Origin of the sequence: Salinibacterium sp. NG22 (assembly GCF_015864925.1) — a bacterium.
Classification (GTDB): Bacteria; Actinomycetota; Actinomycetes; order Actinomycetales; family Microbacteriaceae; genus Rhodoglobus.
In genome coordinates this window covers 342,274-457,616 of record NZ_JADYWG010000001.1, presented here as the reverse complement: position 1 = coordinate 457,616, position 115,343 = coordinate 342,274, and the positions used below count along the sequence as shown (strand labels likewise).

Here is a 115,343-nt window from a genome sequence, read left to right as displayed (position 1 = left end):
TGATGAAGACATCGACTTCACTCGCGTTGTCATCCGTAACGTCTCTGAGGCTGCAACCCAGAAGATCAACCTTGAGGGCGATGACTCGCAGGTAGCCGTTGACCTCAGCGGTGACCAGGTCGCCAGCTTGAGCGATGGCATCAACGTGTTCTCGACTCCGTCGGCACAGACCATCTTCTTGCTGATCAACCAGAGCGAAGAAGTGGGTGGAGTTACCTCCAACCCCGACTTCGCTAACGCCGTTCGCTACGCCCTCGACTACCCGGCTCTCCTTGAGCTTGCTGGTGCAGGTTCCGAGCAGGCAACTGGCGTAATCCCGCCGTCGTTCCTCGGCGCGCTGGAGAGCGGTGTTGAGCAGGACCTCGATGCTGCAGCAGCATCGCTCGACGCATCCGGCTACGACGGTGAGAGCATCACCCTCGAGTACCCGAACGACTACCCGGTTGGTGGCGTGAGCTTCACCCCGCTCGCTGAGCGTATTCAGTCGCAGCTTGCGGATGCTGGAATCACCATCGAGCTCGCTCCGGCACCGTTCACGACTCAGATCGACAGCTACGTCAACGGAACCGAAGCTTTCAGCATCTGGTTCTGGGGCCCTGACTACGCCGACTCGGCCAACTTCCTGCCGTTCTCGGCCGGACAGAAGGTCGGACTGCGCGCTGGTTGGACTGCCGAGCAGGACAGCGACGTGGTGAACCTCGCTGCAGCAGCAGAGAACGCCACGAACTTCGACGAGCGCGAGACTGCCTTCAGCAACTTCGCTGAAGCGCTGCAGCAGCGTGGCCCGTTCGTTCCGTTGATCGTTCCTGGCTCGAACATTGCGACCGCCTCGTACATTGATGGAGTTGCCTACAACTCCACATGGACGATGGACATCGCTGAACTGCAAGCTAAGTAGAAAGAATCTCTAGCGTGGGAAATACACCCCGCGCGACTCGCAGGTACTCGGCCAGATCACCTCTGGTCGGGTACCTGCTTCGTCGCCTCGGAACCTCAGTCCTGCTCCTCTTCGGAGTCACTATCGTCACGTTCGCTCTCGCGAACCTTGTGCCGGGTGACCCCATTGCGGCAGCGCTCGGTGAAGGGGCGGCGAGCAACCCCGCCACTGTTGAGGCTTATATCAAGGAGCGCGGGCTTGATCAGCCGCTTCCTGTTCAGTACGCCAACTACATTGGCGGACTGTTCCAAGGCGACATGGGTATTTCGTTGCGTACGACCCAGCCTGTGGCCGACGACCTGGCTAAGGCCGTTCCTGCCACTGTGGAGATCGCACTGCTGGCCATCATCGTGAGCCTCGGCATCGGCGTTGCTCTCGGTTCGCTCGCTGCCTACCGCCGCGGCAAAATCAGCGACCAACTTGTTCGCGTCTTTTCGTTGATCGGCCTCAGCATCCCTACATTCTGGATGGCGCTGGTCAGCTTCAACTTCTTCTTCCTCCAGTTGCGCATCGCGCCTGGTTCGGGGCGGCTCTCGCCGGCGCTGGCACCGCCGCCCACAGTGACAGGTTTCTACACGGCCGACGCTCTGCTGGCCGGCCAGTGGGTCACGTTCACTGACGCGCTTGCTCACCTCATGCTTCCGGTCTTCGTGTTGTCGCTCTTCACGATCGGTCTTCTCACGCGCTTCGTGCGAACCTCCGTTCTCGAAGTGCTGGATGCCGACTATGTTCGTGCCGGCCGCGCCAAGGGGCTCAGCGGCTCGCGCTTGCTCTTCGGCTACGTGTTGCGCGGTGCATCGCTGCCTATTCTCACTATCGTCGGTCTCGCCTTCGGAACGCTCCTGTCGGGCACGGTGCTCGTTGAGGCAGTGTTCGCGTGGCCTGGCCTCGGCAGCTACGCCTATAACTCGGCAACGAGCCTCGACCTGCCCGGTGTCATGGGTGTCGGTCTCGTCGTCGGCGTTGTCTACCTGTCCATCAACTTCGCCGTCGACCTGCTTTACGGTGTACTCGACCCGAGGGTGAGGCTCGCATGAGAACGCGTTGGCTAAAGATTCCTGCCGCGTGGATCACTCCGCTCGGTGTCATTGGCGCTGTAATCGCCATCACGTGGGTGGGCATTGCCTTCACTGCCCGGTTGTGGGTTCCGTTTGATCCGCTGTCGCAAGATTTGCCTCGACTGCAGGCTCCCGGTATCGACACCCTCATGGGCACGGATGCGCTCGGTCGCGACATCTTCTCGCGCCTGATGACCGGTGCCAGCGTCACTATCCCGCTTGCGCTCATGCTTGTGCTCATGTCGCTCGCGGTCGGAACCCTCATCGGCGCGATCGCCGGTTACTTCGGCAAGTGGGTCGACGAGTTGCTGATGCGCCTGACGGACCTCGTGATGGCGTTTCCCACGGTCATCCTTGCGATGGTCGTTGCAGCAGCCCTTGGCCCGTCGCTCTTCAATGCGGTGATCGCAGCTTTTGTTGTCTCGTGGCCGCAATATGCGCGAATGACACGGAGCATTGTGTTGGGGCTTCGAACCCAGAACTACGTCATGGCCGGGCGCCTTATGGGCTTCTCACCATTCAAAACCTTGCGCGTCGACATCGCCCCCAACGTGGTTGGTCCGATTCTTGTTCTCGCGAGCCTCGATGTGGGAACGGCAATCCTGTTGCTCTCCGGCCTCTCGTTCTTGGGTCTCGGCGCTCAGCCACCAACGGCCGAGTGGGGCTCAATGATTTCCGCGGCCATCCAGAACTTCGATAGCTGGTGGATCGGGTTGTTCCCGGGTCTCGCCATTCTCACTGTGGTGATGGCCTTCAACTTCGTGGGCGACTCGCTGCGTGACATTTTCGATCCCACCTCCCAGGTATCGCGAGCGGGGGCACGGTCATGAGCGACATCACAACACCTCAGACTGCGGATGCCGCAGCGGCAGTCACTGCGCCGGTGCTCACGGTCGACGGCCTCACCATCGGCATCGGCTCCCGTAAGAACCTGAAGTCCATCGTTAAAGGCATCAGCCTCGCACTCACCCCCGGACGCATTCAGGGTCTCGCGGGGGAGTCGGGCTCGGGCAAGACGGTCACGTCGCTCGCGATGTTGGGCTTGTTGCCGAGCAATGCGGTTGTTGGCGGGTCTATTCGATTGAACGACACCGAGCTCGTCGGGATGACTCATCGTCAGCTGAACGAGATTCGTGGTCGCCGCATCGCGATGATCTTCCAGGACCCTTCGTCGAGCTTGCACCCGCAGCTCACGGTTGGCGTGCAGCTGACCGACCATGTGACTCGTCACCTCAAGCTGTCGAAGAAGCAGGCTCGCGCACACGCTATCGAGTTGCTCGAGCGCGTTCGGGTGCCGAACCCTGCGGAAGCCCTCGCCCGCTATCCTCACCAGTTCTCGGGTGGACAGCGTCAGAGGATCGCAATCGCGATTGCGCTGGCCTGCGACCCGATCGTGCTGTTGGCCGACGAACCTACAACGGCGCTCGACGTGACCGTTCAGGCGGGCATCCTGCATTTGCTTCGTGACTTGGCCGATGAGCGTCAACTCGCGGTGCTGTTGGTGACCCACGACTTGGGTGTCATGAGTGCCATCGCCGACGACATCGCGGTGATGCGTCACGGCGAGATTGTGGAGTCGAATGTGCGAAGCGAAATCTTCGTGAACCCGCAGCACGCGTACACGCGCGAGCTGCTTGCGTCACTTCCCGGTGCTGCTGGCTTCGAGGGGGCAAGCGAATGAGTGAATTACTTGAGGTTTCAGACCTCGTTATCGAGTACCACGGCGCGACCGTAGTGCGTGCTGTCGACGAAGTGTCGCTCACGATTGCTCCCGGCGAAGTGCTGGCACTCGTGGGGGAGAGCGGTTGCGGCAAATCGAGTCTCGCACGCGCTGTCGTAGGCATGGAAAGGCCTCGTGCTGGCGCGGTGACCTACCGTGGTGCCGAGGTTCCTTTGCTTGGAGTGCGTCGTCGTCGTGCGCAGTTCACCTCGATCCAGATGGTCTTTCAAGATCCGAACTCGTCGCTTAACCCGCGTGTTCGCGTCGGTCAGCAGATTTCTGAGGGCATCCGCGCCGCCGTTGAACGCGGCGATGAAGGCTCGCAGCCCGAAGAGTGGCTCGAACGCGTCGGACTTCCCACCGAGATGGTGTCGCGCTACGCTCACGAACTGTCGGGTGGTCAGCGTCAGCGCGTTGCTATCGCACGTGCTTTGGCTGCGCGCCCTGATCTCTTGGTCGCCGACGAGCCGATTTCTGCTCTGGATGCGTCGAGTCAGGCATCCGTCGCTGACATGATGCGCAAGCTCGCGCTCGATGCCGGCGCTGGGTTGCTCTTCATTTCTCACGACCTCGCGATCGTGCGGCTCATTGCCGACCGCACCGTCGTGATGTATCGCGGAAAGATTGTCGAATCTGGCGTTTCGGATCTCATCTGGAATGACCCAGTGCACCCGTACACGCGAGCGCTCATCTCGGCGATCCCGGAACCGGATGGCACCGGCACGTTGCCTGCCGCTCCGGCTGCAGAGGCTCCAGAAGAGTGGCGGATGACGCTTCCTGAGGCCCTCAACCGCGCCTGATCCGCGGCTGCCCGTGCTTTCGCGCGGCCCCGTTCGCGTCCAAATCCCGTAAATGTAACTACATGCTTGTGTTTTGGCGGATTCTTCGGGGATAATGTCCCCAAGCGGTTCGCCGCACAATTTAACAGCCATGTGCCGTCACAGGCACCGTTCGTGGGTCGATGGGGAAGTCGCATCCAACGGAACGGAGATATCGTGACTGCACAAAACGCTCGCGGAGTGCTCTATGTGCACTCTGCTCCTCGCGCGCTCTGCCCACACATTGAGTGGGCGGCTGGTCGCGCTCTTGAACGTGCCGTGAACTTTAACTGGGACGATCAACCCGTGCTCAGGGGTTCTCAGCGCGCTGAGTTCTACTGGGAGGGCCCCCAGGGCTCTGGCGCCACGCTCGCTTCGGCATTGCGCGGGTGGGAGCACCTCCGGTTCGAGGTCACCGAAGATCCCAGCCCAGGTTCCGACGGCGGCCGCTGGATGCACACTCCCGACCTTGGCATTTTCTTCGCGCAGACCGACAGCGTTGGCAACATGGTGATCCCCGAGGATCGTCTCCGTTACGCCATGGAGGCTGCGGGCTCCGATGCCTTCGAGCTGCACCGGGAACTCCGTCTCGCTCTCGGGCAGGCATGGGATGACGAACTTGAGTCGTTCCGTCACGCCAGTCAAGATTCTGCAGTTGTGTGGCTTCATAAGGTCGGTTGACGATGATTTCCGAACGTACGACTGTCTCTGAGGTAGTGGCTGACACACGGATTCCGCTCATCGAATGGCGCGACTGCGTGGACGTCGTGCTCGACTCTGTCGACTCGACGTTCGATGGCGAGTGCACTCTGCACGACGGGTGCCGTTCAATCCTTTAGAACTGGTCGCTGCATCCATCTGCACCTGTGTGTGACTGATGGTTCGCTGCGAGCGTGCCGTTCAGGTCGCGCCCAGCAGACTCACGGCGTAGCGTTGAGGTGTGGCCGGAAGTATTCGGGCACGGTTGCCACAACGGACCGTCCCCGGGTCCTCGGACCTTGTTCTTCCGGCTGAAACTATTTCAGGATTTGGAAGGAACATCATGTCTCGTTTTGACGGAAAAGTAGTTCTCATCAGCGGTGGTGCCCGCGGAATGGGCGAGTCCCACAGCCGCGCCATCGTCGCGGAGGGTGGCAAGGTTGTCATCACTGACGTTTTGGATGCTGAGGGTCAGACTCTCGCAGACGAACTCGGCGAGAGTGCCGTTTACGCCCACCTCGATGTCACGAACGAAGAGGAGTGGCTTGCAGCAGTGAAGCTGGCTGTCGACACCTTTGGTGGCCTCAACGTTCTGATCAACAACGCGGGTATCGCTAACTTCGGCACCCTCGACACCTATACCGCTAAGGACTGGTCGCTGATCATCGGGATCAACCTCACCGGCGCCTTCCTCGGCATCAAGTCGGCGGCGCCGGAACTGGTCAAGAACGAGACCTCCTCGATCGTGAATATCTCGTCGACGGCCGGAATGCAGGGCTTCGCCGCCCTCCACGGTTACACTGCCTCCAAGTTTGGCCTTCGCGGTTTGACGAAATCAGTCGCGATGGAACTCGGCCACCAAGGTGTGCGGGTCAACTCGGTCCACCCGGGAAACATCCGGACTCCAATGACCGACGGCTTGGAGATCGACGACTCAAGCACACCGATCCCTCGTCTCGGAGAGCCAGAAGAAGTCACCAAGATGGTTCTCTTCCTGGCCAGCGACGACGCCAGTTACTCCACCGGCTCTGAGTTCATCATTGACGGTGGTGTTCTCGCCGGAGACGGTGCAGTCAACTAGCTCACGAACCTCACGGAGTGTGCGCACCCACTGACGACGCTCAACGAGAAATCGCCCGCCCGATCAATGATCGGGCGGGCGATTCTTCGTTAAGGCTCAATTCCCTAGAGCGGCCGAGCTGGCTCCGTGGCTAGACCGAGCGGAATGCGGCGACAGCGTTGTGTCCGCCGAAGCCGAACGAGTTGCTGATGGCCAACTGCGGGCCGGCGCCGAGGTCGCGAGGCGACGTGACGACATCCAGCGGGATCGCCGGGTCCTGGTTGGTGAGGTTGATCGTCGGGGGCGCTGTGCGGTGGTGGAGCGCGAGAACCGTGAAGATCGCCTCGAGTGCCCCTGTGCCGCCCAGAAGGTGGCCTGTGGCGCCCTTCGTGGCCGAGACGGGAATGTTGGGCAGGTGATCGCCGAAGATGCGCAGGAGCGCCTTGTACTCGGCAATGTCGCCGACGGGCGTGCTCGTGGCGTGAGCGTTGATGTGGGTAACGTCTTCTGGCGTTGCTCCGGCGGCGTCGAGGGCGTCGCGCACGGCGCGTGCTGCGGCGGTTCCCTCGGGGTCGGGAGCGGTGATGTGGAACGAGTCGCTCGTTACAGCGCCACCGGCGAGCTCAGCGTAAATGCGAGCGCCACGGGCGAGAGCGTGCTCCTCAGTCTCGAGAACGAGCGTCGCCGCTCCTTCGCCGAGAACGAAACCATCGCGGGAGACGTCGTAGGGGCGTGAGGCGGTAGCCGGGTCGTCATTGCGCTTCGAGAGCGCTTGCATCGACGCGAAGGCGGCGATCGGCAGAGGATGCACGACAGCTTCAGTTCCACCAGCAATGACGACATCTGCGAGTCCGGCCTGCAGGTGCGCGTAGGCGTTGGCGAGGGCCTCGGTGCTGGAAGCACAGGCGGAAACGTCAGTGCGCGCGTAGGCACGTGAGGGGATAGCCATGCTGATCGCGGCCGCAGCAGCGTTCGGCATGAGCATGGGGATAGTCATGGGCAGAACGCGACGCGGGCCCTTTTCACGCAGGGTGTCCCAGGCGTCAAGAAGGGTCCAGAGTCCGCCGATTCCGGTGGAATAGTCGACACCGATACGCTCAGGGTCGACGTCAGGTGAGCCGGCATCCGCCCAGGCTTCACGAGCCGAGATGAGGGCGAACTGGCTGGAAGGATCGAGTCGCTTGTACTCGACGCGCTCCAAAACCTCTTCTGGGCGCACTTTTGCCTGCGCCGCAAACGTTACGGGGAGAGAATACTTTTCAACCCAGTCCTGCTCGAGAGAGCGGGCTCCGGATTCGCCAGCGAGAAGGGCGTTCCACGACTCGGTCGCGGTTCCGCCGATGGGCGTGGTGGCACCGATACCGGTGACAACGATCTTTTTGGTCATTTCACGTTCCTTTTGAGTGCATGGCTCAGAAAGCCCACCAACGGCAGACTCCTGGAGTGCTGCGCGGAGGCCAACCGCAGTGAGTGCGGTTGGCCGTCCACGTCGAGCGGGTGTTACGCCTGAGCGTTGGTGATGAAGCTCACTGCGTCACCGACGGTCTTGAGGTTCTTTACCTCTTCGTCGGGGATCTTGACGTCGAACTTCTCTTCTGCGTTGACAACGATCGTCATCATCGAGATGGAGTCGATGTCGAGGTCATCGGTGAACGACTTGCCCATTTCAACGGTGTCGGTCGCAATGCCGGTCTCGTCGTTGATGAGCTCAGCCAATCCGGCCATAACTTCTTCAGTGGACAGTGCCATGTTTTTCTCCTTGGGATGTAAATTGACCGTTAGCCAGTGTAGGCCAGCAGCAGTGATTCTGAGGGGTACTACGGCAGAACGATTACTTGCGCGCCGAAGACGAGCCCGGCACCGAAACCGATTTGAAGGGCGAGGCCGCCACTCAATTCGGGGTTCTCTTCGAGCAGACGGTGAGTCGCGAGCGGAATCGATGCCGCAGACGAGTTGCCCATGTCGGCAACATCGCGAGCAATCACGACAGACTCGGGCAGCTTCAGCTGCTTTGCGAACTCGTCGATGATGCGCATGTTGGCCTGGTGGGGGATGAACGCAGCGAGGTCGTCTGCGGTGATCCCCGCGACATCCAGTGCTTCCTTCGCTACCTTTGCCATGTCCCAGACAGCCCAACGGAAGACTGTCTGACCCTCTTGACGGAGCGTCGGCCACGCGGCTTCGCCTTCGCGGAAGTCGACGAGCGTCGCGTTCATCTTGATCGCGTCAGCCTTCGAGCCGTCTGAGCCCCAGACCGGAGCCGAGATGCCGGGGGTGTCGCTCGGGCCGATAACAACAGCACCGGCGCCATCAGCCAGAAGGAACGAAATGCTGCGGTCGGTGGGATCGACAATGTCTGAGAGCTTCTCGGCGCCGATCACGAGGGCGTATTTTGCTGCGCCCGCGCGGATCAAAGCATCAGCCTGCGTGACCGCGTAGCTGAAGCCAGCGCAGGCAGCGTTCACGTCGTACGCCGCGGCAGGGTTGGCTCCCACACGATCGGCGACAACAGCGGACATCGACGGCGTCTGCAGAACGTTGCTGATCGTCGCGATGATGACAAGGTCGATCTCCGACGGGTTAACGCCAGACTTCTCAATCGCTTCGCGAGCGGCATCCGTGGCGAGATCGACCGCGAGGATGCCCGCTGACGCGCGACGGCGGGTGATCATGCCCGTGCGCTGCTGGATCCACTCATCGCTCGAGTCGATCGCTTCAACGAGCTGATTGTTGTCCACAATCAGGTCGCCGCGGGCGGCGCCATAACTGTAAATCTTGGTGAACTGTGACCCGGCGGACTGGGTGAGGGTGGGTGCGGTCATGCGTTGGCCTCCATCAGGTCAAATGCTGCGGATAAATCATCAGGTGTCTTCACAGCGACGGCCGGGATGCCCCGGAGTCCGCGTTTTGCGAGGCCAACAAGAGCGCCAGCGGGCGCAAGTTCAATAATTCCGGTGACTCCGGCATCCGCCAGGGAATTCATCGTGAGATCCCATCGAACCGGCGATGACACCTGACCAACGAGGAGATCGACGAAGTGTGAGCCGCTCTCGATGAGCGAACCGTCACGGTTGGTGTAGATCGGTAACGTCGGATCGTTTGCAGTGAGTCCCGCGGCAAACGTCTCGAGGTGAGCGACGGCCGGCTGCATGTAGCGAGTGTGGAACGCGCCGGCGACCTGAAGCGGAATAACCCGCGTGCCCTTGAGCGGTTCTTCGGACAGTTTCGCGAGAGCATCGAGGGCGCCGGCAACAACAATCTGTCCACCGCCGTTGAAGTTGGCTGGTTGAAGCCCCAGCTCGGCAAGGCGTTCGAGCAGTGCCTCTTCGTCTCCGCCGATGACGGCAGACATACCCGTGGATTCGAGGGCGGCGGCGGAAGCCATTGCCGAGCCACGCTCGACGACGAAGCGCATCGCGTCGCTTTCGGAGAGGATTCCGGATGCCGCAGCGGCGGTGATTTCTCCGACCGAATGTCCAGCGACAGCACCGATGTGCTTGCGGCGGTCGCCCGCTGTCAGCGCGCTCAACGCGAGTAGGCCAGCGGCAACGATGAGCGGCTGAGCCACTGCGGTGTCACGGATGGTGTCGGCATCCGACGTGGTTCCGTGGGCAATCAGATCGATGCCGGCGGCGTCAGAGATCGCGCCGAGCTGGTCGCGCAGAGAGGAATCTTCGAGCCATGGCTCAAGAAACGCGGGGGTCTGGGAGCCCTGTCCGGGCGCTACTACAACAATCACTTAGCTAGTCTGCCAATCTTTCGTCGGAATCGCTTGGATAACCCCACCAAAGCTTGGAGGGATCGTTGTGTGAAATCGCCAAAAGCGAGGGTGTTAGCGGGCGCGGCCCGGCTCGGGGTCAGAAATTGAGCCCACGATAAGAGCCGCCTGCAAAATCAACGCTTCGCGCGCGCCAGTGGCATCCCAGCCAATGACCTCGCTGACCCGCTTCAAGCGATAGCGCACCGTGTTCGGGTGCACAAAGAGCTCACGAGCAGTCGCTTCAAGAGAGCGCCCATTATCGAGATAGCACCACAGTGTGGTGAGCAGATCGGTCGAGTGTGCCTGAAGTGGCTTGTAGATCTTGTTGATGAGGGTCGAGCGTGCCAACGGATCACCGGCGAACGCACGCTCCGGCAGCAGGTCGTTGGCGAGCGTCGGTCGAGGAGCATTGCGCCAGGACCGAGCTACCGCAAAGCCGGCAAGAGCAGCTTTTGCGCTCTTGGAAGCATCGACCAAGCTCGGCACTTCTGGCCCGAGCACAAGGTGGCCGCTCCCGAATCCCGGCTCGAGCTGTTCGGCGATCGTAATGAACGGCAGGGGCTCAGCATCTTCCGCTTTTTCAGAACGGGGAGCCGCACGACCAATTACGAGCACGAGACGACTGCCTTGCACGCCAATGAGAACATCAGCATCAAGATGACGAGCTGTTCGCCGAAGCTGATCGACGTCGAGCTGGCGGGGGGAGGTGCCGACGAGTACACACACCTCGCCGTGACCATTCCACCCCAGGGCGGCGATACGACTCGGGAGTTCGTTGTCATACTCGCCGCTCAGGATCGAGTCGACAACGAGTGCCTCGAGTCGGGCATCCCACAGTCCGCGAGCTTCCGCAGCGCGGGCGTACACATCTGCCGAAGCAAACGCGATTTCGCGGGAGTACAACAGGATCGCTTCCCGCAATACGTCGTCATCCGCTTTGACACGCGCCTCAACTACTTCAACAGCGATGCGGATGAGTTGAAGCGTTTGCTGGAGCGAAACGGAACGTAGTAGCTCGCGAGGGGCAGCACCAAACACATCCGCCGCAATCCACGGCGTCGTCGTGGGGTCTTCAAACCAGCTAATAAAACTCGTGATGCCGGCCTGAGCAACTAAACCGACAGCGGAACGCCGCCCTGGTGGCATTTCGCTATACCAGGGCAGCGTGTCCTCAAGTCGCTTCAGCGTTGCTGTCGAAAGTTCGCCCGTGATGACTCGCAACCAGGCGAGCGTCTGCGCCTTAGTTTTCTGTACCGGGGGAATGGTTGCGACCTAGCTTTCGCCGCCGGCAGAACCGGTGGTGCCTTCGTTGACGTCGTGGAGGCTGTACTTCTCAATTGCTTGAGCCGGAACAGCAGGATCCATTTCGCCGCGCTTCACGAGCATCTCCAAGGTGCGAACAACCAACGAGTGGCTGTCGATCTTGAAGAAGCGGCGTGCAGCAGCTCGCGTGTCGGAGAAGCCGAAGTCATCAGCACCCAAAGTCGCGAACTCACCGGGAACAAAAGCCCGGATCTGATCGGGGACCGCGTGCATGAAGTCGGTGACCGCAACAAACGGGCCCTTGGCGTCCGCGAGCTTTGTCGTGACGTAGGGAACGTGAGGTTCTTCGTTGGGGTAGAGGAAGTTGTGCTCTTCAGCAGCAAGTCCATCGCGACGAAGCTCGGTCCAGGACGTGACCGACCAGACGTCAGCGGCGACTCCCCAGTCCGAAGCCAGAAGCTGCTGGGCCTCGAGCGCCCACGGCACAGCGACACCGGATGCCATTAGCTGAGCCTTGGGGCCGGTGATCGTCGGCGACGACAGGTGGTAAATGCCCTTGAGCGCACCCTCGACATCGAAGTTCTCCGGCTCAGCAGGCTGAACGTGAGGCTCGTTGTACAGGGTGAGGTAATACATGACGTTGGGATCTTCGTGCTTGCCGCCGTACATCCGCTCGATACCCGCGCGCACAATGTGGCCGAGCTCGTAACCGAACGCAGCGTCATAGCTGATGACCGCAGGGTTGGTGGATGCCAACAGGATCGAGTGTCCGTCAGCGTGCTGCAGTCCCTCACCCGTCAGCGTCGTGCGACCGGCGGTGGCACCCATGATGAAACCACGGGCCATCTGGTCGCCAGCAGCCCACATGGCATCGCCGGTGCGCTGGAACCCGAACATCGAGTAGAAAACGTAGACCGGGATGAGGGGCTCACCGTTGGTGGCGTACGAGGTGCCGACGGCGGTGAATGCAGCAAATGCTCCTGCTTCGTTGATGCCGACGTGCACGATCTGGCCCTGCGGGCTTTCCTTGTAGGCCAGCAATTGCTCGCGGTCTACCGAGGTGTAGTGCTGCCCGGCGGGGTTGTAGATCTTCGCCGTGGGGAAGTACGCGTCCATGCCGAACGTGCGCGCCTCATCCGGGATGATCGGCACAATGCGGTTACCGATGGACTTGTCGCGCAGGAGGTCCTTGAGCAGACGGGCGAAAGCCATGGTGGTGGCGATCTCCTGCTTGCCGGAGCCCTTCTTGACGACGTCATAGGTTTTTGCTTCGGGAAGCTCAAGCTGCGTGTACTTAGTGCGACGCTCAGGCACGTAGCCGCCAAGCTCGCGGCGGCGCTCTTGCATGTACTGAATGGCCTCATCGTCTTCACCGGGGTGATAGAACGGGGGCTGGTACGGATCTGCTTCGAGCGCGGCATCCGTAATCGGGATGTGCATTTCGTCGCGGAACTTCTTGAGGTTGTCGAGCGTGAGCTTCTTCATCTGGTGGGTCGCGTTGCGGCCCTCGAAGCTGGGGCCGAGGCCGTAGCCCTTGACCGTCTTCGCGAGGATGACGGTTGGCTGGCCCTTGTGCTCACTCGCTGCCTTGAAGGCGGCGTAAACCTTGCGGTAGTCGTGACCACCACGCTTGAGGTTCCATACGTCGTCGTCCGAGAGGTGTTCAACCATCTTGAGCGTGCGGGGGTCGCGGCCGAAGAAGTTCTCGCGAACGTAGGCGCCAGACTCTGCTTTGTAGGTCTGGTAGTCGCCGTCGGGGGTTTGGTTCATGAGGTCGCGCAGTGCGCCCTCTGAGTCGTTGGCGAGCAGGTCATCCCACTCGCGGCCCCAGACAACCTTGATGACGTTCCAGCCGGCACCGCGGAAGAAGCTCTCGAGCTCCTGGATGATCTTGCCGTTACCGCGAACCGGGCCGTCGAGACGCTGGAGGTTGCAGTTGATGACGAAGTTGAGGTTGTCGAGCTTCTCGTTTGCTGCCCACTGCAGGGCTCCACGGCTTTCGACCTCGTCCATCTCGCCGTCGCCGAGGAATGCCCAGACCTGCTTGTCAGACACATCCTTGATGCCACGGTTGCTGATGTACTTGTTGTTCTGGGCCTGATAGATCGCATTGATCGGGCCAAGACCCATTGACACGGTGGGGAACTGCCAAAACTCCGGCATGAGGCGCGGGTGCGGGTAGCTCGAGATGCCATTCGGTGCCTGCGACTTCTCTTGACGGAAGCCCTTCAGCTGGTCTTCGCTCATGCGACCTTCGAGGAAGGCGCGAGCATACATACCGGGGGAGGCGTGGCCCTGGTAGAAGATTTGGTCTCCGCCAGATTCGTGGTCTGCACCACGGAAGAAGTGGTTGTGTCCTACTTCGTAGAGAGCGGCAGATGACGCGTACGTCGAGATGTGGCCGCCAACGCCAACGCCGGGGCGCTGCGCGCGGTGCACAGTGATTGCGGCATTCCAGCGAATCCACGCACGGTAACGACGCTCGAGCTTTTCGTCACCGGGGAAGTCGGGTTCATCTTCTTTTGCAATGGTGTTGATGTAGTCGGTGGTCGGAACCATCGGCACACCAAGGTGCAAGTCTTTAGAACGCTTGAGAAGGCTGAGCATGATCTCGCGACCGCGCTCGTGGCCTTGTGCTGCAACGAGGGAGTCGAGTGATTCGTTCCACTCGGCGGTCTCCTCCGGGTCCTTGTCGGTGTTGGTTACCGAGTATGGGTCCTGGTCGTTTACCGTCACCGTTGACCTCTTTCGTGTAGAGAACAGAGTCGTGCGAGTCGAGGCACTACCGGGTTACGGATGTGATGGGATCGACTACGCCCATCGATTCTAGTTGTCGAATGCGGCAAGATTCGAACCGGGCCAATTTCTCCTGTAATTGTGGGGAATTCGGACGGTTTTCTGGGGGAAGGTTTCGTATGACCATCACGCGAGGGGCAATTGCGCCCGACTTTGAGCTTCGCAATCAGCACGGACAGACAGTTAGCGGGCAGGAACTGCTTTCACGACGAGCGGTACTCGTCGTTTTCATTCCCCTCGCGTTTTCTCCCGTGTGTACCGACGAGGTAACTCAGCTCAATGAGTGGCACGACGTTGCCGCCAGCGCCGGGGTCGAAATCGTCGTGATTTCTGCTGATTCGACGGCCACTTTGCGGGCATGGTCAGAGGCTGACGGCATCCGTCTCTCGTTGCTTTCTGACTTTTGGCCTCACGGAGCGACTGCGCAAGCTTTCGGCGTATTCCTTCACGACAAAGGTTTTGCGAGCCGCACCAGTTTCCTCATCGATAAAGCCGGAATCGTGCGGGATGTTATTAGTTCCAAGCTCGGCGAACCCCGCCTATTTGCTGACTACGAACGGGCAATCGAACAGCTTTCGTCCGACCGGTAGTGACGGTTTTGTGGTGGGTGCGCAACCGGCGCCAAAATCCCGTGTAACATTATCGAGCGCTGCTTCGCATTGCGTCGCTGCGGGCCTTTAGCTCAGCTGGTAGAGCGCCACGTTTACACCGTGGATGTCATCGGTTCGATCCCGGTAGGGCCCACCGCAACAGAAAACCCCCGTCACTGACGGGGGTTTTCTTCGTTTCCTGCGCACATTCGGCGCTATGCTCCCTGCACGACCCGCGGCAGTCCGGTCGATGCGGTCCCAACCTGACGAGGTGGAGCTCCATGTCGAATGACGTCTCAGATTCTGTGCTCGAGCGCGCGCACGACCATTCCCAGCGCTATCTTCAGAGCCTGGCTGCTCGCCATGTCGGTGCGCGCGCGGGGCGCGACGAGATGATGGCGGCGCTGCACGAACCACTGTCGACGCTCGGGCACGACGACCATGCCGTGATCGATCTCCTCGCTGACCAAGCGGAAACAGGGATGACCGACTGCGGCGCTCCGCGGTATTTCGGTTTCGTCATCGGCGGCGCCCACCCTGTTGCTCTTGCCGCCGATTGGCTGGTGTCGACGTGGGACCAGAATGCGGGCATCCACGCGATATCTCCTTTTGCTGCTGCCGTCGAGGAGGTCGCCGCTGAGTGGCTGCTTGACCTGTTCGGTTTGCCTGATGACGCCTCGGTCGGCTTCGTTACAGGCGGACAAATGGCGAACTTCACGTGCCTTGCGGCAGCCCGTCACAACGTGTTGAGGCGAGCCGGTTGGGATGTCGAACTCGACGGACTCGCGGGTGCGCCGCGAGTAACTGTCGTGGTCAGCGCCGCGGCTCACGTGACGATCGATGTGGCATTGCGGTACCTCGGATTTGGCACGCGTTCGCTCGTGACCGTCGACGCCGATGATCAAGGCCGGATGCGCGCAGACAGCCTGCGCGACGCGCTTGCCACCGTGCGTGGCCCCGTGATCATTTGTGCTCAAGCCGGAAACGTCAATAGCGGTGCGTGCGATCCTCTGCGCGAGATCGCCGAGATTGCCAACGAGGCGGATGCGTGGCTCCACGTCGATGGGGCGTTCGGTCTCTGGGCCCGGGCCAGCGCTGAGCTAGCGCCCCTCGTCGACGGCATTGAGAACGCAGATTCATGGTCCACCGACGCCCATAAGTGGTTGAACGTTCCCTACGACAGTGGCGTCGCGATTGTGAAGCACGCGGCCGACCACCGTGCGGCGATGAGCGCATCAGCGGCCTATCTCATCCAGACCTCAGGGACTGAGCGCGACGCAATCGATTGGGTTCCAGAACTCTCACGGCGGGCCAGAGCGATACCGATTTATGCCACATTGCGCACGCTGGGCCGCAAGGGCGTCGACGACCTGATCGCGCGTAGCTGCAGGAGTGCTCGCCACATGGCGTCGACTCTCCAACGTGAAGACGGTGTTGACGTGCTCAACGACGTTGTCCTCAACCAAGCGCTCGTGCGGTTTGCCGATTCTGACGACGTCACTCGTGCGGTCGTTGCTGGCGTGCAAGCGGAAGGCACCTGCTGGGTCAGCGGCACAACGTGGAACGGGCACGCGGCAATGCGAGTCTCGGTCACCAATTGGGCGACGACCGAACGAGATATTGATCTCAGCGCTGCCGCAATTCTTGAGGTCTACAGTGCCGAGCGAAGTCGCGGCATCCACTGATCTAGTAGCGCCGGTGAGCGCGCTCTGGATCGAACGGGCCGGTGAGCGCGCAGGCGCTTTGTTCACTCTCGTGGATCGGTCTATCCCTCATATTTGTTGCACTATCTGTTCTGAGTACGGCTCGGCATACCCGCAAAACATTGGTATCGCCTTAGGATTTGTGCATGGCATTCCACGACGACGTTGACGACGCGAACGATGCGAACGACAAAACGTCTTCAGAGCATGAGTTCGAACTACCCTTTCCGAAGCCCGCAACCGGCACATCTCCCGGTGCGGACTCGGCGAATGACACGACCGCTGACGGTCTTGTCGACCTGAGCGAAGCATCCACTGACGGCATTTTCAATCTGGATGCTGCGCTCAATGCAGACACGTCTGTGCCGGTTGCGCCGCCCGCAGACTCTGTCGCACCGCCGGCGCCGCCCGTTGGCGCCTCAGGATTTGCGCCCATCGACCTCAACGAAGAATTCCAGCGCTCCGACGTCGCAGATGCGCTCGACCAGGGAATGCCTCCTTGGGCCATGGCGCCCGCTCCTGATCCCACACAGGCTGTTTCGCAGCTCGATGCTCCGAGTGATGCAGATTCCGAGCACGCCGCCGCACCGTCGGCAGCCGATGACAACGACGACGACGACCCCTACCAAATTCCTGCTGATTACACGACGCCAGATTTCTTCGCGTCCCGTATTTCTCGCCGACGCACTCCAGAAGAAATGGAAGCCCACGCTGCCGCAGTAGACGCTGAAAGCGACGCATTGGCTACTGCTCTTGCCGCTGGCGAGGCTGCAGCTGCCGGTGAGAGCGCAACTGCTCCGACTGAGCCTGCGCCGGTCGAATCCGCAGCCGCTCAATCAGCAGCCGCTCAGTCCGCACCGGATGATTCCGCGGCAACCGAATCTGCCCCCGTTGAATCTTCGCCGCTCGATGCTGCGCCGCTCGATGCTGCGCCGCTCGATGCTGCGCCAGTCGCACCTGAGCCGCTCGCGTCAGAATCGGTCGAGCCAGCCCCCGTTTCTGCTGACGCCATTGCGCCTGCCGCGGACGAGTTCGACGAAGATCTTGGTGCGTTCGATCTTGGCGCTACCGAGGGCGCAGATGACTCCGAAGAGTTCAGCTTCGAATCGCTCTTTGCAACGCAGGAACCAGAAGCAGCTGCGCCTCACGCGCCCGCTGAAGACGCACCGTCCGGTGACACACACTGGGCAGAGGTTTCCCCTGTCGCGGGTGACAGCTCCGATCCAATTTCAGCCGAATCGGATGCACCCGCTAACCACATCTGGAAGCTCGGGCCGCTTGAGCCCAACGTTCAGGGCTCCACTCCCGCACCGGCTCCTGTAGAGGAACAGGCTGCAGCAGAGGCGCCTCTTCCTGTGGAAGAAGTCATCGACGGTGCCCCCATGTGGAACCTCGACGGCAAGGATGCGCCGGCCGTTGTCGAGGCACCGAGCCTGAATAGCGACGGGTTCCTTTCGCTCGATGAGGTTCTCACTCCTGACTCCGACGTTTCGGATATTGCGAGCGACGCTACTGTGCCCACAGCTGAAGAGGTCGCGCCGCAGGAAGACGCGACCGACTCAACTCTTGCCGATGCCGATGCCGATGCCGACGCGAGCACAGCTGCTGACGACGACGCTGAATCAAGCGAGTTCGCTAGCGCCCCGTCCGTCGCGAGCGTTTCGGCCTTCGACCTGGATGCTGCGTTCCGCGAAGCCGCCGATCCTGAGCCCTCTGCTGAGAACTCCACGAGTGAATACCTTGCACCGCCCACGCCTGAGTCCGTGATCGAGCCTGAGTATGTCGCGGCACCAGCAGATCCGGCAGATTCAGTGGCCGCAGACGAACCAGCGTCGACGACGGAGCCCGAGCCGATCGAGGCCTTCGAAGAGGCGACCGAAGCGGTTGCCGAAGAGCCTCTCGACGTGTTCTTCCCCGCGCCGGCCGCAGAGACTGCTCTCGAAGAACCAGAGGGATTTGGCGCGGTTGAGTCCGCAGTCGCCGACGCTGACGACACTGCGGAATCCAACGACGCTACCGAACCCAGCGAAGTCTCCGAACCTAGCGAAGTCGCAGAACCTAGCGAAGTCGCAGAAGTCACTGACGCGGCCGAAGTAGATTCACCATTCACGCGCCGTCAGTCGTTCATCGCACCGGCTGATGAGGAGCCGGCAGCGATTGCTGCAGACGCCGTCGAAACTTTCGACAGTGTGGCGCCCACGACTGAATCAACAGCTGCCATCGCAGAAGTTCCCGAGGTCGTTGAGCCCGTAAATCTCGCTACTGACGCTGTCGAATCGGCGTTCGTTTCAGAACCGGAAACAGAAGCGGAACTAGAAGCCGAAGCAGAAACCGAAGCAGCGTCTGAGGCAACGAGTGCTCCTGAGACTGAGATTGCTTTTGAGGCTGTGACGCTTCCTGAGGCCCCGAGCGCCCCGGAGGCAGCTGACGTTGTCGCTCCCGCGTTTGAACTCCCGGCCGAGCCCTTCGTCGAGTCTGCGGAACCTGCCGGACCTGCCGAACCCGTCCAGCCGAGCCCAGTTCAGGCCGCGCCGTTCGTTTCGAGTTTTGCACCGGAAGCATCCTTCGTCCCGGTCGCGGAACCAACTCCCGCAGCAGAAGAAATTCCAGCAGCCCCAAACACTCCCGTTGCGGACGAGTCGGCGACTGCGGAAGCACCGGCAGCGAGCGAAGAACAGCCTGCTAGTGCAGAAACTGCGACAGATGACGACGTCCCGACGCCTCCCACCCGCCGTTCGATGGCGGATGAAGACATTCTGAACTGGGCAGACAGCCCCGAAAACCAGTCAACGGGAACGCTGAGCGTCATTGAGGTTCTCGAAGCTCAGTTGCGATTGCGCGAAGAAGAAGCCCGTGAGTACCGCGAATGGGAAACTACATTCCGGTCTCGAGGTGGCCCCGTCGCCGATCAGGTCATCGAGCAAGTTCGGTCCGAATTCTCGGATGTCGTCGACCACGATGAAGCGCCCGCTGCGGCTGCGGAGACTCACACGCCGGTCGAGCCCCAGGCAGAGACCGCGCACGTCGACATTAATCAGGCTGCTTCTCACTCCGCTGGAACAGCCAGCGAGATAGCGGATGCGCCTCCCGCAGTGCCGGAAGAATCGTCCGCCACAGTTGCACCCGCGCCAGCACCCGCTGCGGCCCAATTGCCGTCGTGGGACGTTCCGCCGCCCAGCGAGTCGTGGTCGCCTCCCGCGGACTTCGAAGACGAGATCCCCTTTGCTGCTCACGCAGATCCGACCGGGTCGATCACACTTCCTGTTCTAGGCGACGACTCTGAGCAGCCGTCTAATGAGCAGCCGTCTGTCGAGCAGCCTGCTGCTCCGGCAGCGGCTACCGAGCCCATTGCCGACCCCGCAGCTTCTTCGTTCGATGCCGACTCCGGCTTCCTGTCCTTGGGCGATGCTCCGGAAGCTCCTGCGGCCGAAGCGGAAGCTGCCGTAACGCCTGATGCTGTGATCGTTCCTGAAGCACCGGTCGTTCCTGAAGCGCCGGTAGTTTCCGAATCGTTCGCTGCGCCCGAGTTACCTTTCGCCACACTGCCAGCAGCTGTGCCCGAGGCGCCCGCCGCGCCCGAAGCGACTGACGAGACCGCAGCTCCGGCCCCATCTGACGTTCAGGCTGCTCCTGAATTCCCCGCCGACGAGGATGGCGACTACGACGAGGTGGAATTCGCTCCGCCTGCTCTCGTGGAGCCGGACGTCGCGCCGAGCATTCCGCGCGCGAACCTCGACGAGCATGTCTCGTTCGGTGATTTCGGATTTGCTCCGCCGCCCGCAGATGGCGCATCGGACGAGGTCAACGCTGAGGCGGCCTCCGCTGAATTCGCTGTCGACTCGGCCGCTGATGAAAGCGGCGCACCCTTCGCGTTCGATCTCCAAGCGGACCTGCCGAGCACCGCAGCATCGACGCCTGCTGAGGCGCCGATTGAAACCGAGCAGGACTCCGCAGAAACGACTGCTGTGGCCTCCGAGCCGGTTTCGGAATCTGTTCCCGACGATTCTGCAGCAGCGACCGCCACAACGGAGGGCGCTGCAGCTTTCAGCTTCGCCTCGACCGAGACTCCGAAGTACGTCGCATCGGAGCCGATCAGCTTTGATGACCTGCTGAAGACCGATGACATCGTGGATGCTGACGTCGATTCCGACGCCGATGAAGCGGATGTTGATCCATTGCAGGCGCTCCTCGCGAACGCCGCACCGCCTGTCCATGGTGACCCGCTCTCTGAAGTTCAAACTGGCTCGATGCCCATTGCCCAAGCCGCATTTGAAGCGGACGAGTCGGAAACGGATGACGCTGTTGACGACAGCGACCGCCTTTCGTACCCGACAGAGCTGTCCACCGCCGCATTCAGCGCCGGTGTGAGCGCTGCGCCAATCGACAGCGCTGCGCCAATCGACAACGCTGGCGCCGAGAACGTTCGCGCTGATAACGCCGATGACGAAATTCCCTTTGCCGCTGGGGCGGCAGGTGCTGCGCTTCTTGGTGGCGCTGCCGTTGCTGGTGCTTCGCTTGCGTCGCAGCCGGCACCAACGGGCGCTCCGGCACCTCTCGCTGCACCGCCAATCACTGAATCAAGCGCGGCTGCGCCAGCGCCGATCGATTCAATGCCTCAGCCAGTTGCTCATTCAACATCAGTTGTTGCTCAGCAGCCGCTCGGTCTTGATGAGGTCGCTCCTACTGCGCAGCGCGTCTTCAGCCTTGAGGAGAGTGGCCTGGAGCCGACTCCGGTTGATCGCCGCATCGGTCACGCCGCACGTCTCTTCTGGCTGTGGTTTGCTGCCAACTCGTCCATCGTGAGCCTCGGTCTCGGTGCAGCGGTGTTCGCTGTGGGGATGAGCCTTCGCCAGTCGATCGTCGCTATCCTCGCGGGTGTCGCGCTGTCCTTCATTCCCTTGGGCCTCACAACTCTTGCGGGCAAGCGCAGCGGCCAGCCAACCATGGTTGTCTCGCGGTCGACGTTCGGGCTCCTCGGCAATATCGCTCCGTCGGCGGTTGCCTTAGTCGCACGACTCTTCTGGGGCGCTGTGCTCTTGTGGGTCTTGGCTTCTTCGGTCGCCATTGTGCTGATCGGCTCCGACCTCAACGGTGGTCTTGGCGACCGACAGTTGCTTCTCATCGCATTGGCACTGTCGTTCCTGATCGCCCTGGTAATCGCTTTCGCCGGTTACCCGCTGTTTGCGCGCATCCAATTGATTCTGAGCATCATCTCGGGTGTGCTGATTGTGGGCCTCATCGGCTTCACGGCGCAGTACATCGACGTTTCGCAGGCGCTCACCACTCCCGACGGTTCGTGGCTGCTGACAGTCACCGGCGCCGTATTGGTGTTCAGCTTCCTTGGTTTGGTGTGGGCCTATAGCGGTGCAGATATTGCCCGTTACCAGCGCCCGTCCTCGAGCGGTCCAGCGTCGATGTTGTCTGCCACCTTTGGTGCAGCACTTCCCGCCTTCGTTCTCATCGCCTACGGTGCGCTTCTTGCGGCTTCTGATCCCGCAATTGCTCGCGGTTTCCTCGCTTCGCCACTCGACACCCTGCTGCTCTTGCTGCCGAGCTGGTACCCGATTCCGTTGCTGCTTGCTGCTGCACTGAGCTTGCTCTCGGGCATCACTCTGAGCCTCTACTCCGGTGGTTTCGCGCTCCAGGCAATTGGAGTGCGGGTGCCGCGTCAGTGGTCAATCGTCATCGTTGCGGTCGTGCTTGGTGCTCTCGGTATCCTCTTCGCCTTCGGCATCGATGGTGGAATCAACGAACTGTTCCGGGATGTCGCAACCACGCTTGCGGTTCCCACCGCTGCGTGGGCGGGGATCTTTGCTTCGGAGACCATGATTCGCACTCGCAAGCTCGACAGCGCTGGGCTGCTTGCTCGCGGTGGAGTGTATGCCGATGTCCGTTGGGTCAACCTCGGTGCCTACATCGTGATCTCGGTGATCGGCTTCGCTCTCACTAGCGCGACGATCAGCTGGCTTTCGTGGCAGGGGTACGGCTTTACGGCACTCGGAGTCGATCTGAGTTCTGACCTCGCCGGCACCGACCTTGGTGTGCTCGTTGCTCTCGGTCTCGGAATCCTGACACCCCTGGTGGCAGGTATTCCAGCGATTCGTCGTCAAGAGGCCGAGCAGCCTGAGCGCGCACCGCGTCCCGCCTAGACTGATCGCGTGTCTACTACTGTCGCTCATGTCCTTGCCGCGGCCGAACGGCTCTGGCCTGCATCCGGTGCCGAGTCGTGGGATGCGGTGGGGTTAGTCGCGGGAGACCTCGACGCCCCGGTGTCTACGATCTCTTTCGCGGTCGACGCGGTCATCGACACCGTCGACGAGGCTATTGCTGGTGGTGCGGACATGCTCATTACGCACCATCCGCTGCTCCTGCGCGGAGTCACATCCATAGCCAGCGACCGCTACAAAGGCGCGGTGCTGACCAAGCTTGTGCGTGCTGAGTGCGCTCTGTTGGCCGCACATACGAACGCGGATGTCGTAGAAACCGGAACGTCAGGTCGCTTCGCCTCCAAGCTGGGCTTGTCGTCGATCGCCCCCATCGTCGCCGGTCAGACTCCCGATCGCGGCATCGGCCGCACGGGGCAACTGCCGGAGCCGATGACCCTCGGTCGTCTTGCTCGCCTGATCGCGGAGATTCTCCCGCCCACGGCTACCGGCGTTCGTGTTGCTGGTGATTTTGAGCAACTCGTTCAATCGGTGGCGTTGTGTGGGGGAGCGGGTGACGCATACTTGAACGAGCCTGCCGTGTTGGCGTCGGATGTCTACATCACGAGTGATCTGCGGCATCATCCGGCTTCTGAAGCTCGTGAGAATGCTCGGCTCCTGAATGGCCCGGCGTTGATCGATGTCTCGCATTGGGCGAGTGAATGGTTGTGGCTCGACGCTGCAGCCGAAGAGTTGCGGGCATTGCTGCCAGACGTAACGATTACGGTGAGCGAATTGCGCACCGATCCTTGGGATTTTGCGGTTGTGCAGTAAGCACACCGGTATACAGAGAGAAACATGACTATGGCATTGACCGCTAGCCCCGCTGATCAGGCGCTGCTCCTCGACCTGCAGGCCTTTGACACGAAGATTGCCCAGTTGGAGCACCGTGCAAAGAAGCTTCCTGAGCACGAGAAACTTACCGAACTGAAGCAGCACCGCGACAAGCTTCAGTTGACGATGTTAGAAGAGCGTGGCATCAAAGAAGACATCGAGCTCGAAATGAGCCGCGTTGAGTCGGATGTCACGGTGGTTGAGGCTCGCATCGCCCGTGATACTTCGCGCCTTGATGCGAGTTCGTCGGCCAAAGATGTTGCTGCGCTTGAGCAGGAGCTCGCCGCGCTGCGCACCCGTTTGAGCAACCTCGAAGACATTGAGCTTGCCGTCATGGAGAAGCTTGAAGCCCAGCAGAAGGTTGTAGACAATCTGACTGAGCAGGCGGACAACCTCCGTACCCAGGCCGCCGAGCTCGAAGCCAGCCGCGATGAAGCCCTCGTCGTCATCGAGGCGGAGTTGGGCACGACCCGTACCGGTCGCTCTGCTTTGCAGGCTACGATCCCGGACGATCTTTTGGCGCTCTACGAACGTCAGCGCGAACGTTACGGTGTTGGCGCTTCGCTGTTGCGCGGGGGAGTTTCGCTGGCATCCGGCGTGAAGCTCCTCGAGAACGAAATGCAAGAGATTCGGGCCGCAGCACCTGACACCGTGATCATGTGTGCCAGCAGTGAAGGCATTCTTGTTCGCACCAACGAGTCGGGACTCTAACCGCTCGTTGAACGCTAAGCTTGGCAGTTGAATGGGTCGGCAAGACGGTCGCGTTATCCGTTAAGGGTACCGAGGAACGTCCGGGCTCCGCAGAGCAGGATGGTGGGTAACACCCACCCGGGGCAACCCGCGAGAACAGTGCAACAGAAAGCAGACCGCCACAGACTTCGGTCTGGGGTAAGGGTGAAACGGTGGTGTAAGAGACCACCAGCGGCCGGGGTGACTCGGCCGGCTAGGTAAACCTCGTCCGGAGCAAGATCAGACAGAAGACGCTAAGGCTGCTCGCCGAGTCTTCGGGTAGATCGCTAGAGGTGTGCGGCAACGTACATCGTAGATAGATGACCGTCCAGCACGAGATTTCGGTCTCGTGTGAACAGAACCCGGCGTACTAGCCGGCCCATTCCTCAGTCTGAATGTGAGCGTCAGGCTCAGCCAGACTCGCCCGTGCGGTCGCCGAGTGCCTTTAGACGACGCCCGAAGTGCCCAAAAGCGTACCGATGAGGAACGTGGTGGCGAGGGCGAGCGCTCCACCGATCACAATCCGCAGCGTTGGTCGCACCCAGCTGTTGCCGCCAACACGCGCCGACAGCGCCCCGGTGATCACCAGTGCTGTCAAGACGGCGATGAAGGTCGCTAGGACCCGGATGGGTTCGGGTGCCAGCAGGATGGCGGCGAGCGGCAGCACTCCACCGATCGTGAACGCGAGCGCAGATGCCCCGGCTGCTTGCCAGGGGCTCACGACGGCGTGTTCGGTGATGCCTAGCTCCGCTTCGAGGTGGGCCGCTAGAACGTCGTGTTCGGTGAGCTCCTCTGCCACGCGTTGCGCTGTTTCTGCGCTGATTCCTTTAGCGCGGTAGATGGCCGCGAGCTCGGCGAGTTCCTCCTCCGGCATCTCGGCGAGTTCTCGTCGCTCTTTCTCGATGAGTGCCCGCTGGCTATCGCTCTGGCTGCTCACGGAAACATATTCTCCCAAGGCCATCGAGATGGCGCCACCGACGAGGCCGGCGACTCCCGCGGTGATCAGGGGAGCGATGGCGGATGTCGCACCAGCGACGCCGACAACAATTGCAGCAACAGAGACAATGCCATCGTTCGCGCCAAGAACTCCAGCGCGGAGCCAGTTCAGCCGCCCAGCGATGTCGCCGGAATGGGGTTCATTGGTGTGAAAGCTCATGGCTATTCCTTTACGGCGAGGGCGGCAGCACCGAGAATGCCAGCGTTGTTGCGAAGTTTGGCGGGCACGATCGGCGTCTTCAACTTCAGCAGTGGGAGAAACTTTTCGTGGCTTTTTGACACGCCGCCACCGACCAAGAAGAGGTCGGGGGAGAAGAGCAGTTCGAGGTGGGTGTAGTAGCGCTGGAGACGCTTTGCCCACGCTTTCCAACTGAGGCGGCGCCGTTCCTTCGCGGAGAATGACGCGCCTTTTTCGGCATCCTGGCGCCCGATGGTGAGATGACCCAGCTCTGAATTCGGAACGAGGGTTCCGTTATAGATCAGCGCACTGCCGATTCCGGTGCCGAGCGTTGTGAGCAAGATCAGACCAGGTACGCCTTGTGCCGCGCCGTAGCGCACTTCGGCAACGCCAGCGGCATCCGCATCATTGACAAAGTGGATGTCGCGGCCGAGGGCCTTCTCGAATAGCGCTTCGGCCTCGAGACCGATCCACTCTTTGGAGATGTTTGCGGCAGACATCGTCTTGCCGTTGCGCACGATTGCGGGGAAACATACGCCAACCGGCATCGACTCGGGAATTCCGCCGAGTTTTTCGATGAGCTCAACGACGACCGCGACGATCGCATCAGGTTTGCCCGATTTGGGCGTCGCGATCTTCATCCGGTCGCTCACCAGCTTGCCTGTGTCGGTGTCGACAATGGCCCCCTTGATTCCGGTGCCACCGATGTCGATTCCTAGAGCCTGAGTCATGCTGTCCTCTTTCGCGTGGTTAGGGGAGCGTCAGATTATTACGGGAGAGTCAAAATTTCGGTGCCACGTTCGGTGACGACCATGGTGTGCTCGAATTGTGCGGTCAAACTCTTGTCGCGAGTGGTGACGGTCCAGTCATCGGCCCACAAATCCCAATCGTTGGTTCCGAGGGTCAGCATGGGTTCGATGGTGAAGACCATCCCCACCTCGATGACGTCGTCGAACTGCGGTGCAGAGTCGTAGTGAGGGATGATGAGCCCGGTGTGAAAAGCGCGGCCAACGCCGTGTCCGGTGAAGTCGCGAACCACGCCGTAGCCAAAGCGCTTTGCATAGGACTCAATCGCCCGGCCGATCACGTTGACCTGACGCCCAGGGGCTACGGCCTTGATTCCCCGGTTAAGCGCTTCTTGCGTGCGTTCAACGAGATTGCGAGCGTCGTCAGAAACGTTGCCGACGAGGAAGGTCTTATTGAGGTCACCGTGCATGCCGTCTTTGTAGGCGGTGATGTCGATGTTGATGATGTCGCCATCTTTGAGCACCGTGTCATCCGGAATGCCGTGACAAATTACTTCGTTGATGCTCGTGCAACACGACTTCGGGAAGCCACGGTAGCCCAGCGTTGACGGGTAGGCACCGCGGGACACCATGTACTCGTGCGCGATCTGATCGAGGTGTGCGGTAGTGACTCCGGGGGCAACCGCCGCACCAACTGCTTCGACGGCGCCGGCGGCAATGGTGCCTGCGGCACGGATGCGGTCTACTTCTTCAGCCGTGTAAACATCTGAACCGGTGAAGGTGCGCGGCGCCTTCTTGCCCACGTATTCGGGGCGGGTAATAGCCGAGGGGACGGCAAGTTGGGGTGGGATTACTCCCGGAACGAGGTGACCAGAATTATTCCGAGGCATTTCAGCAGTCTAACCGCGTAGCCTTGCTCTCGACGAAGGGACGAACCGCATGGAGCAATGGTGGTACAACCACAAGACCGGCGAAGTCGAAGAAGGACCGCAGTCGCTAGCCGTAGATCGTGATGGCCCATTCGATACTCGGGCTCAAGCCGAACACGCCCCGCAAATCATCGCGGAGCGCGCACGCAAGTGGGCAAGCGAAGATTCTGAAGACTAGACGCTCGGAGCATGCACGGGCCGTTCCCGGCCGAGGAGACTCCTAGTAGGAGTGCTCGTGTGTCGGGTACGTACCCGCGGCCACATCGGCGCGGTACTCGTCGACAGCGCCCGCGAGCGTTGCGCGCAAATCGGCGTACTGCTTAACGAACTTCGGGATGCGTCCCTTGGTGAGGCCCGCCCAGTCAGTCCAGACCAGAAGCTGCCCATCAACGTGAGGGCCGGCACCGACACCGATTGTCGGAATCGACAGTGCTTCGGTGATCTTGGCTGCGGCATCCGCGGGAACCATCTCGAGCACGACGGCAAACGCGCCAGCCTCTTGAACGGCGAGAGCGTCGGCGAGCAATTGCTCAAACCCTTCTCCGCGACCCTGAATGACGTGGCCGCCGAGACCGTGCTCGCTCTGAGGAGTGAACCCGATGTGAGCCATCAACGGGATGCCGGCATCCACGATGCGTCGGATCTGTTCGGCGCTGCGCACACCGCCTTCAAGCTTCACGGCGTGTGCCCCGGTCTCTTTCATGAAGCGGAACGCGGTATGAAGCGCCTCCTCGGAACCTGTTTCGTAGGATCCGAAGGGCATATCCGCCACGACAAAAGCGCGCGTAACAGCGCCGGCGACGGCGCGCGTCAGGGGGATCAGGTCATCGATGCTTACCGGCAGAGTGGTGTCGTAGCCATAGACATTGTTGCCAGCGGAGTCGCCGACCAGCAGGAAGTCGATGCCGGATTCGTCGAAGATTCCAGCAGTCAGCTGGTCGTAACTGGTGAGCCCAACGATCTTGATTCCGTTCTCTTTCGCCGTCTGAAAATGGCGAGTGCGAACTCGTTTGAGCTTGGCTTGGGCTTCAGCGGCGGCAGAGTCAGTCATAGCCGCCAGTCTAACGACACCGGCGCAGGGTTCAATTGGGCTACCACGGCGGCGAGTGCGCTGCAGAGATGCCCTAGAGCAAGTACCCTTAGAGCGGCAGAATCGATGTCGCAATCTCGCGGCAAAGCACGGATCGAGGGACTATATGTCAATGGACAAGCAGCGCGATTTCGTTCTTCGCACAATTGAAGAACGTGGCATCAAATTCGTTCGACTCTGGTTCACGGATGTTGTGGGAACGCTCAAGAGCGTTGCTGTTGCGCCCGCCGAGATCGAGGGTGCATTCGCTGAGGGTCTTGGCTTCGACGGTTCTGCCATTGAAGGGTTCACGCGCGCCTATGAAGCAGACATGCTCGCGCATCCCGATCCCACCACTTTTCAGATTTTGCCGTGGCGCGGAGAGATCGACCCCACCGCACGCATGTTCTGCGACATCACGACGCCTGATGGCCAGCCCGCAGCATCTGACCCTCGTAACGTGCTCAAGCGCACGCTCGAGAAGGCAGCTGAGCGTGGCTTCACGTTCTACACGCATCCCGAAATCGAGTTCTACCTTCTCAAGTCGAGCAAGCTCAAGAATGGCAGCCCGCAGCCGGTAGATTCCGCTGGTTTCTTTGACAACGTTCCTGGCGGCACGGCACACGACTTCCGTCGCCGTTCGGTGCGGATGCTCGAAGACCTCGGCATCTCGGTAGAGTTCAGCCACCACGAGTCCGGCCCCGGCCAAAACGAGATCGACCTTCGTTACGCCGACGCACTCACCACTGCAGACAACATCATGACGTTCCGCACTGTCATCAAAGAAGTTGCCATTGAGCAGGGCGTGTACGCCACGTTCATGCCGAAGCCGATGTCTGGCCAGCCGGGCTCGGGAATGCACACCCACATGTCGCTCTTCGAGGGCGACCAGAATGCGTTCTACGACGCCAGCGGGCACTACCAGCTGTCGAAGGTTGGCCGCCAGTTCATGGCCGGCATTCTCAAGCACGCTCCGGAGATCACTGCTGTCACTAACCAGTTCGTCAACTCCTACAAGCGCTTGTGGGGCGGAGACGAAGCTCCGAGCTTCGTCACGTGGGGGCACAACAATCGTTCGGCTCTCGTACGAGTTCCGCTGTACAAGCCCGGCAAGGGCCAGAGCGCGCGCATTGAATACCGTGCTCTCGACTCGGCAGCAAACCCCTACTTGGCTTACTCGCTGTTGCTCGCCGCTGGGCTTAAGGGCATCGAAGAGGGCTATGAGCTTCCGCTCGAAGCCGAGGATGCCGTTGGCGACCTGTCCGAGCACGAACGCCGTGCCTTGGGTTACGAACAGCTTCCGTCGAACCTGAACCATGCGCTGAGCATTATGGAAAACTCCGAGCTCGTCGCAGAGACGCTCGGGGAGCAGGTGTTCAACTTCGTGCTGCTCAACAAGCGTCGCGAATGGAAGGCGTACCGCGCTCAGGTCACTCCCTACGAATTGGAGAGCAGCCTAGAGATCCTCTAGACCCTCCGTCACCATGTCGTCGCCGCCATACACTCTGACCGAACTCGCCAAGCTGGGTTTCTTGGAACTCAGCGAGGCCCGAGAGCGTCTTGTGGCGCTCGACCGCCCCGAAGTGCCCGCAGCGTTATTCGCGCGCGCAGCAGACCCCGATCAGGCTCTTCGGCTGCTCGTGGAACTCTCCGAGGGCTCACCGCAGCAACTCACGCCAGTGCTGGCCAATGACGAGGCCGCAGTGCGACTGGTTCGAGTCCTTGGCGCGTCTTCGGGGCTTGGCGACTTCTTTGTGCGGCATCCGCAAGAACTCGACGCGATGTGTTCGCCCATTGCGCAGCCTTACTCGCCCGAGGAATACGTTGAGCTCCTCACCGAAGTCACCAACGACCTCGAGGGCGAAGACGCGTGGGTTGCGTTGCGGGTGCGCTATCGGCGAGAGCTCGCGAAGCTGACCGCCTGGGATCTCGCGCAGGAAGACCCTCTTGCTGCTGTTGACCGTGTGGCAATGGCCTTGGCCGATTTAGCCGGTGCCGCGCTGGAAGCCTCACTGTCTGTGGCACGCCGATCGGTGAACTTTCCAGAAGCTGACATCGCCGCTACCCGGATTGCCATCATTGGCATGGGCAAGGCCGGCGCCCGTGAACTGAACTACGTGTCGGATGTCGACGTCATTTTCGTCACTGAACCCGACGGTATTAGCGCCGACCGTGCGGTCACGATCGCTACCCCTTTGGCGGTGCAGACGATCCGCGGCATCCAAGACCTCACGGTGGAACCCGCACTGTGGGAGGTCGACACCAACCTTCGCCCTGAGGGCAAAGACGGTGCCCTTGTGCGCACGCTTGAATCGCATCTTGCCTATTACGATCGCTGGGCAGAGAGCTGGGAGTTCCAAGCACTTCTGAAGGCTCGCCCTCTTGCGGGCGACTGGGAGCTCGGCGGTCGCTACATTGAGGGCGTTTCCCCGCTCGTGTGGTCCAGTGCGTCTCGTGAGAATTTCGTGGCGTCAGTGCAGCGGATGCGCGAGCGTGTCACCGAGAACATCCCACCGCAGGAACGCGATGTGCAACTCAAGCTCGGCCCGGGTGGACTTCGCGATATTGAGTTCACGGTTCAGCTGCTGCAGCTCGTTCACGGACAAAGTGACGAAGGGGTGCGTCAAACGTCCAGCCTGCGCGCTCTCATTGCTCTCGCCGAACACGGTTATATCGGCCGCACTGAAGCTGGCGAGTTCGCTCGGGACTACCGCTTTCTCCGGCTGCTGGAACACCGCATCCAGCTGTCGAGACTTCGCCGCACCCACCTCATGCCGCGAGATCAAGATGACCTGCGCGTACTCGCTCGTGCGACGGGCATTGCGACAAGCGCGAAGGATCTCACCGAGCAGTGGCAGCGCACCAAGATTGCCGTGCGCAGACTTCATGAGCGCCTGTTTTATCGCCCGTTGCTCTCGGCCGTGGCCGCTTTGCCCGAAGAAGGCCTCGCGCTCTCGAGCGAGCAGGCCGTCGCTCGACTGGCCGCTATCGGCTTCCTCGACCCCAAAGGCGCACTAGCGCACATTGCGGCGCTCACCGGGGGAGTCTCCCGGCGGGCCACTATCCAGAAGGCTCTGCTGCCCGTGATGTTGCAGTGGTTCTCAGATGGAGCCGATCCTGACTACGGCCTCCTCGCGTTCCGCCGGCTCAGCGAAGCACTCGGTGAGGCGTACTGGTTCCTGCGCATGCTTCGCGATTCTTCTGGGGCTGCAGAGCGGCTCACTCATGTGCTCTCGGCATCCAAATACGTGGGTGGGCTCTTCGAGCGCATCCCCGAAGCTGCAGCGTGGCTGGAGCACGACAAAGAACTCAAGCCGCGCTCTCTTGCGGTGTTGCAAGACGAAGCTCGGGCCATTGTCGCTAGACACAAAGGGCACGAGGATGCCGCGGCCAAGGCGTTGCGCACAGCCCGTCGCCGTGAGATCTTACGCTTGGCCATCGGCTCGATCGTGGGAATGACCACGATTCAAGAGCTGGGCCGCGGGCTCAGCGACGTTACAACGATGATGCTCGAAGGAGCGTTGGCGATTCTCCGTCCAGAACCTGACGGAATAGAGTTCGGGATTATCGCCATGGGGCGTTTTGGGGGAGCCGAAGCAGGTTTCGGTTCCGACACCGATGTCATGTACGTCTACCGGGCAACGGACGGTACTAACGAGGAGGCTGCCAAACGAGCTGACAAGCTCGCCAAGGGGCTCACTCGCATCACTGAGGACGTCAAGCTTCCGCTCGATCTCGATCTCGACCTTCGACCCGAAGGCAAGAATGGGGCCATCGTGCGCTCCCTCGAATCGTATGCGGCCTATTACGCCCGCTGGTCGCTCACCTGGGAAGCTCAGGCGCTCCTGCGTGCCCGTGGCGTTGCCGGCGACGCCGCGCTGCTCACTGATTTCGAAGCACTCGCGAACCGCGTTCGCTACCCCTCCGTGATTTCGCCGCAGGACGTGCGTGAAGTCAAAAGGATTAAGGCTCGCGTGGAGTCTGAACGTCTTCCGCAGGCCGCGGATCCGTCCCGCCACCTCAAACTAGGCCGCGGTTCACTCAGTGACGTCGAATGGTTCGTGCAGCTCTTGCAGCTTCAGCACGGAGCGACGGTCGAAGGTTTGCGCACAACCTCAACACTCGATGCTTTGAATGCGGCGGTCGCCGAGAAGCTCGTGACAGCCTCCGACGCGGCTCGCCTACGTGAAGCGTGGGTTCTCGCCTCCCGCGCACGTTCGGCTATCACCCTGTGGACCTCGAAGACCTCGGATGTCTTACCCACGGATCGACTTCAACTCGAGGGTGTTGCCCGCATGCTCGAATATCCACCGGGCTCAGCGAGCAAGCTCGAAGAGGACTATTTGCGCGCCACGCGTCGCGCTCGACGCGTCTTTGAGCGCCGCTTTTATGGCGTCGCTAATGTGCCGAGGTCGTAAGGCTCGAGGCAAAGTCTGGCTGCTTCTGCCATCGGCTCGGGTTGCCCTGAAACCGCTCCGAATGTTACGGGCATGTTAAACCTGTAACCACTTATGGTGCCAACGAGCGTCCCCCGGGAGCCTGAAAATCGTGTACCCCATTGTGGGGCAGCGGGTGGGTGCATCCTCGGCAGCCCCTGCTCCGTGCGCTAGGGGCAGACTACTAGTTCTACCCATAAATGGGGCGTGGAGCTGTGGCCAATAGGGTTCCTGACGTGCACTTTTCCGCCTTCACCCGAACTCGCTTTCGGCTCCGGTTGCGCCGGGATTCGAGCGATTCGCGCCCTCCTAGTGGGGTACAAAATTGTGCACAAAATGCGACAGCCTAAGTGCCGACACTCTTCTCGAACTCCTGACCCGGGTGAGACCACCTGGAGGTGTAATACGACGAAATACCCGTATTGCGGTGGGCAAATCCATCGGGCAATAATCAAGCAACTCACCGCTGAGAAGCATCCTCAGCGTCGCGGATGATCACCTTTCCCAATCACAATGTCGGGGGCATCCGTGTTCATATTTATTCTGCAACTTCGCCACATGATCGAGGGTCACCCTGAGATCTACATGTTCGCAATCTACTCGTCGCTCATCTGGGCGCTGTGGTTGCTCAAAGTCGTGTTGTCGTCGCGCTACCGTCCGTATACGGGCACGTTCACCGGAACGACGAGCGTAGTAGTGCCCGTGCTCGATGAGCCGGAGGATCTCTTTCGGGATGTGCTCGCCCGCATGGTCGAGCAACAACCGTCTGAGATCATCGTCGTCATCAACGGTGCGCCGAACCCCACACTGGAACGCATCAGTGAAGAGTTCGCTCCGCTGGTGCGCTGGGTGCACACGCCGATTCCCGGTAAGCGCAATGCCGTGATGATCGGTACGGAGCTGTCGACAGGCGACATCACCGTTCTCGTCGACTCCGACACCGTCTGGACCGACAACACCCTTTCGGAGCTGGTGCGGCCGTTCGCTGACGCGAAGGTCGGCGGCGTCACAACACGTCAGCGCATCCTTGAACCGGAGCGAAGCTGGATCACTCGCTGGGCTGACTGGCTGGAGAACTCGCGAGCTCTCTACTCGATGCCCGCTCAGAGCGTGCTCGGACAGGTCGGTTGCTTACCGGGGCGCACCATTGCGTTCCGTCGCTCGATCATGACGCGCGTCATGGACCGCTTCATGAACGAACGTTTCATGGGCGTATTTCTTGAAGTAAGCGACGATCGCACTCTGACCAACCTTGCTCTTCAAGAGGGTCACCGCACGGTGTACCAGCACACCTCGCTCGTCTATACCGATGCGCCGCTTGAGGTCAAGAAGCTCTACAAGCAGCAACTGCGCTGGGCTCGTGGCAGCCAATACAACACGCTTCGCATGCTGCCATGGATGCTGGGGCACGCACCAGTACTGGCCGTCTTCTTCCTGATGGACATTATCCTGCCGTTCCTTTTGGCTGGAGTGATCGCTGGTTGGATCTATCGCGCCATCAGCGGACAGGGATACAACTTCTACGAAGGGTTCCTCTCGGAGTATGGCGTTCAAAGCGGAGTGCTTCTCGTGCTCGCGCTCATGGTGGTGTCTTCGGTACTGAGCATGGCGATCCGACAGATTCGGCACCTCTCAGAGAAACCGATGGACTTCTTCCGCTTGCCGGCGTTCATCATCGTGTCCACTGCCTTCCTCATGCCCATCCGCCTTATTGGATTCTTCAGGATGGGGCATGCCAGCGGCTGGGGCACCCGTGCCGGGGCCTATGCCGGAGGTAACTCCAACGACCTCTTGGTCGGACAGCTCGACCACGACAGTGCGACGATCGCCGACCTGGACTTCGAACCAAGCACTGCTACTGGTGCTGTTGCCGTGCTGGAAGCGCCTCCGAGGCGGTCAACACGAGCAGCTGCTCCTGCGGCGCCACAGCGACGCCGGCTCAACCCCAAGGCCGCATGGCCTTACGTGATCGGTTTTTCAATCTTTGCAGTAGAGGCGGTTTCCATTGTTTTCTTCTCGTAGTTCCCATGTCCGAAACGGTGCAGCAGCCTGGTGGGCTGTCAGCAGCAGCCGAACCCGCTGGACGGGAGTCGGCAGTGCCGCGCTCGTGCTCACGCTCGGTGCGACCAGCGCATTCGTCTGGATTTCACCCAGCAGCACGGTAAATCAAGCTCTCAGCACGGCAGCAAAAACGGTTCTCCAAGCGGACACCGTGGCCGAGGAACGCGCTGACTGGGAGGCAGAAAAAGAGAGCCTGCTGTCGGAGATTGATGAACTTGAAGCGTCGATTGGTGTCGCCAAGAACAACCTGAAAGAAACGAATGCCCAATCCGCAGCGATCCAACAAGAGCTCTGGTCTGTTGAAGGAACGCTGAAAGCTCTTCAATCCAGTCGAGCCGAAAACGCGACGGTGGCGTCACCGTCGAAGTCGAACACGCCCAATACTTCGTCGGGTCCCGCAGCTATTACTGCCCCGTCAAAGGCCGCGATCGTGAACCCAGCCTCGACGTATCTCGGGCTCTATACCGAACAAGCACCGTTCAACTGGGCTACGTACGACTCGACCGCTACCAAGGTGGGCAGCAACCCGAACGTTGTCGGCTACTTTGGCGGCTGGGATGAGGACTTCCGTGCGAATGCGATCACGCGTTCGTGGGAGAAGGAAACACTTCCGATTCTTACCTGGGAGTCACGACCAATTGGTTCTGGCAACGATCAGGTAGAAGAGCCCGACTACACGTTGCCCGCTATCATCGGCGATCCTGAAGCGGGCACGCCGGGAACTTTCGATGACTATTTGCATCAATACGCGAAAGACATCGTGGCGACAGGACTACCTCTCGGCATCCGACTGGACCACGAGATGAACGGTGTCTGGTATCCATGGTCCGAGACAGACGGCCAAGGCAATTCGATTAACGAGAACCGCGTTGGTGACTTCGTCGCTATGTGGCAGCACGTCCACGATATCTTCGCCGAGGAGGGGGCCAACGATCTCGTGATCTGGATCTGGGCACCCAACATCATCAATAACCTTCCGGCGACACATCAATCGTCGGACTTCCTCGACGGGTTGTATCCGGGCGACGAATACGTGGACTGGGTGGGACTATCGGGGTACCTTCGCCCCGCTTACAAGCCGGAGAACGACTTCACCTTCAGCTACACGTTTGACGCAAGTTTGAACGAGTTGCGCCGGATCACTAATAAACCAATCTTCCTGACGGAAATCGGAGCATCCGAGACGGGTGGCCACAAAGCCGGCTGGGTGACCAGTCTCTTCGAGTCGCTGGCGAAGCCAGAGAACGACGACATCATCGGGATCTCGTGGTTCAACCTTGCGGTGACCACCTACGTCGAGGGTGAGCGCTCGACCAATGACTGGCGCATCGACTCTCGCGCAGATTCTCTCGCCGCCTTCATCGAGGGCTTGGCGCGACCTGACAGCGATTTCACCCTCACCGCACGCTGAACCGATGAATAAGGAGCACAACATGAACAGCACAGCACCTTCAGCCCAGAACACCATCGGTCAGTATGGAGACGCAGAACGTCCCCGACTGAGCGTCGTCGGCACCGGATATCTCGGTGCGACTCACGCAGCGGCTATGGCAGAAATGGGGTTCGATGTCATCGGCGTCGACACCGATCCGGCCAAAGTAAAGCAGCTCAGCGAAGGAAAGGTTCCCTTCTTCGAACCAGGACTTCCGGAGCTCATCCGCACGCACGTTGCGAGCGGACGATTGCGGTTCACGACAGACCTTGCTGAGGCTACGGCGAATTCCGACATCCACTTCATCTGTGTCGGTACGCCCCAGCAGCGGGGGAGTAACGCTGCAAACCTCGATTACGTGGAGGAAGCTACGCGGCAGGTCGCCCGCTATCTGACCCACGACGGCCTAATTGTCGGCAAGTCGACCGTGCCGGTAGGAACGGGAGCCCGCTTGCGTTCGATCATCGCCGATTCTGCCCCGGCAGAGGTGAACGTCGAGTTGGTGTGGAACCCTGAGTTCCTGCGAGAGGGGAAGGCAGTCGAAGATACGCTGCGCCCCGATCGGATTGTTCTGGGCGGAGTGTCACCGCGTTCTGAAGCAGCAATGCGTGCGGTCTACGCCATTCCCATCGAGACGGGAACCCCCGTGATCGTGTGCGATCTGCCGACCGCTGAACTCGTCAAAGTGAGCGCGAATGCCTTCTTGGCGACAAAGATCTCCTTCATCAACGCGATTGCCGAAGTGTGTGACGCCTCGGGCGCTGATGTAGCAGTCCTGGCTGACGCACTCGGCCACGACGTGCGCATTGGGCGGCAGTTCCTCAACGCAGGGCTGGGCTTCGGGGGCGGATGCCTTCCCAAGGACATCCGGGCGCTCATCCACCGTTCGAGTGAGCTCGGCGCTACCAAGGCTGCGGCGTTGCTGCAGCAGGTCGATGAGATCAACATGTCCCAACGCTTGCAAGTCATCGGTCTCGCGATCGATGCCTGTGGTGGTTCGGTTCTCAACCGCAGAATCGGCATCCTCGGCGCGGCCTTCAAGCCACTGACTGACGATGTGCGGGATTCTCCAGCGCTCAACGTTGCGGCCGCACTCCATCTCCGGGGAGCTCAGGTCGTCGTCTACGACCCCGAAGCATCCGAAACAGCTCAGCGGATGTTCCCCACGCTCACCTATGTCGACTCGGTCGATGAGGCTGCCGCGGGATCGGACGCCCTCTTGGTCCTGACGGAGTGGGATGAGTTCAAGGCCAGCGACCCTGTGGCGCTAGGGCAAATTGTCGGCAGCCGCGTCATGATCGATGCCCGCAATTGCCTCGACGCCGCAACGTGGCGTGCAGCTGGTTGGTCGTTCAGTGGGCTAGGGGCGTCGTCGTCACGTGCTCCTGTAATCGATGGCACCGGACTGGACCTGACTCGTCGCACGCCGCAGCTCGTGAGCGCCTACTAAAACTCAACCGGGCTAAATAATAAGGGCCGCATCCCGAAGGATGCGGCCCTTATTGTGTGCTGTGTTAGCGCTTAGACGCCGAAGTACAGTTCGTACTCGTACGGGTGCGGGCGCTGTGCGAACGGAAGCAGTTCGTTCGTACGCTTGTAGTCGATCCAGGTCTCGATGAGGTCCTTGGTGAAGACGTTGCCTTCCATGAGGAACTCATGGTCAGCTTCGAGAGCAACAAGTGCTTCTTCGAGCGAAGCGGGCACCTGAGGAATCAGGCGTGCTTCCTCGGGAGGCAGCTCGTACAGGTCCTTGTCAACGGGCTCGTGCGGCTCAGTCTTGTTCTTGATGCCGTCGAGGCCAGCCATGAGCTGAGCAGCGAACGCGAGGTAAGGGTTACCCGATGCATCCGGTGCGCGGAACTCAATGCGCTTTGCCTTGGGGTTCGTTCCGGTGATCGGGATACGGATGGAAGCCGAACGGTTTCCAGCCGAGTACACGAGGTTCACGGGAGCTTCGAATCCGGGGATCAGGCGGCGGTACGAGTTGACCGTCGGGTTGGTGAAGGCGAGCACAGCAGGTGCGTGCTTGAGCAGTCCACCGATGTACCAGCGAGCGGTGTCGCTGAGTCCGCCGTAGCCCTTTTCGTCGTAGAACAACGGGGTTCCGTCGTTCCAGAGCGACTGGTGCGTGTGCATTCCCGAACCGTTGTCGCCGAAGAGCGGCTTCGGCATGAACGTTGCCGTCTTGCCCCACTCGTTGGCGGTGTTCTTGACGATGTACTTGAACTTGAGGATGTCGTCACCGGCGTGAACGAGGGTGTCGAACTTGTAGTTGATCTCACCCTGACCTGCAGTGCCGACCTCGTGGTGGCTGCGCTCAACCTCGAGTCCAACATCGATGAGCTTCATGACGATGTCGTCACGGATGTCTGCGTGCTGGTCAACGGGGGAGACGGGGAAGTAGCCGCCCTTGAAGGGGGTCTTGTTGGCGAGGTTTCCGCCGGCTTCGGTGCGTCCGCTGTTCCAAGCGCCTTCGCTGGAGTCGACTTCGTAGAAGCTCTTGTTGGCGCTTACTTCGTAGCGAACATCGTCGAAGATGTAGAACTCTGCTTCGGAGGCAAAGAACGCGGTGTCGGCGATCCCGGTCGAAGCGAGGTACTTTTCGGCCTTCTTGGCAACCTGGCGCGGGTCGCGAGCGTAGATCTCGCCGTTGCGGGGGTTGTAGATGTCGAAGATGATGACGAGGGTGCGCTCGACGCGGAAGGGGTCGACGTAGGCGGTCGTGACGTCAGGGATCAGTTGGAGATCCGACTCGTGGATCGACTGGAAGCCACGGATCGATGAACCATCGAAGAGCTGGCCGACAGCGAAGAAGTCTTCATCAACTGCGGCGGCGGGGATGTTGAAGTGCTGCTGGATACCGGGGAGGTCGGTAAACCGGATGTCGACGAACTTGACGTCTGTGTCCTTGATAAAATCAAGAACCTCAGACGAATTGGAAAACTTCGGATGAGACATTGAGTGGAACTCCAAGGGGTTCATTTGATGATCGGCTGTCGTTACAACCATCTCTTAGGGTACAGAAGAAGGATTTCGCAATCATCTCCGAATTGTTTCCGGCATGTTACGGAGCTGTGATTCGTTAGGCTGAACCAGTGAATCAGCATCAAGAAATTCCCGATGAATGGCCAGGTAAGCGCTTTGGGCTCCCAGTGGAAGGCCCGCGTTCGATTGGCCGACTGGGGCGCAGGCTCGTTGCTCTCGCTATCGACTGGGGCTTTGCCGTCGTCGTATCGATAGCGTTTTTCAACTACGACGCGTTCGCCACTCTCGGTGTTTTCGTCGCAGCCCAGATCGTTGTGCTGATCACCACAAACGGCAGCTTCGGACATCTCATCACTGGAATGCGCGTCGTTCCCCTTGCTGGGGGCTACCTCGGCATCTGGCGGCCCATCGTGCGCACTCTGTTGATGGCGCTCGTCATTCCCGCCGTCATTTGGGATGTCGATCAGCGAGGTATGCACGACCGCATCGCAGGCACGCTGCTCGTTCGACGCTAACCTCCGGGTTAACGCGACAGAGCCGACGAGCACAGTGGCTCATTGGCTCATTGGCTCATTGGCTCTGTGGCTCATCGGCTCTGGAAGCGCGAAAGGGTGATGCGGATTGTTAGGCGCGCTGTGAGCGCTGTGCGCGGGCCTTCATGGGGTCGACTCCCTTAGGAATCGGGAGGCCGTTCTTGTCGAGTGACGTCAGCCGGTTGGAGACTGCGAGAATTTCGGGCTTGCGAAGAACATTCTTGAGACGGCCGAGGGTGGGTGCGAGCTTGTGCAACGCAACGGAGTCCGCGTCGGGTCCGACATAGATGAAGTGCACGGGAACATTGGGCAGGAAGCGATTCATCTTGCGACGCTCATCTTCCAACATCTTCTGCGTGCGGCTGCGGGGTCCTTCGCCGATGAGTGCGATGCCACCCTTGCCGATTGCGCGGTAGACAGCATCCTGCGTCTTAGGGCTGATCGCAACAGGCATTTCGCTCGCGGTCCAACCGCGACGCAGCGAACTCTTGAGCACGGCACCGACAGCACCGGGCTGGCCGGCAATTTGCGAGTAGGCGGCGCGTTCTGCGCGGCGTCCCAAAACAATGAGGAACGCGAGAAGGCCAGCCATTACACCGGCAATGATGTAAAGCACGAACCCGAAAACGTTGTCCCCGGCGAGAAGGAAAGCCAGAACGAGCCCGACCACAATGGGCAAGAGGAAAGCCAAGAGGAAGAACCAGATTGCGAGGTTGTCGTAGCGCCTCGTCATTTGGAAGACCTGGTACATCTGCTTGATGCGACCGGGTTCTTTTTGAGCCTTCGGAGCCTTCGGAGTCTTTTCGCTGCGTGCCATGCATCTAGGATACGGCCTCTGACGCCTCTATGGATTCGAAGTTCTCACGCGAGGCGTCCGTCGGCCCGTGCGGAGCACTATTCCGAGTCCTGTCCTGAGTGATCTTGTGCGATGGTGCTTGTCCACAAGCGGCTGCTGCAAGCGTCAGCGGGCGCGTATGAGGGCAAATGATGGAGCTGTGAATGACGACTCGATAGCTGGCTACCGCACGGTACGCACCCTCGCAGAGGGCTTATCCTCACGACTTGTTCTCGCGTGCCCGAGTGGTGATATCGAACGGGACGACGCCTCGAGCGTGCGTGTGATCAAACGCTTGCTTCCCGACAGCGGAGCGCTCGACCTGCTCGCCGAGATTGAGTGTCTGTCTCTAGTGCAGGGCGCTCACGCCGTCGAACTGGACGATATCGCGGCGGCCCCTGATGGCTCGCCGGCGCTGATTACGCACTGGCGCACCGCGATAACGCTGAGGCGCGTTATGCGTGAACGACAAACGCTGCGCCCCGGAGAGGTAATCACCATTCTTGCGCCGCTCGCTGCGGCACTGGATCGAGTGCACCGTGCCGGCGTCGCTCTCGGAAACCTGACAATGGACGCTGTGCACTTCGATAGCTCCGGAATGCCCTTCTTTGGAGATTTTGGCTCGGCTCGATTGCACGGCAGCATTCCAACACCAGCGGAGCTGTGCGAGGCGCCGTGGTTCCAAGAAGACCGCTCAGCCTATGCCGTCACGGCAAGCGGCGTCATCGCGGCGATGGCGCTGGAGCATAACCTCCGAACGCCGATCGCGGAGCTGTTGGCTTGGCTGTCCAGCGAGGAGCACATGCGCAGTGCTGAGTGGCAGTGGGAATGTGAACGGCGGCTGTTTGCGCTGGGAGCACCAGAGCCGGTGCGCCTGGGTCCCGCTGAGTCGACGCAGACGTTCGATGCTGTTCAGCACGCACGGGGTAGCGCGGTGACACCACATGATCGACCGCGTCCGCCACGAACCGAACTCGATTCGGTGGTTGCCCTTCCGGAGTGGCTTCAGGGCAGGGTGGGCGAACTGGTTGCCGCGGCGAAGGATCAGGCTGCGCGCGGCAAGACGATTCTTCGGGACTGGTGTCGCCCGATCAGAAAGCGCACATGGGCTCTCGCTGCAGTCGGTGCGCTCTGTGTGGCGTTGGCGGTTGTTGTCGCGTCTTTTGACGGCACCGAAGCCCCGGCCGCTGTCGCTTCTGCTGATGGCGATTCGTCGGCAGCAGAGTCTCACCCCGAACGCGAGAACGAGGGGGAGGAGATCGCCGTTGGCTCATCAGAAGAGGGCGCCTCAGAGTCGTGGCGCAACGACCTCCCTGCTGAGCCCAAGGCGGCCCTTGACGCGTTGCTTTCGACTCGAAACGAGTGTCTACGGGATCTGTCGATCGAATGCCTTGAAGCAGTTTCCCGTTCCGATTCACCTGCGTTCGCCGCAGATTCTGCCCACATTCACAATGTGTTGAATGGTGCAGAGTTATCTTCCGACGTTCTGTTGACTGCCGCGGATGCCGCAGAGATTCAGCGGCTCGGAGACAGTGTCCTGTTCGAGTTCGCTTCTGCCGATGAAAGCAAACCGGCCTCGCTACTTCTAGTGAAGAGCGAGGCCGGTTGGCGAATCAGGAGCTATACGCTGCCTGAGTGAACTGAGATCAGTTAGATTCCAAGCTTGTCAGCGAAGTCTCCGCCTTCGAGGCGGTTCTTCACGTCCACGAGGAAGCCAGCAGCGTCGGCTCCATCAACGATGCGGTGATCGTAGCTGAGCGCGAGGTAAACCATCGAACGGATGCCGATGGAATCACCATTCGCATCGCTGATCACTACGGGCTTCTTGGTCACGATTCCGGTGCCGAGGATTGCCGACTGCGGCAAGAACACGATCGGAGTGTCGAAGAGAGCGCCACGTGAACCGGTGTTGGTTAGCGTGAACGTTCCGCCCGAAAGCTCGTCAGGGGTCAACTTGTTGTCGCGGGTGCGCTGAGCAAGATCTGCGATCTCGCCAGCAAGTCCTGCGATGTCGAGTGACGCAGCGTCGCGGATAACGGGCGTAAGCAATCCACGCTCGGTGTCCACTGCGATGCTCATGTTCTCCTGGGCGGGGTACACGATGGCATTGTCTTCGATCGTCGCGTTGATGATCGGGTGAACGGTCAACGCTTCTGCGGCAGCAAGGGCAAAGAACGGCAGGAATGAAAGCTTCGTGCCAGTCTTAGCCAAGAACTCGTCTTTCACAGAGTTGCGGTAGTTAGCAACTGCAGTGACGTCAACTTCAACGACGGAAGTGAGCTGAGCAGATGACTGCATAGAGAGAACGGCACGCTCGGCGATGACCTTGCGTAGTCGCGACATCGGAACGGTGGTTCCCCGCAACGGCGAGACTTCCCGAGCTGCGGGCGCCGCGGCAGCAGGTGCCTCTGATTCAGCATCAGTTGCGGCTTCGCTTGCAGCGAGAACGTCCTGCTTGCGGATGCGACCGCCGACACCAGTTCCCGTAAGCGTGCTTACGTCGACGCCGCGCTCGTTCGCGAGCTTGCGCACGAGAGGAGTGAGGTATCCGGCTTGCGAGTCATCGCTGTCAGACGCTTCCTCGGCGGCGGGAGCAGACGCAGCGGGTGCTGCTTCGGCTGCAGGTGCCGCTTCGGCAGCGGGTGCCGCTTCGGCAGGGGCCTCGGGCGCGGCGACCGGCGCGGCAGCAGCGGCGGGAGCCGCTGATTCTGCGGCGGGCTCGGCAACTGGCGCTTCAGGCGCAGCAGGCGCTTCGGCTTCAGCAGCGGGCGCCTCGACGACGGGAGCGGGCTCGGCCGCGGGGGCTTCAGCAGCGGGTGCTGCAGCCTCTTCGGTGGGCGCTTCGGCGGCAGGTGCTGCAGCCTCTTCGGCGGGAGCCTCTGCTGCAGCGGGAGCCGCTTCGGCAGGTGCTTCCTCAGCGGCGGGAGCAGCATCTGCGCCGCCCGATCCGTCGCCGATTTTTACCAGCGCGGTGCCAACTTCTACTGTTTCGTCTTCGGCAACCAAGATCTCTTCGATGACTCCGGCAACGGGAGAAGGAATCTCCGTGTCGACCTTGTCAGTGGAGACCTCGAGCAGGGGCTCGTCAACCTCTACACGCTCGCCGACTTGCTTCAGCCAGCGGGTCACCGTGCCCTCGGTGACACTCTCTCCGAGTGCCGGAAGGTTAACGGATTCGCTCATCAGTACTGCTCCTTTGTGATGCTTGTCATCAATAGCTTAGTTCCGTGGTTAGGCGGAGCCTAGACCGCGTGCAGCGGCTTGCCGGCCAGGGCGAGGAATGCCTCGCCGAGAGCCTCGTTTTGGGTGGGGTGTGCGTGAAGCAACGGGGTGATGTCTTCGGGGTGTGCTTCCCAGTTGACGATCAGTTGTGCTTCACCGATCAGTTCGCCAACGCGGGCTCCGATCATGTGAACTCCGACGACTGGACCGTCGACTACGCGAACGACCTTGATGGAACCAGCGGTGCCGATGATGGCGCTCTTGCCGTTTCCGCTGAGGTTGTAGTCGTAGGCCTTGACGTTGTCAGCGCCGTGGGCTTCGATCGCCTTTGCTTCGCTCAGGCCGATGGACGCTACCTCAGGGTCGCTGTAGGTGACCTTCGGAATGTGGAGGTCATCAATCACGATGGGCTTGAGGCCAGCGAGTTCTTCGACAACGAAGATTCCTTGCTGGAATCCACGGTGAGCGAGCTGGAGGCCAGGAACGATGTCTCCGACGGCGTAGACGCCAGGAATGTTGGTGGCGAGGCGCTCGTTCGTGAGAACGAAGCCGCGGTCCATCTCAATGCCGACTTCTTCGAAGCCGAGTCCAGCGGTCGACGGGCCACGGCCGACGGCAACGAGCAGGAGCTCGGCTTCGACCGTTTCGCCGTTTTCCAAAGTAACGACGACGCCGTCGTCGTTCTGCTCGACGCTCTTGAAGCGAACGCCGGTGTGGAAGTTGATGCCACGACGGCGGAATGCTCGTTCAAACTGCTTGCTGACCGACTCGTCTTCCATGGGAACGAGGTGGGGGAGACCTTCAATAATGGTGACGTCGGCTCCCCAGCTCTTCCAGACGCTCGAGAATTCAACGCCGATGACGCCGCCACCGAGCACTGCGACCTTCTTCGGAACGAAGTCGAGTTCAAGTGCCTGTTCGGAGGTGATGACGCGGCCACCGATTTCGAGTCCTGGCAGCGAGCGAGAGTAGGAGCCAGTCGCCAAAATGACGTTCTTGCCTACTACGGTGTCTTCGCCAACCTGAACGGTGTTGGGCGCGACGAGCTTGCCTTCGCCCTCGATGACGGTGATACCGCGCATCTTGATGAGGCCCTGCAGGCCCTTGTACTTGCTCGCGACGATGTCTTGGCGGTACTTGGTTACCGCTGAGATGTCGATGCCGTCGAGTGTGGCGGTGACACCATACTTCGCTGCTTCGCGCGTCACGTCAGCGACCTCTGCGGAGTGCAAAAGTGCCTTGGTCGGAATGCAGCCCACGTGCAGGCAAGTGCCACCGAGCTTGTTCTTCTCGATCAGGCCAACGGTCATCCCGAGTTCGGCGGCGCGCAACGCAGCTGCGTAGCCACCGCTTCCTCCACCAAGAACGACAAGGTCAAAATTGTGCTCAGCCAATACAGCAGCTCCTCTGTAAGGAAATTTTTCGTCGGAACGCACTGTGTGTAGTCAGTGCGACCGGATGGTGCGGAAAGATCCCGCGTTTAAAAAACCTTACTACGGACGAGAAAATTCCTCGGCCAGTTCAATGAGTGTTCGAACACCGATTCCAGTGGCGCCCTTGCCGACGTAGCCCCAACCTCCGCCGCGGTTGTCTGACGGACCGGCAATATCGATGTGAGCCCACGGGATGGTTTCGGTGCTGTTGGGGCGCTTTCCTACGAAGTCCTTAAGGAACGCGGCCGCGATGAGCATGCCTCCAGCGGTGTTGCCTGGCTTGATATTGGCGATATCGGCAATATCAGACGCGAGCAGTGGGCGGAGTTCAGGGCTAATCGGCATCGCCCAGAAGGGCTCGCCCACACGGTCTGCAACCGCAACCACTTGGTTGACGAGATCTTTATCACCCATCGTGCCGGCGTAGCGGTTACCCAAAGCGACAACGGCTGCGCCGGTGAGCGTTGCAATGTCCACGATGGCGTCGGGGTTCTCTTCGCTGGCAGCGACCAGACCGTCAGCCATGACAAGTCGACCTTCGGCATCCGTGTTGAGAACTTCGACGGTCTTTCCGCCGCGGATTGTCAACACGTCATTGGGTCGAATTGCGCTGCCAGAGGGCATGTTCTCGGCGAGGCAGAGCCACGCGGTCAATCGCACGTTGGTGCCGAGCTTCGCGCACGCTTCGACAACGGCCATGACAGTCGCTGCTCCGCTCATGTCAAACTTCATGCCGATCATGCCGAGTCCAGGCTTGAGCGAGAGCCCGCCCGAATCGAACGTGATTCCCTTGCCAACAAGTGCGAGGTGCTTTGCGGAGTCAGAAGGGGTGTAGCTGATTTTTACGAGGCGAGGACCGCGAGTGGATCCTTGGCCGACTCCGAGAATTCCACCAAAGCCGCCCTCTTCGAGTTCTTTTTCTGCGTAGACCTCTACTGCGACGTTGTCGAGCGACGCGAGTTCACTCGCACGATCGGCGAAGGTTTCGGGGTAGAGCTCTCGGGGGGCCTCGTTGACCATGTCGCGAGTGACGTGCGTGGCATAAGCGATTACGGTCGCGCGTTCAATGAGCGCGGCATCCTCAATCGGGCTCACTACGGTGATGTCGGTTGCGAGCTTCTTGCTCGCTTCGGGAGTAGTTGAGCGGTAGGCATCATAGGAATAAGCGCCGATCGCAGCGCCCTCGAGCACAGCGAGCGTTTCCTCACTCGACTGCGCTCCGAGGGACAGAGTAATGTGCGGTGCCCCTCGCAATTGGCGAGCGGCTGAACCGGCGGCGTAACGCAAGGATTCGACGGTGGGGGAGGCATCTCCGAGACCGATGAAGGCGACTGCCGGAGCCGCGATGTCGGTGGCAGGAATGCGGTGGAGTTCGTCAGCCGCACCGGTCGCGCCAATGAGACTCAGCGCCTGCTCGAAGGTTGCAAGTTGCGACGACGTGTCTACAAGCTTCGGCCCGGTGTCGGTTTTCACCACCCCGATAACGAGAACATCGGATTCAACTTCGGAGGCGGGCGCGGTGGACAAGTGCAACGTAGCAACGGTCATGTCCTCATGATAACCAGCATCCGCCTTCGTGTTCGCTAGGAGCTTGACGCTGTGGAGCCGAAACAGAAGGATGCCATCGCACCCGCGATTAGAGTGGAGGCATGCGAGATCCAGCCGGTTTATATGACATCGCCACCGATGTTGCTGGGGTGCCGCGCGGTCTTCCTCTTGTAGCGGGACTCACGGGCTTTGCGGATGCCGGTGGTGCCGTCAGTCAAGTGAGCCAATATCTGCTCGACACCCTTGAACGCACCATTGTCGCATCGTTCGACAATGATGCTCTCCTGGACTACCGAGCGCGTCGTCCCACGATCTATTTTGATCAGGACCATTTGAGTGACTACCGTCCAGCCAAGCTCGAGCTTTACTTGGCGAAGGATGAGCTGGGGCAGCCCTTCCTGCTTCTCACGGGTTACGAACCTGACTTCCAGTGGGAGCGATTCTCGGCAGCAGTGTTGAGGCTCATTTCGAAGCTCGACGTTAAGTCGACCACGTGGCTGAGTTCCATCCCGATGCCGGTGCCGCACACGCGCAGCATCGGAGTCACCGTGAGTGGCAATCGCTCGGAGCTCATCGACTCACTTTCAGTGTGGAAGCCCCACACTCAGGTGCCTGCTAACGCAATGCATGTGATTGAGTACCGCTTGCAGGAGATCGGGCATCCCGTCGCCGGCTTCGTGCTTCTCATTCCGCACTACCTCGCCGACACCGAATGGCCGACCGCTGCCGTAACGGCGCTCGAGAGTGTGAGTGCTGCAACCGGATTGATCTTCCCCACGGATCGCCTTCGTGAAGAAGGGCGCGCATTCGTCGCAAAGATTGATGGTCAGGTTGAGAGCAACCAAGAACTTGCTCGCCTAGTAGGAACGTTGGAAGAGCGACACGACAACTACATGGAGGAGAACCCCATGCGGTCGCCGTTGACGGATGAAGCTGGAGAGCTGCCTTCAGCAGACGAAATCGCCGCCGAGTTGCAGAAGTTCCTTGCCATCAAACGCGCTGGTGACACTGACGGCACCTCTGGTCTCCCTTTGTAGTACCCGCGGTGTGCGGCATCCGCGATTCTCTTCGCGGGGGCTAAGGGTGTCCGCTTTGCTCCGTCACCCGCATGGTGCGAAGCATGAGAAAAGCGTGGCATAATAGGAGTAAGACCCGGTCTTGTTTCTCGATCTGTTTCGCCATGCGGTGAGATGGGCGGAGGCTTGACATGGGTCTTAGTACTGCCCGAAAACCTCAGAAAGGTGTTCAGATGGCGACCCGAACTAAGGCTGCAGAGTCCGCACCCGCAGCAAAGAAGGCTCCTGCTAAAGCAGCCACAAAGGCTGGCACGCGTAGTAAAGCTGCCGCTGCAGTCGAAGAAGTAGCCCCCGACGCAGAAGGCGCCGAGAGCACGACTGCTAAGGCAACGACGAAGAAAGCTGCGACGACGAAGTCGACTGCTGCTGCGTCAACCGCCAAGAAGCCTGCCGCCAAAAAGCCGGCGACGAGGAGCAAAAAGGCAGCTGCAGCTGCAGCTGCTGAAATCGTTGAGGCAGACGGCGAAGAGGCGAAGGCCGAAGACGAGCAAGAAGAAAAGTCAACGAGTAAAGACGAGGCGTTGCCCACAGGTGCGCTCGTTCTTTCGCTCGTCGATGACGAAGACGAAGTTCCTGTCTACTCGGCAGCCATTACTGGCGCTACCGCCGACCCTGTCAAGGATTACCTGAAGCAAATCGGTAAGGTTGCTCTGCTCAACGCCGCTCAAGAAGTTGAGCTCGCGATGCGCATTGAGGCCGGCCTCTTCGCTGAAGACAAGCTTTCACAAATGGCGCCCGGTGAAGTGCGTTCGACTCTCGGTCGAGAACTTCAGTGGGTAGCTAAAGATGGTCAGCGGGCCAAGAGCCACTTGCTCGGTGCCAACCTCCGCCTCGTCGTATCGCTCGCTAAGCGTTACACCGGTCGCGGCATGCAGTTCCTTGACCTCATTCAAGAGGGCAACTTGGGTCTGATTCGTGCAGTCGAGAAGTTCGATTACACCAAGGGCTTCAAGTTCTCGACCTATGCAACGTGGTGGATCCGTCAGGCCATTACACGCGCGATGGCAGACCAGGCTCGCACCATTCGTATTCCTGTGCACATGGTCGAGGTCATCAACAAGCTTGCTCGCGTTCAGCGCCAGATGCTTCAGGACCTTGGTCGCGAACCTACCCCCGAAGAGCTGTCGCGTGAGCTCGACATGACGCCAGAAAAGGTCGTCGAGGTTCAGAAGTACGGCCGCGAGCCCATCTCGCTTCACACACCGCTTGGTGAAGACGGTGACAGTGAGTTCGGTGACCTTATCGAAGACACTGAAGCAGTTGTTCCGGCGGATGCTGTGGGCTTCACAATGCTGCAGAAGCAGCTTGAAAGCCTTCTCGATTCCCTTTCGGAGCGCGAAGCCGGAGTTATCCGCATGCGTTTCGGCCTGGGCGACGGAATGCCCAAGACGCTCGACCAGATCGGTGACACGTTCGGCGTAACTCGCGAACGCATCCGTCAGATCGAGTCCAAGACGATGGCGAAATTGCGCCACCCGTCACGCTCGCAGTCACTGCGCGACTACCTCGAATAGGCCAATAATGGGTGCTGAAGCGAACGCTGGAAAGAGTCTCACTGTTGAGGTTGATGGAGCCGTCTATGAACGGCTTCCCATCAAGACTCGATTGGTGGTTCGTGAAGACGACATCGTTCAGGTCGTATCGGAGTACGCTTCGTCTGTCGTGCAGGATGGCGACCTGCTTTTCGTGACCGAGAAAATCGTGGGCATCACTCAGGGGCGGGCCTACCCGATCTCTGAGGTCGAGCCACGCAAGCTTGCGACCTTCCTCTCGAAGTACGTTACGAAAACGTCGCACGGTATCGGTCTCGGCATGCCCGAGACGATGGAGATGGCGTTGAGGGAGTGCGGAACGCCGCGCATCCTGTTCGCGGCTTCTGTCGCAGCGGTGACCAAGCTTGTGGGTCGTGGTGGCGACTTCTATCGCATTGCCGGGCCCAAGGCTCGTGCGATCGATGGTCCGACGAAGAACACCATCCCGCCTTACAACTCGCACGTGGTGCTCGGCCCCGCGCGTCCAGATGGTGTCGCGCAAGACATCAAGGTCGCTCTCGGCCGCAACATTGAGGTTCTCGTCGTAGACATCAATGACTTCGGTGGCAACATCCTCGGGTCAACGACAACCAAGGCCAACAACGCGCTCGCGCTCAAGGTATTGAAAGACAACCCTCTGGGGCAAGATCACCAAAGTACGCCGCTTGGCGTCATCCGTCGGGCTTAGCAACACTTCGGCACCAGCCAGCCACCGCGAGGTGAACTGGCCGGGGGAGTAGTGCCCTAGAAGTCGATGACTTCGCGGAACTTGGGCAACAGGCCTGTCTTGATTCCAGTGAGACTCGGCTTCATCTGAAAGACACCAGTGTTGTAGTTGCCCTCGATGATTGCCGGTCCGTTTGGCGTGATCGCGACGTCCCAGCCGACATACGGGATTTCTGGGATGATGCGGCTGACCGTATCGAGCATGGCGAGCACGTCGTCGTACAGCGGAACCTGAAACCCCACGATCGGGGTGCCGGTCTGGGGATGCACGGTGAAGGTGTTGGCGTACTTGTCGAAGGCGCCGTAGTTCGCAATTCCGGTCTTTTCGTCGAGCACGGTGTACATGCCACCACGACCATAGTTGTCAACGTCGGCGCCATTGCCCATTCGCAGCACGGCTTCCATTACGTGTACGTCGGTGCCATCGAAGAAGGTGATCATCCGCAACGAGTTCACGCTGGTGGGACAGAGTGCAGACATCCCGGGGTGCTGCTTGAGAAACGCTTCGACCAGGAACTGGCGCTTGTCCATGAGCTCGCGGTACAGGGCATGCGCGTCAGCGAGATCGTCGCCGCCGTGCTTTTCGATGCCGGCACCGCTCATGCTGTCGACAACCTTCACCATGATGGGGTCATGGTGTGCGACGAACTCGACGAAGTCAGCTTCGGAAGCCGTTCTCAAGTCGAGCCAGGCTCGACCGAGCCACTTGTCGAAAGTGGTGTTGAAGGTCGGCTTGTCATAGAAACGTTCGCGGTACTCGCGCTGGTTGTACTTCACAACGATGGAGTTGGCGTTGCCGCTCGTAATCCAGGTGCGGCGTTCAGCACGACTGAGGACGTTGAATTCGAACTCTTCATAGTCGAGGTAGCCCGCTTGGTATACGAGGGAACACCACACCATGTCGAGCAAGATCGCAATCACGGGCGTACCGCTGCGTTTACTGATTGCTCGCGCGACGGCGAGCATGTTTGATACGTCGAGCGAGATAAGTCGCGACACGTAGTGCCGGATGCGCTTCACAGTTCTCCTACGAAGGTCATACCGACACACGTGTCGGCGGCGAGCAAACTATCTGATGATGCTCAACGCTACGTTATGCATTCAGACGGCTGGACTCGTCGTGCCACTTAATCGCTGTCGGGAACAGCTTGTCTTTGAATTTGGCGCCGTGGTGGGCGCAAAAGAGAAGATCGCCACTGGCGAGCGTGGCGCGGATATATGCCTGCGCGCCACAACTGTCACAGCGGTCAGCCGCCGTGAGGGTGTAGTCCATCTCATCGACTGGGGTGTCTTCGGTTGCAATGTTCGACATGGCCTACTCCTTCTTGCTTGCGGTTGTTATTCCGTACGCCTATACAAGCATGGGTGCCTGAAGATTCTTCCTACATTGCGGGCATTTCGCTCAGCGCGTAGCGCGGTTGACGGCTGGCGGTGTGCACGGGGCAGCGGGTGTCGGTGAGCAGCAATGTCGGGCGGAGAACGTACTCTAGAAGATGGCCTTCCGTCGTCAAACCCTAGGAGATCACTATGGCGAGCTCTGACTACTCAGCCCGTCACCTGTCCGTACTCGAAGGGCTTGAAGCCGTTCGTAAACGTCCGGGTATGTACATCGGCTCCACCGACTCCCGCGGGCTCATGCATTGCCTGTGGGAGATCATCGACAACTCGGTGGACGAGGCGCTCGATGGGCACGGTTCAGAGATCAACGTCATCCTGCACGCCGACGAAAGCGTTGAGGTTCGCGACAAGGCCCGTGGCATCCCGGTCGATGTTGAGCCCAAGACAGGTCTCACCGGCGTCGAAGTGGTTTTCACCAAGCTGCACGCGGGCGGAAAGTTCGGTTCGGGCTCCTATGCCGCATCTGGCGGGCTCCACGGAGTGGGCGCTTCGGTTGTGAATGCCCTTTCGGAGCGACTCGACGTCGAAGTCGACCGCAATGGCAAGACCTACGCGATGTCGTTCCATCGCGGCGAGCCAGGCACTTTCGCCGATACAGGTGAACCGACTCCGGATGCTCCGTTCAGCCCCTACGTGTCGGGCAGCGAACTGCGCGTTATTGGCAAGGTTCCCAAGGGGCGTACTGGCACAAGAGTGCGCTACTGGGCTGATCGCCAAATCTTCACGAAGGGCGCGAGTTTCCAGTCTGAGGGGCTGATCGACCGCCTACGCCAGACCGCGTTTCTGGTTCCTAACCTCACCCTGAATGTGTCAGATGAGCGTGGTGAAGAACCCATCCGCGAATCGTTCTCGTTCGAGGGCGGCATCTCTGAGTTCGTTGAGCATCTGGCCGTTGATCCACCCATCACCGACATTTGGCGCCTCACAGGATCCGGCGGGTTCACTGAGAGTGTGCCGGTGCTGCAAGACAATGGCCACATGGTTTCCACCGAGGTCTCCCGCGACTGCGTCGTGGATGTTGCACTGCGCTGGGGCACCGGATACGACACCGTGATCAAAAGCTTCGTCAACATTATTGCGACGCCCAAGGGTGGAACGCACCTCGCAGGGTTCGAGCAAAGCCTGCTCAAGTTCTTGCGTGCCGAAACGGAGAAGAACGCTCGTCGCCTGAAGCTCGGTAACGACAAGCTCGATAAGGATGATGTGCTCGCGGGCCTCACGGTCGTGTTGACCGTTCGTCTTCCTGAGCCGCAGTTCGAGGGGCAGACCAAAGAGATCCTAGGTACACCCGCGGTACGGGCGATTGTCGCCAAGGTGGTGGCGGCCGCGCTCTCCGAGCGCTTTACGTCAACCAAGCGAGATGACAAGTCACAGGCAGCGCTAGTGCTCGACAAGGTCGTCGCCGAAATGAAGTCGCGCATTTCTGCGCGCGCTCACAAGGAAACTCAGCGTCGCAAGAACGCGCTTGAAAGCTCGAGTCTTCCCGCCAAACTTGTTGACTGCCGCTCCAACGATGTCGCAAACAGCGAATTGTTTATCGTCGAGGGTGACTCGGCGCTCGGCACAGCGAAGCTCGGCCGCGATAGCGAATACCAGGCCCTTTTGCCCATTCGAGGCAAGATTCTCAACGTCCAAAAAGCATCCATCAGCGACATGTTGTCGAATGCGGAGTGTGCGTCGATCATCCAAGTCATTGGAGCTGGTTCGGGGCGTAGCTTCGATTTGTCGACAGCGCGCTATGGCAAGGTCATCATCATGGCCGATGCAGACGTCGACGGCGCTCATATCCGCACGCTGCTGCTTACGCTCTTCTTCCGCTACATGCCCGACATGATTCGCGACGGGCGGGTGTACGCCGCAGTGCCGCCACTGCACCGCGTCGTCGTAATCAATCCGGGCTCTAAGCCCAACGAGACTATTTACACGTATTCCGAAAAGGAACTCAACGGCGTGCTCGCCGGGCTCAAGAAATCGGGCAAGCGCTATCAGGATCCTATCCAGCGCTACAAGGGCCTCGGCGAGATGGATGCCGACCAGCTGGCAACCACCACAATGGATCGCAACAACCGCGTACTCCGTCGCGTGAATATTTCGGATGCCGAGAGCGCGGGAAGTGTTTTCGAGCTTCTGATGGGCAACGAAGTTGCTCCGCGCAAGGAGTTCATCATTCAGGGGCAGGGTCTCGACCGGGACCGCATCGACATTTAGTTGCCAAGCGGATGCGGGGCGTCGTCGACGGCCCGGCACTGATGGTGAACGAAGCAGCGAGAGGGCTGCCCTCTGAATCAATCAGGTGGCAGCCCTCTCGGACGTGCGGCTGTGTCTGTTGCTCCTAGGCGCCAGCGGTCCTACGGCGTAGTGCCGATGGACCCGATGACGCTGTCGAGTGGCATGCCTGAGCCGTCTCGCTTGGTACGTTCGGTCGGCAGCTTGCGCACGGCACCATCCGGGCCGACCGCCGTTGCCGGGACTGCTCCGACCCACGCCAGGGTGAGCACATCTTCGCCCTTGAGCAGAGAATGCGCCCGCACTCCGCCGGTGCCGCGGCCTTTCGCTGGGAACTGGGAAAACTCACTGAGCTTCACCCGGCCCGGATCTGTGCCCGGGATAGTGACGCTTGAGCCTGAGATCGTGACGGCAACGTTTTCGGAGTCAGCATCCAGTGCGTCGAAGAAGATTACTTCGGCACCAGAACTGACCCGCACACCTGCCATGCCGCCGGCGCTCAGCCCCTGAGGGCGAACAGCGGACGCCGCAAAGTGCAGCAGTTGAGTGTCGGAGGTGACAAACGTTAGCTCTGCGTCGTCGGCGCTGTGAGCCGCACCCACGAGTTCGTCTCCCGGCTTGAGCGAGATGATCTCGAAGTCCGGTTTTGACGGCCAGATGCCCGGTGTGACGCGTTTGACGGTGCCTTGGCGAGTAGCGAGAGCAACGGGCTGATCACTCTCGAGCGACACAATCGCCAACACACGTTCTTTCTTGTCGAGCGTCAAGTACTCACTAATCTTGGCGCCGGCACCGAGCTGAACAGAACTCGTTGGCACGTTGGGTAGGTCTATTGCAGTGAAGCGGATGAGTCGGCCGCGGTTCGTGATCGCACCGATCTCAGTGCGGCTTGTCGTTGTCACGCGCGAACGGATTGCGTCGTGCTTCGAGCGACGCGACCCGGCCAAAACGGTGTCGCCCTCGCTGATTCCGACTCGAATGATTCGTCCCGTTGTCGAGAGCAGCACCACGCACGGCTCGTCGGCGATCTCAAGCACAGGCTGGTTCTTGCGCGCAGCTGCACGTGATGTTGTGGCGATGGAGGCAGGAGCTTCTGTCAGCAGCGTGCGTCGCGGTGTTCCAAATTTCTCCGCCACGGCGTCGAGTTCGTTTCCGACGAGTGCTCGGATGAGAGTCTCATCGGCGAGCAAGGCCTGAAGTCGAGCGATCTCGGCCCGAAGTTTCTCTGCCTCGGCTTCCAGCTCGATGCGGCTGAATTTGGTGAGTCGACGCAGGCGCAGCTCAAGAATGTACTCGGCTTGCAACTCGCTCAGATCAAAGACCTCGCGCAGGCGTGTGCGAGCTTGATCGCTGTCGTCGCTCTGACGAATGACCTGGATCACTTCGTCGATGTCGACGATCGCGATCAGCAAACCTTCGACCAAGTGCAGGCGTTCGAGGTGACGAGCAAGGCGATACTTGCTTCGACGAGTGACCACCTGAAGGCGGTGCTTCAAAAAGACTTCGAGCAGAGCTTTCAGCCCGAGCGTCTGCGGGCGCCCATCGACGAGAGTGACCGCATTGATGCTGAAGTTGTCTTCGAGCGGCGTCAGGCGGTAAAGCTGCTCGAGTACGGCATCCGGACTGAAACCGGTCTTGATGCCAATGACGAGGCGCAGCCCGTGGTTACGGTCGGTGAGATCTGTGACATCAGAGATGCCGACAATTTTCTTGTTGTTGACGCCATCCTTGATCTTTTCAATGACGCGTTCGGGGCCAACCAAGTACGGCAGCTCGGTAACGACGAGTCCCATCTTGCGGGCAGTGATTGACTCCACGGTTACGGTGGCACGAGTCTTGAAGGCACCACGACCGTTCGCATAGGCGTCTTTGACGCCGCTGAGGCCAATGATCCTTCCTCCGGTGGGGAGGTCGGGGCCGGGCACAAACTGCATAAGCTCTTCGAGCGTCGCGTCGGGATGCGCGAGCAAATGCCGCGCCGCCCCCACGACCTCAATGAGATTGTGCGGTGCCATATTGGTGGCCATACCAACGGCGATACCGCTGGCGCCATTGACCAAAAGGTTGGGGAAGGCTGCGGGCAACACTTCGGGCTGCGTAGTCGAGTTGTCGTAGTTGGGCACGAAGTCGACAACGTCTTCATCGAGATCATCCGTCATGGCGATCGCGGACGCTTGCAGGCGTGCTTCGGTGTACCGCGGTGCGGCGGGGCCGTCATCTAGCGATCCAAAGTTGCCGTGGCCATCGATGAGGGGCACTCGCAGGATGAAACTCTGCGTCAGACGCACCATGGCGTCATAAATGGAGGCATCACCGTGGGGGTGAAGCTTTCCCATGACGTCACCGACAACGCGCGACGACTTGACGTGGCCCTTTTCTGGGCGCAGTCCCATCTCGCTCATTTGGTAAAGAATGCGACGCTGGACGGGTTTCAGGCCGTCGCGCGCATCGGGGAGTGCGCGCGAATAGATTACGGAGTACGCGTACTCCAAGAACGAGCCCTGCATCTCGGTTGTGACATCGATGTCTTCAATGCGTTCGCCGGCAGGGGAGTCTGGGGTGGGTTTAGTGGGAGTAGCCATAGGATTGCCCTAATGTTACCGGCGCTCAACCCAGACTCAGCGAACCTTACCGATGTGTTGTCAAGTTCATTCCAGGCAATTGCGGGCGAGGAGAATCGGCTGAGCCTGCCTCCCGTGCGCCACGCCGTCGTGTTGCTCGTCGACGGCCTCGGCGCGCATAACCTCAAGGCCCGTGTGGGGCACGCGAGAACTCTGGCCAGTGCGTTCTCAAAGAGTGCCGTTATCCAGTCGGGATTCCCCACCACCACCGCGGCGGCAATAGCGAGCCTGACGACAGGCCAGCGAGCAGGACAGCATGGACTGGTGGGATACAGCGTTCTCGATGCAGGCAACGATCGTGTTATCAATCAACTCTCGGGATGGGATTCCCGCATCGACCCGGCGACGTGGCAGCGGGTGCCGACTTTGTTCGAGCGCGCTACGGAGCGCGGTTTCACTGCGGTGGCGGTCGGAGCCGCTCGCTACCGAGCTTCGGGCTTCACTCACGCGGTCTTGCGCGGTGCACGGTATGTCGCAGCGGGTTCCCTCGCCGAGCGGCTGCGTGTAGCCGTAGCGGTGGGGCACGCCAGCGCCGAGCCGTCACTCACCTATGTCTATGCGCCAGAACTCGATATGGCAGGTCATGCCAATGGCTGGCAATCGCCCCAGTGGACGCATGCGCTCGAGTCTCTTGACTCTGCGTTGGCGAGTGCCGTGCGCGAACTCACTTTCGACCAAGGGCTTCTGGTCACCGCCGATCACGGAATGATCGATGTGCCTCATGAGTCACACGTGTTATTCGACACAGCCCCTGAACTGCTCGACGGCGTCGCCTACGTTGCGGGGGAGCCGCGCTGCCTTCAGCTGCACCTCGCGCCCGAGCTCGCTGCAACAGAGCGAGCGGCGGTGCTTGATCGGTGGCAGCAGGCTGAGGGGCAACGTTCGTGGGTCACGAGCCGCGACGCTGCGATCGCTGCGGGGTGGTTCGGTGAAGTACACCCCGAAGTCACGCCACGTATCGGCGACATTATTGTCGCCGCACGCAAGGGGATCGCGTACTACGACTCCCGCGTAACTAACAACGCTGGTCGAAAAATGGTCGGACAGCACGGATCTTGGTCAGACGAAGAGCTTCGTGTTCCGCTACTGAGATTCGGCGCCTTCGCTCGCTAAGCGGGGTCTTCGTCTGGCTTCGTACCGAAGACGATGTCGTCCCAGCTCGGCATAGCAACCCTGCGGCGCCGTGATTTCGCTGTCGGCTGTGGTGCGGTTGCCTGCGGCGGCGCTGGTGCATCGCGGCGTTGTTCTGCGGCGGGCGGATCAAGCAGGCGCATCGATGGCTCGGAACCGGCTGGGGGGCTCGACTCGTCATCGTCGGATTCAAAGTTGGCCGGCTCCCGTTCGCCGCGGCGACGGCGAAGAGCATCGAGCAAGTCTGCAGTCTGGTTGCCGACACCCGCTTCAGCGCTGCGATCGCGCATTACAGGAAGTTCCGCCGGCTTGATGGGGGCGGGCTCGTCGTGGAGTTCATCAACGTCGAATGCTCCGCTGTCGAAGCGTGCGGCATCCGAAGTTCCCTCAGCGGGCGCAACGGCGCGAAGTCGGGGGATTAACGCACCGGTGGATTCGCCCTGCTGCGAGAGAGTCTTAGCTTCGTTATTGAGCGGCACAAGAGACTGACGCTTCGGGTCGTACTGCCAGCGCGCATCGTGATCGATGCTGTTCGAGCTGAACGAAAGTTTGACCGTCCAGCCATTCTCAGGATCTTTCCAGCTAGCCCAACGCTCGTCGGCGGCGTTGACATCCACAAGTCGTTCTCGAATAGCGGATCCGAAGGTGCGTGACGACGTCAGCGAGTCCGTTTCGCCCGCGACATGTACCGGCACCCCGAGCGCAGATTTGACGACGAATTCGCGTTCAGCGACGACAGGCCCCTCGAAGCGCTCTATGTAATCGATGTCGGCTCCCGTAAGGCTCGCGACGTCTTGGGCGGACATTCCTGCCCGGATATGCGCCTGAATCTCACGGGGAGCAAGCTTGGGGCCGCTGCCTGTCTGGGCTCGGCTCTGTCGCAGACGTGACTGCAACACGTTGTCAACGGCGAGACGGAAGCGCGTTCCGTCATTGCTCGACACGATCAGCGCACCGTCTTGTACTTCGATTACCCGAAGGTCTTCCATAGTGAACTTCTCCAGCCCTCACGATTCCCTTTAGGGTCGCACGCCTTGAGTGGTTTATATGGGAATAACACGCCTCCATGAACAGTTATCACAGGCGCTGCACAGTGATGCAGAATCGACGGTTTGCAATTCGTCTCGCTTTCATGGAGACTGTGCCCGCCGATTCCGGTGATTCAACGTAAAAAAGAAGTGGATGGGCATGGCCACCGACTACGACGCACCTCGTAAGACCGACGACGACTCCGAGTCGATCGAGGCTCTTAAAGAGCGTGTTCCTGACAAAATGTCGGGCTCGGTTGACGTCGACGATTCAGACAACCCGGCGAACTTTGAGCTTGCCGGCGCAGACCTTTCTGACCTGGACCTCGATGTGGTCGTTCTGCCTCCACAGGCGGACGAATTCACTTGCGTGAGCTGCTTCCTCGTGAAGCACCGCTCGCAGGTCGACCACACAACCAAGCTGGGCGCTATTTGCCTGGAGTGCGCAGCCTAGACTGCGCGATTGCTCCAGCTAACAATTCGGGAGTGCGACTCGACAACAACCAATACGGTGTCGGGTCGCTCTCATCGAGTAGCTCAAGTTTGACCACGGGCGAGACCCACCCTCGAATCATCAGCCAGGCACGCGCATCCAGTCGCTGCCCGCGTTCGAGCGTCGCTTCATCACCGGTGTAACTCGTGACTTCGCCGATGATGGCTATCGGCAGTCGAGCACTTCCCGCACGAAGTTCTTTGTCGTCGACAGTGATCTTTGGTGCAGACCACAGCAGGAACAGCACGATCCCGATGTAGAGCACTGCTGCGGTGATGTATCCCACAAAGATATTGATCGGCAGGAACACCAAAATGCTCGCGGGAATGATGAGTGCGGTGCTGATGTAGAGCCACGCTGTGGGCCACAAGCGTTCACGGTAGTAAGTCACTCATCCATTACACACTGATTTTGCGTCGGGCGTTTCGGGCCGACGCCTTATTTGCACTAGCCTCGACTCGTGATTGACAACGTAGAGGTGCTTATTTCAGCAGGCCAAACACCTGCGTACGCGCACCCGGGGGATGCCGGTGCTGACCTGTATTCGGCGGGTAACTACACTCTCGCCCCCGGTCAGCGTGAGACTGTCGCGACGGGCGTCTCGATCGCCCTGCCCGACGGCTATGTGGCGTTCGTGGTGCCTCGCAGCGGTCTTGCTGCCCGCCACGGCATCACGGTGGTCAATAGTCCAGGAACTGTGGATGCCGGCTACCGGGGTGAAATCCGCGTTACGTTGCTCAATACTGATAGTTCAGCCACATTCGAGATTGAACCGGGCGATAGAATCGCGCAATTGATCGTTATGCCCGTTTCTCGGGCCAGATTCATTCCCGTTTCTACTCTTCCCGGAAGTCATCGCGGTGAGTCGGGCTTTGGTTCGACTGGATACCGCGCAGAGTCAACACAACAAGGAGCCACTTCGTGAGCGACACCACTGAAACCGATCAGCCGCAGGATCACCCGAAGTCCGCGCCGGAGAATCGTGCGACTGATGGTCCTCTCGACGAAAGCGAAGCGAATGCGGTTCGCCCGTATGTCGATCTCGGTGGCGTGAAGATTCTTCCGCGTCAAGAGCTTCATTTGCGCCTCGAAGTCGAGGAAGCAAGCAAGCGCGTTGTCGCCGTTGGGCTCGACTACGCCGGTTCGACCCTCCAAATTCAACCTTTTGCTGCGCCCCGGTCAAGCGGACTCTGGCACGAGATTCGTGAGCAGATCATCGATCAGGTCCACACGCAGGGTGGGACAACGAAGGTCTCTGATGGTCCTTTCGGTCCTGAGGTATTCGCTGAGATCCCTGTCGCCGGCAAACCGGGCGAGAAGCGAATCGCGCGTTTCGTCGGAGTGGATGGCCCGCGCTGGTTCCTGCGGGGAGTAATCGCCGGTGAGGCGCTTACTAGTCCGGAAGCAGCAACCAAGATCGAAGATTTGTTCCGCTCGATTGTGGTCATCCGTGGCACTACGCCGATGCCTCCTCGTGACCTTATCCCGCTCCACATGCCAGCAACGGGTGAGAAAGAAACTCAGGCGTGAGTTCGGTCGACGAACCGTCGAACGCCCCTGGCGATGATCAGGTTTCCGCGGATCCGACGGTTCGTGAAGCGTTAGCCGCGGCGGCCCGTCGCTCTGCCGTTGGCCACGTTGCACCAGGGGAAGCACCGACCTCTGGCGCTCTGCTGGCAGCAATGGGAGGAGTGCGCGGCTTGGTGGAGTCCATTTTGCCGGGGCTCGCTTTCTTGGTGATCTTCACGATCACTCAAGAGTTGGTCGCTTCCGTCGTGGCTCCCGTCATCGTGGCGTTGGGTTTCGTCGCCGTCCGTCTAGCGACGAGAACTCCGGTCTCGTCAGCGATGGTGGGTGTTGTTGGCGTTGCGCTCTCTGCAGGCCTTGCGCTTTTTACCGGCCGTGCTGAAGACAACTTTCTCCTCGGTTTCGTCATCAACGCCGTTTTCCTGGTCGCGATCGTGGTGAGCGTGATTGCGCGACGACCCCTCGTTGGCCTTATCGCGGCGTTGCTGGTGCCAACCGCAGCTGATTGGCGAGAGGACAAGGCAAAGTTTCGCGTTGCACTCATCGCAACCGTGCTCTGGGCAGGCCTATTCTCAGTGCGATTGGGTATCGAACTTCCCCTTTATTTCGCCGAAGCAACCCAGGCCTTGGCGACCATGAAGCTTCTCCTCGGCGTTCCGCTGTACGCCGCAGTGCTGTGGGTTACATGGCTTCTCATGCGCACGGCTTACGGGCGCACAGCGTCCGAGTAGTTCTTCACCATCGCCGTGGCGTCGAGGCGAGCGGATGACGATGGTGTATATTTATCTCGACGTCAAGATACTTTTGGCCGCGATCGCAGCGCGCTTGTTGCGATTCAGCCTTAGGCTTGCCTTGCTGGATGCAGCGCACGCTCCGCGCAAGGATTGAAGAACCGTAGCAAGGGAGATGACAGTGTCGACAGTCAATAGTTTTGGGTCGAAAGACACCCTCACAGTCGGGTCATCCGACTATGAAGTGTTCCGCATCGACAAGGTAGCGGGATACGAAAAGCTACCGTTTAGCCTCAAGGTTCTGCTGGAGAACCTGTTGCGTACAGAAGACGGTAAGAACGTCACGAAGTCGCAAATTGAATCCCTCGGGTCGTGGGTGCCCAGTGCAGACCCCGACACCGAGATCCAGTTCACGCCTGCACGCGTTGTTATGCAGGACTTCACGGGTGTTCCGTGCATCGTCGACCTCGCCACTATGCGTGAGGCCGTCGCTGAACTTGGGGGAGACCCCACCAAGATCAACCCACTCGCGCCAGCAGAGCTCGTGATCGACCACTCGGTCATCGCCGACCTCTTTGGTTCCGACAATGCGCTTGAGCGCAACGTTGAGCTTGAGTATGAGCGCAATGGTGAGCGCTACCAGTTCCTTCGTTGGGGCCAGAGCGCGTTCGACGACTTCAAGGTTGTTCCTCCGGGAACCGGAATCGTTCACCAGGTCAACATTGAGCACCTTGCTCGTGTCACCTACACGCGTGAAGTTGACGGCAAGACTCGGGCATTCCCCGACACCCTCGTCGGCACCGACTCGCACACCACGATGGTCAACGGCCTCGGAGTGCTCGGGTGGGGCGTCGGTGGAATCGAAGCCGAGGCAGCAATGCTTGGCCAGCCCGTTTCGATGCTCATCCCCAAGGTGGTCGGTTTCAAGCTCAACGGCACGATCCCCGCCGGCGTCACCGCGACCGACGTTGTTCTTACGATTACGCAAATGTTGCGCCAGCACGGCGTCGTTGGCAAGTTCGTTGAGTTCTACGGTGAGGGAGTCGGCGCAGTGCCGCTCGCCAACCGTGCAACTATCGGAAACATGAGCCCCGAGTTCGGTTCTACTGCCGCGATGTTCCCCATCGACGACGTGACCCTTGACTACCTGCGCCTCACCGGCCGCAGCGAAGAGCAGGTCGAACTCGTCGAAGCGTACGCAAAGCTTCAGAAGCTCTGGCACGACCCGAGCGTCGAGCCTAGCTACAGCGAATACATTGAAATGGATCTCGGAACCGTCGTTCCGTCGATCGCTGGACCGAAGCGCCCTCAGGACCGCATCGAGCTCACCAAGGCCAAGAGCCAGTTCGAGATCGATCTCAACAACTACGCCTCGATGGATCACTCCAAGGTCGACGCTGCGGTTGAAGGAACGTTCCCGGCATCCGATCCAGTGGGTCTCACTCCGCAGGATGAGGACTCGGCTCACGAGCGTTCACACTCGCACGCTAGCCATGCGCCTTCGACGGCCTCGCAGCCGACTTCGGTCAAGGTCGACGGCGGAGAGCCGTTCACAATCGACCACGGTTCGGTTGCCATTGCTGCAATCACGTCCTGCACGAACACGTCTAACCCTTCGGTGATGCTTGCTGCTGGCCTCTTGGCTCGCAATGCGGCAGCTAAGGGCTTGAAGTCGAAGCCGTGGGTCAAGACCACGCTGGCTCCCGGCTCTAAGGTTGTCACTGACTACTACGCCAAGTCGGGACTTGATGAGTCGCTTGAGGCCCTCGGTTTCTACACCGTCGGTTATGGCTGCACTACGTGTATCGGTAACTCCGGTCCGTTGGAAGATGAAATCTCCACCGCGATCAATGAGAACGATCTTGCGGTCACCGCAGTTCTTTCCGGTAACCGTAACTTCGAGGGTCGCATCAACCCCGACGTGAAGATGAACTACCTCGCGAGCCCGCCGCTGGTTATTGCTTACGCCCTTGCCGGAACGATGAACTTCGACTTCGACAACGATGCACTTGGCCAGGACCAGGAGGGCAACGATGTCTACTTGAAGGACATCTGGCCCGACGCCGCCGAAGTTCAGGCGACGATCGATTCCTCGATTGACCGTGAGATGTTTACCCACGAGTATGCGGGTGTCTTTGACGGTGACGAGCGTTGGCAGAATCTGCCGACGCCGACCGGTTCCACTTTCGAGTGGGATGACGAGTCGACTTACGTGCGTAAGCCCCCGTATTTCGAGGGAATGACCATGGAGATCACTCCGGTCAGCTCGATCACGGGTGCTCGCGTTCTCGCCAAGCTGGGTGACTCGGTCACGACCGACCACATCAGCCCCGCCGGTTCGATCAAGGGTGACAGCCCCGCTGGTATCTACCTCGCGGAGCACGGCATCGACCGCAAGGACTTCAACTCCTACGGTTCGCGTCGGGGAAACCACGAAGTAATGATTCGCGGAACGTTCGCCAACATCCGTCTTCGCAACCAGCTTCTCGATGGCGTTGAGGGTGGCTACACTCGCGACTTCACCACGCCGGATGCCGAACAGTCGTTCATCTATGACGCAGCTCAGAACTACGCAGCTCAGGAAACTCCGCTCGTCGTTCTTGGTGGCAAAGAGTACGGCTCGGGTTCGTCGCGTGACTGGGCAGCCAAGGGAACAAGCCTGCTCGGTGTCAAGGCCGTAATTTGCGAGAGCTTCGAGCGTATTCACCGCTCGAACCTCATCGGAATGGGCGTTCTGCCCTTGCAGTTCCCTGAAGGTCAAAGCTGGGAGTCATTGGGACTTGACGGTACCGAGAGCATCAGCATCTCGGGCGTCGAAGAGCTCAACGATGACCGCATCCCGAGCACCTTGCACGTTGTGGCCGAGCCGACCGCTCACTCGCCCGAGGGCAAGGCAACGATTGAGTTCGACGCGAAGCTTCGCATCGATACTCCCGGTGAAGCTGACTACTACCGCAACGGTGGCATCCTTCAGTATGTATTGCGTTCGCTGGTCTAACTAGCGGATACACGACAGGCGCGCGGCGGAGAGCATTGCTCTCGCCGCGCGCCTTTTGTGTGTGCTGCTGAGGCTGTGGGTCGTCCCAGAACCTCATGCACATTTGTTCAAAACGCGCACGAAGAAGCCTAGACTGGATGCATGAATTTACTCGAGGGAATCAACGGTCCCCGAGATCTTGACGGTCTCTCCACGGCGCAACTTACTCAACTCGCGCAAGAGATTCGTGAGTTTTTGATCGAGAACGTTTCGCGGACTGGTGGGCATCTTGGCCCCAATCTGGGCGTTGTAGAACTCACCACCGCTATTCACCGGGTGTTCGATTCCCCGCGGGATGCTGTGGTATTTGATACCGGACATCAGAGTTACGTTCACAAGATTCTTACCGGTCGCAAAGACTTCGCGAAGCTTCGGTCGCAAGGCGGACTCGCGGGGTATCCGCAGCGTTCCGAATCCGAGCATGACATTGTCGAAAGCTCGCACGCGTCTAGTTCCTTATCCTGGGCTGACGGAATCTCCCGTGCTTTCGAAATGACGGGGCAGGGCGATCGGCACGTGGTTGCCGTTGTGGGTGATGGTGCCCTCACCGGCGGCATGACGTGGGAAGCGCTCAACAACATCAGTGATGACAACAGCCGCAACCTCGTGATTGTCGTCAATGACAACGGTCGTTCCTACGCGCCAACTATTGGTGGCATGGCACACTTCCTCAACAGCGTGCGAACGCGGCGTTCCTACCGCTCGCTCCACGGCTCAAGCGAGCGATTCTTTGGTGCATTTGGTGGGCCTGGGCGCGCTCTGTATCGCGGTATCCGCGGTGGCACCCACGGCTTCCTCTCACGCTTCAGCAACAACGAAGCCCTGTACTCCAATCTCGATATCAAGTACTTGGGTCCGGTTCACGGCCACGACATCGGTGCACTCACCGAGGCACTCCAGCAGGCGAAGTCGTACGGTGCGCCGGTAATCGTTCATGCGATTACCGAGAAGGGGCGTGGCTACGAGCCTGCTCTTATGGATGTCGCTGATCAGTTCCATGCGGTTGGCCAGATCGACCCGGTGACAGGCGAACCGATCGAACCCAGCGGTGCGGCATCCTGGACCTCGGTCTTTTCTGAGGAGATCGTCAAGCTTGCGGATGAGAATCCACGACTCGTCGGTATCACTGCAGCGATGTTGCGCCCTACCGGGCTTCACCGCTTTGCAGAGAAGTATCCCAAGCGGGTCCATGACGTTGGCATCGCCGAGCAGCATGCGGTTACGTCTGCCGCCGGACTCGCCTTTGGTGGGTTGCATCCTGTTGTGGCGCTCTACGCCACCTTCATGAACCGGGCGTTTGATCAAGTTTTGATGGATGTCGCACTCCATCGTGCCGGAGTAACCTTCGTGCTCGACCGAGCCGGCGTGACCGGTCCCGATGGTGCCAGTCATCACGGAATGTGGGATCTTGCGCTCTTGCAGGTCGTGCCCAACATCCGCATTGCCGCACCTCGCGACGCTGCGCGCCTCCGTGAGGAGCTGGGGGAGGCTGTGGCGGTCGACGATGCGCCAACCGTCATTCGCTTCGCTAAGGGCACTGTAGGCACCGAGTACGACGCCGTGCGGCGCACTGATGATGGCGTCGATGTGTTGCGGGAAGACGATCAGCGTGATGTTCTCATCGTTACGGTCGGTTCGATGGCTAAGACCGGGTTGCAGGTCGCTGAACTCCTTGCGGCTCAGGGCATTGGTGCCACTGTGATCGACCCTCGCTGGGTGGTTCCGGTGCCCAAGAGCGTGATTGACTTTGCTGCTGACCACCGCATCGTGATTACGATCGAGGATGGTGTGCGCGTGGGAGGAATCGGCACGCGCATCAGACAAGACATGCGGGCCAATGGTGTCGATACTGCGGTAAACGAGTTGGGATTGCCTGACAGCTTCCTCGACCACGGTAGTCGCGATTACATCCTCGACCAGGTCGGGCTGACACCTCAGCACATTGCTCGCGATGTGGTCGCTCAAGTGTTGGGGAGCAAGATCCCCGTGGCTCGTCCGCTGGCGGATCGCGACTCCGAAGAGTTCCGGTTGCCCGCCGAGCGCGGCTAGCCGCCTCGGGCCGAACGCCCGAGTAGTCTCTGTGGCGTTGCGGCGAAACCCCTTGATTAACAGCCGAAGGCCCGGTTCAGAACTGATCTGAACCGGGCCTTTGACGGATGCCGTCTATCGACGAAGGGCTACTGCACTCCGCGAATCGGCGGGTTGTGGAACGTGCTGCCGAATGCTCGCTCCGAAGCTCCCGCGCGGTCGAGGTACGGTGTGACGCCACCCATCTGGAACGGGTAACCCGCGCCGAGAATGAGGCAGAGGTCGATGTCCTCCGCCGCGGCCACGACGCCGTCTTCGAGCATCCGGTGAATCTCATCGGCCAGACCATCTTCGATCCGGATCTGAAGCTCCTCGGACGTCATCGGCGTTTTTCCGCCCTTGACGATCTCGACGGCCTTCTTGGAGACGCCCTTTGACTTGCCCTTGTTGTCGCGGTCGAAAATGAATCCGAGTTCGGCGAGCTTGTGAAGGTTCTCACTCTCGAAGAATCGGTCGGGGAACGCGGCATGGTGAGTGTCAAGAACGTGAGCTCCGACCTTCAGGCCGACCAACTCGAGGAGTTCGAAGGGAGTCATCGGCAGACCGAAGGGGCGCGTCGATTCTTCAACAACTTCGAACGGCGTGCCGGTATCCACAGCGTGCATGGCCTCGCCGAGCACCTTAGCGAGAATGCGGTTCACGACGAAACCAGGGGTATCGGTCGTGATAACAGCGTTCTTGCGGAGGTTCTTGGCCGTAACCATGGCTGTTGCGAGCGACTCATCGTTGGTGTGCGGGGTCTTCACGACCTCAATCAGCGGCATTACTGCCACCGGGTTGAAGAAGTGGAAGCCCACGACGCGCTCAGGGTGCTTGAGCTTGGCTCCGATTTGTTCCACCGACAGGGAGGACGTGTTCGTCGCCAAGATCGTCTCGTCAGAGATGTACTGCTCGACTTCAGCAAAGACGGCCTGCTTAGCGCCGAGTTCTTCATAGATGGCTTCAATAACCCAGTCGCAGTCAGCGAAGTCAGCCTTGTTGGTTGTGCCCGTGACGAGAGCCTTGAGACGGTTGGTGTCGTCAGACGAGAGACGACCCTTCTCATGCAACTTGTCGATTTCGGTGTGAATGGCGGCAACGCCGGCATCCGTTGCGGTCTGGTCGAGGTCAGTGATGACAACGGGGACCTGCAGTCGACGGACGAAAAGCAGTGCGAACTGACGTGCCATGAGCCCGGCGCCAATAACGCCAACCTTGGTCACCTTGCGCGCAAGCTCCTTGTCGGGAGCTCCCGCTGGGCGCTTTGCGCGCTTCTGCACGAGATTGAAGGCATAAATGCTCGCCTGGAACTGGTCACCGGAGATCATGTCGGCGAGAGCGTTGTCCTCTGCTTCGAAACCGGTCTTCTTGTCGGTGTTCTTGGCGGCCTTGAGCAGCGCGAGAGCAGCGTAAGGAGACTTGGCAACGCGGCCGATGCGGTTAGCCAGCATCTTGTCGGCGATGCCGATAGCGACATCCCACTTCACGGTGCGTTCGATCTTGCCCGGCTCGTTCTTGCGCTTGACCTTGGTGGTGCCAGCGATGACTCCGTCGGCCCAGCGGATTGAGTCTTCAAGGAAGTTTGCCGGACCAAACATGGCGTCGGCGATGCCGAGTTCGAAGGCCTCTGGGCCCTTGAGCATCCGGTTGTTCTTGAGTGGGTTTTCGATGACGACCTTGAGGGCGTTTTCGATACCGATCAGGTTGGGGAGCAACCACGCGCCACCCCAGCCAGGAATCAGTCCGAGGAAGACCTCGGGAAGCGCGAACGCAGGAACCGAGCTGTCGATCGTGCGGTAGTCAGCGTTGAGAGGAATCTCAACACCGCCACCGAGGGCAAGCCCATTGACGAATACGAACGATGGCACGCCAAGTTCGCTGAGCTTGCCGAGCGCCCAGTGGCCCAACTGAGCCATCTGCTTGCCGGTCTCGCGGTCGGGGATTTCGCTTACCTTTGAGAGGTCAGCACCGGCCGCGAAAATGAAGGGCTTGCCCGTGACAGCGACACCGTGGATTTCGCCAGCGGTCGCGCGTTCCTTTTGCTCGTCGAGGACCTTCGCGAACTCGAGCAGAGTTGCCGGGCCGAGAGTGTTTGGGCGGGTGTGGTCCTTGCCGTTGTCGAGCGTAATGAGCGCGAGAGTGCGACCCGCGGAGAGCGGTACATCACGCACGAAGGAGTGAGTAATTACCTCGTCTTTTGCGAGGTCCGAAAGACGTGCGAACTGTTCGGTCATTGTTACTTTGCTCCCTTGTAGTTCGGGTTTTCCCAAATGACTGACCCACCCTGGCCGAGACCAACGCACATCGCGGTGAGGCCGAACTGCACCTCGGGGTGCTGTTCAAATTGGGCAGCAAGCTGGATCATCAGGCGAACACCCGACGACGCAAGCGGGTGGCCCATCGCGATAGCGCCGCCCCACTGGTTGACACGAGGATCTTCGTCATCGATGCCAAAGTGATCAAGCAGCGACAGAACCTGAACCGCAAAAGCTTCGTTCAGCTCGAAGAGGCCGATGTCGTTGATCGTCAAGCCAGCCTTACGGAGCGCCTTCTCTGTGGACGGGATCGGGCCGATGCCCATGATCTCCGGTTCCACGCCAGCGTAGGCGAAGCTCACCATGCGCATCTTGGGCTTCAAACCAAACTCGCGTGCGGCATCCCCGCTAGCAATAATGCTGGCGGTTGCACCGTCGTTCAGCCCGGAAGCGTTGCCAGCGGTAATGCGTCCGTGTGAACGGAAGGGCGTCTTGAGCGCTGCAAGGCCCTCAAGAGTGGTTTCGGGGCGCAAGCCTTCGTCGCGGGTGGCCAAGCCCCAGCCGGACTCGCTCTTGGTGGCAACCGAGATGAGGTCAGGCTGGATGTTGTTCGCGTCGTACGCGGCGGTGGCGCGCTGTTGGCTGCGCAGTGCGAACGCGTCGGAGCGTTCCTTGGTGAGATGAGGGAAACGGTCGTGTAGCTTCTCGGCCGTGTTGCCCATGTTGAGAGCTTCAGGATCGACGAGCTTTTCTGAGAGGAAACGAGGGTTCGGGTCAACGCCCGAGCCCATCGGGTGATGGCCCATGTGCTCGACGCCACCAGCGATTGCGAGATCGTAGGCGCCGAACGCGATGCCGCCAGCCACGTTTGTGACGGCCGTCATGGCACCGGCACACATGCGGTCGATCGCATAGCCGGGAACAGACGTGGGCAGTCCAGCCAGCAAAGCAGCGCTGCGACCGATCGTGAGGCCCTGATCGCCGGTCTGAGTTGTTGCCGCGATAGCGACTTCGTCGAAGCGATCCTTGGGGATTTGCGGATTCCGCTCCAGCACACCAATCATCGCCTTGACGACGAGGTCATCGGCTCTGGTATTCCAGAACATGCCCTTCTCGCCTGCACGTCCAAACGGAGTACGGACTCCATCTACGAATACAATCTCAGTTTCCTTGGCCACAATGCCTCCACTAAATCCTTGGATGTAGCACTGATCCTAGGCTGGGGAGATTAGCGGATGGAATCCTTTGACTGTTCCTACGACTTGGTGTCCGCGGAGTCCTCAGGCGTTTGGTTGGCTTCGACAAAGGCTTCGGCGATTGACTGTGCAGATACGTCAAGTTGCCAGCGGCGGGCGCCGAGCGCCGTGAGGGCGTCTGAGATGCTGTCGACCGTGATCTCCGCCGGTGGGTTCCATGCCACACGCCGCAAGTGATCGGGCGTGAGCAAGTTCTCAATGGGGATAGACATCTCCTCAGAGAACTCTGCCATGAGGGCACGAGCCGCTTTGAGGCGACGATCCGCTGCGGGGTTCTTGTCTGACCACACTCGTGGTGGCGGCAGAGTGTCGCTGGCCACTCGCGATGCTGGAATGTCAGTAGACGCTAGCCCGGCCAAAATGGCCTGCCACCAGCGATCAATCTGGGTGCGGCTCGCGCGCCCGCTGAATTCTCGGAGGCTCGACAGCTCCCGCTTCGACTCCGGCAGCAATTTTGCGGCAGACAGCAGGGCGGAGTCCGGAACGAGGCGGCCAGGGGCAGTATCGACTTCTCGCGCGTAGGCGTCGCGGGCCAACCACAGCTCGCGCGCTACAGCCAAGTTTTTGCCGCCGCGAATGGAATGAACTCCGCTCAGCCGGCGCCATGGTTCGGCGCGCACGTGGCTCAAGTCACGAGCAAGAACTGACTCGAATTCTTGGCGCGCGATCTCGCTCTTGTCGTCGCCCTCAAGTACGTCGCCGAGCGCCTCGCGAAGATCTACGAGCAACTCAACGTCGAGCGCGGCGTACACGAGCCACGACTGGGGAAGTGGCCGCGTAGACCAGTCCGCTGACGAATGTTCCTTTGCGAGATGGATGCCCAACAAGTGTTCCACGACGGTTCCGAGTCCCACCCGCGGGAGGCCAGCGATCCGCGCCCCCAGTTCGGTATCGAACAGGCGCGTTGGGTGGAGGCCAACTTCACGCAAGCAGGTGAGGTCCTGTGTCGCTGCGTGCAGAATCCACTCTTCCTCAGCGATAACGTCGTTCAGCTCGCTAAAGTCACCAATGGCCGGCGGATCGAACAGAAAAGTACCCGCACCGCGACGGAAGATCTGGATGAGATAGGCGCGCTGCGAGTAGCGGTAGCCGCTTGCTCGTTCTGCGTCTATTCCGATAGGGCCATGGCCGGCAGCGATGGCTGCCACGGCGGCAAGATATTCGTCCCGATCGTCAATGACGTCAACGGGAACATGAGGGGCTTGGGTAGCGTGCGACTCGCCCTCGGGGGCTGCACTGTCGGTGGCGCTACTCACGCCCAGCTCTACGGGCCGACAACATAGTGACTCCTTCATTCGTGGGAGGAAGTCCGGCAAGCATGCAGACTAACTCGCTCCAGCCTTCCACATGTGCGGCGATATCGAGGTCTTGGGGGCTCCAAGACGCGCGAAGTTCGATTTGGGCGCCATCCGGTTGGGACTCAAGTTCGCCAAATCCAGTGGAGAGAATACGGGTCGCGGTTCCCGACACCTGGTCGTATTGTGCACCCCTGCTATCGAGAGCATCGACGAGCCAGGACCAGGTAACTTCACTCAGAAACTGGTCAACACCGATCTCGGGTTCGAGCGGCGCCTGAGCAAAACAGATGATCCGGAATTCGCCCTCCCACGCCTCGGGAGACGAGGGGTCATACAGAAGCACGAACCTGCCGGTGCCAAGATCGGAGTCTTCGCCGTGACGAGAGGGCGTGACATCCGCAGCTAAAGCAAAGGACCACGGGGCAATCTGCGTTGGTGCTGAAATCTCGGTAATGGCGAGCTCAGGGCGCAAAGTCGCAGCACGAAGCGACTCAACCGCTGAAGCAAATGCCGCGGGTGGTGTTGGTCCAGCTGGCGAATCGGGCACGAGTGAAGATTAGGCTTTAGGAGAACGATCGCTAGTGAGGCACGCCGCGCTAGGGCGGCTGCGAGACGGAGGTTTAGGGATGCGGGCACGGGATCGCTTGCGCATAGTCGCCGGAATCGCCGGCGGGGTCGCTATCGGGGCGGCCGCAATCGCCGCGATCGGAGTAGCGGTCGGTGCCGCGCTTTCAGTCTTTGTAGCGCGTCGTGTGGTGACGCCGCCGGGCCGAGCCGACAGTAACCTGCGAATTCTCGCTGTGGGGGAGTCCACGATCGTCTTGTCGTCGGCAGAGGAGAGCAGAGCGCCCGGTCGATTCAGCCTGTGGTTCGCCGACGAAACCGGATTCGCACGCATCGGGCCCGTGGTTTCGCAGGGCGCGCAGTGGGTTGCGCGGGAACTCATCGACGTTGAAACCGGTGTTCCGCATCCGGGAGACAACGCGCGCACGAGTGGATGGTTTTATCTGACGCCGGCTGGGCTGGGGCTTAAGTACTCTGAGGTGCTGATTCGCACAGAGCTCGGCTTCGCGCCCGCGTGGTTGATCCCCGCGGATTCGCCGAGCGCCACGTGGGCAATCCACATTCATGGTCGAGGAGTGCAGCGGCCAGAGACAGTGCGCGCGCTAGGTGAGTTTCACGATGCTGGAATCACTTCGCTGTCAATTTCGTACCGGAACGACACTGAAGCGCCCGATTCGGCAGATGGCCGGTATGGCTTAGGTTCCACCGAATATCGCGATGTTGACGCCGCGATCGCCTACGCACGTTCCGCTGGTGCCGAGCGCATTATTCTCATGGGCTGGTCAATGGGCGGAGCGACTGCGCTTCACACGCTGATCCGATCTCGCTATCGAGACATGATTATGGGGCTGGTGCTCGACTCGCCTGTCATCGCCTGGGGTCCGACGCTCGCGCTGCACGGCGACTTGAACCGCATCCCGTCGTTGATTCCTCGTGCTGCGGTAGCTGTACTGGGGAGCGACCAAGCCCAGTTTCTCGTGGGAACGGAGAACCCACTCGACTTCGCCACGCTGAACTTCGTCGAGCGCGCTCACGAGCTGGATCGCCCTATTCTGCTTATGCACAGCGAAGACGATGGCTACGTTCCCGTCGAACCCTCTCGAGCGTTGGCCGAGGCTCGACCTGACATTGTCACCTACGAGGAGTTCGACACCGCAGGTCACACGCGATTGTGGAACTATGACAGCGAACGCTGGCTATTGGCCATCCGCTCGTGGCTCGCAATCCAACGGGGTATGGATGCTGCCGCTGACGTCACCGACGTAGCGTAGGGCTAACAACGCGGGGTCGATGCACACTGTCCCGGCTGCGTGGCCTCTCTGAGCGAGAGCAGTTACGCGATGCTCTTCAGTCGAATTTGTCGCTTTGCCCGCGCCAACATGCCCGTCATGCCGCGCAATCTCAGCGGACTAACGGCTTTGGCAAGTCCCAGAGACTGCGGGTAATCGTCAGAGAGTTCTAATACCTCTTTGCTACTGAGGCCCGACAATCCTTGCGCCAAGATCGAAGCGAAGCCCCGAGTGGTCGGCGCCTCTGGTGGTGCCGTCGCGAACATGTGTACGACGTCGTTTTCAACCTCGATGAAGATGAAAACGGGGGACTGGCACTCCTCGACCCGTTCGAACAAATCGGGGTGGTCGCGGTACCGGTCTGGCAACTCCGGAAGCTCGTTCGCGAACTCCAGCAGGAGCTGCAGCCGATCCCGTAGTTCGAGCCCCAGAAAGTCGTCACGAATTTCGGCCAACTGGGATGGGATCTGCTGCTCACTCACCGCTTTAGTCTAACGGGACGGAACGTCGCCAGGTTCAGTGCCGACCGTGATCGGTACAGCAACCAAGGAGCCCCACTCGGTCCACGAACCGTCGTAGTTGCGCACGTTCTCGAAGCCCATCAGGTAGTTCAGAACGAACCAGGTGTGGCTCGAACGCTCGCCGATGCGGCAATAGGCCACTACTTGGTCGCCATTTTTGAGACCAGCGCCCTCACGATAGATCGCGTTGAGCTCATCGAGTGGACGGAAAGTTCCGTCTTCTGCAACTGCCTTTGACCACGGCACGCTCTGCGCGCTCGGGATGTGACCGGCACGCAGGGCGCCTTCTTCGGGATACGCGGGAGCGCTTGTGCGTTCGCCGCTGTACTCCTCGGGGGAGCGGACATCGATCAGTGGGTTTCCCAAGTGGGTCAGCACGTCGTCGCGGAACGCACGAATAACTGAGTCATCGCGCTCGATGATGGGGTACTCGGTGGGCGTCGGAGTGGGAACTTCGAGGGTGTATTCACGACCATCCGCTTCCCACTTGGCGCGGCCACCATCCATGAGGCGTACGTCTTCGTGGCCGAACAAGGTGAAGACCCAGAGAGCGTAGGCCGCCCACCAGTTGGTCTTGTCGCCATAAATGACCACAGTCGTGTCGCGCGCAATCCCGCTGCGTGACATGAGTTCGGCAAACTCTTTGCCATTGATGTAATCGCGAGTCACCGGGTCATTGAGGTCGGTGTGCCAGTCGATCTTGACAGCAGTGCGAATGTGTCCGGTTTCGTAGAGCAGTACGTCTTCGTCGGACTCGACGACAACGAGCCCTGGCTTGCCGAGTCGTTCTTCAAGCCAGTCTGCAGTGACCAATCGTTCCGGGTGCGAGAACTCAGCAAATTGCGGGGCTGGGTCGTGTTCGATAGTCATAGCTACCTCCGATTGTGGGTGGAAAAACTGGTGCGGGCTTCAAACTAAGCTTGATGGGTCCCTTGCCCAAGAAATTACGCATTCGCCGCTGATTACACCGCGTTGCCGTAAGACTGCGAAAAATAACCGAGGCTGAGAATGAGCGCTACTGCGCCTACGACTCCTGAGCGTCTAGTCGATCGTATCCCGTCGTTGACCGGAGCGCAGATGCTTGCCGAACTTGTGCCTCCGCGCCAGTTCACCGGCGCGACTTTGGAGTCGTACCGCCCCGACCGGGACTACCCGTCACAGGGTGCTGCCGTAGCAGCAATGCGCCACTTTCTCACTAGTGCGCAGAAGGCCAAGCTCTTCTCTCGCAAGAAGGCGCCGGTGGCGAAGCCGGGCGTGTACCTCGATGGCGGATTTGGCGTTGGCAAGACTCATTTGTTGGCTGCGCTGTGGCACCAGACCGCTGGCCGCAAGTACTTCGGAACCTTCATCGAATACACCGCTCTCGTTGGCGCGGTCGGCTACGCGCCTGCAGTGCAACTCCTCAAGGGTGCGACCCTTGTCTGCATTGATGAGTTCGAGCTTGACGATCCCGGCGACACCCGCCTTATTTCGCGGTTGCTCTCGGAACTGGTCGCATCGGGAACAAAAATCGCGGCGACATCAAACACTCCTCCCAACGCCTTGGGAGAGGGCAGATTCGCCGCCCAAGACTTTTTGCGAGAGATCGACTCTCTCTCTGCCAAATTCGAAACGATCCGAATTGATGGTCTCGATTACCGCCGACGTGACACCGGTGCACATGCGATTGCGGTGGATGATGCGGCCGCCGCAATTTCCGCTGTGCAGGGGGTCGTAACCCTCGACTCCTTCGACGGAGTGCTCAAGCACTTGGCTGGCGTGCATCCTTCGCGTTACGTCAAGCTCATCGAAGGCGTCGACGCGATTGCCTTGACCGGCGTGCACGAGTTCACCAACCAGACAGATGCACTGCGATTTGTGGCTTTTGTGGATCGGCTCTACGACGCCCAGATCCCGGTTTACGCCGAGGGCACTCCACTCGATGCGGTATTCCCTGACGACATGCTTGATGGGGGATACAGCAAGAAGTATCTCCGAGCAGTTTCCCGCCTCATCGCCCTCACTTCTAACAACGCCTAGTACGATTCGCAGTACTGGCTAGGCGCTCGGTGATCCTGGCAGTGTGCGGGGTGTCTGAGCGGGATCTAGAGGGCTGGGGAGGCTGACGTTGGTGGGAGACGTAGCAACGGCAACTATAGGCGTGGTCGCGCTCGTGACACTGCTGTTCTCCCTACTCGTGCTGTACTCAAGCACGCTGCCGGCTGTGAAATGGCGGAGGCTCGTTCTGGAGTCGCTCGCTTGCGCGATTCCAGGTGCTCTGGCCTGGGCATTGATCGTTCCCGCAATGGGGCTGAGCCTGCGTTTTGTCATGATGCCGTCGCTGGGGGCTCTCGGCGCTGTGTGTTGCCTTCTGGTGACGCTCGTGTCCCGAAGCTCAGGGGCGTCACTCGTTCGAAGTATCGCGTATAGCTGTGTGTGGGCAGTCGGCGTCTATGTGCCCATCGCCGTGCGAACGTTTGAGCCCTTCGGAACGACGACGCCGTTGGGATTGAACCCCATCGACCACGGCGGTGCGCTCGTCATGAGTGTTGCGGTTGGGGCGAGCATGCTCGCGGTGCTGGTGGTAGAACGTCACTCGCTCATCAGGGGCGCCCGAATGACGCTCCCGGCGCCAGTCGGGGTCATCGCCCTCGTCGGAGTTGTCCTGTCGTGGCTGCTGTGGCTCGTAGGGGCCGAATTTGCCCTCGACGACGTTGTAGGCCTCATCCTCACAAACGGAGCCGTGAGCGCGGTATTTGGCGTGATCGGCTGGGTAACGGTGCAGCTGATCAACCATGGAGTGGTTGGGCTGAAGTCACTCGCCGGTGGCGGTGTAAGCGGCTTGATCGCCGTTACCGCAGGTGCGCCGCTGTTCACTCCGGTATCCGCAGCAGTTGCGGGGTTGATCGCCGGTGCCGTGGCCTGTGCCTTTACCGTTCGAAAAGGATCTCCCCTGGGCAATCAGCTTCGCTTTCTCGTCAATGCCCATTTGATGGGCGGGAGCATCGGAGTGGTTTCGCTCGGCGTTCTCGCGACCGGGTCGGGATTCTTATTCACCGGTCAGACGTACATCGTCGAGCAGCAGTTTTTGAGCGTCGTTGCCACAGCAAGCTATGCGTTCGTGGTGTCGTCAGTCTTCTGGTGGCTGCTCGGAAGGATCAGGAGCGTTGTCGAGGGCCCCCGGCCGCGCATCCTCTCCTCGCACTGAACGAGTCAGGAGCGTTGCCCCGGCGAGTGCTGCAGGCATCGCGACGACCGCGCCGAAGGGAATAAGAAATACCAGATAGGTGGCAGCCCCGAACCCGACCGCCCGGGCGCGACTGCCGCGAAGGGCGCGGCGCCGAGCAGTGAGATGCAATCCACGAGCCTCAAAGGGGATGTTGCCCAGTTCGACGACGAGAAGCCAGCCGCCGAGCAGCGCGCCAGCGGTAGCAGCAACGATGCTGCCCACCACTGGGATAAAGCCGAGGACGAGAACGAGAAGGGCCAACCCGACTGTCGGAATCAGTACGCGAATACCTTCACCGATGCCCCGGCGAAAGTCCTTCCAAAACCCCAGCGGCTGCTGTGCCGGGGGAGCGCCGTGGACCGCATCCACGTGGGCCGAAATTTTGCGGTAGAACGCATCACCCACCATCAACGTCGCGGTTGTGTAGGTGTTGACTACGAGCAGGATGCTGGCGAGCACCACCGCCAAGCCCGCGGCGAACTGAGTCGCGCCCTTTGCAAGCTCGCTCCAGTCGTTGGCGAATGGCGTAATAAATGCGGCCACCGTTTGGATGTTCGCGAACAGAGTCGCGAGCACAGCAATAGCGACCACACCAACAATTGCGGCTGGGACCATTCCCAGGACCATGAGGCGAGGCGCGCTAATCCATGTCCGAAAACCTCGAAACAAAAAACTCGCACCAACGAAGAACTCGCGGATGGCCGACGGGCGTTTCGGCGAAAGCGTAGTCATGTAGCCAAGGCTACTTGGCCAAACAGAGTCGACTCTCCCGCGAGAACAGGCTTGTGAGCTGTTCAGACGGTCTAAATTTCAGTGGGCGATACCGGACTCGAACCGATGACCTCTTCCGTGTGAAGGAAGCGCGCTACCAACTGCGCCAATCGCCCGCAGAGCAATCTTCGCATATCTTGACGACACGCTCGCCGCCGAATTGGAAGTTCACGCACTCTTCGTATACAGTCATCTAGCACGCGAAAACGGGTAACCGAATAGCTTGTAAATGCGGATGTGGCGCAGTGGTAGCGCATAACCTTGCCAAGGTTAGGGTCGCGAGTTCGAATCTCGTCATCCGCTCAAGTGGGAAGTGTCAGCCTCGCTGGCACTTTCCATGTGCGGTGGAGTGGCCGAGAGGCGAGGCAGCGGCCTGCAAAGCCGTATACGCGGGTTCAAATCCCGTCTCCACCTCGTAACGAGTGTTTTACGTAACTAAATAGCATGAGCGATTGGCGCAGCGGTAGCGCGCTTCCCTGACACGGAAGAGGTCGCTGGTTCGATCCCAGTATCGCTCACAGATGAAGCCCCGGTTCGCCGGGGCTTCTGCTTTTAACTCCCTAGCGCGCACGTGTGCGAAAGCCAATGGCCCACGCGAAGTCAGCGTGGCTCCCTCCCCGCGGCATGAGAGTGCGCGACGATAGGGCCATGGGGAAAATCGGGGAACCGTCGCGCCAGAGTGAAGCCTTTGTGAAGCTCCTGCTCGACGAAGGACTGGCGACCCGCAGCCAAATTGCTGAAGCCCGCGCAGTCAAAGCACGCTCCGGCGTTCACATCGACCAAACTCTCGCGAGCCGTGGGCACCTCGACGACGCCACTTTGGTGGATGTGATCTCCCGCGTCTGGGGCATTGATCGTGCCACCATGTCTGACGTCGATGGTGACTTCGCTCGCCGGTGGAGCGGGCAGCTGTACATTGCCGAAAACTGGATGCCTCTCCGCGAGTTGCCAGACGGCCGCGCCCTCGTCGCGACCGCTCGGGTTCCGGACGAAGAACGCAGCGAAAGAATCGTTGATGCGCTCGGGCGAGACGTTGTCTTTGTGGCGGCGACATCCGCCCAAATCTGGCACACCATTATTGATGTCTTTGGGCCGCTGATTGCCGATCAGGCCGCGAATGAATTGTGGAACCGCAATCCGGTGTTGTCGGCGAGAACTGTTGCGTCCCGCGGCCAGAAGATCGGTTTGCTCATACTGCTTATCGTCTTTGTGATCGCTCTGGTGCTCTGGCCGGTAACAACGGTGATTACCCTCATCGCGATCACCAGCCTGGTATTTCTCGCAGGCACAGCCTTCAAGTTCTTTATTTCCTTGCGCGGAGCGCGGTTCGATCTCGTCGAGCGGGTGTCTGCTCGTGAAGTCGAAGCGCTTAATGACGACGACCTGCCGCGCTATACAGTGCTCGTGCCGGTTTTCAAAGAAGCAAACATCGTCGCCCAGCTGGTCAGGAACCTAGGGGATATCGATTGGCCGACTAACCGGCTTGAGGTCTTTGTCTTGATCGAGGAATCTGACGATGAAACACGAGCGGCGTTCGAGGCGAGCTCTCCACCCGATCACTTTCAGATCATCACTATTCCTGCCGGGCACCCGCAGACCAAACCGCGGGCCTGCAACGTTGGTTTGTTCTTCGCAACGGGCGACTACCTAGTTATTTTCGATGCAGAAGACACGCCTGAGCCTGACCAGCTCAAAAAGGCCTATATTTCGTTCCAGCGCGGCGGCGAGAAGACGGTGTGCGTTCAGGCAGCGTTGAACTATTTCAATGCCAGCGAAAACGTGTTGACCCGGATGTTCTCGCTCGAGTATGGCTACTGGTTCGACTACATGTTGTCCGGCCTCGATTCGCTCGATTTACCTATCCCGCTTGGCGGCACTTCGAACCATTTCCGCACGGAGGCTCTCAAGAGCCTCGGGGGATGGGACCCGTACAACGTCACCGAAGACGCCGATTTGGGCATCCGTGCCAGTGCGCTCGGCTATCGCGTCGGTGTCGTGAACTCGGCAACGATGGAAGAGGCCAACAAGTCCATTCCCAACTTCATACGGCAGCGCAGTCGGTGGATCAAGGGCTACATGCAGACCACCCTCGTGCATGCGCGTCGGCCGGTGGCACTCATGCGAGAGATCGGGTTCTGGCGATTCTGTAGCTTCGTCCTGCTTATCGCCGGCACGCCAGCCACCTTCTTAGGGGTGCTGCCGTTCTACGTGCTCACGGTTCTGTCTCTTGTTCTGCCTACAGAATTTGTGGGGCAGTTCTTTCCCGTGTGGTTGCTCTGGGTGTGCTTTCTCAACTTCATCATCGGCAGCTCGATCATGGTGTATTTGTCGATGATGGGGCCCTACAAACGGGGAACATTCGCCCTTGTTCCCTGGGCGCTGCTGAATCCCTTGTATTGGATTTTGCACTCGATTGCGTCCTACAAGGCGCTCTGGCAGCTCATCACGAAACCGCACTACTGGGAGAAGACGGAGCATGGCCTGACAAGCCAGACCAATCATGAGTGAGCCGCTGACGAATACGCGGGCGCTACGTATCGCGACCCGCCCGCCACGCACTCGCCTCGATGTCTGGCCGCGGCGCACTCCTCGACGGTGGATGCTCCGTGGGGTCTTCGCGCTTCCCTATGTCATCTTTGCGCTCGTCGTTTCAGCGCTTGGAGCGACAGACTCGCCCAACGCCGCCCTTGTTGCGCGAGCAACCCAGATAGATTGGCAGCGAGCAGACGCCCAATGGCTGGGAGATATTTTCCCGCCTATCAGCACCCTGCTGGCAGCTTTTGTACCTGGTGGGGCGCTGACGCTCTCGATCATCGGAGCGCTGAGCGCCGGAGTCTTCTTGCAGAAGCTCATCGAGATCATGGTGCAGCGGCGCTTCGCGCGATCCACGATCGTGATCCTGATGATGGCGCTCGCGCTCAACCCGCTCTTTTTCTACAACGCGACTCAAAACTATGCTGCGTTCTTGGGGCTTATTCTCTTCGGCCTCGGGATGTCACACATCGTGAGATTTGTGGCGTGGGGTAACACAGAGTCCGGTTTTCGGGTCGGAATCTACTTCATGGTTGCCGTTCTCACCGATGTGACAGCACTCGTTTACGTCACCGCTGCGGCCCTCTCCGCGCCCATCCTTCGCCATCGTCGCGCGGGAGTGTTCGGCGCTCGACGGGCGAATGCGCTCGTCATCCTCTATCCTGCTGCGTCTGCGCTCATTTCCCTCGCCGTGCTCAACGCTCTGTTTCTCGGACGTCCATTTGCCGGGGCAACGCAATCGGCATTTATCGGATTCGGCGATCGACTCGTTATCGTTGGCCAGTTCTTCAGCACTGTTGAAGGCTTCTTCGTGATCGCACCACTTGCCAGTGCGTGGCTGGTTGCGCTCATCGTTCGCAGGCCGGGCGCGATCATTATTTCGACCCTTGTGTTCGCGGCCTTTATCGTCGGGTTCGCCCTCGGGCTCTTGCCTGACGGCTCGACCGGAAATATTTTCATGGCGATGACACTTCTTGCTATCGCCCTCATTCCTACGGCTCGCAGCGCCCGGGGAACGCTAATGATCTCGCTCGTGGGGGTGCTGCAACTCCTGATTGGGTGGGCTAACGCGCTCACCAGTACGGCACTTGCTCTGTGGGCGAGCCAGATCTTTGGTGTCTAGCGCATTGAGTGACGCGGAGTTGTCGGTATCGCGGCTAAAGTTGTTGTGTGAGTAAGACTGGATTCGACCTATTTACCGACCGCAACGTCGTCGCCATGCGCGTCAACGGTGAGCTGAAAGACCTCGCCTCGACGGTGACCGACACGGATGAGGTCGAGGCGGTCACTATCGACTCGCCTGACGGACTCAACATCCTTCGCCATTCGGCGGCGCACGTCGCGGCACAGGCGGTTCAGACGATCAACCCCGAAGCGAAGCTTGGTATTGGTCCACCCGTGACCGATGGTTTCTACTACGACTTTGACGTCGAGGAGCCGTTCACGCCCGAGGATCTCAAAGCGATCACCAAGGCGATGGATCGCATCATCCGTCAGGGTCAACGTTTTCAGCGTCGTGTTGTGACGGAGGCTGAAGCTCGTGAAGAGCTCGCCAACGAGCCGTACAAGCTCGAACTGATTGGCCTCAAGGGCGCCGTAGCCGAGGGCGATGCTGACGCTGACAATGAGTCAGTCGAGGTCGGCGGCGCCGAGCTCACCATTTATGACAACGTCGACGGCAAGACGGGCGAGGTTTACTGGAAAGACCTGTGCCGCGGGCCGCACCTGCCGAACACTCGCATGATTGGCAACGGTTGGTCGCTCACACGTACCGCCGCCGCATATTGGCGTGGTTCGGAGAAGAACAAGCAGCTTCAGCGTGTGTATGGCACGGCGTGGCCGACCAAAGACGAGCTTCGTGAGTACCAAGCTCGTCAAGAGGAAGCTCTCAAGCGCGACCACCGCAAGCTTGGTGCTGAGCTAGACCTATTCTCTTTTCCAGACGAAATCGGTTCTGGACTCGCTGTCTTCCACCCCAAGGGCGGAATCATCCGTCACGAGATGGAGGACTATTCGCGCCGGCGTCACTTGCAAGAGGGCTACTCGTTCGTTAATACTCCTCACATCACCAAGGCGGCTCTGTTCGAGACCTCCGGTCACTTGGGCTGGTACAAGGACGGCATGTTCCCACCGATGCACCTCGATGAGGGCCGCAACGAAGAGGGCGAGATCACTCGCCAGGGCGCCGATTACTACCTCAAGCCCATGAACTGCCCGATGCACATCCTGATTTACAAGTCGAGCGGACGCTCGTACCGCGATCTTCCGATGCGCCTCTTCGAGTTCGGCACGGTCTACCGCAACGAAAAGTCCGGCGTCATTCACGGCCTCACGCGAGTTCGTGGCCTCACGATGGACGACGCGCACATTTTCACCACGAAGGAAGGGATGAAGGAGGAGCTCACGAACACCCTCAACTTCGTTCTTTCGTTGCTGCGTGACTACGGTCTGACCGACTTCTACCTTGAGTTGTCGACGAAGGATCCAGAGAAGTATGTCGGCGATGACGACGTGTGGGACGAAGCGACGCAGACCCTTGCTGAGGTTGCAGCCGAATCCGGTCTAGAACTTGTTCCCGACCCGGGAGGGGCGGCGTTCTACGGCCCCAAAATTTCGGTTCAGGCTCGAGACGCTATTGGCCGCACGTGGCAAATGTCCACAGTGCAGCTCGACTTCAACCTTCCTGAGCGCTTCGAACTGGAATACACCGCTGCGGATGGTTCACGCCAGCGTCCGGTGATGATCCACCGTGCCCTGTTCGGTTCGATCGAGCGCTTCTTCGGTGTGCTCACTGAGCACTACGCCGGAGCATTCCCGGTCTGGCTGTCGCCGGTCCAGGTTGTCGGCATCCCCGTTGCTGAGGCCTACGAGGAATACTTGGGTGGCGTGATCGATCAGCTCACAGCGCTCGGCGTTCGCGCTGAGCTCGATGCCTCGAGTGAGCGGATGCAAAAGAAGATCCGCACTCACACCAAATCGAAGATTCCGTTCCAGCTCATTGCTGGTGAACAGGATCAGGCTGCGGGTTCAGTGAGCTTCCGTTTCCGTGATGGAACTCAGGAGAATGGAATCCCGATTGCTGATGCTGTCGCGCGCATCACTGAGGCGATCGCGACCCGAGCGCAGGTTTAGCTCGTGCAGGATTACGACGGTTCGGAATTGCCTGCGGGGGAGTCGAGTGCTGACTTCGCTGCGGTTCCCGATGCCTTCCAGCGGCTGTGGACACCGCACCGCATCGCGTACATCATGGATCAGTCGCAGCCTGACAAGGACGACTGCCCCTTCTGCGTTGCGCCGACCCTTGACGACGAGAAAGCGCTGATCGTCGCACGCGGTGAGCACGCTTTCGTTCTGCTCAACCTCTTCCCCTATAACAGTGGCCACCTCTTGGTGTGCCCCTATCGGCACGTGCCCTTGTACGACGAGGCGACGGATGAGGAGACGGCAGAGATCGCGTCACTCACTCAGACAGCGATGAGAGTGCTCCGCGAAACGTCGAAGGCTCACGGTTTCAATATCGGGATGAATCAGGGTGCGCTGGCGGGCGCCGGTATCGCTAATCACCTGCATCAGCATGTTGTTCCGCGGTGGGCAACTGACTCGAATTTCTTCCCGATTGTGGCCGGAACGAAGGCCATTCCTCGGCTGCTTGGTGAGGTTCGCGAAGAACTGGCGAAGGCCTGGCCGACGAACCACTGAGTTCAAATTGGCTGCATTCTTTTGAGGGCTCCGGTCTTAGCGTTGTAGCTATGAGCGAGAACACTTCATCCAACGAATCCGGTACGAGCCGCGTTAAGCGCGGACTGGCAGAAATGCTTAAGGGTGGCGTCATCATGGATGTCGTCAACGCTGAGCAGGCAAAGATCGCTGAGGATGCCGGCGCTGTTGCCGTCATGGCTCTCGAGCGCGTTCCTGCCGACATCCGTTCGCAGGGTGGAGTAGCTCGCATGAGTGACCCCGACCTCATCGACGGCATCATCGACGCAGTTTCAATCCCCGTTATGGCCAAGGCCCGAATCGGACACTTCGTTGAAGCTCAGGTTCTTCAGGCGCTCAAGGTCGACTACATCGACGAGTCCGAGGTGCTGAGCCCCGCAGACTACGTCAACCACATCGATAAGTGGAACTTCGACGTTCCCTTCGTCTGTGGCGCAACCAACCTGGGCGAGGCGCTTCGTCGCATCACCGAGGGGGCTGCGATGATCCGCTCAAAGGGCGAGGCGGGCACGGGCGACGTCTCTGAGGCGACCAAGCACATCCGCACCATCAAGGGCCAGATCAATGAACTGCACTCGAAGTCAGCTGACGAACTGTACGTTGCGGCTAAGGAACTTCAGGCTCCCTATGAGCTCGTGCGCGAAATCGCGGAGACGGGAAAGCTTCCCGTTGTACTCTTCACGGCCGGCGGCGTAGCAACTCCCGCCGATGCTGCTCTGATGATGCAACTCGGTGCTGATGGAGTCTTCGTCGGGTCCGGAATCTTCAAGTCGGGCAACCCGGCGCAGCGCGCGGCCGCAATCGTGAAGGCGACGACCTTCTTCGATGACCCGAGCGTTATTGCTGCTGCCTCGCGCGGACTCGGTGAGGCCATGGTTGGCATCAACGTGTCTGACCTTGCTGCTCCCCACCGTCTCTCTGAGCGTGGCTGGTAGTCACACGGTCGATCAGCTCCCTATCGGAGTATTAGCTCTCCAGGGTGACTTCCGTGAGCACCTCGCTGTGCTCGAACTGCTGGGCGAAACCGCAATCGCGGTCAAGACCGCTCAGCAGCTTGAGCATATTGCTGGACTCATCATTCCCGGCGGAGAGTCGAGCGTGATCGACAAGCTCTCTCGTCTCTATGGGCTGTATGACCCGATACGCGAAGCGATTGCGGGCGGACTTCCGGTCTATGGCACGTGTGCGGGGCTGATCATGCTGGCAGATACTGTGCTCGATTCGATCGACGGGCAACGGTCTTTTGGTGGGCTGGATGTCGTGGTGCGCCGTAACGCGTTCGGGTCACAGACTGACTCCTTCGAGACGGACATCCATGTGCCGGAGTTGGGTGACGTGCCCGTTCACGCCATCTTCATTCGGGCTCCTGTTGTCGAATCCGTTGGCGCAAGCGCGCGAGCAATCGCAACGCTTGACGATGGGCGGATTGTGGCTGTCGAACAGGGAAACCTTCTCGGTACCTCCTTTCATCCGGAGATCACGGGAGATACCCGTTTTCACGAGTACTTCGTTTCTCGCGTACGCGCTAAGCCATAGTTCCTGCATCATGGGGGAATGCAACTGTACGCAGACCTTCCCGCCCGCAGAGCTCGCCAGATTACGGCCGATGTGTTCTCGCTAGCATTCATTGTTCTCTGGATTGTGATCGGCAGTTGGGTTTACCAACTCATTGCAGCGTTCCAAGAGCTCGGCGCTCAGATGCAGGATGCCGGGGCAGGCTTCCGGTCGACGATGGTCGAGCTGGGAGACACCCTCGGTGCTGTTCCGCTGATTGGATCGGGCATCCGCGCTCCTTTCGATGGGGCGAGTGATGCCGGGGCTGCGCTAGAGGCGGCGGGGCGGAGTCAGCAGGAGACGGTTCTGGCTGCGGCAACTCTGGTTGGCGTCTTCATCGCTGCGGTTCCGGTTGTGCTGATACTGCTCGTGTGGTTGTTGCCACGGATCCGTTTTGCGGTGCGAGCGGATGAGGCCAAGAAACTTCTCGCAACGCCGGGCGGCACCGATTTGCTCGCGCTTCGCGCACTGGCTTCTCAGAATTTGACCGCGTTGTCTCAGGTTTCCGCTGATCCGGCTGCCGAGTGGAGGGCAGGGAATGCCACCACTGTCGCCCGGCTCGCCCAGCTTCAATTGAACGATGTCGGTGTGCGCGCGAGGCTTGATCAGGCCTAGCGCGGGGATTCGCGCACGCGGGACCTCGCGAGGCCAGATAGAATAGCCGTCATGTCAGGGCATTCTAAATGGGCAACGACCAAGCACAAGAAGGCGATTACTGATTCTCGCCGCGCGAAGTCATTCGCGAAATTGATCAAGAATATCGAGGTCGCCGCCAAGATTGGCGGAGCAGACCTTGCGGGCAACCCGACTCTTGTCGACGCCATTCAAAAGGCGAAAAAGACGTCGGTTCCCAACGACAACATCGATCGTGCGGTCAAGCGTGGCTCCGGCCAGCTTGGCGACGCCATCGAGTACCTCAACATCATGTACGAGGGCTACGGTCCCAACGGTGTCGCTCTCCTGGTTGAATGTCTTACCGACAACAAGAACCGCGCGGCAGCCGATGTTCGCACGATCATGAGCCGCAACGGTGGCTCGTTGGCCGATCCCGGCAGCGTTGCGTACAACTTTGAACGCAAGGGCGTCATCTCGATCACCAAGACTGAGGGCGTCACCGAAGACGACATTCTCATGGCAGTGCTCGACGCTGGTGCTGAAGAAGTCATGAACCATGGCGAAGGCTTCGAGGTCATCACCGATACAGCTCACCTGGTTGAGTCGCGTAACGCGCTTCAAGCGGCTGGCATCGACTATGACGCCTCGGAAGCCGAGTTCGTTCCGAACGTCAAGGTCGAAGTCGACGCCGATACTGCCCGCAAGGTTTTCAAGCTGATCGATGCGCTTGAAGAGTCCGACGACGTTCAGAACATCTACTCCAACTTTGACATCACGCCTGAGGTTCAAGCCGAGCTTGACGAGGACTAGTCGATGACGCTGCGTGTGATCGGGATCGATCCCGGGCTCACGCGGTGCGGCATCGGTGTGGTCGATGTTGCGCCCAATCGTCGTGCGACTTTGGTGTACGTCGGTGTAGTCCGCACTCCGCCAGCAATGGCATTGGAAGAGCGGTTGCGCGAGATTGGTGACGGTATTGACGCCATCATTGCCGAGTTCGCTCCACAGCAGCTCGCGCTTGAGCGAGTCTTCGCCCAAAACAATGTGAGCACGGTGATGGGCACGGCCCAGGCCAGTGGCGTCGCGATGTATGTCGCCGCACGTCACGGCATCCCGGTGACGTTGCATACCCCTACCGAAGTGAAGCTTGCCATTACGGGCTATGGCGGTGCGGAGAAGAAGCAAGTGGGTGCCATGGTGGCGCGCGTGCTCGGTCTCGCTGAAGCACCCAAGCCGGCGGATGCCGCTGATGCCTGTGCGTTGGCGATCTGTGGTGCCTGGAAGAGCGGCCCCGGATTCACAGCAGCACCCGTTGCAGCACGAAGCGGAGCGGCAGGCGCACCAGCGGAATCGTCACGCTCAACCGGGCTCACCCCTGCTCAGGAGGCGTGGCGGTCAGCAGAGAAGTCAGCGGGTGCTCGTAGGCTGAACCTATGATTTCTTCGCTTCGTGGCACCGTTCTCGCCGCGGTCGGAACTTCGCTGGTTGTTGAGGTCGGGGGAGTCGGCCTGAGTGTGAGCGTGACTCCCGAACATGCCCTGTCCGTGCGGGTGGGCGCTGAAGCCCAACTCAATACAGCGCTGATTGTGCGGGAAGACGATCTAGCGCTCTATGGTTTCCGCACCACCGACGAGTTAGACGTGTTCAACTTATTGCGCGGCGTCACCGGTGTGGGGCCGAAGAGCGCGATGGGTGTTCTCGCCGCTCTGACCCCTGACGATGTCGCGCGAGCTGTCGCTGAAGAAAACGACTCCGCGTTCCGCAAGGTATCGGGTATCGGCCCCAAGACTGCCAAGCTCATCGTGTTGAACCTTGCCGGCAAGCTCATTGTTTCTGCGCATCGGCCCACCGCTGCAGCACCGCGCTCTACGTCTGTGTCCGAACAAGTGTCATTGGCCCTTCAAGGCTTGGGCTGGGCCGAGAAGCTCGCTCAACCCGCAGCTGAAGGCGCGGTTCAGGATGCCGACGAGTCGGAGCAGAGTGATGTGCAGGCGATTCTGCGCCGCGCCCTGCTGCTTGTTGGCTCGCAGACCGGCAAGGCGGGTCTCTGATGGCGGAGAACGATGACGTCGTGACGTCAGGCGTCGAGTCGGATGCCGAACTTGCGTTCGAGGGTGCCCTCCGTCCGAAATCTCTCGACGAGTTTGTCGGCCAAACGAAGGTCCGCGGTCAGCTGCAGTTGCTCTTGCGGGCGGCTGCGATGCAGAATCGCACGGCAGACCATATTCTTCTCGCCGGTCCTCCTGGGCTCGGCAAGACCACATTGGCCATGATCGTCGCTCACGAGAGCGATCGCCCGTTGCGCATGTCAAGTGGCCCGGCTATTCAACATGCTGGTGACTTGGCGGCGGTACTGTCGTCGCTGCTTCCCGGCGAAGTGCTGTTCATTGACGAGATCCACCGCATGGCACGCTCCGCAGAGGAGATGCTCTACCTCGCGATGGAAGACTTCCGCATCGACATCATGGTGGGCAAGGGAGCGGGAGCGACATCCATCCCGCTCGATATCGCGCCCTTTACTCTGGTCGGTGCCACGACGCGTTCGGGCCTTTTGCCGAACCCGTTGCGCGACCGTTTCGGTTTTACAGCCCACCTCGAGTTTTATGACGAGGGCGAACTTGAGCGAGTGCTGGCTCGAGCTGCGACCATGTTGGAGCTGGATATCGACAAAGAGGCGATTGCAGAGATCGCCGGGCGCTGTCGCGGCACACCTCGAATCGCCAATCGTTTGCTACGCCGGGTTCGCGACTACGCGCTTGTTAACGGTATTCCTGCCAGCACGGATGCGGTCCGTGCGGCGCTCGAACTCTACGACGTTGACGAACGTGGTCTCGATCGCCTTGACCGCGCCGTCATGCACACGGTCCTCAGCCGTTTCGACGGGGGACCAGTCGGTCTCAGCACGTTGGCTGTCTCTGTCGGTGAAGAAGCGGAGACAGTCGAATCCGTTGTCGAGCCATTCCTCGTTCGGATCGGCTTGTTGTCTCGCACCCCGCGAGGCCGAGTGGCAACGCGCGCGGCGTGGGAACATTTTGGAATGGCTGACAGGAATTCGTCGCTGTTCAGCGATGAACTATAGTTTTACTGGCTTAACACGCGCATCAGCTTGAGCGCCAGGCCCACAGACCACCGAAAGGTACCTCATGGATCCTCTTTCTATTGCGATGCTCGCCATCCTCGGCGTGCTCATCTTCTTCATGTTCCGCAACAGCCGTAAGCGCAAAGCTCAGATGGAAGAACTGCGTGAGCAGATGATTCCTGGCGTCGAGGTCATGACCAACTTCGGTCTCTTCGGAACTCTCATCACGATGGACACTGTCAAGAACGAAGCTGAGATCGAAATCAGCAAGGGCGTTATCGTCAAGGTCCACAGCCAGACTCTTGCGAAGGTTGTCGCTGAAGACGCCGTCGAAGATGGTTCACCTCGTTCGGTTGAAGAAGCGATGGAAATCGCTAACCGCGAAGCAGCAGAGCGCGAAGCCGCTGGCGAAGCTGCTGTGTCCGAGACTGACCCGGAGTTCGGCGAGCTTTCCGACTCTAAAGACGACAAGTCGTCTAAGTAGAAGAACGAGTTCCAGTAACCCACTAGTGTTGAGAGTCGTCCTCCCCGGGGGCGACTGTCCAACGGCGTGCGATCCTGCACTGCTCTGTCAAGAAAGCTGAGTCAAATAGGTGGCAAGAACAACCCCTGTGAAAAACGCGTGGCGAGCCATCGTCTGGCTCACAGCACTCACGGTGGGGCTCGCCGTTTTGATCGGTGCTGGCTCCATGTTCGGTGCGGCCTCCTGGGCCCCGAAACTTGCGCTTGACCTTGAGGGCGGAACTCAAATCGTTCTCGCTCCTCAGCTCGAGAGTGGTCAGACGGTCACTGGCGAGCAGCTGACACAGGCTGTGTCGATCATTCGTGATCGGGTCGACGCCAGTGGTGTTGCCGAGGCAGAGGTCACCACTCAAGGTGCTAGCAACGTAGTGGTCTCGATCCCAGGCGTTCCTGACGAAGAGACGCTGAAGCGCATCCAATCGTCGGCAAAGCTCGAGTTCCGTCCGGTTCTGTACACGGATGTTGCGGCAACGTCGACGGCGACCGAAACTCCGGAGCCTACCGACACCGCTACACCTGATGGTGAAACTGCGACGCCGACTCCTGAGCCGACGCTCGCGACGACCCCAACGGCAGCACCTACCGATGCCAGCGACCTCAATTGGATTACTGAGGCGTTGTTCGACGAATTCACTAACTTTGACTGTGCTTCGCTGGATAACTTCAGCGTCGCCCCGGCGGGCGAAGCCCTCATCACGTGTGATTCCGATGGGCTGTACAAGTACATCCTCGGGCCGGTCGAAGTCGAAGGAAGCACGATCACCGACGCCTCGAGCGGACTTGTCACGAGCTCGCAGGGCATCAGCACTGGCCAGTGGGGCGTCTTCCCGACGTTCAACGCTGAAGGAACTGCGGATGTCGCTGAAATGACGACTCGCCTCTTCGGTTTCGATGAGACCGACCCGCGCAACCGGTTCGGCATCGTTCTCGATGGTCAAGTGATATCGGCCCCGACTACGCAGGGTGTCATCACCGGTGGAAACCCGCAGATTTCGGGCAGCTTCACTCAAGAGACCGCTGAGATTCTGGCTGACCAGCTCAAGTTCGGTGCACTGCCGATCGGGTTCGAAGTTCAGAGCAGCGAGAATATTTCCGCAACTCTGGGTAGCAACCAGTTGAACTCCGGATTGATCGCTGGGCTAATCGGTCTTCTGCTCGTTGTTATCTACTCACTCTTCCAATACCGACTTCTCGGTTTGGTGACGGTTGCATCGCTTATTGTCGCCGGCGTACTCACGTACTTGGTCATCGCGTACCTGTCGTGGCGTCATGGCTATCGCCTCTCACTCGCTGGCGTTGCGGGTCTCATCGTGGCTATCGGTTTCACAGCGGACTCGTTCATCGTCTACTTCGAGCGGATTCGCGATGAGCTCCGTGACGGACGTTCACTCACTGGTGCGGTAGAGGCCGGCTGGAAGCGCGCATTGCGCACGATCTTTGCCGCCAAGGCTGTCAACCTGCTCTCTGCGGTTGTGCTCTTCGTTCTTGCCGTGGGCAACGTTCGAGGCTTCGCACTCACGCTGGGAATTACGACGGTAATTGACGTACTCGTTGTGGTGCTGTTCACCCACCCGGTTCTCCAATTGCTCGCAACCACCCGGTTCTTCTCGAGTGGTCACCGTTTGAGCGGACTCGACCCCAATGCGCTCGGTGCGATCTATCGCGGACGAGCACAGTTCCGCACTCCGGCCCCCTCGAAGAACAAGACAGGCGCGAGCCGCGAAGCTGCGCGTCGACAGACTATTGCTGAACGTAAAGCTGCTGAGCTGGCAGGTACTGCCTCTGATGCCAGTTCAGATGGAAAGGACTCCTGATGGCTAGCTTCTCTAAGTTCGGCAACGACCTCTACACCGGCGACGTATCGATCAACTTCATCGGCCGCCGCAAAGTTTGGTACACGCTGGCCGCGGTATTGCTCGCCGTTTCCATCGTCGTACCGGCGCTGCGTGGCGGATATGTCTTCGGCATCGAGTTCACCGGTGGATCACAGTTCCAAATTGACTCGGTTGAGCAGCTTTCGGACCCAGATGTCAACGCTGAGGCCCAGACGCTGGCAACAGACACCGTTATCGATGTTGTAGCGGAAGCTGATCCCAAGGTCACGGTCGTCGGGACGAACTCGCTCCGTATTCAGACGGAGCAGCTTGAGACCGACGAGTCCAACGCCGTGCGTGACGCTCTTGCTAACGCGTTCGATGTCGAAAATGACCTAGTCGCGGCATCCTTCGTTGGCCCCTCGTGGGGCGCCGACATCACGAGTTCAGCCCTTCGTGCACTCATCGTCTTCATCGCCCTCGCCGCGATCATGATGGCAATTTACTTCCGTACCTGGAAGATGTCGATCGCCGCAATGATCGCATTGCTCCACGACATCGTGATCACCGCTGGTGTATACGGAGTCTTCGGTTTCGAAATCACTCCATCGGCGGTGATCGGATTCCTGACGATCCTAGGTTTCTCGCTGTATGACACGGTCGTTGTGTTCGACAAGATTCGAGAGAATACGTCGGAAGACGGCTCTGAATCGCGTCGCACGTTCGCGGAATCAGTAAACCTCGCGGTGAACCAGACTCTCGTTCGTTCGATCAATACCGGTGTCGTCGCGGCTCTGCCCGTGGCCGCCATCCTGTTCATCGGTGCTTACGTGCTTGGCGCAGGAACACTGCGCGACATCGCTCTGGCGTTGTTCATCGGTATTGTCGTCGGCACATATTCCACGATCTTTATCGCTGCTCCGCTCTATGCCCAGTTCCGCCAGAACGAGCCAGCGATCCTTAGCCGCACCAAGCGACTGACCGCTGCCCGCGCTGCAGACAAGGGCGGCAAGTAGCCACTGAGGGCGCACGAACGGTTGTTCGTGCGCAAGCAAAAACGCTGGTTGGTTGCGGTCGTGAACTTCTTGCTCTCGAACGCGTCCTAGAATCGATCTAGGAGGGAGCGGAATGAGCGATTCGCAGCAGTCATCAGCTTCTTTTCGCGCGCTTCTTCCGCGTCTGTTTTCGCGAGCTCAACCGGCGGGTTCGGTCGAGAAGCTTCTGCGCACCGTCAAGGCGAGTCACCCCAAGGCAAACCTTGCTCTGATTGAGCGCGCGTATGCCGCAGCATTTCGGGCGCACGACGGCCAGAAGCGCAAGAGCGGTGAGCCGTACATCACTCACCCGATTGCCGTTGCGCAGATTCTTGCGGAGCTCGGCATCGGTGAGAAGACGATTGCCGCGGCGCTGCTGCATGACACGGTAGAAGACACCGCCTATTCTCTCGACGAGCTTCGCCTCGAGTTCGGCGATGAGATCGCAATGCTCGTCGACGGCGTCACCAAGCTCGACAAGGTGAAATACGGCGACAGCGCTCAGGCGGAAACTGTTCGCAAGATGATCGTCGCGATGTCGAAAGACATTCGCGTGCTGGTAATCAAGCTTGCTGACCGCCTGCACAACGCCCGTACGTGGGGCTTTGTTCCTCGGGAGTCTGCCTCGCGCAAGGCGCAGGAGACCCTGGAGATTTACGCTCCTCTCGCCCACCGGCTCGGTATTCAGGCGATGAAGACCGAGCTTGAAGATCTGTCGTTCGCGGTGTTGCACCCGAAGATCTATGTCGAGATCGAAAGCCTGGTCTCAAAGCGAACCCCGCAACGTGACGAATTTGTCAAGCAGGTTATCGCGTCGGTGAAAGACGACCTCAGAACGTCACGGATCAAGGGAACCGTCGCCGGCAGGCCCAAGCAGTATTACTCGATCTATCAGAAGATGATTCTGCGGGGTCGGGAGTTCGACGAGATTTATGATCTGGTCGGTATTCGCGTGCTCGTAAACTCGGTACGCGATTGCTACGCCGTGCTCGGATCGATCCACGCTCGCTGGAATCCGATTCCTGGTCGCTTCAAGGATTACATCGCAACTCCCAAGTTCAACCTGTATCAGTCACTTCACACCACAGTCATCGGACCTGATGGTCGTGCCGTCGAGATCCAGATTCGAACGAACGAGATGCACCACCGTGCTGAGTTTGGTGTTGCTGCGCACTGGAAGTACAAGGACCGTGCCGCTGGTAAGGCGATTGAGTCAGGCCCAGCAGACAATGACATGGCGTGGTTAGCCCACATCACTGACTGGCAGGCAGAGACCTCTGATCCCAGTGAGTTCCTCGAGTCGCTGCGCTTCGAAATTGGCGCGAAAGAGGTGTACGTCTTCACTCCTCAGGGCAAGGTAATCGGCCTGCCTGCTGGCGCTACCCCTGTCGACTTTGCCTACGCAGTGCATACGGAAATCGGTCACCGCACCATGGGCGCCAAGGTCAATGCCCGTCTGGTTCCGCTTGAGACGGTACTCAACAGCGGGGACTCCGTCGAAGTCTTCACATCGAAGAGTCCGGATGCGGCACCGAGCCAGGACTGGCTTGGGTTTGTCAAGAGCACGCGAGCGCGCAACAAGATCCGTGCCTGGTTCACAAAAGAACGCCGAGACGAGGCCATCGAGCAAGGCAAAGATGCCATTGCTCGAGCGATGCGCAAGCAGAACATGCCCCTTCAAAAACTCATGAGCCAAGAGTCTTTTGCCGAGCTCGCTGCGAACATGCGCTACGAAGACGTATCCGCGCTCTATGCGGCTGTTGGCGAAGGGCACATTTCCACTCAGTCAGTGATTGAGAAGCTTGTTGGCTCTCTGAGCGCTGGAACCGAAGAAGACGACGGCGAGCTCACCTTCCCTGCTGCGGGCAAACTGCGTCCCTACAAGCATTCAGACTCAGGCATCCTAGTGCGAGGCGCGCCGGATATTCTGGTGAAGCTTGCACGCTGCTGTACTCCCGTTCCCGGCGATGACGTCGTCGGTTTCGTTACTCGTGGAGCTGGCGTTTCGGTTCACCGCGCTGATTGCAAGAACGTGCAGTCGCTTCTCGATGAGCCCGAGCGCATGATCGAAGTGGAGTGGGCTCCTACCTCTAAGAGTTTGTTCCTCGTTCAAATCCAGGTTGAAGCTCTCGACCGTGCTGGACTGCTCTCTGACATCACCAAGGTGCTCAGTGAGACCCATGTCAACATACTTTCGGCTACCGTCAACACGTCGACTGCGCGCCTCGCGATTAGCAAGTTTGTTTTTGAGATGGGCGACACGACTCACCTCGACCGTGTGCTCAACGCCGTACGGCGCGTAGACGCTGTCTACGACGTCTATCGGGTCAATAGCGGCTAGCTGGCAGAGGTGAGCGCTGCGGGAGACTGTAGCGCTGCTAAGCGCGCGAGGGCGATTCGCTTTTGTGGCAAGTTTCGGCGCGCGTTGAGTGAATCGACGCACTGACGGTAGTCGAGCTTGCCCTCGGCCATGAGGACTCTGACTGCAGCCTCTTCTCGCGCTCCAAATGGTTCGCTAAAGCGGACGAGGTCAAAAACTGTGCGCAATCGAGACGTGACGCTAACGCCCGACACCGTGTCGATGTCATCATCGGTGATGACGACCTCCCGGAGCACCGCATTCAGGCTTGGATGTGGTCGCGTTCGGGCGCCAATGGCTACGCACAACTGGTGGCGAGCCGGGGGATTGAGAGCAGCGCCCCACACCCAGGCGGCTGTCATCCGTTCGGCAATTATGCGGGCATCCAAGACGACGCCGAGCGCACGGGCGCGTAAATGAATGGTGTCGAATTCATCGATCGGGCAGAAGCACTGGTCAAGAGCGAACAGTTCACCGTCGAGTGCGGCGCATTGGAGTTCCGCTAGCGGCAAATCGATCGCGCTGAGCACTGGGGGGAGTCGTGGTGTCATGCGTCTATCGTGCGGTCGCGAGCAACCGCACGAAGACAACATCAGCGATTCAGTGGAGAACTAATCACCTGTGGACAACGACCTACTTGAGAGCGCCCAACCATGCCTTGCGGGCATCGAGCGCATCTTGGGCTGAGGCGATCTTCTTTGCATTGCCCGTGGCCTGGGCTTCCGCCAGTTCTGCCTCAAGCTTTGCGATCGCTTCGTTGAGTTGACCTAGGAAGCCTTCTGAGCGTTCTTGACGCTCAGGGTTGTTCTTGTGCCAGTGGTCCTCGTCGAGCTTGCGCACGGCAGTCTCGACCTTGCGGAGGCGTTCCTCAGCGGTCTTGATCTTGTCGCGGGGAACTTTGCCAATCTCATCCCAGCGCTTCTGAATCGAAAAAAGAGCCTTCTTGGCTTGCGCACGATCAGTTGCAGTGAGCAGCGGCTCGGCTTCGTCGAGCAGCGCTTTCTTCAACTCCCAGTTTGCGGTGAACTCGACGTTGTCGTGAGCATCAACTTCTGACTTAGCGGCGTAGAGCACGTCGCCGGCCTGCTTGAACTTCGCCCAGAGAGCGTCGTCAAACTTCTTGCCCGCGCGGCCAGCAGCCTTCCAGCTATCGAGCAATCGACGGTAGGTGTGGATGCCCTCGGCACCCTGTGCGGCAAGAGCCTCTGCTTCGTCGACAAGAGCTTGCTTGTCTGCGCGCGCCTTCTTGTGCGCGGAATCTAGTTCGGCGAAAAAGGCACGGCGGTGGGTGTCGATTGTGCTGCGCGCTGCACGGAATCGCTTCCACAGTTCGTTCGCTTCGCTCTTGGGAAGGCGAGGACCGTCAGTCTGATGGGCTTTCCAGCGCGCAAAGATGTCGTCCATCTGAGCGGTGACTTGCTTCCACTGCGCTTTGGCCGGATCGCCAGCAGCGAGCGTCTCTGCCTCAACAACGAGTGCGTTGCGGGCAGCAATTGCCTCCGTGAGTGCAGCTTTCGCTTCTTCGCTTTGCTGTTCTGTGAGCTTCGATACGGAACCGCCAAGCGCCTGCACTCGCGTAAGCAGTGCTGCGAGGTCGCCGACAGCGTTTGCTGTGGCAATCGACTCGTTGAGTGCTGTAACAGCCTTCGCGACGTCAGAGGCGGGAGCGCCGTTCTTGACCCGCTGTTCAAGCAACGTCACTTGCCCAGCAAGTTCGTGATACTTGCGGGTGAAGTAGGCCAACGCCTCTTCGGGAGTTCCGTCAGGGTACTGGCCGACGGCACGTTCGCCGTCCGCCTCGCGGACGAATACGGTGCCTGTCTCGTCGACGCGGCCCCACTCGTTCTGGTTCTCTGTAGCCAATTACTTCACCTTGCTGCTTATGCCGGAAGTTGCTGCCGGGTTACCCAAGCTTAGGACAACCGTACTCACGGTCGCTGACGCTGTTATTGGATCGTGAAGCCCGTGATGCTTGTGGCAGTCACCGGGGCCCCATCTTGGGCATCGCCAACGATGCCGCCAGCGACGATCTCCGATTGGAGAACGTCGAGTCCAGAGGTGACCTGACCGACGATGCTGTAGCCGCCGGCCGTGTCATCAGGAATGATCGCATCGTCAAAGACGATGAAGAATTGACGGCCATTCGAGAAAGCGTTGTCGCCCGTTCGTGCCATCGCGATAGTGCCTGCGGGGTAGAAGCCGCCGACTCCGGAGTTTTCAACGGGGCCGTAGGCATAGTCGGGGTCGCTCGCGCCGGTGCCGTCCAGCGAACCGCACTGAATCAATCCTGCGTTATCGGTGACGACCAGCCGGTGGCAGACGGTGCCAACGTAGTAGTCGGATGCCGCGGAGTCGACCAGAGAAGCCACGGCTTGTGGTGCCGCTGCGCCGTCGAGCTCAATGCCGAGTGCGACATCGTTGAGAGTAAGTTCCCCAGACCACGTGCGGGCTTCGGCGAGAGCAAGATCCGGAACATCCCCGACATTGCCGGGTTCGGTGGCTTCGGCCTCCGGGGTGAAGGACGGCGCAGGCTCTGGAGTTCCCGGCCCTGCCGAGAAGTAGAAGACCTGAGCCGTAGCTACGAGCGCGATGATGACAAGACCGACGCCCACGGCGAGAACGTTGTCACGCTTGCGGCGAGCCACGGTCTGTTCATGCACTGACGCACGCGCAGTGTAGAGGCGCAGTCGTTCCCGAGCTTCTCGTTGCTCGCGGGAATGCTTCTTGCTGGATGCCACCATTACTCCTTGAAGAATCGCGGACGTCGCCGCTGTCGTAGGAACGCCACAATGAACCTTACGGTCTCCCGGGAATCTCAACCAAACGCCACGACGCCCGAACGTAATGAAGGTGCACTGTGCCGACGGTCAGTGCGGGCGATTACGATTGAGCTATGGATGCTTCCGCAACTCTGCACAGCGGAGCAACACCTCTTGCCGTGCGCATGCGGCCGCTGACTCTCGACGAGATCGTCGGTCAGAAACATTTGCTGCAGCGCGGGTCGCCGCTGATGAGCCTCGCAAACGATGCCGAAGGCAGCCATGGTTCGGCATCCATTATTTTGTGGGGCCCGCCTGGCACCGGTAAGACCACAATCGCTAAGGCGATCGCACGGGGGTCTCAACGAAAGTTTGTAGAGCTTTCTGCGGTCACCGCCGGCGTGAAGGATGTGCGTCAGACCATGGAAGAGGCGCTGACTGCCCGCGATCTTTATGGTGTGTCTACGGTTCTGTTCCTCGATGAGATTCACCGTTTCACTAAGGCACAACAGGATGCGTTGCTTCCTGGGGTAGAAAACGGCTGGGTCATTCTGATTGCGGCGACGACAGAGAATCCGTCGTTCTCCGTGATTTCACCGCTATTATCGCGGTCCCTGTTGCTGACGCTCAACCCGCTTGACGACAACGATCTGGGGGACTTGGTCGATCGCGCGGTCTCAGACCCCCGAGGGCTTCGGGATGCGGTGGTGCTGGAGCCTGAAGCGCGCGCACTCCTCATCCGACTGTCATCCGGAGATGCGCGCCGGGTGCTGACTGCGCTCGAAGCCTCCGCTGTTTCTGCATCGAATGACGAAGACGCAGCAACTCCAGCGCTAGTGACGGCAGAACATGTCGCGAATGCTGTTGATCGCGCCCTATTGCGTTACGACAGAAACGGTGATGAACACTACGACGTGATCAGCGCCTTCATTAAGTCTGTGCGTGGTTCTGACGTTGATGCCGCGCTCCATTACTTGGCACGCATGATCGAAGCGGGGGAGGATCCCCGTTTCATTGCGCGGCGCGTGATTATTAGCGCCGCGGAAGACGTGGGTGTTGCCGACCCTCAAGCGCTCGTCATTGCCGTAGCGGCCGCCGATGCAGTGCAGCTGATCGGAATGCCCGAAGGCCGCATCCCGCTGGCCGAAGCTGTTGTTTATCTGGCGACAGCCCCGAAATCGAATGCCGCCTATTCCGCTTTGGATGCCGCGATAGCCGATGTGCGTGCAGGAAAGATTGGCCGGGTGCCCAAGCCGCTTCGCGATGCTCACTATCCGGGTGCCAAACGTCTCGGCCACGGAAAGGGGTATCGCTACTCTCACGATTCTGAGTTTGGAGTGGTGAAGCAGGAGTACCTTCCCGATGTCTTGAAAGGCACCGAGTATTACACTCCGACGAACAACGGCAACGAGCGCGAAGTGTCTGCCCGTCTCGTCAAACTGCGAGAGATTATTCGCGGCGAATAGCTGCCTCAACTCGCTCTCTGGCTCGGTGTGGCGAGTCGTGGCCTGCAGGGTGCTGCCGTGATAGAGTTACACGTCCCAACGATACGGTTTCGGCGCGCGGCTGCAATGAAATCGAATATCGCGGAACACCGGTCTGTAGCCGACCAGGTTCCCTAGGGTCATCCCTCTACTTCGTCTGGTGTGTTGTGTACGCGCGTTCGCGTGCGAGTGATCGCCAGATTGTTCTTACTTGAATCAATCGAAAAGGATCCTGTGTCTACTAAGTCACGTACCCGTAGCAAGACTCGCCTGTCGCGCGCGTTGGGCATTGCCCTCACGCCGAAGGCTGCCAAGTACCTCGAAAAGCGCCCCTATGCTCCCGGTGAGCACGGCCGCACCAAGCGCAAGCAGGACAGTGACTATGCTGTTCGTCTTCGCGAGAAGCAGCGTCTGCGTGCCCAGTACGGCATTCGTGAAGCTCAGCTGAAGATTCAGTTCGAGGAAGCTCGCAAGACCGCTGGCCTGACCGGTGAGAACCTGGTTGAGCAGCTCGAAATGCGTCTCGACGCTCTGCTCGTTCGTTCGGCAATCGCTCGCACGACCGCACAGGCTCGTCAGATGATCGTTCACCGCCACATCTTGGTTGACGGCCAGCTCGTCGACCGTCCCTCGTTCCGCGTTAAGCCGGGACAGCTCATGCACGTCAAGGCTCGCAGCGAAGGCATGGAAATCTTCCAGGTCGCCGCAGCTGGCGGACACGTGGATGTTCTTCCTAAGACTCCTGGTTACCTCGAAGTTGAAATCGACAAGCTGCAGGCACGTCTCGTACGTCGCCCCAAGCGCGCCGAGGTTCCCGTGACCTGTGAAGTTCAGCTCGTTGTTGAGTACTACGCAGCACGCTAACTATTGAAAGAAAGGGCCGGAGCTTTTGCTCCGGCCCTTTCTTGGTTTACGGCGGAGTTCGGCACGATTGTCGAATACCGTGTACTTGTACCTTTTCTTCAGATTGACGGGAGTAGCCATGACTGGTGGAGATATCGCAGGGCTCATTGCGGCCGGAGTGTTCGCAGTGCTGGTGGCATTGCTCGCTGTTCCTCTTCTCAAGCTGGGGAAGGTCTTTGACGAAACCAGCACCGCCATCCGTGGGGTGAGCGATAACCTCGATCCCATGCTGACGGAAGCCACGACAACGATTTCGGAAACTAACCGTCAAATCGCGCGCGTGGACGCCATCACTCGCAATGTGGAAGAAACGACGGGCAACATTTCTGCCCTCGTCGCCCTCGGCGCGGCCACCGTTGGCGGCCCGTTGATTAAGATCGCAGGCTTCAGCGCCGGAGTTCGGGCCGCTGTCCTGAGCCTTCGCCCCAAGCGCCGTCGCTGAGGCGTCGAAACCGCCTAAGCTAATACGGTTCGTGTTACCCCCAATCTGAAGGAGAAATCATGAAAGGCGCAGTCCTTTTCGTCGTTGGAATTGCCGTTGGGTTCGTGGCAGCACACCAAGTCGCAAAAACGCCAGAGGGAAAGCAGTTCTTCTCCGACGTTGACAGCAAAGCACGTGAGTTCACGAGTGCTGTTGTCGATGGCTATCGCGAACGCGAAGCAGAGCTTCGTGACGCCGTAGCGGATGTCGAAGAAGCAGTAGCTGACTTCTCTCAGCGTTCTAAGTAAGACCATCAGGGCCCTTGGGCCGCATCATTGAGTTCCCGGGGATCCCCATGCAAACCGCAGAAATCCAAAAACGTTGGCTGACCTATTTTGGTGAGCGTGGCCACACGATCGTTCCATCCGCATCGCTTGTCAGTGATGATCCGACACTGCTCTTTACTGTCGCCGGAATGGTTCCGTTCGTCCCCTATCTGACTGGTCTGGTCCCGGCTCCGTACGACCGTGCTACCAGCGTGCAGAAGTGCATCCGTACCCTCGACATCGAAGAGGTCGGCAAGACGCCACGCCACGGCACGTTCTTCCAGATGAATGGCAACTTCTCGTTCGGAGATTATTTCAAGAAGGAAGCCATCCAGTTTGCATGGGAATTCCTGACGCTGCCAGAAGATGAGGGCGGACTCGGTTTTCGACCTGATGACCTCTGGGTCACCGTGTACGAAGATGACGACGACGCTGTTGCATTCTGGAAAGAGACAGCAGGACTGCCGGATGAGCGCATCCAGCGACTCGGCATGGACAGCAACTATTGGTCGACCGGGCAGCCGGGGCCAGCTGGCCCGTGTTCGGAGATCTTCTTCGACCGTGGCCCCGCTTATGGTGCAGATGGTGGCCCCGCCACCGATGACGACCGTTACGTCGAAATCTGGAACCTCGTCTTCATGCAGTACTTGCGTGGCGAGGGCAAGGGCAAAGACTTCTCGATCCTTGGTGAACTTCCGAAGCAAAATATCGACACTGGTATGGGGCTTGAGCGCGTCGCGTTCCTCAAGCAGGGCGTCGAGAACATGTACGAGATCGACCAGGTTCGCCCTGTCCTTGACAAGGCGGCGGAGCTCGCCGGTCGCACTTACGGCGCCGACCACGAAGCTGATGTTCGGCTGCGTGTAGTCGCTGACCACGTGCGTTCGAGCCTCATGCTGATCTCGGATGGCGTGACTCCCGGCAACGAAGGCCGGGGCTATGTGCTGCGTCGTCTGCTCCGTCGCACGGTGCGCGCGATGCGACTCTTGGGCGTCGAAGGCACCACGTTCGCAGAGCTCTTCCCGGCATCCCGCGATGCCATGAAGGCGGCGTATCCCGAGGTGGAGAAAGACTACGATCGCATCTCCCGGATCGTGCTCGCTGAAGAAGACGTCTTCATGCGCACCCTCGCGAGCGGCACCACAATTCTCGACACTGCAGTAGAGAACACGAAGAAGTCAGGCGCGACTGAGCTGCCGAGCGACACCGCATTCTTGTTGCATGACACCTTCGGATTCCCCATCGACCTCACTCTGGAGATGGCTGCTGAAGCGGGGTTGAGCGTCAATCGCGATGCTTTCGACACCCTGATGAAGCAGCAGCGTGATCGCGCAAAGGCGGATGCCGGCTCAAAGAAGCAGTTCTTGGCAGACCTTTCTGTTTACGGTGCGTTCCGTGCTCTCGGCGAAACGACGTTCACCGGCTACGACACCCTGGAAACCGAGTCCAGCGTGATCGGCATCATCGTTGACGGCGTCTCAGTGAGCCGGGCCACGACCGGGCAGACGGCTGAAGTCATCCTTGCCGAGACTTCGTTGTACGCCGAGTCTGGTGGACAAGAAGCGGACGCCGGTGCCATCGTGGGCGCCAGTTTCCACCTTGAAGTTCTCGATGTGCAGCGCCCGGTTAAGGGCCTCATCAGTCACAAGGTCACCGTCACAGCCGGCGAGGTCGGAGTCGGAGATCCTGCTTCTGCGCTTGTTGACGCTGAATGGCGTCGCGGGGCGACTCAAGCTCACTCGGCTACCCACGTCATCCACGCAGCATTGCGTCAGATCTTGGGCGATGACGCTCACCAGTCTGGTTCCTACAACAAGGCCGGCTACATGCGCCTTGACTTCTCTTGGTCGCAAGCGCTGTCGGTTGAGACGAAGACCGAGATTGAAGAGGTTGCCAACACTGCAGTGCGCGACAACCTCGAGGTCTCGACGCGCATCATGGCCTTGGACGATGCCAAGGGGCTCGGCGCTATGGCGCTGTTCGGAGAGAAGTACGGCGACACAGTGCGCGTTGTCGAAATTGGCGGCCCCTGGTCGCTCGAGCTCTGTGCAGGAACGCACGTTGCACGGTCATCCGAAATCGGACTGATCTCGCTGGTAGGGGAGTCGTCCGTTGGTTCGGCTAACCGGCGAATCGAATCTCTCGTAGGACTCAATGCATTCCGCAACTTCGCGACGGAACGCGCGATCGTGTCTGAACTGACGACGAACCTGAAGACTCCGCGCGAACAGCTTCCTGACCGTATCGCCGAACTGCTGGCCAATCTGAAAGCGGCTGAGCGCAAAATTGCTCAGCTGGAGGCCGGTCAGCTGTCGCAGCGTGTTCCTGCGCTCGTGGAGACCGCTCGTGTTGCCGGATCTGTGACTGCTGTCATTGAGAATGTTGGAGAGTTGGCTTCGACCGACGATCTGCGCGGTCTTGTTCAGTCGGTGCGCGAACGGTTGGGTGCAGAGTCGGCAGTAGTCGCCCTCGCAGCCACCATCGGTGACAAGCCTGCCGTGATCGTCGCAACCAACGAGGCTTCACGGGCGCACGGCTTCAAGGCGGGCGAACTGGCCAAGGCTGCTGCTGGCGTGCTCGGCGGTGGCGGAGGCGGAAAGCCAGATATTGCTCAAGGTGGCGGTGCACACCCCGCGGCTATTCCCGACGCCCTCGCTCTCATTCTGTCGAGACTGTCGGCGTAACCGATGCGTTCGGGAACCAGAATCGGCGTAGATGTCGGCAAGGTCCGCGTCGGGGTCGCTCGCAGCGACCCCCACGGGATGCTGGCAACGCCGGTCGAGACTGTTCAGCGAGCCCAGAAGAGCGTGAAGCGTATTCTCGCGCTTGCGGAAGAGTATGACGCTGTCGAGTTCGTTGTCGGGCTTCCGATTGCGCTCTCTGGCCGGGATACCGCGTCGACGGGCGATGCGCGAGAGTTCGCTCAGCAACTCGCTAACAAGTCGTCGCTGCCCGTGCGACTGGTGGATGAGCGGATGACGACGATGACGGCGCAATCCGCTTTGCGTGCATCCGGTCGAACCACGAAGAATTCACGGTCGGTGGTCGATCAGGTTGCCGCCGTTATAATTTTGCAACATGCCCTCGACTTCGAGCGCTCGGCGGCCCGCCCGCCCGGAGAGCTCGTGGACCCGACGCAAGGATCCTGAATTATGGCTGACGAACCCAACTGGGAAGACATTTTCGGCGAGCAACCCGCCGAGAGTGCTCCTAAGTCAGCGCGCGAGGCTGCCGCGCACGGGACCGATCGTTCCGCGGAGTCGGGCCAGCCAGCTGACAGCGGCACCCCCGCCGAGCCGGCGAACCCCGTAAACCCCGCTGACCCCGCGAACCCCGCGAACCCTGTCCTGGGTTCAACGCCACCGGCGGCGAGTGGTCAGCCCATGACCCGTCGCGAGGCTCGGGCGGCGCAAGAGGCCGCGGCTGCCCGGCGGGGCGGCGATCCGCACCTTCCCGCTGTGACACAGGCGGCCCGAGAAGCCGATGCTTTCGCCACCTTTGAACAACTGACCGCCGGAACGGCAGAGTCAGGCAATGATGCCGCCGCAGTGCCCGGGGCGACGATGCCCGCGCAGGGCGATGGCGATGGAGGAGCGCCCGGTCGCAAGAAGCGTCGGTGGGGGCTCATCATCGGGCTTCCACTGCTCATCATCGTCCTCCTCGGCGCTGGAGTCGCTGCGTACGCCTGGGTCAACTACGAAGACAAAATTCGCGAAGTTCTGGGCTGGGAAATTCCCAATGACTTCGAGGGTTCGGGCAATGGCGAAGAGGTTATCGTCACAGTTAATTCGGGCGATATCGGCTCGGACATCGCTCGCAGCCTGAATGTTGCCGGCGTCACGATGAGCTTTGACGCGTTCTATGACCTCCTCTTGGCACAAGAAAGCGACCCAGCGTTCTTTCCCGGAAACTACTCGCTCCAAAAGGAGATGAGCGCGCAATCAGCTCTCGATGCGCTGCTCGATCCCGAGAATATCGTGACGGACAGGCTTCTCATCACTGAGGGCACCACGCTGCCGAATGCGCTTGAGATCATTTCTGAAACCACCGGTATTGCCTTGGCAGATCTGCAAGCGGCATCCGAAGACCTTGAGCACTTCGGGCTTCCGTCGGAAGCGGTGAGTCTCGAGGGGTATCTATTCCCCGCGACGTATGAACTTGATGGCAACCAGGATCCGTACGCCGTGCTCGACCTGATGGTCAACACGATGTACGAGAAGTTGGATGCCGCTGGCGTTGCTGTCGAAGACCGCTACCGGATTCTGACGATGGCGGCGCTCGTGCAACGCGAAGCCGGACCCAACACGGACGACTTCTACAAGATCGCGCGCGTCTTCTACAACCGGCTCGACCAGGACATGTTGCTGCAGTCTGATGCCACCGTCGCGTATGGCACCGGCAACCTGCACACGGTGTGGACGACGGATGCCGAACGTGCGGATGCGAGCAACCCCTACAACACGTACGCGAACCCCGGCTTGCCGGTCGGCCCCATCGGCCTGCCAGGCGAACTGGCGATTGATGCGGCGCTGAACCCTGCAGAGGGAGACTGGCTCTTCTTCGTGCCGATCAACCTGGCCACGGGCGAAACAGTCTTCACGACCAACGTCGACGACCACGAAGCAGCGGCACAGCAATTGCGCGACTGGTGCGCAGCGAGTGACGAAAATGGGAGCTATTGCTAGAGAATTCTGAGGTGCCGGCCGAGGCATCCGATCGTTCGAAGCTCGCGGTACTCGGGTCGCCGATTACGCACTCCTTGAGCCCCACGATTCATCGCGCGGCGTATGAGACGCTCGGGTTCGACTGGGAATATGACGCCGTTGAGCTGACAGGGGAGTCGCTTCCTGCGTTCTTAGGCGCGCTCGACCGGCGTTGGCGAGGTCTCTCTCTTACGATGCCCCTCAAGCGTGACGTAGTGCCCTTGCTCGATTGGGCGGATCCGCTCGTTGAGCTCGTCGGCGGAGCGAACACTGTCGTAGTGAGCGAAGGGCACCTTCGCGGGTACAACACGGATGTCGAAGGCGCGATGCGCAGTTTTCTCGACGCGGGCCTGTCGAACTTAGATTCCGTGTGGATTTTGGGAGCAGGGGCCACTGCAGCCTCACTTCTCGTGGCATCCATTCGCATGGGCGCTCAGAGTATTGAGATTTTTGCACGCACTCCTTCGAAGGCGGAGCCGTTGAAGAAGCTCGGCGAGTCTCTTGGCGCCACCGTCACGCTGCGGCAATGGCAAGAAGCGGCCACTGCGACCACGACGCCCGACGTCATCATTACGACGGTTCCGGGAGGCGCAATGGATCTCCGTTTCGCCGAAGCTGTGCGCACCACCTCGGTGCTCTTTGATGTCGCCTACGACCCGTGGCCGAGTGATATTGCAACGAGCTGGTTCGAAGCGGGCGGCACCGTAATCTCGGGGCATGATCTCTTGATTAATCAGGCGATCGCACAAGTGCGCATCTTTGCCGCCGGTACCTCCGACGTGCCACTGCATCATGAGGCAGACGCAATCGACGCGATGCGCGCTTCAATTGAGCAGCCCGAGGGGCACAACCATCCGTAACTGACGGCGCGAAAGTGTCACCCGCTCATGTGGGAGGATTGAGGCATGCTTCGATGGTTAACGGCCGGTGAATCTCACGGCCCAGAATTGGTCGCGATCCTTGAGGGGATGCCGTCGGGCGTCCCCATTTCTCCTGAGCAGATTCAGGCGGATCTTGTGCGTCGCACGCTCGGCTACGGCCGGGGTGCTCGCATGAAGTTCGAACAGGACGAGCTGACCCTCAGTGGCGGAATTCGTTTTGGCGCAACGATGGGAAGCCCCATTGCGCTGCGGATCGGCAACACTGAGTGGCCTCGCTGGGTGGATGTAATGAGCCCCGTTCCCGTCGATCCCGAAACCCTGCCGAAGGGTCGCGGTGCCGCTCTCACGCGCCCTCGCCCGGGGCACGCCGACCTCGTCGGTATGCAGAAATACGACTTCGCCGAGTCCCGCAATGTTCTCGAACGGGCCAGCGCCCGCGAGACTGCAGCTCGGGTGGCGCTCGGAGCGATCGCTCGTGCGTTCTTGGGCGGGCTCGGCATCCGTTTGGTCAGTCATACCCTGTCGATCGGCACCGTTCGTTCGCCCGAGGGAAGCGCGCTCCCTGCGCCAGACGACGTCGCGACGCTCGATGCTGATCTGCTGCGCTGCTTCGACCCCGCTACCTCTGAGCGCATGGTCGCCGAAGTCGATCAGGCTCACGAGGACGGCGACACTCTTGGCGGAGTAGTCGAAGTTCTCGCCTATGGTCTTCCGCCCGGGCTCGGTTCGTACACACATTGGGATCGTCGACTCGACGCTCAGCTCTCTGCCGCGCTCATGGGTATCCAAGCTATTAAGGGTGTCGAAGTCGGCGATGGCTTCGAAACCGCTGTTCGTCGCGGTTCTGTTGCTCATGACGAACTCGTGCAAGACACGGATGGCATCTCACGATTGAGCGACCGCGCTGGCGGTATCGAAGGCGGCATGACAACCGGCACCGTTTTGCGAGTGCGCGCAGCGATGAAGCCGATCTCCACCGTGCCTCGCGCTCTGCGTACCGTCGATGTTGCGACCGGTGAAGCCGCCGTTGCTCATCATCAACGTTCAGACGTGTGCGCCGTGCCAGCAGCCGGCGTTGTTGCTGAAGCGATGGTCGCGTTGACGCTCGCTAACTCAGTACTCGAGAAGTTTGGGGGCGACTCGCTTGGTGAGACCAAGCGCAACCTCGACTCGTACCTCGCATCGATCCCAGAATCGCTCAAGACCACACGGGCTTCGCGTGCTGAATGACAGCGGTGCGCTCGTCGTCATCATCGGCGCACCAGGCTCAGGTAAGACGCGCGCAGGCAAGAAGCTGGCGAAAATTCTGGATGCCCCGCTTATCGATACCGACAAAGTAGTAGTGGCATCCCACGGACCGATTCCGGAGCTTTTCGCCGAGTTCGGCGAAGAATACTTTCGGGAACGAGAGCGTGAAGCGGTCGCCAATGCGCTGCTTGAACCTGCTGTCGTCACCCTGGGCGGGGGAGCAGTGCTTAATCTCGACACGCAGGCTGACCTCGCTTCGCACCGTGTTGTCCAACTGACCATGTCAAAAGCTGCGGCTCGGCTTCGAATCGCCGGCAGCAAGCGCCCTCTGGCAAAGAACGCGGACGAGTGGGAGAAACTCGTTGACGCTCGCCGCCCCATTTACGACGAGCTTTCGTCGCTCACGATCGATACCTCACTGAAGCCAATGGAAAAAGTTGCGCGCGAGATCGCCGACTGGTTGGGAACCCAACAACAATGACTGAAACCACGATCATCCCGGTCGCCGGGACCAATCCTTACGACGTTCTCGTCGGCCACGGTTTGTTGCCGAAACTTGCGGAACAGCTTGGTACCCGCGTCGCGAAGGTGCTCATCATCCACCCGGCGACGCTTGGCGCGCGTGCAAACGCGCTGCGCGACTCGCTCTCCGAGAAGTACGAAGTGCTTCTTGCCGAGGTTCCGGATGCCGAAGATGCGAAGCGAATCGAAGTTGCCGCATTCTGCTGGCAGATCATGGGCCAGACTGATTTCACGCGCACGGACGCCGTCATCGGGTTCGGCGGCGGGGCATCAACCGACCTCGCGGGCTTTGTCGCGGCGACGTGGTTGCGCGGCGTGAAGCTTATTCAGTGCCCGACGAGCGTCGCCGGAATGGTTGATGCGGCCGTCGGTGGTAAGACGGGTATCAACACCGCTGAGGGCAAGAACCTCGTGGGCGCCTTTTATGCGCCGAGCGCGGTTGTTGCCGACCTCGATGTTCTTGACGATCTTCCTCGCAATGAGGTTTTGGCTGGCTTCGCGGAAATCGTGAAGTGTGGCTTCATCGGTGAGCCCGAGATCCTCGACCTGATCGAAGCCGATGTGGATGCTGTGACTGATCCGCATTCGGAGTCGTTCCGTCGTGTCGTTGAGCTCTCGATCGCGCTCAAGGCCCGGGTCGTTGGCGAAGACTTTATGGAGAAGGGCCTGCGCGAGACGCTCAACTACGGCCACACTCTTGGCCATGCAATCGAGCATGCCGAACGCTACCGCTGGCGCCACGGTGCCGCAGTGTCGGTCGGAATGGTGTTCGCTGCCGAGCTTGCGCATCTTGCGGGTTCGTTGAGTTCAGACGTGGTGGACCGTCACCGCAGCATCCTGCAGTCGCTGAGTCTTCCCATCGACTACCCGCTCGGCCGCTGGAACACGCTGCTCGCCACGATGCAGCGTGACAAGAAGGCGCGCGCCGGCATGATTCGGTTTGTCGTGCTCGACTCCGTTGGTCATACGTCGATGCTCAATGGTCCAGACGAAGCCATGCTCTACTCCGCCTACCAAGAAGTCGGGGTCTAGCGGGTCATCCTCGCTAGAGTGGAGCGGTGACTACAGTATTCGTGCTCAACGGGCCCAACCTCGGTCGGCTCGGCAGCAGAGAACCCGATGTCTATGGCGGGGGAACGCTCGTCGACTTGAGCGCCGAGCTTGACGCTCACGCGCAGACGTTGCCCAACGCGGCATCCATTGTTCTCGATTTTCGCCAGACTGATAGCGAGACGGAACTCATTTCCTGGCTTCATGAAGCTGTGGATGCCGGTGCTCCCGTCATCATGAACCCCGCGGCGTTCACTCACTATTCGTATGCGCTTCGGGATGCTGCAGCTCAAGTGTCAGGCGCTGGACTGCCTCTGGTTGAGGTCCACATCACGAACCCACACACTCGCGAAGAGTTCCGTCACACCAGCGTGATCTCGGGAGTTGCCACCGGAGTGATCGCCGGCTTCGGTTTTGAGTCCTATATTCTTGCCCTCGACGCGGTTGCTCGACGACTCAGTTAGACTCGAACGTTGGTTTTTGTCGCTAGTCGACTCAATCGCGCTTTTGCTCGTTAACAGAAACGGATTTACGCATGGCCTCTACCGCTGACATCAGGAACGGCGTCGTTCTCAACATGGACGGTGGATTGTGGACCGTTATCGAGTTCCAACACGTCAAACCCGGCAAGGGTGGTGCTTTTGTTCGCACCAAGGTGAAGAACGTTCGCTCGGGTAAGACCGTAGACCGCACGTTCAACGCCGGCGCCAAGATCGAAACCGAAACCGTTGACCGTTCCGAGTTCCAGTACCTGTACAAGGATCTCGAAAACTTCGTGTTCATGAACACGAGCGACTACGACCAGATCACCTTGAGCGAGACTGCCGTTGGCGATGCTGCGAACTTCATGCTGGAAAACCAGAATGTCGTTATCGCGCTGCACAACGGTGAGCCGCTCTATGTAGAGCTTCCGGCATCCGTAGTTCTCGAAATCACGTACACCGAGCCTGGCCTTCAGGGCGACCGTTCCACCGGTGGCAGCAAGCCCGCCACCGTGGAGACCGGTTACCAGATTCAGGTTCCGCTGTTCGTTGAACAGGGCACTCGCGTCAAGGTTGATACTCGTGACGGCAGCTACCTCGGTCGCGTGAACGACTAAATGGGGGCCCGCAGCAAGGCGCGTAAGCGCGCGCTTGACGTCATGTACGGCGCTGATGTCCGCGGTGAGAGCATCAACGCAGCTCTCGCGGCCGAATCTTCGCGCGCAATGAGTGAACCCGCCCGTGCAACAGCATGGGCTTACGCCCAAGACATCGTCGTGGGCATCACCGAGCACGGTGAAGAGATCGATGAACTCATCGAAACTTATTCGCAGGGGTGGCCTTTGAACCGCATGCCTGCGGTTGACCGTGCTCTGCTCCGCATTGGTCTGTGGGAGATCATGTACAACGACGAGGTCCCGACGGGTGTCGCGATCTCCGAGGCTGTTGAATCAGCAAAAGTGCACTCCACCGAAGACTCCGCCGGATTCATCAACGGTTTGCTCGGTCGCATCGCGGCCAGCACCGAATAGTTCGACTTATGTGACGTAGCGTTACGCCTGTGCGTGACGCTACGTTACGACCTCGCTGGCCAGCGCTTTCGTGCGGCCCTAGCGTTCAGGGATGAGTTCTTCCTCCCTTCGCGACAGCACGGCTGCCGATGCGCTGTCTGTCTCCATTCACGACCTTTCGCGCCGCTTTGGCGACCGCGTGGTCTTGAGCGAACTCTCCCTCGAGATCGCAGCAGGAGAGATTGTCGCGCTGATTGGCCCGTCTGGTTGCGGTAAATCAACGCTGCTACGCCACATCGGTGGCTTGGATAGCCCTACCGGTGGCTCAATCGCTATCGGAGGCACTCCCGTCACTGGACTGGATGCTCGCTCCGCGATCGCCTTCCAGGAACCTCGCCTTCTTCCGTGGCGCTCCATCACCCGCAACGTCGAGGTGGGGCTACCGCGCGGTAAGCGCGCCCACGACGATCGGGACCGGGTTGCCGCACTGCTTGAGCTGGTGAAACTTTCCTCGTCGGCCCATCTGCGTCCCCGGGAAATCTCCGGTGGTATGGCCCAGCGTGTGTCGTTGGCGCGGGCATTGGCTCGTCGTCCTGGCGTACTTCTGCTCGATGAGCCGTTTGGTGCTCTCGACGCTCTGACTCGCCTGTCAATGCAGGACCTGCTCCTTGATCTCCACGCCGCAGAGCCCGCGACGATCGTCATCGTCACTCACGACGTCGATGAGGCCCTGTATCTCGCCGACCGCGTGATTCTGCTTGGCGCAATTGACGCCGAGGAGAACGCCGCTCAGGCGAGCATCCGCTCCACCGTCGTCGTGCCAGGGGTTCGCCCGCGCGACCGGGGAAGCGGAGATCTTGCCGAACTGCGGGCTGAACTGCTCGAAGGGCTCGGCGTTCCCACCCATCACCTCGCGGCGCGCTAGCGTCCGCTGACCTTTTCCACCATCCATTCTCATTTCTCTCCCCTGAAGGAAACAATGTCTCCCCGTTCTCGTATCGCTTCTGTTGCTGCTGGTGTTCTTGTTCTCGCTCTTGGCGTCTCGGGCTGCGTCGAAGGCGAAGGCTCGTCGCTCTCGCCCGATGCCCCTGACGCCACCGCAGGATGGAGCAGTGACCAACTCACGGTCGACTTCGCAACGTACAACCCACTCAGCCTCATCATCAAAGAAGAGGGCTGGCTAGAAGAGACGCTTGGCGACGACGTTGAAGTCACCTGGATTCAGTCATCAGGCTCCGCCGCAGCCAACGATGCGCTTCGCTCCGGCTCACTTGATGTCGGGTCAACGGCTGGTTCCGCTGCCCTCTTGGCGCGAGCCAATGGTTCGCCAATCAAGACGATTGATGTCTACTCGCAGCCCAACTGGTCGGCAATCGTTGTTGCCGCCGATTCGGACATTCAGTCGGCTGACGACCTTCGCGGCAAGAACATTGCGGCCAATGCGGGAACCGACCCCTATTTCTTCCTGCTCCAGACTCTTGCGGAGGCCGGTATCGGCCTCGACGAGGTTACGATCACGCAGCTTCAGCACGCCGATGGAAAGACCGCGCTCGAAGCGGGAACTGTAGATGCGTGGGCCGGGCTCGATCCACTCATGAGCGCATCCGTCGTCAACGCAGGTTCGCGCATCGTTTACGACAATCCTGATTTCAATAGCTATGGCTTCCTCAACGCTACAGAGAGCTTCCTCCAGACATCACCCGACCTCGCGCAGCTCGTCGTTGATGCGTATGAGAAGGCGCGTCAGTGGGCCGCCGATAGCCCGGATGACGCTGCAGCGATCTTCGCGGATGTCGCCGGCATCGATCTCCCCATTGCCAACTCTGTGCTGCTGGAGCGCACGAATCTCGCGATCGACCCCGCGCCCGGCCAGAAGCAGCTCGACGTTCTGAATGTCATTGGCCCGATCTTCGTTGACTCAGGTGCCGTTGCGGAGCAGTCGCAAATCGATGACGCTCTCGCGTCGCTCTTCGAGACAACGTATGTCGACGCTGCGGACCCGAGTCGTGTCAGTGAATAGCGGAACGCCGGTGCTCGAGCGGCCTCTGGTCGACGACGCGGCGGCTGCCCCGGTGCCCGTCGCGTCGTCGCCACCACGGCCGCGACGCCGTTGGGTGCGGGCCACCATCCTCGGCGCAGTGATTCCCATCGCCGTGATCGTTCTCTGGCAAGCGATCGCGACATCGGGGTTGATTCCGAGCTACCGGCTGCCGACGCCGCTCAGCGTGTGGGCCGCGGGAGTCGATCTCTACGAGCGCGGAGTGCTCTACCAACACATCGCGATCTCCACGCAGCGCGTGCTACTGGGGTTCGGAATTGGGGCCATCGTCGGACTGGCGCTTGCTTCGATTGTCGGGCTCTCGGCACGGGCATCCGAACTCTTCGCACCGACTCTGGGCGCATTGCGGGCCGTGCCGTCTCTGGCCTGGGTACCGCTTCTTGGGCTCTACCTCGGTCTCAACGAAGACTCGAAGGTGGCTCTCGTCGCTATCGGAGCGTTCTTTCCGGTCTACACGACCGTCGCCCCGGCCCTTCGGCATGTGGATGCTCATCTTGTGGAGCTGGGGCGCAGCTACGGCTACTCCGGTCCGGCGTTGCTGAGCCTCGTGCAGTTGCCCGCCGTAGTTCCCGCCGTTATTTCATCGCTACGCCTTGCGCTAGCCCAAGCGTGGCTCTTCTTGGTCGCGGGGGAGTTGCTCGGCGCCTCGCTCGGGCTGGGGTTCTTGCTCGTGGATTCGCAACAAAATGGCCGAATAGATCGACTCTTTCTCACGATCATCCTGCTCGGCATTCTGGGCAAGGGAACCGATGGAGCGGTTGGCTTACTCGAACGGTTCTTACTGAAGCGTTGGGGGTCGTAACGCTGCCGCGAGCGCGGTATAGTCGGTGAAACAGATTTCCTTTAAATTCCGTCCAGAGAGGCGGGGAAGGAGGTCAGAATGTCTGTACGCACCGTCTTGCAGCATGCTGATATCACCCGAGCGTTGACTCGGATTTCCCATGAAATCCTTGAGTCCAATCGCGGTTCCGACGATCTCGTCATTCTCGGTATTCCTACGCGTGGGGTGACCCTCGCTAAGCGGATTGCGGCGATCATCCAGTCGGTCGACTCCACGTCCGTGACGTCAGGTGTACTCGACGTCACGATGTACCGCGATGATCTGGCTCAGAATCCCACTCGAGCAACTGGCCCGACCGACATTCCTGCGGGCGGCATTGACGGCAAGACCGTCGTGCTGGTCGACGATGTGTTGTATTCCGGGCGCACCATCCGTGCGGCACTCGATGCTCTGGGCGATCTCGGCCGCCCTCGCGCTGTGCGGCTCGCGGTTCTGGTCGATCGTGGCCACCGGGAATTTCCGATCCGGGCCGACTTTGTGGGCAAAAACCTGCCGAGCTCCATGGAGGAGCGTATTAACGTGCGCCTTGAAGAGATCGACGGATCGGATGAGGTGACGATCGGATGAGGCACCTACTCAGCACCCAGGGTCTGCCCCGCGACGAAGCTATTGCGATTCTCGATGTCGCCGAAGATATGGCAGCCGTCTCCGAGCGCGAAGTGAAGAAGCTTCCGACGCTGCGCGGCAAGACCGTGATCAACCTCTTTTTTGAAGACTCAACGCGCACGCGCATCTCGTTCGAAGCGGCGGCGAAGCGACTGAGCGCCGATGTCATCAACTTTGCGGCCAAGGGATCGAGCGTCTCCAAGGGGGAGAACCTCAAGGACACCGCTCAGACTCTCGCTGCCATGGGAGCCGATGCGGTCGTCGTTCGACACTGGGCATCCGGCGCTCCGAAGACCTTGGCCGATGCTGGCTGGATCGATGCCGGAATTGTGAACGCCGGTGACGGCACGCATGAGCATCCGACTCAGGCTCTGCTCGACGCTTTCACGATTCGTCGTCGTCTTCACGGGGCTGCTGCTCGGGGCAAAGGGTTGGACGGCGTGACCGTCACGATCGTGGGAGATATCGTTCACTCTCGAGTGGCACGCTCGAACGTGTGGTTGCTCACAACGCTTGGCGCTCACGTGACGCTCGTCGCCCCGGCGACTCTTCTTCCCGTGAACATCAGCGGTTGGCCTGTTGAGGTCTCTTATGACCTTGACCACGCGATCGCCCAGGGCCCCGACGTCATCATGATGTTGCGAGTGCAGGCCGAGCGCATGAAAGCAGCATTCTTCCCCAACGCACGCGAGTATTCACGGCAATGGGGTCTCAATGATGAACGGATGGCGGCCCTGCCAACAAGTAGCATGGTTATGCACCCTGGGCCGATGAACCGCGGCCTAGAAATCTCGGCTGGAGCCGCGGATTCGCCACAATCGACAGTGCTCGAGCAAGTAGCGAATGGCGTCTCGGTCAGAATGTCGGTGCTGTATCACTTGCTGTCCGGAGCTGTGGAGCGGTGAGCGCGGGATTTATGCCTGCCGCCCCTGATTGCGTACTAATCCAGAGAAGAGGACTCTCGTGAGTATCAGAATCGTCAACGCCACGCTGCCCAACGGCGAGCGCGCCGACTTCACGATTGAGCGCGGGGTTTTCACCGACGCGACATCCGCTGATCGCACGATTGATGCCTCAGGCCTGCAGGCTCTGCCCGGACTTGTTGATCTCCACACTCACTTGCGTGAACCTGGCTTCGAGCAGAGCGAAACGGTGCTCTCGGGCAGTCGTGCTGCTGCGATGGGTGGCTTCACCGCCGTCTTCGCTATGGCCAACACCATGCCGGTTCAAGACACCGCTGGAGTTGTTGAGCAGGTTCAGTCGCTCGGTATTGATCACGGGTACGCGACAGTGCGCCCCATCGGCGCTGTCACCGAAGGGCTTGACGGCGTCAAGCTTTCGGAGATCGGTGCCATGGCCAATTCGCGAGCCGGCGTGCGCGTTTTCTCCGATGATGGCAAGTGCGTTCACAACGCGTTGCTCATGCGTCGCGCGCTCGAATACGTGAAGACGTTTGACGGTGTTGTCGCTCAGCATGCTCAGGAGCCGACGCTC

At 60.0% G+C, this 115,343-nt stretch carries 99 protein-coding genes, 5 tRNA genes and 1 other RNA gene (2 of these 105 only partly in view); 74 read left to right on the top strand and 31 right to left on the bottom strand.

The window, feature by feature from the left end; all coding sequences use genetic code 11:
- The 7 genes from I6E81_RS02210 to I6E81_RS02180 all read left to right on the top strand — a co-directional run.
- A protein-coding gene (locus I6E81_RS02210) for an ABC transporter substrate-binding protein (RefSeq protein ID WP_197105783.1) crosses the window boundary here: on the top strand, positions 1-898 show its 3' portion. The gene continues 665 nt to the left of window position 1, outside the view; 898 of the gene's 1,563 nt are visible here — the last part of the coding sequence; its start codon lies beyond the left edge, outside the window; it ends in the stop codon at positions 896-898.
- A 14-nt stretch (positions 899-912) separates the two neighbouring features.
- Positions 913-1,974, top strand: a complete 1,062-nt coding sequence (locus tag I6E81_RS02205; RefSeq protein ID WP_197105782.1) for an ABC transporter permease — start codon at positions 913-915, stop codon at positions 1,972-1,974.
- Positions 1,971-2,825: an ABC transporter permease gene (locus tag I6E81_RS02200; RefSeq protein ID WP_197105781.1), complete on the top strand. Its 855-nt coding sequence runs from the start codon at positions 1,971-1,973 to the stop codon at positions 2,823-2,825. The genes I6E81_RS02205 and I6E81_RS02200 overlap by 4 nt, the downstream gene beginning before the upstream one ends.
- The gene (locus tag I6E81_RS02195; protein ID WP_197105780.1) at positions 2,822-3,676 is read left to right on the top strand and encodes an ABC transporter ATP-binding protein; all 855 of its coding nucleotides are present in this window, start codon (positions 2,822-2,824) and stop codon (positions 3,674-3,676) included. Before I6E81_RS02200 ends, I6E81_RS02195 begins: the two co-directional genes overlap by 4 nt.
- On the top strand, positions 3,673-4,515 hold the full coding sequence (locus I6E81_RS02190; RefSeq protein ID WP_197105779.1) for an ABC transporter ATP-binding protein: 843 nt from the start codon (positions 3,673-3,675) through the stop codon (positions 4,513-4,515). The genes I6E81_RS02195 and I6E81_RS02190 overlap by 4 nt, the downstream gene beginning before the upstream one ends.
- A gap of 195 nt (positions 4,516-4,710) precedes the next feature.
- Positions 4,711-5,214 carry a DUF3145 domain-containing protein gene (locus I6E81_RS02185; protein ID WP_197105778.1) on the top strand — a complete coding sequence of 168 codons (504 nt, stop codon included), beginning with the start codon at positions 4,711-4,713 and terminating at the stop codon, positions 5,212-5,214.
- 361 nt (positions 5,215-5,575) lie between these two features.
- Complete coding sequence (locus tag I6E81_RS02180) at positions 5,576-6,313, top strand: SDR family oxidoreductase (protein ID WP_197105777.1); 738 nt, start codon at positions 5,576-5,578, stop codon at positions 6,311-6,313.
- 130 nt (positions 6,314-6,443) lie between these two features.
- Here the strand turns inward: I6E81_RS02180 and I6E81_RS02175 are convergent, their stop codons facing one another.
- From I6E81_RS02175 to aceE, 6 genes are all read right to left on the bottom strand, one after another.
- The gene (locus tag I6E81_RS02175; RefSeq protein ID WP_197105776.1) at positions 6,444-7,679 is read right to left on the bottom strand and encodes a beta-ketoacyl synthase; all 1,236 of its coding nucleotides are present in this window, start codon (positions 7,677-7,679) and stop codon (positions 6,444-6,446) included.
- A 113-nt stretch (positions 7,680-7,792) separates the two neighbouring features.
- A complete protein-coding gene (locus I6E81_RS02170) occupies positions 7,793-8,041 on the bottom strand; it encodes an acyl carrier protein (RefSeq protein WP_010202791.1) in 249 nt (82 codons plus the stop codon).
- A 68-nt stretch (positions 8,042-8,109) separates the two neighbouring features.
- Positions 8,110-9,114, bottom strand: a complete 1,005-nt coding sequence (locus I6E81_RS02165; RefSeq protein WP_197105775.1) for a beta-ketoacyl-ACP synthase III — start codon at positions 9,112-9,114, stop codon at positions 8,110-8,112.
- Positions 9,111-10,031, bottom strand: a complete 921-nt coding sequence (locus tag I6E81_RS02160; RefSeq protein WP_197105774.1) for an ACP S-malonyltransferase — start codon at positions 10,029-10,031, stop codon at positions 9,111-9,113. Before I6E81_RS02160 ends, I6E81_RS02165 begins: the two co-directional genes overlap by 4 nt.
- A gap of 93 nt (positions 10,032-10,124) precedes the next feature.
- Positions 10,125-11,273, bottom strand: coding sequence for a CdaR family transcriptional regulator (locus I6E81_RS02155; protein WP_231599685.1), 1,149 nt, complete (start codon positions 11,271-11,273; stop codon positions 10,125-10,127).
- A gap of 51 nt (positions 11,274-11,324) precedes the next feature.
- A complete protein-coding gene (aceE, locus tag I6E81_RS02150) occupies positions 11,325-14,051 on the bottom strand; it encodes a pyruvate dehydrogenase (acetyl-transferring), homodimeric type (protein WP_197105773.1) in 2,727 nt (908 codons plus the stop codon).
- 179 nt (positions 14,052-14,230) lie between these two features.
- Between aceE and I6E81_RS02145 the strand changes: the two genes are divergently transcribed.
- The 7 genes from I6E81_RS02145 to rnpB all read left to right on the top strand — a co-directional run bounded on the left by I6E81_RS02145 (position 14,231) and on the right by rnpB (position 24,556).
- Positions 14,231-14,701 carry a redoxin domain-containing protein gene (locus I6E81_RS02145; RefSeq protein ID WP_197105772.1) on the top strand — a complete coding sequence of 157 codons (471 nt, stop codon included), beginning with the start codon at positions 14,231-14,233 and terminating at the stop codon, positions 14,699-14,701.
- 81 nt (positions 14,702-14,782) lie between these two features.
- A tRNA-Val gene (locus I6E81_RS02140) sits at positions 14,783-14,855 on the top strand.
- Between the two features lie 127 nt (positions 14,856-14,982).
- On the top strand, positions 14,983-16,386 hold the full coding sequence (locus I6E81_RS02135) for an aminotransferase class V-fold PLP-dependent enzyme (protein ID WP_197105771.1): 1,404 nt from the start codon (positions 14,983-14,985) through the stop codon (positions 16,384-16,386).
- A gap of 164 nt (positions 16,387-16,550) precedes the next feature.
- Positions 16,551-22,553 (top strand): cytosine permease, encoded by a 6,003-nt coding sequence (locus I6E81_RS02130; RefSeq protein ID WP_197105770.1) that lies wholly within the window; start codon positions 16,551-16,553, stop codon positions 22,551-22,553.
- A gap of 9 nt (positions 22,554-22,562) precedes the next feature.
- Entirely contained in the window at positions 22,563-23,381 is an 819-nt protein-coding gene (locus I6E81_RS02125) for a Nif3-like dinuclear metal center hexameric protein (RefSeq protein WP_197105769.1), read from the top strand.
- Positions 23,382-23,405: 24 nt separating this feature from the next.
- Positions 23,406-24,152 carry a zinc ribbon domain-containing protein gene (locus tag I6E81_RS02120; RefSeq protein WP_231599686.1) on the top strand — a complete coding sequence of 249 codons (747 nt, stop codon included), beginning with the start codon at positions 23,406-23,408 and terminating at the stop codon, positions 24,150-24,152.
- Positions 24,153-24,184: 32 nt separating this feature from the next.
- Positions 24,185-24,556: RNase P RNA component class A (rnpB, locus tag I6E81_RS02115), an RNA gene on the top strand.
- A gap of 59 nt (positions 24,557-24,615) precedes the next feature.
- Here the strand turns inward: rnpB and I6E81_RS02110 are convergent.
- From I6E81_RS02110 to map, 3 genes are read right to left on the bottom strand one after another with little or no spacing between them, the layout of a single operon-like run.
- Positions 24,616-25,326: a VIT family protein gene (locus tag I6E81_RS02110; RefSeq protein ID WP_197105768.1), complete on the bottom strand. Its 711-nt coding sequence runs from the start codon at positions 25,324-25,326 to the stop codon at positions 24,616-24,618.
- 2 nt (positions 25,327-25,328) lie between these two features.
- Positions 25,329-26,075, bottom strand: a complete 747-nt coding sequence (gene ppgK / locus I6E81_RS02105; RefSeq protein ID WP_197105767.1) for a polyphosphate--glucose phosphotransferase — start codon at positions 26,073-26,075, stop codon at positions 25,329-25,331.
- Between the two features lie 38 nt (positions 26,076-26,113).
- Positions 26,114-26,980 carry a type I methionyl aminopeptidase gene (gene map / locus I6E81_RS02100; protein WP_197105766.1) on the bottom strand — a complete coding sequence of 289 codons (867 nt, stop codon included), beginning with the start codon at positions 26,978-26,980 and terminating at the stop codon, positions 26,114-26,116.
- Between the two features lie 49 nt (positions 26,981-27,029).
- Here map and I6E81_RS02095 point away from each other — a divergent pair, with 49 nt between their 5' ends.
- Positions 27,030-27,197 carry a methionine aminopeptidase gene (locus tag I6E81_RS02095; protein WP_197105765.1) on the top strand — a complete coding sequence of 56 codons (168 nt, stop codon included), beginning with the start codon at positions 27,030-27,032 and terminating at the stop codon, positions 27,195-27,197.
- Positions 27,198-27,239: 42 nt separating this feature from the next.
- Here the strand turns inward: I6E81_RS02095 and panB are convergent, their stop codons facing one another.
- Positions 27,240-28,070, bottom strand: a complete 831-nt coding sequence (gene panB, locus I6E81_RS02090; protein WP_197105764.1) for a 3-methyl-2-oxobutanoate hydroxymethyltransferase — start codon at positions 28,068-28,070, stop codon at positions 27,240-27,242.
- 151 nt (positions 28,071-28,221) lie between these two features.
- Here panB and I6E81_RS02085 point away from each other — a divergent pair, with 151 nt between their 5' ends.
- From I6E81_RS02085 to I6E81_RS02065, 5 genes are all read left to right on the top strand, one after another.
- Complete coding sequence (locus I6E81_RS02085) at positions 28,222-29,559, top strand: glutamine synthetase family protein (RefSeq protein WP_197105763.1); 1,338 nt, start codon at positions 28,222-28,224, stop codon at positions 29,557-29,559.
- 13 nt (positions 29,560-29,572) lie between these two features.
- Positions 29,573-32,506 carry a bifunctional [glutamine synthetase] adenylyltransferase/[glutamine synthetase]-adenylyl-L-tyrosine phosphorylase gene (locus I6E81_RS02080; RefSeq protein WP_197105762.1) on the top strand — a complete coding sequence of 978 codons (2,934 nt, stop codon included), beginning with the start codon at positions 29,573-29,575 and terminating at the stop codon, positions 32,504-32,506.
- 546 nt (positions 32,507-33,052) lie between these two features.
- Complete coding sequence (locus I6E81_RS02075; protein WP_197105761.1) at positions 33,053-34,546, top strand: glycosyltransferase family 2 protein; 1,494 nt, start codon at positions 33,053-33,055, stop codon at positions 34,544-34,546.
- A complete protein-coding gene (locus I6E81_RS02070; protein ID WP_197105760.1) occupies positions 34,530-35,996 on the top strand; it encodes a glycosyl hydrolase in 1,467 nt (488 codons plus the stop codon). The genes I6E81_RS02075 and I6E81_RS02070 overlap by 17 nt, the downstream gene beginning before the upstream one ends.
- Positions 35,997-36,018: 22 nt before the next feature.
- On the top strand, positions 36,019-37,467 hold the full coding sequence (locus I6E81_RS02065) for a UDP-glucose/GDP-mannose dehydrogenase family protein (protein WP_197105759.1): 1,449 nt from the start codon (positions 36,019-36,021) through the stop codon (positions 37,465-37,467).
- A 71-nt stretch (positions 37,468-37,538) separates the two neighbouring features.
- Here the strand turns inward: I6E81_RS02065 and glnA are convergent, their stop codons facing one another.
- A complete protein-coding gene (gene glnA / locus I6E81_RS02060; protein ID WP_197105758.1) occupies positions 37,539-38,975 on the bottom strand; it encodes a type I glutamate--ammonia ligase in 1,437 nt (478 codons plus the stop codon).
- A 137-nt stretch (positions 38,976-39,112) separates the two neighbouring features.
- On the opposite strand from glnA, the gene I6E81_RS02055 reads away from it, so the two are divergent.
- Positions 39,113-39,517 (top strand): RDD family protein, encoded by a 405-nt coding sequence (locus I6E81_RS02055; RefSeq protein ID WP_197105757.1) that lies wholly within the window; start codon positions 39,113-39,115, stop codon positions 39,515-39,517.
- Positions 39,518-39,626: 109 nt separating this feature from the next.
- On the opposite strand, the gene I6E81_RS02050 is transcribed toward I6E81_RS02055, so the two are convergent.
- The gene (locus tag I6E81_RS02050) at positions 39,627-40,352 is read right to left on the bottom strand and encodes a DUF4191 domain-containing protein (protein WP_197105756.1); all 726 of its coding nucleotides are present in this window, start codon (positions 40,350-40,352) and stop codon (positions 39,627-39,629) included.
- 178 nt (positions 40,353-40,530) lie between these two features.
- Here I6E81_RS02050 and I6E81_RS02045 point away from each other — a divergent pair, with 178 nt between their 5' ends.
- The gene (locus tag I6E81_RS02045) at positions 40,531-42,009 is read left to right on the top strand and encodes a hypothetical protein (protein WP_197105755.1); all 1,479 of its coding nucleotides are present in this window, start codon (positions 40,531-40,533) and stop codon (positions 42,007-42,009) included.
- Positions 42,010-42,020: 11 nt separating this feature from the next.
- On the opposite strand, the gene sucB is transcribed toward I6E81_RS02045, so the two are convergent.
- From sucB to I6E81_RS02030, 3 genes are all read right to left on the bottom strand, one after another.
- Positions 42,021-43,553, bottom strand: coding sequence for a 2-oxoglutarate dehydrogenase, E2 component, dihydrolipoamide succinyltransferase (gene sucB / locus I6E81_RS02040; protein ID WP_197105754.1), 1,533 nt, complete (start codon positions 43,551-43,553; stop codon positions 42,021-42,023).
- 59 nt (positions 43,554-43,612) lie between these two features.
- A complete protein-coding gene (gene lpdA, locus I6E81_RS02035; RefSeq protein ID WP_197105753.1) occupies positions 43,613-44,986 on the bottom strand; it encodes a dihydrolipoyl dehydrogenase in 1,374 nt (457 codons plus the stop codon).
- Between the two features lie 99 nt (positions 44,987-45,085).
- Positions 45,086-46,573 carry a leucyl aminopeptidase gene (locus I6E81_RS02030; RefSeq protein ID WP_197105752.1) on the bottom strand — a complete coding sequence of 496 codons (1,488 nt, stop codon included), beginning with the start codon at positions 46,571-46,573 and terminating at the stop codon, positions 45,086-45,088.
- A gap of 101 nt (positions 46,574-46,674) precedes the next feature.
- Between I6E81_RS02030 and I6E81_RS02025 the strand changes: the two genes are divergently transcribed.
- The 3 genes from I6E81_RS02025 (at position 46,675) to I6E81_RS02015 (ending at position 49,869) form a co-directional block, all read left to right on the top strand.
- Positions 46,675-47,610 carry a proteasome assembly chaperone family protein gene (locus tag I6E81_RS02025; protein ID WP_197105751.1) on the top strand — a complete coding sequence of 312 codons (936 nt, stop codon included), beginning with the start codon at positions 46,675-46,677 and terminating at the stop codon, positions 47,608-47,610.
- 212 nt (positions 47,611-47,822) lie between these two features.
- Positions 47,823-49,163 carry an RNA polymerase sigma factor gene (locus tag I6E81_RS02020; RefSeq protein ID WP_197105750.1) on the top strand — a complete coding sequence of 447 codons (1,341 nt, stop codon included), beginning with the start codon at positions 47,823-47,825 and terminating at the stop codon, positions 49,161-49,163.
- Between the two features lie 7 nt (positions 49,164-49,170).
- Complete coding sequence (locus tag I6E81_RS02015) at positions 49,171-49,869, top strand: coenzyme F420-0:L-glutamate ligase (protein ID WP_197105749.1); 699 nt, start codon at positions 49,171-49,173, stop codon at positions 49,867-49,869.
- Between the two features lie 56 nt (positions 49,870-49,925).
- On the opposite strand, the gene I6E81_RS02010 is transcribed toward I6E81_RS02015, so the two are convergent.
- Together I6E81_RS02010 and I6E81_RS02005 are read right to left on the bottom strand one after the other, a co-directional pair.
- Positions 49,926-50,927: a sugar-transfer associated ATP-grasp domain-containing protein gene (locus tag I6E81_RS02010; RefSeq protein ID WP_197105748.1), complete on the bottom strand. Its 1,002-nt coding sequence runs from the start codon at positions 50,925-50,927 to the stop codon at positions 49,926-49,928.
- Between the two features lie 73 nt (positions 50,928-51,000).
- Positions 51,001-51,219: a hypothetical protein gene (locus I6E81_RS02005; protein ID WP_197105747.1), complete on the bottom strand. Its 219-nt coding sequence runs from the start codon at positions 51,217-51,219 to the stop codon at positions 51,001-51,003.
- A 215-nt stretch (positions 51,220-51,434) separates the two neighbouring features.
- Here I6E81_RS02005 and I6E81_RS02000 point away from each other — a divergent pair, with 215 nt between their 5' ends.
- Entirely contained in the window at positions 51,435-53,513 is a 2,079-nt protein-coding gene (locus tag I6E81_RS02000) for a type IIA DNA topoisomerase subunit B (protein WP_197105746.1), read from the top strand.
- 140 nt (positions 53,514-53,653) lie between these two features.
- On the opposite strand, the gene I6E81_RS01995 is transcribed toward I6E81_RS02000, so the two are convergent.
- Positions 53,654-56,113: a DNA topoisomerase (ATP-hydrolyzing) gene (locus I6E81_RS01995; RefSeq protein WP_197105745.1), complete on the bottom strand. Its 2,460-nt coding sequence runs from the start codon at positions 56,111-56,113 to the stop codon at positions 53,654-53,656.
- Between the two features lie 12 nt (positions 56,114-56,125).
- Here I6E81_RS01995 and I6E81_RS01990 point away from each other — a divergent pair, with 12 nt between their 5' ends.
- Positions 56,126-57,265: an alkaline phosphatase family protein gene (locus I6E81_RS01990; RefSeq protein WP_197105744.1), complete on the top strand. Its 1,140-nt coding sequence runs from the start codon at positions 56,126-56,128 to the stop codon at positions 57,263-57,265.
- Here the strand turns inward: I6E81_RS01990 and sepH are convergent.
- Positions 57,262-58,272, bottom strand: coding sequence for a septation protein SepH (gene sepH, locus I6E81_RS01985; protein WP_197105743.1), 1,011 nt, complete (start codon positions 58,270-58,272; stop codon positions 57,262-57,264). The two genes, I6E81_RS01990 and sepH, sit on opposite strands and share 4 nt — an antisense overlap.
- A 199-nt stretch (positions 58,273-58,471) precedes the next feature.
- On the opposite strand from sepH, the gene I6E81_RS01980 reads away from it, so the two are divergent.
- A complete protein-coding gene (locus I6E81_RS01980) occupies positions 58,472-58,765 on the top strand; it encodes a DUF4193 domain-containing protein (protein ID WP_100389298.1) in 294 nt (97 codons plus the stop codon).
- Here the strand turns inward: I6E81_RS01980 and I6E81_RS01975 are convergent.
- Entirely contained in the window at positions 58,740-59,195 is a 456-nt protein-coding gene (locus I6E81_RS01975; RefSeq protein ID WP_197105742.1) for a DUF3093 domain-containing protein, read from the bottom strand. The two genes, I6E81_RS01980 and I6E81_RS01975, sit on opposite strands and share 26 nt — an antisense overlap.
- Before the next feature lie 69 nt (positions 59,196-59,264).
- Here I6E81_RS01975 and dut point away from each other — a divergent pair, with 69 nt between their 5' ends.
- From dut to dxs, 5 genes are all read left to right on the top strand, one after another.
- The gene (gene dut, locus I6E81_RS01970; RefSeq protein ID WP_197105741.1) at positions 59,265-59,729 is read left to right on the top strand and encodes a dUTP diphosphatase; all 465 of its coding nucleotides are present in this window, start codon (positions 59,265-59,267) and stop codon (positions 59,727-59,729) included.
- The gene (locus I6E81_RS01965) at positions 59,726-60,334 is read left to right on the top strand and encodes a DUF3710 domain-containing protein (protein ID WP_197105740.1); all 609 of its coding nucleotides are present in this window, start codon (positions 59,726-59,728) and stop codon (positions 60,332-60,334) included. The genes dut and I6E81_RS01965 overlap by 4 nt, the downstream gene beginning before the upstream one ends.
- Positions 60,331-61,062, top strand: coding sequence for a DUF3159 domain-containing protein (locus I6E81_RS01960; protein WP_197105739.1), 732 nt, complete (start codon positions 60,331-60,333; stop codon positions 61,060-61,062). The genes I6E81_RS01965 and I6E81_RS01960 overlap by 4 nt, the downstream gene beginning before the upstream one ends.
- 181 nt (positions 61,063-61,243) lie before the next feature.
- Complete coding sequence (locus tag I6E81_RS01955) at positions 61,244-64,060, top strand: aconitate hydratase (protein WP_307784080.1); 2,817 nt, start codon at positions 61,244-61,246, stop codon at positions 64,058-64,060.
- Positions 64,061-64,201: 141 nt separating this feature from the next.
- Positions 64,202-66,148 (top strand): 1-deoxy-D-xylulose-5-phosphate synthase, encoded by a 1,947-nt coding sequence (dxs, locus tag I6E81_RS01950; RefSeq protein WP_197105737.1) that lies wholly within the window; start codon positions 64,202-64,204, stop codon positions 66,146-66,148.
- A 128-nt stretch (positions 66,149-66,276) separates the two neighbouring features.
- Here the strand turns inward: dxs and I6E81_RS01945 are convergent, their stop codons facing one another.
- From I6E81_RS01945 to I6E81_RS01930, 4 genes are all read right to left on the bottom strand, one after another.
- Entirely contained in the window at positions 66,277-68,400 is a 2,124-nt protein-coding gene (locus tag I6E81_RS01945; RefSeq protein WP_197105736.1) for a 3-hydroxyacyl-CoA dehydrogenase NAD-binding domain-containing protein, read from the bottom strand.
- Between the two features lie 2 nt (positions 68,401-68,402).
- Complete coding sequence (locus I6E81_RS01940; protein ID WP_197105735.1) at positions 68,403-69,599, bottom strand: thiolase family protein; 1,197 nt, start codon at positions 69,597-69,599, stop codon at positions 68,403-68,405.
- 77 nt (positions 69,600-69,676) lie between these two features.
- Entirely contained in the window at positions 69,677-70,933 is a 1,257-nt protein-coding gene (locus I6E81_RS01935) for an HRDC domain-containing protein (protein WP_307783866.1), read from the bottom strand.
- Positions 70,926-71,522: a DUF3000 domain-containing protein gene (locus I6E81_RS01930; RefSeq protein ID WP_197105733.1), complete on the bottom strand. Its 597-nt coding sequence runs from the start codon at positions 71,520-71,522 to the stop codon at positions 70,926-70,928. Before I6E81_RS01930 ends, I6E81_RS01935 begins: the two co-directional genes overlap by 8 nt.
- A gap of 79 nt (positions 71,523-71,601) precedes the next feature.
- Between I6E81_RS01930 and I6E81_RS01925 the strand changes: the two genes are divergently transcribed.
- Positions 71,602-72,810, top strand: coding sequence for a S9 family peptidase (locus I6E81_RS01925; protein WP_197105732.1), 1,209 nt, complete (start codon positions 71,602-71,604; stop codon positions 72,808-72,810).
- A 62-nt stretch (positions 72,811-72,872) separates the two neighbouring features.
- On the opposite strand, the gene I6E81_RS01920 is transcribed toward I6E81_RS01925, so the two are convergent.
- Both I6E81_RS01920 and I6E81_RS01915 read right to left on the bottom strand, forming a co-directional pair.
- The gene (locus tag I6E81_RS01920) at positions 72,873-73,310 is read right to left on the bottom strand and encodes a SufE family protein (RefSeq protein ID WP_197105731.1); all 438 of its coding nucleotides are present in this window, start codon (positions 73,308-73,310) and stop codon (positions 72,873-72,875) included.
- Positions 73,311-73,319: 9 nt separating this feature from the next.
- Positions 73,320-74,219, bottom strand: coding sequence for a sulfurtransferase (locus I6E81_RS01915; protein ID WP_197105730.1), 900 nt, complete (start codon positions 74,217-74,219; stop codon positions 73,320-73,322).
- A 138-nt stretch (positions 74,220-74,357) separates the two neighbouring features.
- Here I6E81_RS01915 and zapE point away from each other — a divergent pair, with 138 nt between their 5' ends.
- Positions 74,358-75,368, top strand: a complete 1,011-nt coding sequence (zapE, locus tag I6E81_RS01910; protein WP_197105729.1) for a cell division protein ZapE — start codon at positions 74,358-74,360, stop codon at positions 75,366-75,368.
- A 91-nt stretch (positions 75,369-75,459) separates the two neighbouring features.
- Positions 75,460-76,536, top strand: coding sequence for an ammonium transporter (locus I6E81_RS01905; RefSeq protein WP_307784079.1), 1,077 nt, complete (start codon positions 75,460-75,462; stop codon positions 76,534-76,536).
- Here I6E81_RS01905 and I6E81_RS01900 read toward each other — a convergent pair.
- Both I6E81_RS01900 and I6E81_RS01895 read right to left on the bottom strand, forming a co-directional pair.
- Complete coding sequence (locus I6E81_RS01900) at positions 76,459-77,289, bottom strand: EI24 domain-containing protein (protein ID WP_197105727.1); 831 nt, start codon at positions 77,287-77,289, stop codon at positions 76,459-76,461. The genes I6E81_RS01905 and I6E81_RS01900 overlap by 78 nt on opposite strands.
- An 82-nt stretch (positions 77,290-77,371) precedes the next feature.
- Positions 77,372-77,444: transfer RNA gene (locus tag I6E81_RS01895), tRNA-Val, on the bottom strand.
- A gap of 115 nt (positions 77,445-77,559) precedes the next feature.
- Between I6E81_RS01895 and I6E81_RS01890 the strand changes: the two genes are divergently transcribed.
- From I6E81_RS01890 to I6E81_RS01805, 18 genes are all read left to right on the top strand, one after another.
- A tRNA-Gly gene (locus tag I6E81_RS01890) sits at positions 77,560-77,631 on the top strand.
- Between the two features lie 40 nt (positions 77,632-77,671).
- A tRNA-Cys gene (locus I6E81_RS01885) sits at positions 77,672-77,742 on the top strand.
- 32 nt (positions 77,743-77,774) lie between these two features.
- Positions 77,775-77,846: transfer RNA gene (locus tag I6E81_RS01880), tRNA-Val, on the top strand.
- Positions 77,847-77,976: 130 nt separating this feature from the next.
- On the top strand, positions 77,977-79,836 hold the full coding sequence (locus tag I6E81_RS01875) for a glycosyltransferase (protein ID WP_231603840.1): 1,860 nt from the start codon (positions 77,977-77,979) through the stop codon (positions 79,834-79,836).
- Complete coding sequence (locus I6E81_RS01870; protein ID WP_197105726.1) at positions 79,829-80,983, top strand: hypothetical protein; 1,155 nt, start codon at positions 79,829-79,831, stop codon at positions 80,981-80,983. The genes I6E81_RS01875 and I6E81_RS01870 overlap by 8 nt, the downstream gene beginning before the upstream one ends.
- Positions 80,984-81,078: 95 nt before the next feature.
- Positions 81,079-82,992, top strand: a complete 1,914-nt coding sequence (gene thrS / locus I6E81_RS01865) for a threonine--tRNA ligase (RefSeq protein ID WP_231599966.1) — start codon at positions 81,079-81,081, stop codon at positions 82,990-82,992.
- A gap of 3 nt (positions 82,993-82,995) precedes the next feature.
- Complete coding sequence (locus I6E81_RS01860) at positions 82,996-83,559, top strand: HIT domain-containing protein (protein WP_197105724.1); 564 nt, start codon at positions 82,996-82,998, stop codon at positions 83,557-83,559.
- A gap of 50 nt (positions 83,560-83,609) precedes the next feature.
- A complete protein-coding gene (pdxS, locus tag I6E81_RS01855) occupies positions 83,610-84,512 on the top strand; it encodes a pyridoxal 5'-phosphate synthase lyase subunit PdxS (RefSeq protein ID WP_197105723.1) in 903 nt (300 codons plus the stop codon).
- The gene (gene pdxT / locus I6E81_RS01850) at positions 84,502-85,113 is read left to right on the top strand and encodes a pyridoxal 5'-phosphate synthase glutaminase subunit PdxT (protein WP_307783868.1); all 612 of its coding nucleotides are present in this window, start codon (positions 84,502-84,504) and stop codon (positions 85,111-85,113) included. The genes pdxS and pdxT overlap by 11 nt, the downstream gene beginning before the upstream one ends.
- 18 nt (positions 85,114-85,131) lie before the next feature.
- Positions 85,132-85,746 carry a hypothetical protein gene (locus I6E81_RS01845; RefSeq protein WP_197105721.1) on the top strand — a complete coding sequence of 205 codons (615 nt, stop codon included), beginning with the start codon at positions 85,132-85,134 and terminating at the stop codon, positions 85,744-85,746.
- A gap of 51 nt (positions 85,747-85,797) precedes the next feature.
- Positions 85,798-86,556 carry a YebC/PmpR family DNA-binding transcriptional regulator gene (locus tag I6E81_RS01840; protein WP_197105720.1) on the top strand — a complete coding sequence of 253 codons (759 nt, stop codon included), beginning with the start codon at positions 85,798-85,800 and terminating at the stop codon, positions 86,554-86,556.
- Between the two features lie 3 nt (positions 86,557-86,559).
- Positions 86,560-87,183 (top strand): crossover junction endodeoxyribonuclease RuvC, encoded by a 624-nt coding sequence (gene ruvC, locus I6E81_RS01835; RefSeq protein ID WP_197105719.1) that lies wholly within the window; start codon positions 86,560-86,562, stop codon positions 87,181-87,183.
- A complete protein-coding gene (ruvA, locus tag I6E81_RS01830; protein WP_197105718.1) occupies positions 87,180-87,797 on the top strand; it encodes a Holliday junction branch migration protein RuvA in 618 nt (205 codons plus the stop codon). The genes ruvC and ruvA overlap by 4 nt, the downstream gene beginning before the upstream one ends.
- Positions 87,797-88,825 (top strand): Holliday junction branch migration DNA helicase RuvB, encoded by a 1,029-nt coding sequence (gene ruvB / locus I6E81_RS01825; protein WP_197105717.1) that lies wholly within the window; start codon positions 87,797-87,799, stop codon positions 88,823-88,825. Before ruvA ends, ruvB begins: the two co-directional genes overlap by 1 nt.
- Before the next feature lie 64 nt (positions 88,826-88,889).
- Entirely contained in the window at positions 88,890-89,309 is a 420-nt protein-coding gene (gene yajC / locus I6E81_RS01820; protein WP_197105716.1) for a preprotein translocase subunit YajC, read from the top strand.
- A 109-nt stretch (positions 89,310-89,418) separates the two neighbouring features.
- Complete coding sequence (gene secD, locus I6E81_RS01815; RefSeq protein ID WP_197105715.1) at positions 89,419-91,161, top strand: protein translocase subunit SecD; 1,743 nt, start codon at positions 89,419-89,421, stop codon at positions 91,159-91,161.
- A complete protein-coding gene (gene secF / locus I6E81_RS01810; protein WP_197105714.1) occupies positions 91,161-92,177 on the top strand; it encodes a protein translocase subunit SecF in 1,017 nt (338 codons plus the stop codon). Before secD ends, secF begins: the two co-directional genes overlap by 1 nt.
- Before the next feature lie 112 nt (positions 92,178-92,289).
- Positions 92,290-94,536 carry a bifunctional (p)ppGpp synthetase/guanosine-3',5'-bis(diphosphate) 3'-pyrophosphohydrolase gene (locus I6E81_RS01805; protein WP_197105713.1) on the top strand — a complete coding sequence of 749 codons (2,247 nt, stop codon included), beginning with the start codon at positions 92,290-92,292 and terminating at the stop codon, positions 94,534-94,536.
- On the opposite strand, the gene I6E81_RS01800 is transcribed toward I6E81_RS01805, so the two are convergent.
- From I6E81_RS01800 to I6E81_RS01790, 3 genes are all read right to left on the bottom strand, one after another.
- A complete protein-coding gene (locus I6E81_RS01800) occupies positions 94,533-95,105 on the bottom strand; it encodes a hypothetical protein (protein WP_197105712.1) in 573 nt (190 codons plus the stop codon). The genes I6E81_RS01805 and I6E81_RS01800 overlap by 4 nt on opposite strands.
- Before the next feature lie 82 nt (positions 95,106-95,187).
- Positions 95,188-96,417, bottom strand: coding sequence for a DUF349 domain-containing protein (locus tag I6E81_RS01795; protein ID WP_197105711.1), 1,230 nt, complete (start codon positions 96,415-96,417; stop codon positions 95,188-95,190).
- A gap of 83 nt (positions 96,418-96,500) precedes the next feature.
- Positions 96,501-97,295, bottom strand: a complete 795-nt coding sequence (locus I6E81_RS01790) for a peptidylprolyl isomerase (protein WP_197105710.1) — start codon at positions 97,293-97,295, stop codon at positions 96,501-96,503.
- 152 nt (positions 97,296-97,447) lie between these two features.
- Between I6E81_RS01790 and I6E81_RS01785 the strand changes: the two genes are divergently transcribed.
- The 20 genes from I6E81_RS01785 to I6E81_RS01690 all read left to right on the top strand — a co-directional run.
- Positions 97,448-98,779, top strand: coding sequence for a replication-associated recombination protein A (locus I6E81_RS01785; protein ID WP_197105709.1), 1,332 nt, complete (start codon positions 97,448-97,450; stop codon positions 98,777-98,779).
- Between the two features lie 252 nt (positions 98,780-99,031).
- Positions 99,032-99,661, top strand: a complete 630-nt coding sequence (gene rpsD, locus I6E81_RS01780; protein ID WP_010202678.1) for a 30S ribosomal protein S4 — start codon at positions 99,032-99,034, stop codon at positions 99,659-99,661.
- 118 nt (positions 99,662-99,779) lie between these two features.
- Positions 99,780-100,142 (top strand): DUF948 domain-containing protein, encoded by a 363-nt coding sequence (locus tag I6E81_RS01775; protein ID WP_197105708.1) that lies wholly within the window; start codon positions 99,780-99,782, stop codon positions 100,140-100,142.
- A gap of 59 nt (positions 100,143-100,201) precedes the next feature.
- On the top strand, positions 100,202-100,429 hold the full coding sequence (locus I6E81_RS01770; RefSeq protein WP_197105707.1) for a hypothetical protein: 228 nt from the start codon (positions 100,202-100,204) through the stop codon (positions 100,427-100,429).
- 47 nt (positions 100,430-100,476) lie between these two features.
- Entirely contained in the window at positions 100,477-103,131 is a 2,655-nt protein-coding gene (alaS, locus tag I6E81_RS01765) for an alanine--tRNA ligase (RefSeq protein WP_197105706.1), read from the top strand.
- Positions 103,132-103,134: 3 nt separating this feature from the next.
- Positions 103,135-103,596, top strand: a complete 462-nt coding sequence (gene ruvX / locus I6E81_RS01760) for a Holliday junction resolvase RuvX (protein ID WP_197105705.1) — start codon at positions 103,135-103,137, stop codon at positions 103,594-103,596.
- Positions 103,597-103,599: 3 nt separating this feature from the next.
- On the top strand, positions 103,600-105,132 hold the full coding sequence (gene mltG / locus I6E81_RS01755; protein WP_231603839.1) for an endolytic transglycosylase MltG: 1,533 nt from the start codon (positions 103,600-103,602) through the stop codon (positions 105,130-105,132).
- Positions 105,126-106,010 (top strand): shikimate dehydrogenase, encoded by an 885-nt coding sequence (locus tag I6E81_RS01750; RefSeq protein WP_197105704.1) that lies wholly within the window; start codon positions 105,126-105,128, stop codon positions 106,008-106,010. The genes mltG and I6E81_RS01750 overlap by 7 nt, the downstream gene beginning before the upstream one ends.
- A 45-nt stretch (positions 106,011-106,055) precedes the next feature.
- Complete coding sequence (gene aroC, locus I6E81_RS01745; RefSeq protein ID WP_197105703.1) at positions 106,056-107,261, top strand: chorismate synthase; 1,206 nt, start codon at positions 106,056-106,058, stop codon at positions 107,259-107,261.
- Entirely contained in the window at positions 107,251-107,760 is a 510-nt protein-coding gene (locus I6E81_RS01740) for a shikimate kinase (protein WP_197105702.1), read from the top strand. The genes aroC and I6E81_RS01740 overlap by 11 nt, the downstream gene beginning before the upstream one ends.
- Positions 107,757-108,833, top strand: coding sequence for a 3-dehydroquinate synthase (gene aroB / locus I6E81_RS01735; RefSeq protein WP_197105701.1), 1,077 nt, complete (start codon positions 107,757-107,759; stop codon positions 108,831-108,833). The genes I6E81_RS01740 and aroB overlap by 4 nt, the downstream gene beginning before the upstream one ends.
- A gap of 26 nt (positions 108,834-108,859) precedes the next feature.
- Positions 108,860-109,315, top strand: coding sequence for a type II 3-dehydroquinate dehydratase (locus I6E81_RS01730; RefSeq protein ID WP_197105700.1), 456 nt, complete (start codon positions 108,860-108,862; stop codon positions 109,313-109,315).
- Between the two features lie 71 nt (positions 109,316-109,386).
- Positions 109,387-109,950 carry an elongation factor P gene (gene efp / locus I6E81_RS01725; protein WP_197105699.1) on the top strand — a complete coding sequence of 188 codons (564 nt, stop codon included), beginning with the start codon at positions 109,387-109,389 and terminating at the stop codon, positions 109,948-109,950.
- Positions 109,951-110,364 (top strand): transcription antitermination factor NusB, encoded by a 414-nt coding sequence (gene nusB, locus I6E81_RS01720; protein WP_197105698.1) that lies wholly within the window; start codon positions 109,951-109,953, stop codon positions 110,362-110,364.
- A gap of 91 nt (positions 110,365-110,455) precedes the next feature.
- Positions 110,456-111,268, top strand: a complete 813-nt coding sequence (locus tag I6E81_RS01715; RefSeq protein WP_197105697.1) for an ABC transporter ATP-binding protein — start codon at positions 110,456-110,458, stop codon at positions 111,266-111,268.
- Positions 111,269-111,322: 54 nt separating this feature from the next.
- Positions 111,323-112,363, top strand: coding sequence for an aliphatic sulfonate ABC transporter substrate-binding protein (locus tag I6E81_RS01710; RefSeq protein ID WP_197105696.1), 1,041 nt, complete (start codon positions 111,323-111,325; stop codon positions 112,361-112,363).
- 52 nt (positions 112,364-112,415) lie between these two features.
- Complete coding sequence (locus I6E81_RS01705) at positions 112,416-113,204, top strand: ABC transporter permease (RefSeq protein WP_307784137.1); 789 nt, start codon at positions 112,416-112,418, stop codon at positions 113,202-113,204.
- A gap of 78 nt (positions 113,205-113,282) precedes the next feature.
- Positions 113,283-113,810: a bifunctional pyr operon transcriptional regulator/uracil phosphoribosyltransferase PyrR gene (pyrR, locus tag I6E81_RS01700; RefSeq protein WP_197105695.1), complete on the top strand. Its 528-nt coding sequence runs from the start codon at positions 113,283-113,285 to the stop codon at positions 113,808-113,810.
- Entirely contained in the window at positions 113,807-114,754 is a 948-nt protein-coding gene (locus tag I6E81_RS01695) for an aspartate carbamoyltransferase catalytic subunit (RefSeq protein ID WP_197105694.1), read from the top strand. The genes pyrR and I6E81_RS01695 overlap by 4 nt, the downstream gene beginning before the upstream one ends.
- A gap of 58 nt (positions 114,755-114,812) precedes the next feature.
- Positions 114,813-115,343, top strand: partial view of a dihydroorotase gene (locus I6E81_RS01690; RefSeq protein ID WP_197105693.1) — the beginning only. Its footprint extends 795 nt past the window's final position; the window shows 531 of its 1,326 coding nt (coding positions 1-531); the start codon lies at positions 114,813-114,815; the stop codon falls past the right edge of the window.

What these genes read in the sequence shown, in the direction of transcription:
- I6E81_RS02200 (WP_197105781.1), top strand. Translation starts at nt 1,971, where the DNA reads ATGAGAACGCGTTGGCTAAAGATTCCTGCCGCGTGGATCACTCCGCTC.
- I6E81_RS02195 (WP_197105780.1), top strand. Translation starts at nt 2,822, where the DNA reads ATGAGCGACATCACAACACCTCAGACTGCGGATGCCGCAGCGGCAGTC.
- I6E81_RS02190 (WP_197105779.1), top strand. Translation starts at nt 3,673, where the DNA reads ATGAGTGAATTACTTGAGGTTTCAGACCTCGTTATCGAGTACCACGGC.
- I6E81_RS02180 (WP_197105777.1), top strand. Translation starts at nt 5,576, where the DNA reads ATGTCTCGTTTTGACGGAAAAGTAGTTCTCATCAGCGGTGGTGCCCGC.
- I6E81_RS02175 (WP_197105776.1), bottom strand. Translation starts at nt 7,679, where the DNA reads ATGACCAAAAAGATCGTTGTCACCGGTATCGGTGCCACCACGCCCATC.
- I6E81_RS02170 (WP_010202791.1), bottom strand. Translation starts at nt 8,041, where the DNA reads ATGGCACTGTCCACTGAAGAAGTTATGGCCGGATTGGCTGAGCTCATC.
- I6E81_RS02165 (WP_197105775.1), bottom strand. Translation starts at nt 9,114, where the DNA reads ATGACCGCACCCACCCTCACCCAGTCCGCCGGGTCACAGTTCACCAAG.
- I6E81_RS02145 (WP_197105772.1), top strand. Translation starts at nt 14,231, where the DNA reads ATGACCATCACGCGAGGGGCAATTGCGCCCGACTTTGAGCTTCGCAAT.
- I6E81_RS02135 (WP_197105771.1), top strand. Translation starts at nt 14,983, where the DNA reads ATGTCGAATGACGTCTCAGATTCTGTGCTCGAGCGCGCGCACGACCAT.
- I6E81_RS02130 (WP_197105770.1), top strand. Translation starts at nt 16,551, where the DNA reads ATGGCATTCCACGACGACGTTGACGACGCGAACGATGCGAACGACAAA.
- I6E81_RS02120 (WP_231599686.1), top strand. Translation starts at nt 23,406, where the DNA reads ATGACTATGGCATTGACCGCTAGCCCCGCTGATCAGGCGCTGCTCCTC.
- I6E81_RS02110 (WP_197105768.1), bottom strand. Translation starts at nt 25,326, where the DNA reads ATGAGCTTTCACACCAATGAACCCCATTCCGGCGACATCGCTGGGCGG.
- ppgK (WP_197105767.1), bottom strand. Translation starts at nt 26,075, where the DNA reads ATGACTCAGGCTCTAGGAATCGACATCGGTGGCACCGGAATCAAGGGG.
- map (WP_197105766.1), bottom strand. Translation starts at nt 26,980, where the DNA reads ATGCCTCGGAATAATTCTGGTCACCTCGTTCCGGGAGTAATCCCACCC.
- I6E81_RS02095 (WP_197105765.1), top strand. Translation starts at nt 27,030, where the DNA reads ATGGAGCAATGGTGGTACAACCACAAGACCGGCGAAGTCGAAGAAGGA.
- panB (WP_197105764.1), bottom strand. Translation starts at nt 28,070, where the DNA reads ATGACTGACTCTGCCGCCGCTGAAGCCCAAGCCAAGCTCAAACGAGTT.
- I6E81_RS02085 (WP_197105763.1), top strand. Translation starts at nt 28,222, where the DNA reads ATGGACAAGCAGCGCGATTTCGTTCTTCGCACAATTGAAGAACGTGGC.
- I6E81_RS02080 (WP_197105762.1), top strand. Translation starts at nt 29,573, where the DNA reads ATGTCGTCGCCGCCATACACTCTGACCGAACTCGCCAAGCTGGGTTTC.
- I6E81_RS02065 (WP_197105759.1), top strand. Translation starts at nt 36,019, where the DNA reads ATGAACAGCACAGCACCTTCAGCCCAGAACACCATCGGTCAGTATGGA.
- glnA (WP_197105758.1), bottom strand. Translation starts at nt 38,975, where the DNA reads ATGTCTCATCCGAAGTTTTCCAATTCGTCTGAGGTTCTTGATTTTATC.
- I6E81_RS02050 (WP_197105756.1), bottom strand. Translation starts at nt 40,352, where the DNA reads ATGGCACGCAGCGAAAAGACTCCGAAGGCTCCGAAGGCTCAAAAAGAA.
- sucB (WP_197105754.1), bottom strand. Translation starts at nt 43,553, where the DNA reads ATGAGCGAATCCGTTAACCTTCCGGCACTCGGAGAGAGTGTCACCGAG.
- I6E81_RS02030 (WP_197105752.1), bottom strand. Translation starts at nt 46,573, where the DNA reads ATGACCGTTGCTACGTTGCACTTGTCCACCGCGCCCGCCTCCGAAGTT.
- I6E81_RS02025 (WP_197105751.1), top strand. Translation starts at nt 46,675, where the DNA reads ATGCGAGATCCAGCCGGTTTATATGACATCGCCACCGATGTTGCTGGG.
- I6E81_RS02020 (WP_197105750.1), top strand. Translation starts at nt 47,823, where the DNA reads ATGGCGACCCGAACTAAGGCTGCAGAGTCCGCACCCGCAGCAAAGAAG.
- I6E81_RS02015 (WP_197105749.1), top strand. Translation starts at nt 49,171, where the DNA reads ATGGGTGCTGAAGCGAACGCTGGAAAGAGTCTCACTGTTGAGGTTGAT.
- I6E81_RS02005 (WP_197105747.1), bottom strand. Translation starts at nt 51,219, where the DNA reads ATGTCGAACATTGCAACCGAAGACACCCCAGTCGATGAGATGGACTAC.
- I6E81_RS02000 (WP_197105746.1), top strand. Translation starts at nt 51,435, where the DNA reads ATGGCGAGCTCTGACTACTCAGCCCGTCACCTGTCCGTACTCGAAGGG.
- I6E81_RS01995 (WP_197105745.1), bottom strand. Translation starts at nt 56,113, where the DNA reads ATGGCTACTCCCACTAAACCCACCCCAGACTCCCCTGCCGGCGAACGC.
- I6E81_RS01990 (WP_197105744.1), top strand. Translation starts at nt 56,126, where the DNA reads ATGTTACCGGCGCTCAACCCAGACTCAGCGAACCTTACCGATGTGTTG.
- sepH (WP_197105743.1), bottom strand. Translation starts at nt 58,272, where the DNA reads ATGGAAGACCTTCGGGTAATCGAAGTACAAGACGGTGCGCTGATCGTG.
- I6E81_RS01980 (WP_100389298.1), top strand. Translation starts at nt 58,472, where the DNA reads ATGGCCACCGACTACGACGCACCTCGTAAGACCGACGACGACTCCGAG.
- dxs (WP_197105737.1), top strand. Translation starts at nt 64,202, where the DNA reads ATGAATTTACTCGAGGGAATCAACGGTCCCCGAGATCTTGACGGTCTC.
- I6E81_RS01945 (WP_197105736.1), bottom strand. Translation starts at nt 68,400, where the DNA reads ATGACCGAACAGTTCGCACGTCTTTCGGACCTCGCAAAAGACGAGGTA.
- I6E81_RS01925 (WP_197105732.1), top strand. Translation starts at nt 71,602, where the DNA reads ATGCGGGCACGGGATCGCTTGCGCATAGTCGCCGGAATCGCCGGCGGG.
- I6E81_RS01915 (WP_197105730.1), bottom strand. Translation starts at nt 74,219, where the DNA reads ATGACTATCGAACACGACCCAGCCCCGCAATTTGCTGAGTTCTCGCAC.
- zapE (WP_197105729.1), top strand. Translation starts at nt 74,358, where the DNA reads ATGAGCGCTACTGCGCCTACGACTCCTGAGCGTCTAGTCGATCGTATC.
- I6E81_RS01900 (WP_197105727.1), bottom strand. Translation starts at nt 77,289, where the DNA reads ATGACTACGCTTTCGCCGAAACGCCCGTCGGCCATCCGCGAGTTCTTC.
- I6E81_RS01875 (WP_231603840.1), top strand. Translation starts at nt 77,977, where the DNA reads ATGGGGAAAATCGGGGAACCGTCGCGCCAGAGTGAAGCCTTTGTGAAG.
- I6E81_RS01870 (WP_197105726.1), top strand. Translation starts at nt 79,829, where the DNA reads ATGAGTGAGCCGCTGACGAATACGCGGGCGCTACGTATCGCGACCCGC.
- thrS (WP_231599966.1), top strand. Translation starts at nt 81,079, where the DNA reads ATGCGCGTCAACGGTGAGCTGAAAGACCTCGCCTCGACGGTGACCGAC.
- pdxS (WP_197105723.1), top strand. Translation starts at nt 83,610, where the DNA reads ATGAGCGAGAACACTTCATCCAACGAATCCGGTACGAGCCGCGTTAAG.
- I6E81_RS01845 (WP_197105721.1), top strand. Translation starts at nt 85,132, where the DNA reads ATGCAACTGTACGCAGACCTTCCCGCCCGCAGAGCTCGCCAGATTACG.
- I6E81_RS01840 (WP_197105720.1), top strand. Translation starts at nt 85,798, where the DNA reads ATGTCAGGGCATTCTAAATGGGCAACGACCAAGCACAAGAAGGCGATT.
- ruvC (WP_197105719.1), top strand. Translation starts at nt 86,560, where the DNA reads ATGACGCTGCGTGTGATCGGGATCGATCCCGGGCTCACGCGGTGCGGC.
- ruvA (WP_197105718.1), top strand. Translation starts at nt 87,180, where the DNA reads ATGATTTCTTCGCTTCGTGGCACCGTTCTCGCCGCGGTCGGAACTTCG.
- ruvB (WP_197105717.1), top strand. Translation starts at nt 87,797, where the DNA reads ATGGCGGAGAACGATGACGTCGTGACGTCAGGCGTCGAGTCGGATGCC.
- yajC (WP_197105716.1), top strand. Translation starts at nt 88,890, where the DNA reads ATGGATCCTCTTTCTATTGCGATGCTCGCCATCCTCGGCGTGCTCATC.
- secF (WP_197105714.1), top strand. Translation starts at nt 91,161, where the DNA reads ATGGCTAGCTTCTCTAAGTTCGGCAACGACCTCTACACCGGCGACGTA.
- I6E81_RS01805 (WP_197105713.1), top strand. Translation starts at nt 92,290, where the DNA reads ATGAGCGATTCGCAGCAGTCATCAGCTTCTTTTCGCGCGCTTCTTCCG.
- I6E81_RS01800 (WP_197105712.1), bottom strand. Translation starts at nt 95,105, where the DNA reads ATGACACCACGACTCCCCCCAGTGCTCAGCGCGATCGATTTGCCGCTA.
- I6E81_RS01790 (WP_197105710.1), bottom strand. Translation starts at nt 97,295, where the DNA reads ATGGTGGCATCCAGCAAGAAGCATTCCCGCGAGCAACGAGAAGCTCGG.
- I6E81_RS01785 (WP_197105709.1), top strand. Translation starts at nt 97,448, where the DNA reads ATGGATGCTTCCGCAACTCTGCACAGCGGAGCAACACCTCTTGCCGTG.
- I6E81_RS01775 (WP_197105708.1), top strand. Translation starts at nt 99,780, where the DNA reads ATGACTGGTGGAGATATCGCAGGGCTCATTGCGGCCGGAGTGTTCGCA.
- I6E81_RS01770 (WP_197105707.1), top strand. Translation starts at nt 100,202, where the DNA reads ATGAAAGGCGCAGTCCTTTTCGTCGTTGGAATTGCCGTTGGGTTCGTG.
- alaS (WP_197105706.1), top strand. Translation starts at nt 100,477, where the DNA reads ATGCAAACCGCAGAAATCCAAAAACGTTGGCTGACCTATTTTGGTGAG.
- ruvX (WP_197105705.1), top strand. Translation starts at nt 103,135, where the DNA reads ATGCGTTCGGGAACCAGAATCGGCGTAGATGTCGGCAAGGTCCGCGTC.
- mltG (WP_231603839.1), top strand. Translation starts at nt 103,600, where the DNA reads ATGGCTGACGAACCCAACTGGGAAGACATTTTCGGCGAGCAACCCGCC.
- aroC (WP_197105703.1), top strand. Translation starts at nt 106,056, where the DNA reads ATGCTTCGATGGTTAACGGCCGGTGAATCTCACGGCCCAGAATTGGTC.
- aroB (WP_197105701.1), top strand. Translation starts at nt 107,757, where the DNA reads ATGACTGAAACCACGATCATCCCGGTCGCCGGGACCAATCCTTACGAC.
- efp (WP_197105699.1), top strand. Translation starts at nt 109,387, where the DNA reads ATGGCCTCTACCGCTGACATCAGGAACGGCGTCGTTCTCAACATGGAC.
- nusB (WP_197105698.1), top strand. Translation starts at nt 109,951, where the DNA reads ATGGGGGCCCGCAGCAAGGCGCGTAAGCGCGCGCTTGACGTCATGTAC.
- I6E81_RS01715 (WP_197105697.1), top strand. Translation starts at nt 110,456, where the DNA reads ATGAGTTCTTCCTCCCTTCGCGACAGCACGGCTGCCGATGCGCTGTCT.
- I6E81_RS01710 (WP_197105696.1), top strand. Translation starts at nt 111,323, where the DNA reads ATGTCTCCCCGTTCTCGTATCGCTTCTGTTGCTGCTGGTGTTCTTGTT.
- pyrR (WP_197105695.1), top strand. Translation starts at nt 113,283, where the DNA reads ATGTCTGTACGCACCGTCTTGCAGCATGCTGATATCACCCGAGCGTTG.
- I6E81_RS01695 (WP_197105694.1), top strand. Translation starts at nt 113,807, where the DNA reads ATGAGGCACCTACTCAGCACCCAGGGTCTGCCCCGCGACGAAGCTATT.